The sequence below is a fragment of the Streptomyces sp. NBC_01384 genome, from assembly GCF_045040035.1.
Classification (GTDB): Bacteria; Actinomycetota; Actinomycetes; order Streptomycetales; family Streptomycetaceae; genus Streptomyces.
Genome location: NZ_CP109559.1, coordinates 3,029,651 through 3,143,767, shown reverse-complemented (window position 1 = coordinate 3,143,767; position 114,117 = coordinate 3,029,651). Strand labels below are relative to the sequence as shown.

At 70.6% G+C, this 114,117-nt stretch carries 99 protein-coding genes and 5 pseudogenes (2 of these 104 only partly in view); 62 read left to right on the top strand and 42 right to left on the bottom strand.

Going from position 1 to position 114,117, the window contains the following annotated elements; all coding sequences use genetic code 11:
* The 7 genes from OG747_RS14255 to holA all read left to right on the top strand — a co-directional run.
* Window positions 1–227: the final stretch of a DegV family protein gene (locus OG747_RS14255; RefSeq protein ID WP_405879703.1), read on the top strand. The gene continues 619 nt to the left of window position 1, outside the view; 227 of the gene's 846 nt are visible here — the last part of the coding sequence; its start codon lies beyond the left edge, outside the window; the stop codon is at window positions 225–227.
* A gap of 135 nt (window positions 228–362) precedes the next feature.
* Entirely contained in the window at window positions 363–1,508 is a 1,146-nt protein-coding gene (locus OG747_RS14250) for a helix-hairpin-helix domain-containing protein (protein WP_405879702.1), read from the top strand.
* A 116-nt stretch (window positions 1,509–1,624) separates the two neighbouring features.
* On the top strand, window positions 1,625–4,138 hold the full coding sequence (locus tag OG747_RS14245) for a ComEC/Rec2 family competence protein (RefSeq protein WP_405879701.1): 2,514 nt from the start codon (window positions 1,625–1,627) through the stop codon (window positions 4,136–4,138).
* A gap of 4 nt (window positions 4,139–4,142) precedes the next feature.
* The gene (locus OG747_RS14240; protein ID WP_405879700.1) at window positions 4,143–4,970 is read left to right on the top strand and encodes an arylamine N-acetyltransferase; all 828 of its coding nucleotides are present in this window, start codon (window positions 4,143–4,145) and stop codon (window positions 4,968–4,970) included.
* Window positions 4,971–5,152: 182 nt separating this feature from the next.
* Window positions 5,153–5,404, top strand: a complete 252-nt coding sequence (locus OG747_RS14235) for a YceI family protein (protein ID WP_405879699.1) — start codon at window positions 5,153–5,155, stop codon at window positions 5,402–5,404.
* A 124-nt stretch (window positions 5,405–5,528) separates the two neighbouring features.
* On the top strand, window positions 5,529–5,774 hold the full coding sequence (locus tag OG747_RS14230) for a hypothetical protein (protein ID WP_405879698.1): 246 nt from the start codon (window positions 5,529–5,531) through the stop codon (window positions 5,772–5,774).
* A 186-nt stretch (window positions 5,775–5,960) separates the two neighbouring features.
* Entirely contained in the window at window positions 5,961–6,947 is a 987-nt protein-coding gene (gene holA, locus OG747_RS14225; RefSeq protein WP_405879697.1) for a DNA polymerase III subunit delta, read from the top strand.
* A gap of 393 nt (window positions 6,948–7,340) precedes the next feature.
* Here holA and rpsT read toward each other — a convergent pair whose 3' ends face one another.
* The gene (rpsT, locus tag OG747_RS14220) at window positions 7,341–7,607 is read right to left on the bottom strand and encodes a 30S ribosomal protein S20 (protein ID WP_405879696.1); all 267 of its coding nucleotides are present in this window, start codon (window positions 7,605–7,607) and stop codon (window positions 7,341–7,343) included.
* A gap of 236 nt (window positions 7,608–7,843) precedes the next feature.
* Here rpsT and lepA point away from each other — a divergent pair, with 236 nt between their 5' ends.
* The 3 genes from lepA (at window position 7,844) to OG747_RS14205 (ending at window position 17,892) form a co-directional block, all read left to right on the top strand.
* Window positions 7,844–9,712 carry a translation elongation factor 4 gene (lepA, locus tag OG747_RS14215; RefSeq protein WP_405879695.1) on the top strand — a complete coding sequence of 623 codons (1,869 nt, stop codon included), beginning with the start codon at window positions 7,844–7,846 and terminating at the stop codon, window positions 9,710–9,712.
* A gap of 440 nt (window positions 9,713–10,152) precedes the next feature.
* Window positions 10,153–12,027: an AMP-dependent synthetase/ligase gene (locus OG747_RS14210; RefSeq protein ID WP_405879694.1), complete on the top strand. Its 1,875-nt coding sequence runs from the start codon at window positions 10,153–10,155 to the stop codon at window positions 12,025–12,027.
* Between the two features lie 252 nt (window positions 12,028–12,279).
* Window positions 12,280–17,892, top strand: a complete 5,613-nt coding sequence (locus OG747_RS14205; RefSeq protein WP_405879693.1) for an AAA domain-containing protein — start codon at window positions 12,280–12,282, stop codon at window positions 17,890–17,892.
* An 85-nt stretch (window positions 17,893–17,977) separates the two neighbouring features.
* On the opposite strand, the gene OG747_RS14200 is transcribed toward OG747_RS14205, so the two are convergent.
* Window positions 17,978–18,562 carry a two-component system response regulator gene (locus OG747_RS14200; protein ID WP_405879692.1) on the bottom strand — a complete coding sequence of 195 codons (585 nt, stop codon included), beginning with the start codon at window positions 18,560–18,562 and terminating at the stop codon, window positions 17,978–17,980.
* Between the two features lie 12 nt (window positions 18,563–18,574).
* On the bottom strand, window positions 18,575–22,651 hold the full coding sequence (locus OG747_RS14195; protein WP_405879691.1) for a HAMP domain-containing protein: 4,077 nt from the start codon (window positions 22,649–22,651) through the stop codon (window positions 18,575–18,577).
* A 223-nt stretch (window positions 22,652–22,874) separates the two neighbouring features.
* On the opposite strand from OG747_RS14195, the gene OG747_RS14190 reads away from it, so the two are divergent.
* The 3 genes from OG747_RS14190 to OG747_RS14180 all read left to right on the top strand — a co-directional run bounded on the left by OG747_RS14190 (window position 22,875) and on the right by OG747_RS14180 (window position 27,088).
* On the top strand, window positions 22,875–25,070 hold the full coding sequence (locus OG747_RS14190; RefSeq protein ID WP_405879690.1) for a SpoIIE family protein phosphatase: 2,196 nt from the start codon (window positions 22,875–22,877) through the stop codon (window positions 25,068–25,070).
* A gap of 107 nt (window positions 25,071–25,177) precedes the next feature.
* Complete coding sequence (gene hemW / locus OG747_RS14185; protein WP_405879689.1) at window positions 25,178–26,410, top strand: radical SAM family heme chaperone HemW; 1,233 nt, start codon at window positions 25,178–25,180, stop codon at window positions 26,408–26,410.
* 99 nt (window positions 26,411–26,509) lie between these two features.
* Window positions 26,510–27,088 carry a Uma2 family endonuclease gene (locus OG747_RS14180; protein WP_405879688.1) on the top strand — a complete coding sequence of 193 codons (579 nt, stop codon included), beginning with the start codon at window positions 26,510–26,512 and terminating at the stop codon, window positions 27,086–27,088.
* Here OG747_RS14180 and OG747_RS14175 read toward each other — a convergent pair.
* Both OG747_RS14175 and OG747_RS14170 read right to left on the bottom strand, forming a co-directional pair.
* On the bottom strand, window positions 27,066–27,878 hold the full coding sequence (locus tag OG747_RS14175; protein ID WP_405879687.1) for a DUF3097 domain-containing protein: 813 nt from the start codon (window positions 27,876–27,878) through the stop codon (window positions 27,066–27,068). The genes OG747_RS14180 and OG747_RS14175 overlap by 23 nt on opposite strands.
* Before the next feature lie 31 nt (window positions 27,879–27,909).
* Window positions 27,910–28,650: an MBL fold metallo-hydrolase gene (locus OG747_RS14170; RefSeq protein ID WP_405879686.1), complete on the bottom strand. Its 741-nt coding sequence runs from the start codon at window positions 28,648–28,650 to the stop codon at window positions 27,910–27,912.
* Window positions 28,651–28,896: 246 nt separating this feature from the next.
* On the opposite strand from OG747_RS14170, the gene hrcA reads away from it, so the two are divergent.
* From hrcA to OG747_RS14100, 14 genes are all read left to right on the top strand, one after another.
* Window positions 28,897–29,919, top strand: coding sequence for a heat-inducible transcriptional repressor HrcA (gene hrcA, locus OG747_RS14165; RefSeq protein ID WP_075032705.1), 1,023 nt, complete (start codon window positions 28,897–28,899; stop codon window positions 29,917–29,919).
* On the top strand, window positions 29,920–31,053 hold the full coding sequence (gene dnaJ, locus OG747_RS14160; protein ID WP_405879685.1) for a molecular chaperone DnaJ: 1,134 nt from the start codon (window positions 29,920–29,922) through the stop codon (window positions 31,051–31,053). It begins immediately after the preceding gene.
* Window positions 31,054–31,196: 143 nt separating this feature from the next.
* On the top strand, window positions 31,197–32,285 hold the full coding sequence (locus OG747_RS14155; RefSeq protein WP_405879684.1) for a nitronate monooxygenase: 1,089 nt from the start codon (window positions 31,197–31,199) through the stop codon (window positions 32,283–32,285).
* On the top strand, window positions 32,282–33,031 hold the full coding sequence (locus OG747_RS14150) for a 16S rRNA (uracil(1498)-N(3))-methyltransferase (protein WP_405879683.1): 750 nt from the start codon (window positions 32,282–32,284) through the stop codon (window positions 33,029–33,031). Before OG747_RS14155 ends, OG747_RS14150 begins: the two co-directional genes overlap by 4 nt.
* Before the next feature lie 183 nt (window positions 33,032–33,214).
* A complete protein-coding gene (locus OG747_RS14145) occupies window positions 33,215–33,799 on the top strand; it encodes a hypothetical protein (RefSeq protein ID WP_405879682.1) in 585 nt (194 codons plus the stop codon).
* Window positions 33,800–33,844: 45 nt separating this feature from the next.
* Window positions 33,845–37,141 (top strand): S41 family peptidase, encoded by a 3,297-nt coding sequence (locus tag OG747_RS14140; protein ID WP_405879681.1) that lies wholly within the window; start codon window positions 33,845–33,847, stop codon window positions 37,139–37,141.
* A gap of 84 nt (window positions 37,142–37,225) precedes the next feature.
* Window positions 37,226–37,606: a histidine triad nucleotide-binding protein gene (locus OG747_RS14135; RefSeq protein WP_405879680.1), complete on the top strand. Its 381-nt coding sequence runs from the start codon at window positions 37,226–37,228 to the stop codon at window positions 37,604–37,606.
* Between the two features lie 6 nt (window positions 37,607–37,612).
* On the top strand, window positions 37,613–38,521 hold the full coding sequence (locus tag OG747_RS14130) for a ribonuclease Z (RefSeq protein ID WP_405879679.1): 909 nt from the start codon (window positions 37,613–37,615) through the stop codon (window positions 38,519–38,521).
* A 46-nt stretch (window positions 38,522–38,567) separates the two neighbouring features.
* Window positions 38,568–39,560 carry an adenosine deaminase gene (locus OG747_RS14125; RefSeq protein WP_405879678.1) on the top strand — a complete coding sequence of 331 codons (993 nt, stop codon included), beginning with the start codon at window positions 38,568–38,570 and terminating at the stop codon, window positions 39,558–39,560.
* 180 nt (window positions 39,561–39,740) lie between these two features.
* Window positions 39,741–40,850: a carbohydrate kinase family protein gene (locus OG747_RS14120; RefSeq protein ID WP_405879677.1), complete on the top strand. Its 1,110-nt coding sequence runs from the start codon at window positions 39,741–39,743 to the stop codon at window positions 40,848–40,850.
* A gap of 155 nt (window positions 40,851–41,005) precedes the next feature.
* Entirely contained in the window at window positions 41,006–42,064 is a 1,059-nt protein-coding gene (locus tag OG747_RS14115) for a PhoH family protein (RefSeq protein ID WP_405879676.1), read from the top strand.
* 12 nt (window positions 42,065–42,076) lie between these two features.
* Window positions 42,077–42,574, top strand: a complete 498-nt coding sequence (gene ybeY, locus OG747_RS14110; protein WP_405879675.1) for an rRNA maturation RNase YbeY — start codon at window positions 42,077–42,079, stop codon at window positions 42,572–42,574.
* Entirely contained in the window at window positions 42,571–43,884 is a 1,314-nt protein-coding gene (locus tag OG747_RS14105; RefSeq protein ID WP_405879674.1) for a hemolysin family protein, read from the top strand. Before ybeY ends, OG747_RS14105 begins: the two co-directional genes overlap by 4 nt.
* A 25-nt stretch (window positions 43,885–43,909) precedes the next feature.
* Window positions 43,910–44,269, top strand: coding sequence for an MmcQ/YjbR family DNA-binding protein (locus tag OG747_RS14100; protein ID WP_405879673.1), 360 nt, complete (start codon window positions 43,910–43,912; stop codon window positions 44,267–44,269).
* Here the strand turns inward: OG747_RS14100 and OG747_RS14095 are convergent.
* Window positions 44,231–45,715, bottom strand: a complete 1,485-nt coding sequence (locus tag OG747_RS14095) for an MFS transporter (protein WP_405879672.1) — start codon at window positions 45,713–45,715, stop codon at window positions 44,231–44,233. The two genes, OG747_RS14100 and OG747_RS14095, sit on opposite strands and share 39 nt — an antisense overlap.
* A gap of 154 nt (window positions 45,716–45,869) precedes the next feature.
* Between OG747_RS14095 and OG747_RS14090 the strand changes: the two genes are divergently transcribed.
* Window positions 45,870–46,691, top strand: a complete 822-nt coding sequence (locus OG747_RS14090) for a helix-turn-helix transcriptional regulator (protein ID WP_405885536.1) — start codon at window positions 45,870–45,872, stop codon at window positions 46,689–46,691.
* A gap of 44 nt (window positions 46,692–46,735) precedes the next feature.
* On the top strand, window positions 46,736–47,089 hold the full coding sequence (locus OG747_RS14085; RefSeq protein ID WP_405879671.1) for a cytidine deaminase: 354 nt from the start codon (window positions 46,736–46,738) through the stop codon (window positions 47,087–47,089).
* A 129-nt stretch (window positions 47,090–47,218) separates the two neighbouring features.
* Here OG747_RS14085 and era read toward each other — a convergent pair whose 3' ends face one another.
* A complete protein-coding gene (gene era / locus OG747_RS14080) occupies window positions 47,219–48,178 on the bottom strand; it encodes a GTPase Era (protein ID WP_405879670.1) in 960 nt (319 codons plus the stop codon).
* 96 nt (window positions 48,179–48,274) lie between these two features.
* Between era and OG747_RS14075 the strand changes: the two are divergent.
* Window positions 48,275–48,769, top strand: a pseudogene (locus OG747_RS14075) (ammonia channel protein); the annotation flags it as partial.
* On the top strand, window positions 48,766–49,104 hold the full coding sequence (locus OG747_RS14070) for a P-II family nitrogen regulator (protein ID WP_405879669.1): 339 nt from the start codon (window positions 48,766–48,768) through the stop codon (window positions 49,102–49,104). The pseudogene OG747_RS14075 and the gene OG747_RS14070, both read left to right, overlap by 4 nt.
* On the opposite strand, the gene OG747_RS14065 is transcribed toward OG747_RS14070, so the two are convergent.
* The 8 genes from OG747_RS14065 to OG747_RS14030 all read right to left on the bottom strand — a co-directional run bounded on the left by OG747_RS14065 (window position 48,998) and on the right by OG747_RS14030 (window position 57,672).
* Complete coding sequence (locus OG747_RS14065) at window positions 48,998–50,092, bottom strand: WxL protein peptidoglycan domain-containing protein (RefSeq protein WP_405879668.1); 1,095 nt, start codon at window positions 50,090–50,092, stop codon at window positions 48,998–49,000. The genes OG747_RS14070 and OG747_RS14065 overlap by 107 nt on opposite strands.
* A 127-nt stretch (window positions 50,093–50,219) precedes the next feature.
* A complete protein-coding gene (locus tag OG747_RS14060; RefSeq protein WP_405879667.1) occupies window positions 50,220–51,572 on the bottom strand; it encodes a beta-xylosidase in 1,353 nt (450 codons plus the stop codon).
* Window positions 51,573–51,811: 239 nt separating this feature from the next.
* Window positions 51,812–52,288 (bottom strand): hypothetical protein, encoded by a 477-nt coding sequence (locus tag OG747_RS14055; protein WP_405879666.1) that lies wholly within the window; start codon window positions 52,286–52,288, stop codon window positions 51,812–51,814.
* A gap of 308 nt (window positions 52,289–52,596) precedes the next feature.
* A complete protein-coding gene (locus tag OG747_RS14050) occupies window positions 52,597–53,406 on the bottom strand; it encodes a GNAT family N-acetyltransferase (protein WP_405879665.1) in 810 nt (269 codons plus the stop codon).
* Between the two features lie 114 nt (window positions 53,407–53,520).
* Window positions 53,521–54,783, bottom strand: a complete 1,263-nt coding sequence (locus tag OG747_RS14045; protein ID WP_405879664.1) for an MFS transporter — start codon at window positions 54,781–54,783, stop codon at window positions 53,521–53,523.
* Window positions 54,780–56,108: a GH1 family beta-glucosidase gene (locus tag OG747_RS14040; RefSeq protein WP_405879663.1), complete on the bottom strand. Its 1,329-nt coding sequence runs from the start codon at window positions 56,106–56,108 to the stop codon at window positions 54,780–54,782. Before OG747_RS14040 ends, OG747_RS14045 begins: the two co-directional genes overlap by 4 nt.
* Before the next feature lie 191 nt (window positions 56,109–56,299).
* Window positions 56,300–56,566, bottom strand: coding sequence for a protealysin inhibitor emfourin (locus OG747_RS14035; RefSeq protein WP_405879662.1), 267 nt, complete (start codon window positions 56,564–56,566; stop codon window positions 56,300–56,302).
* Window positions 56,567–56,598: 32 nt separating this feature from the next.
* A complete protein-coding gene (locus OG747_RS14030; RefSeq protein WP_405879661.1) occupies window positions 56,599–57,672 on the bottom strand; it encodes a M4 family metallopeptidase in 1,074 nt (357 codons plus the stop codon).
* Between the two features lie 353 nt (window positions 57,673–58,025).
* Here OG747_RS14030 and leuA point away from each other — a divergent pair, with 353 nt between their 5' ends.
* Together leuA and OG747_RS14020 are read left to right on the top strand one after the other, a co-directional pair.
* Window positions 58,026–59,747, top strand: a complete 1,722-nt coding sequence (gene leuA, locus OG747_RS14025; RefSeq protein WP_405879660.1) for a 2-isopropylmalate synthase — start codon at window positions 58,026–58,028, stop codon at window positions 59,745–59,747.
* A gap of 186 nt (window positions 59,748–59,933) precedes the next feature.
* Complete coding sequence (locus OG747_RS14020; RefSeq protein WP_405879659.1) at window positions 59,934–60,629, top strand: TerB family tellurite resistance protein; 696 nt, start codon at window positions 59,934–59,936, stop codon at window positions 60,627–60,629.
* Between the two features lie 196 nt (window positions 60,630–60,825).
* Here OG747_RS14020 and OG747_RS14015 read toward each other — a convergent pair whose 3' ends face one another.
* A complete protein-coding gene (locus OG747_RS14015; RefSeq protein ID WP_405879658.1) occupies window positions 60,826–61,761 on the bottom strand; it encodes a dihydrodipicolinate synthase family protein in 936 nt (311 codons plus the stop codon).
* A gap of 181 nt (window positions 61,762–61,942) precedes the next feature.
* Here OG747_RS14015 and OG747_RS14010 point away from each other — a divergent pair, with 181 nt between their 5' ends.
* The gene (locus tag OG747_RS14010; RefSeq protein WP_405879657.1) at window positions 61,943–62,083 is read left to right on the top strand and encodes a hypothetical protein; all 141 of its coding nucleotides are present in this window, start codon (window positions 61,943–61,945) and stop codon (window positions 62,081–62,083) included.
* Here the strand turns inward: OG747_RS14010 and OG747_RS14005 are convergent.
* The 3 genes from OG747_RS14005 to OG747_RS13995 form a co-directional block, all read right to left on the bottom strand.
* Window positions 62,080–63,195, bottom strand: coding sequence for a hypothetical protein (locus OG747_RS14005; RefSeq protein WP_405879656.1), 1,116 nt, complete (start codon window positions 63,193–63,195; stop codon window positions 62,080–62,082). The two genes, OG747_RS14010 and OG747_RS14005, sit on opposite strands and share 4 nt — an antisense overlap.
* A 119-nt stretch (window positions 63,196–63,314) precedes the next feature.
* Complete coding sequence (locus OG747_RS14000) at window positions 63,315–64,163, bottom strand: ABC transporter permease (RefSeq protein WP_405879655.1); 849 nt, start codon at window positions 64,161–64,163, stop codon at window positions 63,315–63,317.
* Window positions 64,160–65,074, bottom strand: a complete 915-nt coding sequence (locus tag OG747_RS13995) for an ABC transporter ATP-binding protein (protein WP_405879654.1) — start codon at window positions 65,072–65,074, stop codon at window positions 64,160–64,162. Before OG747_RS13995 ends, OG747_RS14000 begins: the two co-directional genes overlap by 4 nt.
* 134 nt (window positions 65,075–65,208) lie before the next feature.
* Here OG747_RS13995 and OG747_RS13990 point away from each other — a divergent pair, with 134 nt between their 5' ends.
* From OG747_RS13990 to OG747_RS13970, 5 genes and pseudogenes are all read left to right on the top strand, one after another.
* Window positions 65,209–66,447 (top strand): sensor histidine kinase, encoded by a 1,239-nt coding sequence (locus tag OG747_RS13990; RefSeq protein WP_405879653.1) that lies wholly within the window; start codon window positions 65,209–65,211, stop codon window positions 66,445–66,447.
* Window positions 66,447–67,109, top strand: coding sequence for a response regulator (locus OG747_RS13985; protein ID WP_405885535.1), 663 nt, complete (start codon window positions 66,447–66,449; stop codon window positions 67,107–67,109). The genes OG747_RS13990 and OG747_RS13985 overlap by 1 nt, the downstream gene beginning before the upstream one ends.
* Before the next feature lie 81 nt (window positions 67,110–67,190).
* Window positions 67,191–67,367: pseudogene (locus tag OG747_RS13980) on the top strand (type II toxin-antitoxin system RelE/ParE family toxin); the annotation flags it as partial.
* 140 nt (window positions 67,368–67,507) lie between these two features.
* A complete protein-coding gene (locus OG747_RS13975) occupies window positions 67,508–67,735 on the top strand; it encodes a helix-turn-helix domain-containing protein (protein WP_405879652.1) in 228 nt (75 codons plus the stop codon).
* Between the two features lie 1,119 nt (window positions 67,736–68,854).
* Window positions 68,855–69,001 (top strand): hypothetical protein, encoded by a 147-nt coding sequence (locus tag OG747_RS13970; protein ID WP_405879651.1) that lies wholly within the window; start codon window positions 68,855–68,857, stop codon window positions 68,999–69,001.
* Between the two features lie 284 nt (window positions 69,002–69,285).
* On the opposite strand, the gene OG747_RS13965 is transcribed toward OG747_RS13970, so the two are convergent.
* Together OG747_RS13965 and OG747_RS13960 are read right to left on the bottom strand one after the other, a co-directional pair.
* Window positions 69,286–69,558, bottom strand: a complete 273-nt coding sequence (locus OG747_RS13965) for a DUF397 domain-containing protein (RefSeq protein WP_405879649.1) — start codon at window positions 69,556–69,558, stop codon at window positions 69,286–69,288.
* A complete protein-coding gene (locus OG747_RS13960) occupies window positions 69,540–70,373 on the bottom strand; it encodes a helix-turn-helix domain-containing protein (protein WP_405879648.1) in 834 nt (277 codons plus the stop codon). Before OG747_RS13960 ends, OG747_RS13965 begins: the two co-directional genes overlap by 19 nt.
* Window positions 70,374–70,488: 115 nt before the next feature.
* Between OG747_RS13960 and OG747_RS13955 the strand changes: the two genes are divergently transcribed.
* A complete protein-coding gene (locus OG747_RS13955) occupies window positions 70,489–70,695 on the top strand; it encodes a hypothetical protein (protein WP_405879647.1) in 207 nt (68 codons plus the stop codon).
* Window positions 70,696–70,715: 20 nt separating this feature from the next.
* Entirely contained in the window at window positions 70,716–70,931 is a 216-nt protein-coding gene (locus OG747_RS13950) for a hypothetical protein (RefSeq protein ID WP_405879646.1), read from the top strand.
* A 300-nt stretch (window positions 70,932–71,231) separates the two neighbouring features.
* Here the strand turns inward: OG747_RS13950 and OG747_RS13945 are convergent, their stop codons facing one another.
* A complete protein-coding gene (locus tag OG747_RS13945) occupies window positions 71,232–71,795 on the bottom strand; it encodes a TetR/AcrR family transcriptional regulator (protein WP_405879645.1) in 564 nt (187 codons plus the stop codon).
* A gap of 89 nt (window positions 71,796–71,884) precedes the next feature.
* Here OG747_RS13945 and OG747_RS13940 point away from each other — a divergent pair, with 89 nt between their 5' ends.
* From OG747_RS13940 to OG747_RS13925, 4 genes are all read left to right on the top strand, one after another.
* Window positions 71,885–72,694, top strand: a complete 810-nt coding sequence (locus tag OG747_RS13940) for an SDR family NAD(P)-dependent oxidoreductase (protein WP_405879644.1) — start codon at window positions 71,885–71,887, stop codon at window positions 72,692–72,694.
* A gap of 280 nt (window positions 72,695–72,974) precedes the next feature.
* Complete coding sequence (gene recO / locus OG747_RS13935; RefSeq protein ID WP_054235479.1) at window positions 72,975–73,721, top strand: DNA repair protein RecO; 747 nt, start codon at window positions 72,975–72,977, stop codon at window positions 73,719–73,721.
* Window positions 73,722–73,743: 22 nt separating this feature from the next.
* Window positions 73,744–74,589, top strand: a complete 846-nt coding sequence (locus OG747_RS13930; protein ID WP_405879643.1) for an isoprenyl transferase — start codon at window positions 73,744–73,746, stop codon at window positions 74,587–74,589.
* Between the two features lie 74 nt (window positions 74,590–74,663).
* A complete protein-coding gene (locus tag OG747_RS13925; protein WP_405879642.1) occupies window positions 74,664–75,161 on the top strand; it encodes a hypothetical protein in 498 nt (165 codons plus the stop codon).
* A gap of 4 nt (window positions 75,162–75,165) precedes the next feature.
* Here the strand turns inward: OG747_RS13925 and OG747_RS13920 are convergent, their stop codons facing one another.
* From OG747_RS13920 to OG747_RS13905, 4 genes are read right to left on the bottom strand one after another with little or no spacing between them, the layout of a single operon-like run.
* Window positions 75,166–75,582 carry a Fur family transcriptional regulator gene (locus OG747_RS13920; RefSeq protein ID WP_405879641.1) on the bottom strand — a complete coding sequence of 139 codons (417 nt, stop codon included), beginning with the start codon at window positions 75,580–75,582 and terminating at the stop codon, window positions 75,166–75,168.
* 58 nt (window positions 75,583–75,640) lie between these two features.
* Window positions 75,641–76,540 carry a metal ABC transporter permease gene (locus OG747_RS13915; protein ID WP_405879640.1) on the bottom strand — a complete coding sequence of 300 codons (900 nt, stop codon included), beginning with the start codon at window positions 76,538–76,540 and terminating at the stop codon, window positions 75,641–75,643.
* Window positions 76,540–77,340, bottom strand: a complete 801-nt coding sequence (locus tag OG747_RS13910; protein WP_405879639.1) for a metal ABC transporter ATP-binding protein — start codon at window positions 77,338–77,340, stop codon at window positions 76,540–76,542. The genes OG747_RS13915 and OG747_RS13910 overlap by 1 nt, the downstream gene beginning before the upstream one ends.
* A 49-nt stretch (window positions 77,341–77,389) precedes the next feature.
* Complete coding sequence (locus tag OG747_RS13905; protein ID WP_405879638.1) at window positions 77,390–78,370, bottom strand: metal ABC transporter substrate-binding protein; 981 nt, start codon at window positions 78,368–78,370, stop codon at window positions 77,390–77,392.
* A 200-nt stretch (window positions 78,371–78,570) separates the two neighbouring features.
* On the opposite strand from OG747_RS13905, the gene OG747_RS13900 reads away from it, so the two are divergent.
* The 3 genes from OG747_RS13900 to OG747_RS13890 all read left to right on the top strand — a co-directional run bounded on the left by OG747_RS13900 (window position 78,571) and on the right by OG747_RS13890 (window position 81,841).
* Window positions 78,571–79,953, top strand: coding sequence for a glycine--tRNA ligase (locus tag OG747_RS13900; protein ID WP_405879637.1), 1,383 nt, complete (start codon window positions 78,571–78,573; stop codon window positions 79,951–79,953).
* 260 nt (window positions 79,954–80,213) lie between these two features.
* Window positions 80,214–81,218 (top strand): aldo/keto reductase, encoded by a 1,005-nt coding sequence (locus tag OG747_RS13895; RefSeq protein ID WP_405879636.1) that lies wholly within the window; start codon window positions 80,214–80,216, stop codon window positions 81,216–81,218.
* 26 nt (window positions 81,219–81,244) lie between these two features.
* Complete coding sequence (locus tag OG747_RS13890) at window positions 81,245–81,841, top strand: TetR family transcriptional regulator (protein WP_405879635.1); 597 nt, start codon at window positions 81,245–81,247, stop codon at window positions 81,839–81,841.
* A gap of 1 nt (window position 81,842) precedes the next feature.
* Here the strand turns inward: OG747_RS13890 and OG747_RS13885 are convergent, their stop codons facing one another.
* The gene (locus tag OG747_RS13885; RefSeq protein ID WP_405879634.1) at window positions 81,843–82,049 is read right to left on the bottom strand and encodes a hypothetical protein; all 207 of its coding nucleotides are present in this window, start codon (window positions 82,047–82,049) and stop codon (window positions 81,843–81,845) included.
* Window positions 82,050–82,262: 213 nt separating this feature from the next.
* Here OG747_RS13885 and OG747_RS13880 point away from each other — a divergent pair, with 213 nt between their 5' ends.
* On the top strand, window positions 82,263–83,051 hold the full coding sequence (locus tag OG747_RS13880) for a transporter substrate-binding domain-containing protein (protein WP_405879633.1): 789 nt from the start codon (window positions 82,263–82,265) through the stop codon (window positions 83,049–83,051).
* 192 nt (window positions 83,052–83,243) lie between these two features.
* Here OG747_RS13880 and OG747_RS13875 read toward each other — a convergent pair whose 3' ends face one another.
* Window positions 83,244–84,674 carry an MFS transporter gene (locus tag OG747_RS13875; RefSeq protein WP_405879632.1) on the bottom strand — a complete coding sequence of 477 codons (1,431 nt, stop codon included), beginning with the start codon at window positions 84,672–84,674 and terminating at the stop codon, window positions 83,244–83,246.
* Window positions 84,675–84,775: 101 nt separating this feature from the next.
* Here OG747_RS13875 and OG747_RS13870 point away from each other — a divergent pair, with 101 nt between their 5' ends.
* Window positions 84,776–85,819: a helix-turn-helix transcriptional regulator gene (locus OG747_RS13870; protein WP_405879631.1), complete on the top strand. Its 1,044-nt coding sequence runs from the start codon at window positions 84,776–84,778 to the stop codon at window positions 85,817–85,819.
* Between the two features lie 72 nt (window positions 85,820–85,891).
* On the opposite strand, the gene OG747_RS13865 is transcribed toward OG747_RS13870, so the two are convergent.
* Window positions 85,892–87,337 (bottom strand): MFS transporter, encoded by a 1,446-nt coding sequence (locus OG747_RS13865; RefSeq protein ID WP_405879630.1) that lies wholly within the window; start codon window positions 87,335–87,337, stop codon window positions 85,892–85,894.
* A gap of 233 nt (window positions 87,338–87,570) precedes the next feature.
* Between OG747_RS13865 and dusB the strand changes: the two genes are divergently transcribed.
* Complete coding sequence (gene dusB, locus OG747_RS13860; RefSeq protein ID WP_405879629.1) at window positions 87,571–88,725, top strand: tRNA dihydrouridine synthase DusB; 1,155 nt, start codon at window positions 87,571–87,573, stop codon at window positions 88,723–88,725.
* 70 nt (window positions 88,726–88,795) lie between these two features.
* On the opposite strand, the gene OG747_RS13855 is transcribed toward dusB, so the two are convergent.
* Window positions 88,796–90,733, bottom strand: a complete 1,938-nt coding sequence (locus OG747_RS13855; protein WP_405879628.1) for a glycogen debranching N-terminal domain-containing protein — start codon at window positions 90,731–90,733, stop codon at window positions 88,796–88,798.
* Entirely contained in the window at window positions 90,730–92,499 is a 1,770-nt protein-coding gene (locus OG747_RS13850; protein WP_405885534.1) for an MGH1-like glycoside hydrolase domain-containing protein, read from the bottom strand. The genes OG747_RS13855 and OG747_RS13850 overlap by 4 nt, the downstream gene beginning before the upstream one ends.
* Window positions 92,500–92,717: 218 nt before the next feature.
* Between OG747_RS13850 and OG747_RS13845 the strand changes: the two genes are divergently transcribed.
* From OG747_RS13845 to OG747_RS13825, 5 genes are all read left to right on the top strand, one after another.
* Window positions 92,718–93,941 carry an ROK family protein gene (locus OG747_RS13845; RefSeq protein ID WP_405885533.1) on the top strand — a complete coding sequence of 408 codons (1,224 nt, stop codon included), beginning with the start codon at window positions 92,718–92,720 and terminating at the stop codon, window positions 93,939–93,941.
* Window positions 93,942–94,445: 504 nt separating this feature from the next.
* Window positions 94,446–97,196, top strand: a complete 2,751-nt coding sequence (gene ppdK, locus OG747_RS13840) for a pyruvate, phosphate dikinase (protein ID WP_405879627.1) — start codon at window positions 94,446–94,448, stop codon at window positions 97,194–97,196.
* Window positions 97,197–97,307: 111 nt separating this feature from the next.
* The gene (locus OG747_RS13835) at window positions 97,308–97,805 is read left to right on the top strand and encodes a sulfatase-like hydrolase/transferase (protein ID WP_405879626.1); all 498 of its coding nucleotides are present in this window, start codon (window positions 97,308–97,310) and stop codon (window positions 97,803–97,805) included.
* Window positions 97,774–98,208 carry an NUDIX hydrolase gene (locus tag OG747_RS13830; protein WP_405879625.1) on the top strand — a complete coding sequence of 145 codons (435 nt, stop codon included), beginning with the start codon at window positions 97,774–97,776 and terminating at the stop codon, window positions 98,206–98,208. The genes OG747_RS13835 and OG747_RS13830 overlap by 32 nt, the downstream gene beginning before the upstream one ends.
* 65 nt (window positions 98,209–98,273) lie before the next feature.
* Window positions 98,274–99,212: an oxidoreductase gene (locus tag OG747_RS13825; RefSeq protein WP_405879624.1), complete on the top strand. Its 939-nt coding sequence runs from the start codon at window positions 98,274–98,276 to the stop codon at window positions 99,210–99,212.
* A 99-nt stretch (window positions 99,213–99,311) separates the two neighbouring features.
* Here OG747_RS13825 and OG747_RS13820 read toward each other — a convergent pair.
* Both OG747_RS13820 and OG747_RS13815 read right to left on the bottom strand, forming a co-directional pair.
* Window positions 99,312–99,692: pseudogene (locus tag OG747_RS13820) on the bottom strand (hypothetical protein).
* Between the two features lie 77 nt (window positions 99,693–99,769).
* The gene (locus tag OG747_RS13815; RefSeq protein WP_405879622.1) at window positions 99,770–100,222 is read right to left on the bottom strand and encodes an Lrp/AsnC family transcriptional regulator; all 453 of its coding nucleotides are present in this window, start codon (window positions 100,220–100,222) and stop codon (window positions 99,770–99,772) included.
* Window positions 100,223–100,334: 112 nt separating this feature from the next.
* Here OG747_RS13815 and OG747_RS13810 point away from each other — a divergent pair, with 112 nt between their 5' ends.
* The gene (locus tag OG747_RS13810) at window positions 100,335–100,952 is read left to right on the top strand and encodes a LysE family translocator (protein WP_405879621.1); all 618 of its coding nucleotides are present in this window, start codon (window positions 100,335–100,337) and stop codon (window positions 100,950–100,952) included.
* A 42-nt stretch (window positions 100,953–100,994) separates the two neighbouring features.
* Here OG747_RS13810 and OG747_RS13805 read toward each other — a convergent pair.
* From OG747_RS13805 to OG747_RS13790, 4 genes and pseudogenes are all read right to left on the bottom strand, one after another.
* Window positions 100,995–101,141 (bottom strand): annotated as a pseudogene (locus OG747_RS13805) (SDR family NAD(P)-dependent oxidoreductase); the annotation flags it as partial.
* Window positions 101,142–101,224: 83 nt separating this feature from the next.
* Window positions 101,225–101,575, bottom strand: coding sequence for a nitrite reductase small subunit NirD (nirD, locus tag OG747_RS13800; protein WP_405879620.1), 351 nt, complete (start codon window positions 101,573–101,575; stop codon window positions 101,225–101,227).
* Entirely contained in the window at window positions 101,572–104,226 is a 2,655-nt protein-coding gene (gene nirB / locus OG747_RS13795) for a nitrite reductase large subunit NirB (RefSeq protein WP_405879619.1), read from the bottom strand. Before nirB ends, nirD begins: the two co-directional genes overlap by 4 nt.
* Entirely contained in the window at window positions 104,227–105,483 is a 1,257-nt protein-coding gene (locus OG747_RS13790; protein WP_405879618.1) for an NAD(P)/FAD-dependent oxidoreductase, read from the bottom strand. It lies immediately after the preceding gene.
* Between the two features lie 295 nt (window positions 105,484–105,778).
* Here OG747_RS13790 and OG747_RS13785 point away from each other — a divergent pair, with 295 nt between their 5' ends.
* A complete protein-coding gene (locus OG747_RS13785; RefSeq protein WP_405879617.1) occupies window positions 105,779–106,561 on the top strand; it encodes a sulfite exporter TauE/SafE family protein in 783 nt (260 codons plus the stop codon).
* 5 nt (window positions 106,562–106,566) lie between these two features.
* On the opposite strand, the gene OG747_RS13780 is transcribed toward OG747_RS13785, so the two are convergent.
* A complete protein-coding gene (locus OG747_RS13780; RefSeq protein ID WP_405879616.1) occupies window positions 106,567–107,184 on the bottom strand; it encodes a class F sortase in 618 nt (205 codons plus the stop codon).
* Window positions 107,185–107,390: 206 nt separating this feature from the next.
* Window positions 107,391–107,909 (bottom strand): hypothetical protein, encoded by a 519-nt coding sequence (locus OG747_RS13775; RefSeq protein ID WP_405879615.1) that lies wholly within the window; start codon window positions 107,907–107,909, stop codon window positions 107,391–107,393.
* 313 nt (window positions 107,910–108,222) lie between these two features.
* On the opposite strand from OG747_RS13775, the gene OG747_RS13770 reads away from it, so the two are divergent.
* The gene (locus OG747_RS13770) at window positions 108,223–108,846 is read left to right on the top strand and encodes an NADPH-dependent FMN reductase (protein WP_405879614.1); all 624 of its coding nucleotides are present in this window, start codon (window positions 108,223–108,225) and stop codon (window positions 108,844–108,846) included.
* Between the two features lie 368 nt (window positions 108,847–109,214).
* Here OG747_RS13770 and OG747_RS13765 read toward each other — a convergent pair whose 3' ends face one another.
* A complete protein-coding gene (locus OG747_RS13765) occupies window positions 109,215–109,808 on the bottom strand; it encodes a DinB family protein (RefSeq protein ID WP_405879613.1) in 594 nt (197 codons plus the stop codon).
* A gap of 139 nt (window positions 109,809–109,947) precedes the next feature.
* Here OG747_RS13765 and OG747_RS13760 point away from each other — a divergent pair.
* From OG747_RS13760 to OG747_RS13750, 3 genes and pseudogenes are all read left to right on the top strand, one after another.
* Window positions 109,948–110,100 (top strand): annotated as a pseudogene (locus OG747_RS13760) (LysR family transcriptional regulator); the annotation flags it as partial.
* Between the two features lie 186 nt (window positions 110,101–110,286).
* On the top strand, window positions 110,287–110,631 hold the full coding sequence (gene cutA, locus OG747_RS13755) for a divalent-cation tolerance protein CutA (RefSeq protein WP_405879612.1): 345 nt from the start codon (window positions 110,287–110,289) through the stop codon (window positions 110,629–110,631).
* Window positions 110,628–111,038 (top strand): gamma-glutamylcyclotransferase family protein, encoded by a 411-nt coding sequence (locus OG747_RS13750; protein ID WP_405879611.1) that lies wholly within the window; start codon window positions 110,628–110,630, stop codon window positions 111,036–111,038. Before cutA ends, OG747_RS13750 begins: the two co-directional genes overlap by 4 nt.
* 23 nt (window positions 111,039–111,061) lie before the next feature.
* Here the strand turns inward: OG747_RS13750 and OG747_RS13745 are convergent, their stop codons facing one another.
* Window positions 111,062–113,155 carry an alpha-galactosidase gene (locus OG747_RS13745; RefSeq protein WP_405879610.1) on the bottom strand — a complete coding sequence of 698 codons (2,094 nt, stop codon included), beginning with the start codon at window positions 113,153–113,155 and terminating at the stop codon, window positions 111,062–111,064.
* Window positions 113,156–113,304: 149 nt separating this feature from the next.
* Window positions 113,305–114,117, bottom strand: partial view of a membrane-associated oxidoreductase gene (locus OG747_RS13740; protein ID WP_405885532.1) — the 3' portion only. 762 nt of this gene lie beyond the right edge of the window; only the last 813 of its 1,575 coding nucleotides appear in the window; the start codon falls outside the window, past its right edge — the gene reads right to left on this strand; its stop codon occupies window positions 113,305–113,307.

The window sequence follows — 114,117 nt, the reverse complement described above, 5'->3', positions numbered from 1 at the left end:
CCAAGGCCATCGCCCGGCTCGAGGAGATCGTGGCCGAACGCGCGGGCAGCGCCCGGGTCGACATCGCTGTCCACCATCTCGCCGCCCCCGAGCGGGCGTCGGCCCTCGCGGACCGGTTGCGGGTACGGGTGCCGGGCCTCGCCGATCTGTATGTGAGCGAGATCGGGGCGGTGATCGGAGCGCACACGGGCCCCGGGCTGCTGGGGGCCGTCGTCTCGCCGCGGTGAGGCTGAGAAGACCTGAAGGGGCCGGTGCGTCGGCTGAGGCTCGTGTGGGTGACGACATTATCCACAACTGGGTAGTTTTCCCCGGAAATTGAGCAAGATCATCCCGAGGGTGGCACATTGCCGGATCCTCGACGCATGGCACTTCGATCACGCTCACGCACCGCCACACCGACCAGCGGCCCGGGCCGCGGCCCCGTCTCCGACGGCCGCACCCGCCATCGCCGACACCACCCGCCAAGCCGCGCCGACACCCGTGCCCGAGCTGGACGCCACGATGCCTCGGCCGAGGCACTCCGCCTGCGCGTGGAAGCGCTCTTCTCCGAAAGGGCCGGGTCGCGAGGCGAGTTGGGGGACGGGCCGCCGGGAGTGGACCGGGACGTCGGCGGTCCACGGGGGAGCACCTCGGCGGGCGTCGGGCAGGCCGAGGTGCGGGGGAATGGCGGGACGTCCCTCGCCGGGACCTCGGACCGTGACGCCCCGTCCCCGGGTGCGGACGGCCGAGCCGGGACCGGCGTTCCCGTGCGGGGAGCGGCGGGGACGTGGCGGGAGCGGGCCGGGCTCGCCGTGCGGGAGCGGATGCCGCTGTGGCTGCAGTCGAGGTGCGGCCTGGAGCGCAGGAGTGTGACCGCACTCGGCGTGCTGCTCGTGGTCGCCGCGGTCTTCGCCGCACAGCACTTCTGGGCCGGCCGGACCCAGTCGGTGCGGGCCCCCGAGGTGGTGCGGGCGGTGGCGCCGTACGGCGGACGGGACGCGGCGCAGGAGCGGCCGTCCGCGGAGCCGGGCGCTTCGGCCGGGGCGTCGCCGAGCCAGGTCGGCTCGTCCGGAACCGCGATCGTGGTGGACGTCAGCGGCAAGGTGCGCAGCCCTGGGCTCCAAAGACTGCCGGGCGGCTCCCGGGTCGAGGATGCCCTGCGAGCCGCGGGCGGCGCGCGACCGGGCGCGAACACGGAGGGACTCAACCGCGCCCGCCTCCTCGTGGACGGCGAACAGATCGTGGTCGGCGCTCCCGCCCCCGCGGTGGGAGCGGTCACGGGTGGTGGCGCAGGCGCCACCGGCACCGGCCGATCCGTTTCCGGGACGACCCCTTCGGCCCCGGTCTCCCTCAACACGGCCACCGTGGACCAGCTCGACACCCTGCCGGGCGTCGGTCCCGTTCTCGCTCAGCACATCATCGACTACCGCACCCAGCATGGGGGTTTCCGCTCGGTCGACGAGCTTCGCCAGGTCAATGGAATCGGCGACCGCCGGTTCGCCGATCTGAAGAATCTCGCACGGCTATGAGCGGACAGACCATGTCCTCAGCGTCCTCAGCGTCCTCAGCGTCCTCAGCGTCCTCAGCGTCCTCAGCGTCCTCCGTGCCGACGGATGCCACGCGGAATGCTCGAAGCCGCCGCGCCGTGCACGCCGCCTCGGGCAAGCGGCTGGGCAGCGCGCATCCCCGGGAGGAAGGGCCGACGGATCTGCGGCTCGTGCCGCCCGCGCTCGCGGCCTGGGTGACAGCGGCGGTCACACTGGGCGCCCCGCCCGGATGGGTCACGGGTGTGGTGGTGGGCTGTCTGGTCGCGGTCGGTTCCTTGTCGGCGGCGGGACGGAGAAGGGCGCGCACCGCGTCGGAGCACGGCGGACGGCGGCCGTATGCGTGGCCGCGGGCCTCCGGCGCCGCCGTGCTGCTCTGTGTCGCGGCGGCCGCCGCCTCCGCGGGCCTGCACGGGGTGGATCCGCGCCGCGGACCGATCCCCTCCCTGGCACGGCAGTACGCCCACGTGACCGCCGAGGTGGAGGTCACCTCCGACCCACAGCTCACCCGGCCCCGGATCAAGGGAGACCACGCGACTCCGACGGCCGTGCTGCTCGACGCGGAGGTCCGGCGGGTGACGAGGGCGGACGGAAGCGGGGCGGTCGTGGCGACGCGAACGCCGGTGCTGATGATCGTCGACGCGAGGTCGCCCCGGGGCTCGCCCCGGTCTCCCGACGAGCGCTCGCCCTGGCTGTCGCTGCTGCCGTCCACACGGGTGCGGGTGGCCGCGAGGCTGGCGCCCACCCTGTCGGGCGGGGACCGGATCGCGGCCGTACTGCGGGTGCGGGGGAGCGGGCCGCCGGAGGTGGTGGGAGAGCCGTCCGCGCCACAGCGGTTCGCCGGTCGGTTGCGCGAGGGCCTGCGGCAGGCGACCGACGGGCTGACAGCGGACGCGCGGGCGCTGCTGCCGGGGCTGGTCGTGGGGGACACCTCACGGATCACGCCGGAGCTGGACGAGGCGTTCAAGGCGACGGATCTCACACATCTGCTCGCCGTCAGCGGAGGAAACTTCACGATCCTGCTCGCCCTGTTCATCGGACCGCCGGGTCTCGCCCAGCGTGCCGAACGGCGCGGTCTCGCCCCGCGGCTCGGCATCCCGCTGCGGGCGACCGCCCTGCTCGGTGGCGCGGTCACACTCGGCTTCGTGATCGTGTGCCGACCGGACCCGAGCGTGCTGCGGGCCGCGGCCTGTGGATCGATCGCGCTGCTCGCCATCGCGACCGGACGCCGCAGATCGCTGATCCCGGCGCTGGCCACGGCCGTACTGCTGCTGGTGCTGTACGACCCCTGGCTGTCCCGCAGTTACGGCTTCCTGCTCTCCGTGCTGGCGACCGGCGCCCTGCTCACGCTCGCGCCGCGATGGAGCGCGGCGCTCCAGAGGCGCCGGGTGCCGCCGCGCCTCGCCGAGGCGCTCGCCGCCGCGGGAGCCGCACAGGCGCTGTGCGCGCCGGTCGTCGCCGTTCTGTCGGCTCGGGTGAGTCTGGTGGCAGTGCCGTGCAACCTGCTCGCGGAGTTCGCCGTCGCGCCGGCCACAGTGCTGGGTTTCGCGACGCTGGCGACGGCCTCGGTGGCGCTGCCCGTCGCCAAGGCGCTGGCGTGGTGCGCGAGTTGGCCGGCCCGGTGGATCGCGGACATCGCGCGCACGGGTGCGGCGCTGCCCGGCGGGGGAGTGGACTGGCCGGGAAGCTGGACGGGGGCGCTGCTGCTCGCCCTCGTCACGGCGGTCGTCGTGTTCGTCGGCCGACGGCTCCTGCAGCACCCGTGGTTGATGGGTGCCTGTGTCGTGGTGTTCCTGCTGGTCGTGGTGCAGCCGGCGTCACTCACGAAGGTGATCACTGGATGGCCGCCGCCCGGCTGGCGGTTCGCGATGTGTGACGTCGGGCAGGGCGACGCGACGGTGCTCGCGGCGGGCGACGGCACCGCGGTGGTGGTGGACGCGGGGCCCGATCCGAGGCTGGTCGACCGCTGTCTGAGCACACTCGGCGTCACCCGGATTCCGCTCGTCGTGCTGACGCACTTCCACGCCGACCACGTGGCGGGGCTGCCCGGGGTGCTGCGCGGACGTTCGGTGGGGGCGATCGAGACGACGGGGTTCGAGGAACCGCGGGACCAGGCCGAATCCGTACGGAGGGAGGCGGCCGCACGGCACATTCCGGTGACGCGGGCCGTGGCGGGAGAGAGGCGGCGCACGGGGGGCCTCGACTGGCAGGTGCTGTGGCCGCCACCGACCCCGGCCCCCACACCGGACGGGCCGAACGACGCCAGCGTCGCCCTGCTCGTACGGTCGGCGGGACTGCGGCTGCTGCTGCTCGGCGACCTCGAACCGCCGGCCCAGCAGGCACTGCTGAGATCGCCCATGGCCCGGGACCTGGCGGCCGTGGATGTGCTCAAGGTCGCCCACCACGGCTCGGCCTACCAGGATCCGGAACTCATACGTAGGGTCGCCCCGCGGCTCGCCCTGATCTCGTGCGGCAGGGACAACCCATACGGGCATCCCGCGCCCAGCACGGTCGCGGCGCTGCGCGCCGGGGGTGCCGTGGTGCTGCGCACGGACAAAGACGGGGCGCTGGCCGTCGTCGGTGCGGGCGGAGGGCTGAGCGTGGCGAGAGACTGAGGTCATGAATTCCGCACAGGCCGATGCCTACCTCCGCCGGATCGGGGCTCAGCACCCCGCGTGGCCCACCTCGGGTGTGCTGCGCGAGTTGCACCTGCGCCATCTGGAGACGGTGCCGTTCGAGAACCTGTCGATCCATCTGGGTGAGGAGATCGTGCTGGAGGAGAAGCGACTGCTGGACAAGGTGGTGGGCGCGCGCAGGGGCGGTTTCTGCTACGAACTGAACGGGGCGTTCGGGGCGTTGCTGGGGGCGCTCGGCTTCGATGTGACGCTGCTCGCGGCGCGGGTGTACGGGGAGGAGGGGCGGCTGGGGATCCCGTTCGACCATCTCGGGCTGCGGGTACGGACGGTGGATGGGGGCGACTGGCTGGCGGACGTCGGGTTCGGGACGCACAGTCACTATCCGCTGGCCTTCGGGGACCGGGCCGAACAGGCCGACCCGGGCGGCTCGTTCAGGGTCGTCGAGGCGGGGCCGGACGCGGCGGGGGTGCGGGGCGTCGGTGGTCGAAGGGAGGCCGAGGATCTGGACGTCATCCGGGACGGCAGGCCGCAGTACCGCCTGGAGGTGCGGCCGCGGGTGCTCGGGGACTTCGTGACCGGGGCCTGGTGGCACAGCACCTCGCCGACGTCGCATTTCGTGCGGTCGCTGGTCTGTTCGCGGGTCACGGAGGACGGAGGGCGGATCACACTCAGCGGTCGGAGCCTGACGGTGACGGCGGCGGACGGGGCGAAGGAGGTGTCGCAACTGGCCACGGACGAGGAGGTGTTGGCCCTTTACCGGGAGCGTTTCGGGATCGAGTTGGACCGGGTGCCGGAGGTGCGGAAGGCCTGACCGAAGAGATGCCGTCACAAAGGTCAAATGGGGTTACTCGCACGTCAAGGGGGTTAATCGTGCATAATCCCAGCACATGTGCTGGATTCCTTTGATGTGGTCGCGAGTTGCCCGGAAAGCCGCACTGGTGGTCGAATGCGTCCTCGGCGACAGGTGTTTCACGTCGCGCGGGGGTGTCCTGGATGATCGGCCGCTGGGGGGTGACGGGGGCACTGTCGCTGCGCGGGGTGACGCGTACGGTCACACTCGACACGAAGTACCTGGGGCTCGGCCATGGGATGGAGGGCGAGGCGCGGGCGGCCTGCCGGGCCACGACCGAACTGCACCGGGACGACTTCACGGTGAGCTGGCAGTCGATGCTCGCGCGGGGCATCGCGGTGGTCGGGCCGAGCATCAGGATCGAGTCGGACGTGCAGATCGTGCAGAAGGGCTGACTTGGTCTTCGGTCTGGGTCCCAGTCTGGTCTTCGGTCGGGATCTCAGTCTGGTCTGCGGTTCTCGCGTGGCGTCAGGACCGACCCCGGCGTCGGCCCTGACGGGCATAGCGGAAAATGTCCTCGTGAGTGATGTGAGACATGTGCTGGTACTGCCCGACCGCGATGCCGCGGAAGAGGCGGCGGAGGCGATCGGTGACCGGTTCGGGCTCGACGAGGAGCCGCAGCTCGTACGGGACGCGCTGGCCGGTGAGGACGATGCCGAGGACGCGCAGTGGCTGCTGGTCCTGACGGACCCCGAGGAGCGGCTCGACCCGAGGGAGCTGGACGAGTTCGCGGGGGAGTGGGACGGCTGGCGCGAGGAGCCGTAGCCGTAGCGCTCCGCTGGGGGGAGCCGGAAATGAGGGCGGTTCGTCGGATGGGGCGTCCTTGGCCGGTCGCGCTCACACGGCGGAGCCGCACGATGTCATGACCCCGCGTCTCTGACGGGGCGTGGTGGTCGCAGGGGCCGGCCCGCGCGGCACGCGTTGTCAGTGGCGCGTGGGATGCTTTCAGTGATGGCCAAGAAGACCGCTCATGACGACCCTCTCGCCCCCGTCACGCTTGCCGTGGGCCAGGAGGATCTCCTGCTCGACCGTGCCGTGCAGGAGGTGGTGGCCGCCGCCAGGGCCGCCGACGCCGACACGGATGTACGGGATCTCACCCCGGACCAGTTGCAGCCCGGCACGCTCGCCGAGCTGACGAGTCCGTCGCTCTTCTCCGAGCGCAAGGTCGTGGTCGTACGCAATGCGCAGGATCTGTCGGCCGACACCATCAAGGACGTGAAGGCGTACCTGGAGGCGCCGGCCGAGGAGATCACCCTCGTGCTGCTGCACGCGGGTGCGGCCAAGGGCAAGGGGCTGCTCGATACCGCGCGCAAGGTGGGGGCGCGGGAGGTGGCGTGCCCGAAGATGACGAAGCCGGCGGATCGGCTGGCGTTCGTGCGCGGTGAGTTCCGGGCGCTGGGGAGGTCGGCCACACCCGAGGCCTGTCAGGCGCTCGTCGATTCGATCGGGAGTGATCTGCGGGAGCTGGCGTCGGCGGTGTCTCAGCTGACCGCGGATGTCGAGGGGACGATCGACGAGGCCGTCGTCGGGCGGTACTACACCGGGCGGGCCGAGGCGTCGAGCTTCACCGTGGCCGACCGGGCCGTGGAGGGGCGGGCCGCGGAGGCGTTGGAGGCGTTGCGGTGGTCTCTGTCGACCGGGGTCGCGCCCGTCATGATCACCAGTGCGTTGGCGCAGGGGGTGCGGGCGATCGGGAAGCTGTCCTCCGCGCGTGGGGGGCGGCCTGCCGACCTGGCTCGTGAGCTGGGGATGCCGCCGTGGAAGATCGATCGGGTGCGGCAGCAGATGCGGGGGTGGACGCCGGACGGGGTTGCCGTTGCCCTGCGGGCGGTCGCCGAAGCCGATGCCGGGGTCAAGGGCGGTGGGGATGATCCCGAATACGCGCTGGAGAAGGCGGTCGTCGCGATTGCGCGGGCTGCGCGGTCGCACCGGGGTTAGCCCCTCCCGGGTGCGCTGAGCCGGGGTTCTTCGCCCCCCCCCGCCAACCCCTGCCCGTCCCCTCCGTTCCCTGGGAGGCGCGCAGTTCTCCGCGCCAGCTGGGCGCGCACTTCTCCGCGCCCCTGAAGACTCCCGAAAGACGTCCAGCCCGTCCGGAGTTTGAGGTGCGGCGTTTGAGGACGAGGCTGTTCAGGACGATGTGAGCAGATGCGGGGTCCCACACCGAAGGCCCCGTTCGACCTCCTGGGGAAGGAGGGGGAACGGGGCCTTCGGTTCAAGATGGTGGAGCCGTGCCCGCGTGGCGAACGCAGGCCGCGCACGGATCCGGGGTGCCGGTCAGGAGCGGATGAGAGGGCCCGCTTGGTCCCTTCCGGCGGTCAAGTCGAGTGGGACTCAGCCCTTGAGGGAAGCGACCTTGGAAGCAAGCGCCGACTTCTTGTTGGCGGCCTGGTTCTTGTGGATGACGCCCTTCGAGACGGCCTTGTCGAGCTGGCGCGACGCGGCGCGCGTGTACTCGGTGGCCTTCTCGACGTCACCCGCGGCAGTGGCCTCGCGGGCCTTGCGGATCGCGGTCTTCAGGGAGGACTTGACCGACTTGTTGCGCAGCCGAGCCTTCTCGTTGGTCTTGATCCGCTTGATCTGGGACTTGATGTTCGCCACGAATGAGCCTTTACAGGTTCAGGCGCGCGAGACGGTGACGTCTCACTCGCCGTTTGAATTTCCTTGGTTTTTCTTGGGGTGTGCCTCCTGCTGAGAGGGCATGAGACACAGCCACCCAGGCTACCAGTAGCCGCAGGACCGGCCCAAACCGGTCGCAGCTCCCCACCCGTGGGACCATGGAGTCTACGTATCGATCCGACCCGAGGCGACAGGCGCCTCAAGAGACAGGACCCTGCGTGCCCGCGACCCCTAACAATGTGCCCGAGCCGAGCCGTACCGCCCCGGCTCTGATCCGCAATTTCTGCATCATCGCGCACATCGACCACGGCAAGTCCACGCTCGCCGACCGCATGCTCCAGCTGACCGGGGTGGTCGAGCAGCGCCAGATGCGTGCTCAGTACCTCGACCGCATGGACATCGAGCGCGAGCGCGGCATCACGATCAAGTCCCAGGCGGTCCGGCTGCCCTGGGCCCCGACCGAGGATCCGGGCAACACCCACATCCTCAACATGATCGACACCCCCGGGCACGTGGACTTCACGTACGAGGTGTCCCGGTCGTTGGCCGCCTGCGAGGGGACCGTCCTCCTCGTCGACGCCGCCCAGGGCATCGAGGCGCAGACCCTCGCCAACCTCTACCTGGCGATGGAGAACGACCTCAAGATCATCCCCGTACTCAACAAGATCGACCTGCCGGCCGCCCAGCCGGAGAAGTTCTCCGAGGAGCTCGCCAACCTCATCGGCTGCGACCCCGAGGACGTGCTGAGGGTCTCCGCCAAGACCGGCGTCGGCGTCGAGGCGCTGCTGGACAAGGTCGTCGCCGAGATTCCGGCACCGGTGGGCATCCAGGACGCGCCCGCCCGCGCCATGATCTTCGACTCTGTCTACGACTCCTACCGGGGCGTCGTGACGTACGTACGAGTCATCGACGGGCAGCTCAACAAGCGTGAGCGCATCCGGATGATGTCCACCGGCGCCACGCACGAGCTGCTGGAGATCGGGACGAACTCGCCCGAGATGCTGCCCGCCGACGGACTCGGTGTCGGTGAGGTCGGTTATCTGATCACCGGTGTGAAGGACGTCCGGCAGTCCAAGGTCGGTGACACGATCACCACCCTGAACAAGGGAGCGACCGAGGCGCTCGGCGGGTACAAGGACCCCAAGCCCATGGTCTTCTCCGGGCTCTATCCGCTGGACGGGTCGGACTACCCCGAGCTGCGTGACGCCCTCGACAAGCTGCAGCTCAACGACGCCGCGCTCGTCTACGAGCCGGAGACCTCCGCCGCACTGGGCTTCGGCTTCCGTGTCGGTTTCCTCGGGCTGCTGCACCTCGACGTGATCCGGGAGCGGCTGGAGCGCGAGTTCGGGCTCGATCTCATCGCCACCGCGCCGAACGTCGTGTACCGCGTCGAGATGGAGGACGGCAGCGAGCATGTCGTCACCAACCCGAGCGAGTTCCCCGAGGGGAAGATCGACAAGGTCTACGAGCCGGTCGTACGGGCGACGGTCCTCGCGCCCTCCGAGTTCATCGGCTCGATCATGGAGCTGTGCCAGACCCGGCGCGGCACCCTGCTCGGCATGGACTACCTGTCCGAGGACCGGGTCGAGATCCGCTACACCCTGCCGCTCGCGGAGATCGTCTTCGACTTCTTCGACCAGCTGAAGTCCAAGACCCGCGGTTACGCCTCGCTGGACTACGAGCCCACGGGCGAGCAGACCTCCAGCCTGGTCAAGGTCGACATCCTGCTGCACGGCGACAAGGTGGACGCCTTCTCGGCGATCACCCACAAAGACGCGGCGTACGCGTACGGTGTGCGGCTCGTCGCCAAGCTGCGCGAGCTGATTCCGCGGCAGGCCTTCGAGGTGCCCATCCAGGCGGCCGTCGGCTCCCGGGTGATCGCCCGCGAGACCATCCGCGCCATCCGCAAGGACGTCCTCGCCAAGTGCTACGGCGGTGACATCTCCCGTAAGCGGAAGCTGCTGGAGAAGCAGAAGGAAGGCAAGAAGCGGATGAAGATGGTGGGCTCTGTGGAGGTTCCGCAAGAGGCCTTCATCGCCGTACTGAGCAGCGACGACAGCGTGGGGTCGACCAAGGGCAAGAAGTAACCGTGGTCGCCCCGGGAAACCGGGCGCAACAGGGGCCCGTCGCGCGAATGTGCGGCGGGCCCTCAGTATGCGAGCGGGCGCTCTCTGCAGAAATTGAACCCTCCCCGGCCGAAGCAGGGGATTCCTGGCTCACACTGCTCGGCCGCTCAGCGAGCGGTCCAGTCTCACGCGATCAACACCAGCCGGGTTGGAACCAGCCCGGCTGACATCAAATGTCAAGGGTTGGCGCGTGCCTGGCTCTCGTGACGCACTGGGCGCAGCGCACCCGGTCCGCAGGTGAAGAATCCGGGGATTCGCAAGATCGCAGACCATGGCCTCTTACGCAGGGGCCGGTCGCGCTTTACTCTGATGCCTGCTCGATAGTTACTCGCGAGTTAAACAACACGCAGAACCCAGCCGCAATGAGCCAGCCGCGCTGTCGCGGGCCCCCGGAGGATGTCGTGAGCGACACACAGACTTTGATCGAGAACCGTCCGCCGTCCGTGGCGGCCCTCTTCCTGGAGCGCGTGGCGGCCACGCCGGACGCCGAGGCCTACCGCTACCCCGTCCCACCGGTCTCGGGCGAGGGCCCGGACGACTGGAAGTCGCTGAGCTGGGCGCAGGCCGCCGAGCGGGTCTACGCCATCGCGGCCGGACTGATCGAACTGGGTGTGCAGCCCGAGCAGCGCGTCGCGCTCGCCTCCTCCACGCGGGTCGAGTGGATCCTCGCCGACCTCGGCATCATGTGCGCGGGCGCGGCCACCACGACGATCTACCCGCAGACGAACGCCGAGGAGTCCGCGTTCATCCTCTCCGACTCGGGCAGCAAGGTCCTGATCGCGGAGGACGCGGCCCAGCTCGCCAAGGCGCAGGAGAAGCGCGCCGAGCTGCCCGAGCTGACCCATGTGGTCGTCATCGACCCGGCCGGCGTCGAGACCGGCGACGACGTGCTCACCCTCGCCGAGCTGGAGACGCGCGGCGCCGCGTACCTGGAGAAGTACCCCGAGCTGATCAAGGAGCGCGTCGGCGCGATCACCGCCGACCAGCTCGCCACCCTCATCTACACCTCCGGCACCACGGGCCGCCCCAAGGGCGTCCGCCTCCCGCACGACAACTGGTCGTACATGGCGAAGGCCATCGCCGCGACCGGGCTGCTCGGCCCCGACGACGTCCAGTACCTGTGGCTGCCGCTCGCCCACGTCTTCGGCAAGGTGCTCACCTCCGGTCAGATCGAGGTCGGGCACGTCACCGCCGTCGACGGCCGCGTCGACAAGATCATCGAGAATCTGCCGGTGGTGCGGCCGACGTACATGGCGGCCGTCCCGCGCATCTTCGAGAAGGTCTACAACGGGGTCGCGGCCAAGGCGCGGGCCGGTGGTGGCGCCAAGTACAAGATCTTCCAGTGGGCCGCCGAGGTCTCCCGCGAGTACGCGAAGGCCAGCCAGGACAGCTTCCGCCGCACCGGCACGGCCGCCGCGCCCTTCGCCCTCTCCGCCAAGCACAAGGTCGCGGACGCGCTCGTCTTCGCCAAGATCCGCGAGGCCTTCGGTGGCAGGCTGCGCGCCTGTGTCTCCGGCAGCGCGGCCCTCGCGCCCGAGATCGGCTACTTCTTCGCCGGCGCCGGCATCCACATCCTGGAGGGGTACGGCCTCACGGAGTCCTCCGCCGCCTCCTTCGTGAACCCCGGCGAGGCCTACCGCACCGGCACGGTCGGCAAGCCGCTGCCCGGCACCGAGGTGCGCATCGCGGACGACGGCGAGATCCTGCTGCGCGGCCCCGGCATCATGGAGGGCTACCACGGCCTGCCCGAGAAGACCGCCGAGGTCCTGGAGTCCGACGGCTGGCTCCACACGGGCGACATCGGCGAACTGTCCCCCGACGGCTATCTGCGCATCACCGACCGCAAGAAGGACCTCATCAAGACCTCGGGCGGCAAGTACATCGCGCCCGCCGAGGTCGAGGGCCAGTTCAAGGCCGTCTGCCCGTACGTCTCCAACATCCTTGTGCACGGCGCCGACCGGAACTTCTGCACCGCCCTCATCGCCCTCGACGAACCGTCCATCCTGGAGTGGGCGAAGGAGAACGGGCTGGAGGGCAAGTCGTACGCCGATGTCGTCGCCGCCCCCGCCACCGTCGAGCTGATCGAGGGCTATGTGAAGGAACTCAACGAGGGGCTGCAGCGGTGGCAGACCATCAAGAAGTTCCGCCTGCTGCCGCGTGACCTCGATGTGGAGCACGGCGAGATCACGCCGAGCCTGAAGCTGAAGCGGCCGGTGGTCGAGCGGGAGTACAAGGCGCTGATCGAGGAGATGTACGCCGGGACGCGGGAGGCGTAGCGCACGCGGGCGCGCGTCAGACCGGCCCGGCGAACCGAGTGGCCCCGGAAGGCAGTAGGCCTTTCCGGGGCCACTTTGTCTCGCCTGCGCGGCCACCGCGGACGGGGTGCCGAACGGGGCTCGGGACGGGGTGCCGAACGGGCCGCCGAATTGAGCGGAAGAGCCATGAGTGTCAGATGCGTCACATAGGATGCGCACACTCTCTTCATATTTCTCCTCATTTTTCGGCTCCGACAGCTCAGCGAGGTGGCCTTGCCCGTTTCTGCCGCGACGCCCGACGACGTCGTCCGTCATGTCTTCCGCTATCTCGCGGAAGTGGGCGAGAGCCGTACCAGACCCGTGCGGACGTACGACGACGCCAGGCACCAGGTCTGGTTCGCCGATCTGCCCGCGCAGTTCGGCTCCTTCCTGACCGAAGCCGTACCGGGTGACGCTCCTTTGTGGCTGCGTGCCGACCGGCCCGAGCGCCACGACCCGCCCGCGCCGCCGCTGCCGCTCGCCCACTGGCTGGACGAGCGGGAGATCCGCGACGCGGAGCGGGACACGGCACCCGGACTCCAGCCCCAGGCGGACGTCCCCGCCGAAGAGGTCTCGGCCGACGGCAGTTCGCACACGGCCCGTGTCACCGTCTCCCTCGCCGCGTCACCGCAGCACGACAAGGTGCGCAACCAGTACCGGGCCTGGGTCCGCGGGTGGGAGGCGTGGGCGATCCGCGACCGGTCCATGAAACCCGTTGTGCGCGCCTACGACCGGCTCTACCGGCTGTGCGTGGACGCCTCCGAGCTCGGCGAGAGCTTTGAACTGGTCGTCGGCTTCGGCTACTTGAGCTGGTCGGCACAGGACGAGCCGGTCCGCCGCCACCTCGTCACCTGCCGCGCCGTCATGGCGATCGACCCCGACAGCGGCGCGATCACCGTCGGGCCCGACCCGGAGCACGGCAGCCCGGTGCTCGAGGAGTCCATGCTGGACGCCGGGCAGAAGGCGCGCGCCGACATCCGCGCCCTCGTGCGCCAGGAACTGGAAGCCGCCGGCGACACCACCGACCCGGCACTCGCAGATCGACTGCACCGGGCCCTGACCACCTGGACCATCGCCGCCCACCAAGCGGGACGCTACATATCGTCGACGACCCGGCACCGTACGGGGGGAGACCCCGCCGTACCCGTCGTCAGTTTCGCACCGGTGCTGCTTCTCAGGGAGCGCACCCGGCGCAGCATGCTCGAAGCACTGCGCGGCGTAGCCATGAGCATCGAGCAGGGAGCCGAGCCCACCACCCTGCTCAGGGCCATCGCCGGCGCGGGCGGCGACCGTCCGCTGGGCGAACCCGGCACTGGCGAAGCCCTCGGAGAATCACCGGAGTTGTACTTCGCGCTGCCCTCCAACGACGAACAGCGCACCATCGCCGAGCGGCTGCGCGACCGCGATCTCGTCGTTGTCCAGGGGCCACCCGGCACCGGCAAGACGCACACCATCGCGAACCTGGTCACCGACCTCCTCGCGCACGGCAACCGCGTGCTGATCACCAGCCACACGGCTCGCGCCCTACGGGTTCTGAAGGACAAACTCCCCGCCAGCGTCCGCGAGCTGTGTGTCAGCCGCACCGACGACGGAGCCGCCCAGCAGGAGCTGGAGCAATCGGTCAAGGCCATCCTCGACCGGCAGGGTGACTTCTCCGCGCGCGCCTACCGGCGGCGGATACAGGAGCACGAAGAGCGGCTCAGGTCCGCGCGATCGGCCCAGGCGCTCGCCCTGAAGGCCCTGCGCGCGCTGCGCGAGCAGGAGACCTACCACCATCCCGCCGAGATCGGTGACTACGAGGGCACCCTGGCCCGGATCGCCCAGCGACTCGCCGACGAACGGCCACGGTTCGGCTGGATCGGCACCGTCCCCGCCGATGCCCCCACCCTCGACATGGACGCCCTGCCCCGGCTGCGCCGTGCCGCGCTCGCCTTCACCGACCGCCACCGGGCCCTCGCCGCCACCGTCGGCGCCGCACTCCCCGAGCCCGGACAACTGCCGTCCGGCCCCGAGTTCACCGAGGCGATCGAGACGATCCGGGCCGCGGAGGCCGACCTCGCGGCCCTTCGCCAGGACGACTCCGTCTCTCGCCTCGACGACGCCGTGTCCTCCCTGACGGCCGCGCAGCAGGATCGACTGGCCGCGGCACTCGACCGCTTCATGGCGGCCGGCGCGGCGGCCACACCGCAGGGCTGGGCCACCGAGCTGCGTCGCGATCTGCTGGCGGGACAGGATCTCGGCGCGCGCAGCCGGCACGAGCGCACCACGCTCGCCCTGACCGCCGTCGAGAACGCGGCGGCCGCGCTCGGCGCCACGCTGGTCAGCGGACTGGAGTCGCACGACGTGCCGACGGCCCTCGGCCTCGCCACCGCACTGCGCGACGGGCTCGCGGCCGGTGAGAAGCTGCGCGGACCGCTGGGCCTGAAAACCAGGCTCCGCAAGGCGGTGGGCGATTTCCCGGAGACGGTACGGGTCGACGGCCGCGCCGTGGAGACGGAGACGGCCGCGGCCGCCCTACTGCATCGCGTCACCCTGGAACGGCACCTTCAGGACATCGAGCAGAGCTGGGGAGACGGCGCCGAGGCATGGCGGGCCACCGATCCTCGCATCGCCCGGCTGCGCCAGGACGTCGCCACGCTCACCACTCTGACGACCCTCGCCGACCTGCGCCGGGACGTCGTCCAGCTGGCCGCGGTCACTCCGGGACTGGCGCGGGTCGACTGGGGGAACGACGACGCGGCGAGCACCGTACGCAGCGTCCTGCGCGCCCGGGCGGCGCGCCGGGCCGCCGACCGCCCGCGCGCCCTGATCGACGGCGCCCTCGGTGTGCTGCGCGCCGCCGCGCACCGAAGGGGCGCGTCGGCAGCCGTGGACCGGGCCCGCGCGGCGGTCGAGGCGCGCGACACGGACGCGTACGACGCCGCGGTGGGCGAGGTCGAGGACCTGCGGGAGGCGCTGGCGCGCAAGAAGGCGTGCGACGACGCGTACCGTCAGGTGCTGGCCGAACTCCCCGAAGTCGCCGACGCGCTGGAGTCCACACCGCAGGATCCCGGGTGGGACAGGCGCCTCGTGGAGGTCGAGGCCGCCTGGTCGTGGTCGGCCTGGCACGCCCGTATGAAGGTGCTGACGGACCCGGGGGCCGAGGACACCCAGATGCGGCTGCTCGCCGAGGCCGATACCGAGATCCGCATCAGCCTGGAGCGGCTGGCGGCCGACAAGTCCTGGTTCAGCTGTCTGTCCCGGCTCACGGACGACCAGGCCGTGGCGCTCACCTCGTACCAGCAGAGTGTCCGCAGACTCGGCAAGGGCACGGGCAAATACGCCGCCACCTACCGCAGACAGGCCCGCGAGAGCCTGCAGGCCAGCCAGGAGGCGGTACCCGCCTGGATCATGCCCCTGCACCAGGTGACCGAGACGGTGCCGATGGACCGGGCCGGGCGCTTCGACGTCGTGATCATCGATGAGGCGAGCCAGTCCGGACCCGAGGCGCTGCTGCTCGCCTGGCTCGGTGCGAAGGTGATCGTCGTCGGCGACGACCAGCAGGTCAGCCCCGCGCAGGTCGGAGTGGACCACGACGAACAGTTCGCGCTGCAGCGGCGGCTGCTCGGTGAGCTGCCCGCGGCCCGCCGCAATCTGTTCACGCCGACCGCGAGCCTCTTCGACATCGCGTCCGGTCTCGCGGGTGGCCGCGGCAGACTGATGCTCCAGGAGCACTTCCGGTGCATGCCGGAGATCATCGGCTTCTCCAACCAGCTGTGCTACGGAGGCCGGCTCCAGCCCTTGCGGCAGTACGGCGCCGACCGGCTGCCGCCCCTGCGATCCGTGCACGTGGCCGACGGCTATGTCGAGGGAAGCGGGCAGAAGCAGATCAACCGTCCCGAGGCGGAGCGCCTGGTGGACGAGATCGCCCGGTGCATCGCGGACCCCGCCTACGCGGGACGCACCCTGGGCGTGATCACTCTGCTCGGCGCGGGTCAGAAGTTCCTCATCGAGGACCTGCTGGCCGACCGGATTCCGCTCGACGAGCGGCAACGGCGACGCCTGCGCGTGGGTAACGCGGAGGAGTTCCAGGGCGACGAACGCGATGTCGTCTTCATCGGCCTCGTCGTGTCGCTCACCGGCCCGGACGGGCCGCGCCGCATCGGCTCCTACAGTAGTTCGCTGTACCGGCAGCACATCAACGTGGCTGCTTCACGCGCCCGCGACCAGGTGTGGCTGTTCCACAGTGTGACCCTCACGGAGCTGGGTGAGACCGATCTGCGGCGCGCCTATCTGGACTGGTTCTCGCGGCCGGCCGAGGAGCGGGACGGCGCGGGCCTCGGCGAGGTCCGGCCCGACATTCCGCACCAGGCCTTCGACAGTCTCTTCGAACAGCGTGTGTATCTGGCGCTGCGGGACCGGGGCTACCGGGTGAGACCGCAGTACCCGGCCGGACGCTACCGCATCGACCTCGTCGTCGAGGGCGGTACGCAGCGACTGGCCGTGGAGTGCGACGGCGACGCCTTCCACACCGAGGAGAACGCCGACGCGGACGCGGCACGCCAGCGCGAACTCGAACGGGTGGGCTGGACGTTCGTCAGGATCCGGGGCAGCCGCTTCTTCCTCGATCCGGACCAGGCGCTCAAGCCCCTGTGGGCGGAGCTCGAACGACTCGGCATCGAATCGACGGCACAGAGTCCGACGGCGCAGAATTCGACGGTACGGACGTCGACGGCACAGGCATCGACGGCTGGGAGATCGACCGCACCGGCTGCCGAGGACGAGAGCCGCCCCGGCGGGGACGACCGAGCATCCGCCGGGAGCGCTGAGCCGGAGCCCGCGGCCGTGCCCGACGCCGGATCGCGCAGGCCGAGCGGGGGCGTGCCCGCCCCGCGGCCCGGAGCCGCCCGAGCCGGGGCGCGGGACGGACGAGACCGCAGGGCCGCGCCGACCGCCGTCGTCGGGCAGGCGCACCCGCCGCTCGTGTCCGTGGCGCGTCTTCACCGCGACGAGGTGAACGCGGCCCAGCACGCGTTCAGCATGCGCGCGACCGTGCCGGGCGCCGCACGATTCCTCGGCGGGGCGGGAGTGCCGCACTTCCCCGGGGCCGACGCCGTGGACGTCCTGCGCGACGGACGGGCGGTGGTGCGGGTCGCCCACGCCGAGGTGCAGGCCATGATCCGTGCGGCGATAGCCCGTGTCGAGGTGCCGGTGCTCGCGGACGACGGACAGGTGGGGCTGGCGCGCCACCACGCCCCGGGTTCCCCCGACGCGGCCGACGGTCGTTCGGCCGAGTTGCTGCGCGTGCGGAGGGTGACGGACCGCAAGCCGGTGCACATCCCCGCGCACATCCCGGTGGCGCGCCGACCGGCGCAACCGGTCCCGGCCACCGAACCGCCCCCTGACCGCGTGCCCGTGGAACGTCTCAGCCTAGCCGCCCACCGCCGGGTGCAGCGTGAGCTCCAGCGTGTGCAGGACGCACTGGACCAGCCGACTCCGGAGGTGGTGGCCGTCGACTCCTCCTCCAGAAGGGCACAACTGGCCGACCACGAGAAGCGTCGCGAAGCCCTCAAGGACCGACGCGCCTTTCTACGTGCCGTGCTCGATCAGGTGATCCCGGATGCCTCCCTGAGCGGCGGGGCCATGGTCGTGCCGGGTTGTCTCGTCGGCGTCGAGGATCCGGACGAACCCGAATCCGGGATCACGACGTACGAGATCGCGATGCTCGCGGGTGACGAAGCGGAACGGCTGAGCCCGCACTCCGCCCTCGGCAAGGCGCTGTTGTGGCGCGAGGTCGGGGACGAGGTGAGCCGGCAGACGGAGCGGGGCACCAGGATGCGTGTCGTCATCAGGTACGTCGCGGACTGAGCCACGAGCCCGCGGGCGACGTGCCCCGGGCGCCATCCATACGGAGCCGGGGTGCTACCCGCGCCACCCATACGGAGGCGGGGTGTTACACGCCCCGCCTCCGCCGTATCTCCCGCAGCAACTCCTCCATCTCCCGCACCTGATGCCGCAGTTCGAAGACGTCGTCCGAGCCGCTCGCCGCCATGTGGGTATCGATCTTCTTGAGGCGGTCGGCCAGTTCGTCGAACTGGCCCTGTTCGCGGGTGAGCATGCGCTCCAGTTGCTGGTTCTTGCGGTGCAGGTCCAGGAAGACGGTGACCTTGGCGCGCAGGACCCAGGGGTCGAACGGCTTGGTCAGGTAGTCGGCGGCTCCGGTGGCGTAGCCGCGGAAGGCGTAGCCCGCGTCGGCGTCGCTGCCGGTCAGGAAGATGATGGGGACGTCCTTGGTCTGGTCGAGCCGTTTGATGTTGGCGGCGGTTTCGAAGCCGTCCATGCCCGGCATGCGGATGTCCAGGAGGACGACGGCGAAGCGTTGCCTGAGCAGTGCCTTCATCGCCTCCTCGCCCGAACGCGCGCGGACGAGCGGCTCGTTGAGGGACCCCAGGACGGCCTCCAGCGCGATCAGGTTGTCCTCCATGTCGTCGACCAGGAGGATGCTGGCGCGCTCGTCGGTCGTTTCCTCAGCGCTCATGGTGACGGTGCCTCACTCGGTCGTCGGCGGGACCGCGGCCTCCTCGGCTGCTGCGCTCGGTCCCGGAACAACGGATGCGGTGGAGTCCTCCTGCTCCGCGTCGTGCGCGCTCTCCGGGTCGAGGAGGGCGCAGACGACCGTGAGCAGCTGGTCGACGTCCACCGGCTTGGGTACGTAGTCGTTGGCACCGCGCGCGATGGACTTCTCACGGTCTCCCGGCATCGCCTTCGCGGTGAGCGCGACGATGGGCAGGCCCGTCCAGCGGGGGGTGCGGCGGATGGCGGAGATCGTCTCGTAGCCGTCCATCTCCGGCATCATGATGTCCATCAGGACGAGTTCCACGTCGGGGTTTCGCTCCAGGGTCTCGATGCCCTCGCGGCCGTTCTCCCCGTACAGGACGGGCATGCCGACGCGGCCCAGGACATGGGTGAGCGCGAAGACGTTGCGGATGTCGTCGTCCACGATCAGCACCCGTCGCCCCGGCAGGACCTGACCCGCCCGGCCGGCCTTCCAGGCCTCCAGCTTGGTGGGGGTGGGCCAGGAGTCGTCGGTGTCGTGGGAGGTGTACGGCTCGGTGGACAGCTGCTCGGGGACGGGTGGCCGGCGGTCCTCCGGGACGGGGCCGGTCGCCGCGTGCCCGGGGCTGACGACAGGGACGTACAGCGTGAAGGTGGAACCCTTGCCGGGCGCGCTCTCCGCGATGATGCGGCCGCCGAGCAGCCCGGCGATCTCCCGGCTGATGGACAGGCCGAGACCGGTGCCGCCGTACTTGCGGTTGGTGGTGCCGTCGGCCTGCTGGAACGCCTCGAAGATCACCGGGAGTTTCTCCGCGGCGATCCCGATGCCCGTGTCGGAGACGGCGAAGGCGATCACGTCGTCGCTGTTCTCGCGGGTGAAGGCGTGGTCGGGGTCCTTGAGGCGGCTCACGCGCAGCTCGACCCGGCCGGTCGCGGTGAACTTGATCGCGTTGGAGAGCAGGTTGCGCAGGATCTGCTGGAGCCGCTGCTCGTCCGAGTACATCTCCCGCGGTACGGCCTCCCCGACCGTCACCTCGAAGGCGAGACCCCGGTCGAGCGTGAGCGGGCGGAAGGTCGCGTGGACGTAGTCGAGGAGTTTGATCAACGGCAGCTTCTTCGGGCGTACGTCCATACGGCCCGCCTCGATCTTCGACAGGTCGAGGATGTCGTTGATGAGCTGGAGGAGGTCCGAGCCCGAGCGGTGGATCGTCGTCGCGAACTGCACCTCCTGGTCGGAGAGACGGCCGTCCGGGTTGTCGGAGAGGAGGCGGGCGAGGATCAGCAATGAGTTCAGGGGTGTGCGCAGTTCGTGCGACATGTTGGCCAGGAACTCCGACTTGTACTGCGAGCTTGTCGCCAGGAGTGCCGCCTTTTCTTCCAGTTCCGCGTTGGAGCGTTGCAATTCCGCCTGCTGGGACTGGAGTTCGTCGGACCGGTCCTGAAGTTGGATGGCCAGCCGCTGGGACTCGCCGAGCAGGGACTCGGTGCGGGAATTGGCGATGATCGTGTTGATGGCGACGCCGATGGTGTTCACGAACTGGTCGAAGAAGGCGAGGTGGACGTCGGAGAAGCGGGAGAAGGAGGCGAGTTCGATGACACCGAGCAAGGTGTCCTCGAAGAGGATCGGGATGATGACGACGCTCGCGGGGGCGGCTTCCCCCAGACCGCTGTTGATTTTGATGTAGTCCGGCGGGGCCTCCTCGACGAGGATGCGCTTCTTTTCCCGTGCCGCCTGGCGGACCAGGCCGTGCACCGGCATGCCGCCCGTGTCGACGGTCGCGCCCTGTGCCGAGCCGTATCCGGCGATGAAGGCGAGTCCCTTGGCGGGGACGGCCGTACGGAGGGACGCCCCGTCCTCCTCGGGGTCGGCCAGGAAGAAGGCGCCGTACTGCGCGTTCACCAGCGGGGTCAGCTCGCGCAGGATCAGGTCGGCGACCTCCATCAGGTCACGGTGGCCCTGCATCAGCGCGGCGAGACGGGCGAGGTTGGATTCCAGCCAGTCCTTCGCGCGGGTCGTCTCGCGGAGGTTGGACACCATCAGGTTGATGTTGTCCTTCAGCTCGGCGACCTCGCCCTGCGTCTCCACGGTGATGGAGCGGGACATGTCGCCCTGCGCCACCGCGGAGGCCACCTCGGCGATCGCGCGGACCTGGGTGGTGAGGTTGGAGGCAAGTTCGTTGACGTTCGTCGTGAGGCGCTTCCAGGTGCCGTACACGCCCTCGACCCGTGCCTGGCCGCCGAGTTGGCCCTCCGAACCCACCTCCCGGGCCACCCGCGTGACCTCCGAGGAGAAGGAGGAGAGGGTGTCGACCATCGTGTTGATGGTCGTCTTCAGTTCGAGGATCTCGCCGCGGGCGTCCACGTCGATCTTCTTGGAGAGGTCTCCCTGCGCCACGGCCGTCGCGACCTGGGCGATGTTCCGTACCTGCGACGTCAGGTTGTCGGCCATGTAGTTGACGTTGTCGGTCAGGTCCCGCCAGACACCCGACACACCGAGTACCTGGGCGCGTCCGCCGAGCCGGCCGTCGGTGCCGACCTCGCGGGCCACACGGGTCACCTCGTCGGCGAAGGCGCGCAACTGCTCCACCATCGTGTTGACGGTGTCCTTCAGTTCGAGGATCTCGCCGCGGGCGTCGACGGTGATCTTCTTGGAGAGGTCGCCGTTCGCGACGGCCGTCGTCACCTGGGCGATGTTGCGGACCTGGGACGTCAGGTTCAGGGCCATGAAGTTGACGTTGTCGGTCAGGTCCTTCCAGACGCCGGAGACGCCCCTGACCTGGGCCTGGCCGCCGAGGTTGCCCTCCGTGCCGACTTCGCGGGCGACGCGCGTGACCTCGTCGGCGAAGGCGGAGAGCTGGTCGACCATGGTGTTGATGGTCGACTTGAGTTCGAGGATCTCGCCCTTCGCCTCGACGGTGATCTTCTTGCCGAGGTCGCCCTGTGCGACGGCCGTGGAGACAAGGGCGATATTGCGGACCTGAGAGGTCAGGTTGTCCGCCATGAAGTTGACGTTGTCGGTCAGGTCCTTCCAGACACCGGACACGCCACGTACCTGGGCACGCCCGCCGAGGTTGCCCTCCGTGCCGACTTCGCGGGCGACGCGCGTGACCTCGTCGGCGAAGGCGGAGAGCTGGTCGACCATGGTGTTGATGGTCGACTTGAGTTCGAGGATCTCGCCCTGCGCGTCGACGGTGATCTTCTGGCTGAGGTCGCCGTTCGCCACCGCCGTGGTGACCTGGGCAATGTTGCGGACCTGGGAGGTCAGGTTCGAGGCCATGAAGTTGACGTTGTCGGTGAGGTCCTTCCAGACCCCGGAGACGCCCCTGACCTGGGCGCGGCCACCCAACTGGCCTTCGGTGCCGACTTCGCGGGCCACCCGCGTGACCTCGTCGGCGAAGGCGGAGAGCTGGTCGACCATCGTGTTCACGGTGAGCTTCAGTTCGAGCAGCTCGCCGGTCGCCTCGACCGTCACCGTACGGGTCAGATCGCCGCGCGCCACCGCCGTGGTCACGAGGGCGATGTCCCGTACCTGGGCGGTCAGCCGGGACGCCATCGTGTTGACCGCTTCGGTCACATCGCGCCAACTGCCGGAGAGTCCTTGTACCTTGGCGCGTCCGCCGAGACGGCCCTCGGTGCCGACCTCACGGGCGACCCGGGTCACCTCGCCCGTGAAGAGGGAGAGCTGATCGACCATCTTGTTGACGGCACGCCCCAACCGGCGCAAATCGCCCCTGAGCTGACGGTTCCCGTCGTGCAGGTCGACCCGCTGGGTGAGATCACCGCCGGCCACCGCGTCCAGGACGCGCGTCGCGTTCGCGGCGGGCGCCACCAGGGCGTCGAGCAGCTGGTTCACATCATTGACGCGGGTCGTCCAGCCGCCCTGCCCCGGGCTCGCCGACAGCCGCTCGTCGAGCCGCCCGTGCCGGACCAGCTCCCGCCGTACCCGCTGCACTTCCGTGTTGAAGTGGGTGCTGCGGTCGATGATCTGGTTGAAGGCCGCGCTCAGATCGGCCACCAGACCGTGCCCCGTCTCCGGCACCTTGGAGAAATCGCCGTCCCGAGCGGCGGTCATCGCGGCGAGCAGAGGACGGAGATCCGATGCCCAAATCTGTCCGTCTTCGAGCACACGCGTAGCACTGTTCTCACTCATGGCGGCCCACTTCGGTAACTCGGCGCTTATGGGCGAGGCCAGTCTGTCACTCTGTCCGTGTCGCCTGAGGCGTATTCGTCCGAACTGCTCAGGGAGCTGCACAGTGGGGGCCATTCCGACGCAACGGGAGTCACAACGGGACTCCATGGCGCTTGCCCCTGACACGCCTGCGCATCACCGCGCGGGCCAGGAAACCATGGCGCGCGCCGCGCTGCCGGGCACGCCGCTCGCGCCCGGCGCCGCCCGCCGGCTGGTGCGCGAGGCACTCGCCGACTGGGCCGAACTCGCCCTGCCCGGCGCCGAGATCGTCCGCGAACGCCTTACCGAGGACGCCGTCCTGGTCGTCAGTGAACTCGTCACCAATGCCGTCGTGCACGCGGGCACCGACGTCGAGCTGCTGTGCTGTCTGGAGATCACCGACGGCGGGGCGGTGAGCGCGGTGGTCGTCGAGGTCTCCGACCATCACCCCTCGCGGGCGGTACGCGAGGAGGCGGCCGAACGCGCTTACGGCACACCGGAGTACGGGCGTGGGCTGCGGTTGGTCGCCTCGCTGTCGGAAGCGTGGGGGATCACGTATCGGACCGGGGCCAAGACGGTTTGGGCGCGGTTGCCTGTTGATGGGGGGCTGGGGGTTGGGGGTGGGCTGAGCGTTGAGGGTGGGGCGAGTGGTGATGGCGGGTTGATCGGTGGTGGTGGGCTGAGCGGTGGTGGTGGGCTGAGCGTTGATGGCGGGCTGGGTGTCGAGAGGGGGGTTGGTTTCGGGACGGAGGCGGGTATCGCGGCGGGATCGGCCGATAGGGCCGATCCGGCCGCTGAGGGGGCGTTGGCCGTCGAAGGGCGGCTGCCCGTCGACGGGATGTCGGAGGCGGCGTACGGCGCTGGGCATGCCCCGGGGCTGAGGTCGGGACCGGGACCGGGGCCGCGAGGCGGTGAGACGGTCCCCTACGAACCTCGGCGGAGGCCGCGTCAGGACGGCGACTGGCTCAACCGCGGCGCTCTCTCCTTCCTCGCCGAGGCCTCCGACCTGCTCGCCGGACAGCTCGACGAGAACCTCGTCGCCGCGCTCGCCGGACAGCTCCTCGTGCCACGGCTCGCCGACTGGTGCGCGGTGTGGCTGGAGGACGAGGCCACCGACCGGGCGGGCGGGCTCGGGCTGGCCCTCGGGCCGCGGCTCGCCCGCGTCTGGCACGGCAGCGAGAACCGGATCGAGGAGTTGCGCCGGGCCCTGGAGAAGGATCCGCCGCGGCTGCCCGACTCGGTGCGGTCTCGGGCTGTGCCGGTGCCTTGGCCGGGGGAGGCGTCGGGGGCGGATTCGGGTGCGGAAGTGAATGCGGGCGGGGTGAGTGGGACCGGCGACGTGAGCGGAACCGGCGACGTGAGCGGGGCCGCGCTTGCGTATCGGCTGATCGCAGGCGGGCGGCCGCTCGGCACCCTTGTCATCGGGCGGGCCGGGCTGACCGGCTTCCCCGACGAGATCACCGGGCTCGTCGAGGACCTCAGCCGCCGCATCGCCCTCGCCATCGGCGCGGCCCGCCAGTACGCGCGCCAGGCCACCATCAGCCGGGTCCTCCAGCGCGGTCTGCTGCCCGGCGCGGTAGCCGAGATCCCCGGGGTGCGCAGCGCCCTCGTGTACGAGCCGCTCGACAAGGGCGGACCCAGTGGCGACTTCTACGACCTGTTCCCGGCAGGCGACGGACGCTGGTGCTTCGTCCTCGGCGACGTCCAGGGCAAGGGGCCCGAGGCCGCCGTCGTGATCGGCCTCGCCCGGCCCTGGGTACGCCTGCTGGCCCGCGAGGGCTACCACGTCGCCGACGTCCTCGACCGCCTCAACCAGCTCCTCCTCGACGACGCCACGGAGACCGCCGATGCGGCGGCCCGCGCGCTGGTGGTCGCGGGAGGGCCCGGCCTCGGCCCCGACGAGGGCCCGCAGACCCGTTTCCTCTCCATGCTCTACGGCGAGCTGGTGCCCTTCGACGGCGGCGTCCGCTGCACCCTCGCCTCCGCCGGACACCCGCTGCCGCTGATCCTGGGCCCGGATGGCGACGTACGGGAGGTGGCCGAGCCGCAGACCCTCCTCGGCGTCTTCGAGGACGCGACCTACACCTCCGAGACCTTCGACCTGTACCCCGGCGACATCGTCCTGTGCGTCACCGACGGGGTGACGGAGCGGCGCAACGGGCCCCGCCAGTTCGATGACGACGACGGGCTCGCGGAGGCCCTCGCGGGCTGTGGGGGGCTGAGCGCCGAGCTCGTCGCGGAACGGATTCGGCGACTGGTGCACGAGTTCGGCAGCAAGCCGCCGGAGGACGACTTGGCCTTGTTGGTGTTGCAGGCGGAGTAGAGCGGCCAGGCTGAGCGGCCGAGCTGTGCGGCTGAGCGGCCGAGTGGGAAAACGGGAGGTGAGCGCGCGGGAAGGGGCATGCGGCCGGGTGCGGGACAATGGAACGCATGCCTTCCGCACTTCCCGACGGTGAGCCCGTCCCCGACGACGGGGCGCTGCCCGCGCACGCCCTGGCCGGAGCCGCCGATCGCCCCCTCGGTTTCTACCTCCATGTGCCGTACTGCGCGACCCGCTGCGGCTACTGCGACTTCAACACCTACACGGCGACCGAGCTGCGGGGCACCGGAGGCGTGCTCGCCTCCCGCGACAACTACGCGGAGACGTTGATCGACGAGGTCCGGCTCGCCCGCAAGGTTCTCGGCGACGACCCGCGCCCCGTCCGCACGGTCTTCGTCGGAGGCGGTACGCCGACGCTGCTGGCCGCCGACGATCTCGTACGGATGCTGGGGGCGATCCGGGAGGAATTCGGACTGTCCGCCGACGCGGAGGTCACGACCGAGGCGAACCCGGAGTCGGTCGACCCCGCGTACCTCGCGACCCTCCGCGCCGGAGGCTTCAACCGGATCTCCTTCGGCATGCAGAGCGCCCGGCAGCACGTACTGAAGGTGCTCGACCGCACGCACACCCCCGGCCGCCCCGAGGCCTGCGTCGCCGAGGCCCGCGCGGCGGGCTTCGAGCACGTGAACCTCGACCTGATCTACGGCACACCGGGGGAGTCGGACGACGACTGGCGCGCGTCCCTGGACGCCGCGCTCGGCGCCGGTCCCGACCACATCTCCGCGTACGCCCTGATCGTCGAGGAGGGCACCCAGCTCGCCCGCCGCATCCGCCGCGGCGAGGTCCCGATGACGGACGACGACGTCCACGCCGACCGGTACCTGATCGCGGACGAGGTGATGTCGGCGGCGGGCTTCGACTGGTACGAGGTGTCCAACTGGGCCACGTCGGAGGCGGGCCGCTGCCTGCACAACGAGTTGTACTGGCGCGGCGCCGACTGGTGGGGCGCGGGCCCCGGCGCCCACAGCCACGTCGGCGGCGTGCGCTGGTGGAACGTGAAGCATCCGGGGGCGTACGCGGCGGCGCTGGCCTCCGGCCGCTCCCCGGGCGCGGGCCGCGAGCTCCTCTCCGAGGAGGACCGCAGGGTGGAGCGCGTCCTGCTGGAGCTACGACTGCGGGAAGGCTGCCCGTTGTCGCTGCTGCGCCCGGAGGGACTGGCGGCCTCACGGCGGGCGCTGGCCGACGGTCTGCTGGAAGCGGGGCCGTACGAGGAGGGGCGTGCGGTGCTGACGCTGCGGGGGCGGTTGCTGGCGGATGCGGTGGTCAGGGACCTGGTGGACTGATCACTCCGGCGGGTGAATCGGTGCGGAACGGCGGTTCGGTCCCTAACCTGGTTCGTAGGCTGCCGCTAAAAGTACGCGGCGGATGTGGAGGCCACGGAGATGACCGCTGTGGACGAGTACGGGATGGCCAAGTTCTTCGAGGAGTTTGAGCCTCCCGAGGGCGTCAAAGTCGAGCTTCTCCGGGGGGAAATCGTGATGATGGCCAGTCCTGATCTGGTGCACAATCGGATCGTCACGAGCGTGCAGGACCAGGTCCCGGGCAAGCGCTGGGAACGGCTCCAGACTCAGGACATCGACATCATCGACGAGGCCAGTGAGCCCGTGCCGGACCTGGTGGTGATGGAGATCGGCGCCGGTCCGGAATCGGGACGCCTACTGCCGTCCCAGTTGCTTGCGATGGTCGTCGAGGTCGTCTCCAAGACCAGTGCCGCAAGGGACTACGGAATCAAGCGGTCGATCTACGCCGTCGGCAAGGTGCCCGCCTACCTCATCGTCGACCCGATCATGGCACAGTGCGTCCTGCTGACGAAGCCCGTGGGCGAGGGAGAGGGGGCCGACTACCAGGTGCAGCAGATCACGAAGTTCGGAGACCCGCTGCCGCTGGAGATTCTGGGGCTCGAACTGGACACCAGCGACTTCGGAACATTCTCCGGCGTCAAGCCTCACCGCTGGCCGTGACGAAGTCGATCAACTCCTCCACCCGACCCAGCAGTTCCGGCTCCAGATCCTTGTAGGACCGCACCCGCGACAGAATGTGCTGCCAGGCCGCCCCCGTGTTCTCCGGCCAGCCCAGCGCCCGGCACACGCCCGTCTTCCAGTCCTGGCCGTGGGGCACCCGGGGCCAGGACCGGATGCCCACGGAAGACGGTTTCACGGCTTCCCAGATGTCGATGTAGGGGTGGCCGAGGACCAGGGCGTGGTCGCTCGTGACGGAGGCCGCGATACGGGACTCCTTGGTGCCGGGGACGAGGTGGTCGACGAGCACGCCGAGGCGGGCGTCAGGGCCGGGCGCGAAGTCCGCCACGATCGAGGGCAGGTCGTCGATGCCCTCCAGGTACTCGACCACGACGCCCTCGATGCGCAGGTCGTCGCCCCAGACCCGTTCGACCAGCTCGGCGTCGTGCCGGCCCTCCACGTAGATCCGACCGGCGCGGGCGATCCGGGCCCGCGCGCCGGGGAGGGCAACCGATCCGGAGGCCGTCCGGGCCGGACGGACGGGAGTGGTGGCGGAGGGGCGGGTGAGAGTGATGACCTGGCCCTCCAGGAGGAAGCCGCGCGGCTCCAGCGGGAACACCCGGTGCTTGCCGAAGCGGTCCTCCAGCGTCACCGTGCCCGCCTCGCAGCGGATCACCGCTCCGCAGAAACCGGTGCCCGGCTCCTCGACCACCAGGCCCGGCTCCGCCGGCACCTCGGGCACGGGCTTGGGCTTCTTCCACGACGGGGTCAGGTCCGGAGAGTACTGGCGCATTCGGATGACGATAGGAGAAGCCCGGCGGCAGTCACCGCGACACGCCGGAACGCGACACGCCGAAACGCTCGGCCAGGGCGTCCCGCTGCGACCGTACGAACCCGGCGTCCACGACCGCTCCGTGACCAGGTACGTACAACACGTCCTCCCCGCCCAGGTCGAGCAGCCGGTCGAGGGCCGCGGGCCAGCGCGACGGCACGGCGTCGGGGCCCGCCTGGGGCTCGCCGGACTCCTCGACCAGGTCGCCGCAGAACACCACCGTCGGGTCGCCCGGCACCACGATCACGAGGTCGTGGGCCGTGTGGCCCTCGCCCGTCCGCACCAGCCGGACCTCGATGCCACCGTCCAGCTCCAGGTTCCACGTGCCCCACACGAACTGGCGGGGACGCACCAGGGTGTCCGCCGCCTCCTCCGCCGCCCGCGCGTCCAGCCCATTGCGGACCGCGTCCGCGTACAGCTCCTCGCGCCCGTGTTCGTACACCTCGGACGAGCCGCCCGCGACGAAGATCTCCGCGCCCGCGAACGCCGCCGCGCCGAAGACATGGTCGAAGTGGGGGTGCGTGAGCGCGAGAAGGGTCACACGACGGCCGACGAGCGACTCCGCCTCGGCGCGCAACCGCGCGCCCTCCCCGAGGCTCGACCCCGCGTCGATCAGCAGCGCCCCGCCCTCGCCCACCACCAGCCCGGCCGTGCAGTCCCAGACCGGAAGCCGCCGCCGCCCCACCCGCGGTGCCAGCTCCTCCCACCCCGCCTCTTCCCAAGTCACCTTCATACGCCGACGCTAGCGGTGAGGGCGTGGGCGGTACGACATCACGGGGGATCACAGGGGATCGCGGGGGATCACGGGGGTGGACAGTACGACATCGCAGGACACGTCGGTGCACGTCGCGCAAGATCGCGGGCCCGCCCTTGCCGGGGCCGTACCCACCGGCCGTACACTGGGCCGGGGAATGCTGGCACTCGCACGCGCTGAGTGCCAAGCGAGGCGCCGAGGGGTCGACAGCTGGAGGTGTGCGCGATGCTCAGTGAACGCAGGCTCGAAGTGCTGCGCGCCATCGTCCAGGACTATGTCGGCACCGACGAGCCGGTCGCGGTCGGCTCCAAGGCGCTGACCGAGCGGCACCGGCTGGGAGTGTCCCCGGCCACCGTTCGCAACGACATGGCCGCCCTGGAGGACGAGGGGTACATCGCCCAGCCGCACACCAGCGCCGGGCGCATCCCCACCGACAAGGGCTACCGGCTCTTCGTCGACAAGCTCGCCGGCGTCAAGCCGATGACCGCGCCCGAGCGGCGTGCGATTCAGAATTTCCTGGACGGCGCCGTTGATCTCGATGATGTCGTGGGGCGGACGGTGCGGCTGCTCGCGCAGCTGACGCGGCAGGTCGCCGTCGTGCAGTATCCGTCGCTGACGAGATCCACCGTGCGGCATGTCGAGCTGTTGTCCCTCGCCCCCGCCCGCGTGATGCTCGTGCTGATCACGGACACGGGACGGGTCGAGCAGCGCATGATCGACTGCCCGGCGCCGTTCGGAGAAACGTCTCTCGCGGATCTGCGGGCCCGGCTCAACAGCCGGGTCGCGGGCCGTCGCTTCGCGGATGTCCCGCAGCTGGTGCAGGACCTCCCGGACGCGTTCGAGGCGGAGGATCGCGGTACGGTCGCGACGGTGCTCTCCACCCTTCTGGAGACGCTCGTCGAGGAGACCGAGGAGCGGCTGATGATCGGCGGAACCGCCAATCTGACGCGCTTCGGACATGACTTCCCTCTCACCATCCGGCCGGTGCTGGAGGCGCTGGAGGAGCAGGTCGTGCTCCTCAAGTTGCTTGGTGAGGCCGGGGATTCGAGCATGACCGTGCGAATCGGGCACGAGAACGCGTATGAGGGACTCAACTCCACGTCCGTGGTCTCGGTCGGCTACGGTTCGGGCGGCGAGGCAGTAGCCAAACTCGGCGTGGTCGGACCGACCCGCATGGATTACCCGGGAACGATGGGAGCGGTACGAGCGGTGGCACGGTACGTCGGACAGATCCTGGCGGAGTCGTAAGTGGCCACGGACTACTACGCCGTACTCGGCGTGCGCCGCGACGCGTCCCAGGACGAGATCAAGAAGGCCTTCCGGCGGCTCGCACGCGAGCTGCATCCGGACGTCAATCCCGATCCGAAGACGCAGGAGCGGTTCAAGGAGATCAACGCCGCGTACGAGGTGTTGTCGGACCCGCAGAAGAAGCAGGTCTACGACCTCGGCGGCGACCCGCTGTCCCAGTCGGGCGGCGGCGCGGGCGGCTTCGGAGCCGGCGGGTTCGGGAACTTCTCGGACATCATGGACGCTTTCTTCGGTACGGCGTCGCAGCGCGGCCCGCGCTCGCGTACGCGGCGTGGCCAGGACGCCATGATCCGGCTCGAGATCGAGCTGGACGAGGCCGCCTTCGGCACGACGAAGGACATCCAGGTCGACACGGCCGTCGTCTGCGCCACCTGCAACGGTGAGGGTGCGGCGCCGGGTACCTCGGCCCAGACCTGTGACATGTGTCGCGGGCGGGGCGAGGTGTCCCAGGTCACGCGGTCCTTCCTGGGGCAGGTCATGACCTCCCGGCCGTGTCCGCAGTGCCAGGGCTTCGGGACCGTCGTCCCGACTCCCTGCCCCGAGTGCGCCGGTGACGGGCGGGTGCGGTCCCGTCGGACGCTGACCGTCAAGATCCCCGCCGGTGTCGACAACGGCACGCGGATCCAGCTCGCGGGCGAGGGCGAGGTCGGCCCCGGTGGCGGTCCCGCCGGTGACCTGTACGTGGAGATCCACGAACTGCCGCACTCGACCTTCCAGCGGCGCGGTGACGATCTGCACTGCACGGTGACCATTCCGATGACCGCGGCGTCGCTCGGCACCAAGGTGCCGCTGGAGACCCTCGACGGGCTTGAGGAGGTCGACATCCGTCCGGGCACGCAGTCCGGGCAGTCGATTCCGCTGCACGGGCGGGGTGTCACGCATCTGCGGGGCGGTGGCCGCGGTGACCTCATCGTGCACGTCGAGGTGACCACGCCGACGAAGCTCGATGCCGAGCAGGAGCGGTTGCTGCGGGAGCTGGCGCTGCTGCGGGGGGAGGAGCGGCCCACGGGGCAGTTCCAGCCCGGGCAGCAGGGGCTGTTCTCGCGCCTGAAGGACGCGTTCAACGGTCGCTGACGGGGATTCCCGGGGGCTCCCGCCCCCGGACCTCGGTGGGTTCTTCGGCCGCGGACACCCGTTCGCGGCCGCCCGTCCCCATGGCCTGTGCCAGGCGGAAGGCCCGATTCGGACTTGTTCGGAGGACGTGACAACATGCCGTCATGTCCACCGCACTGACCGATCTCTTCCCTCACCCGATCGTGCAGGCTCCCATGGCGGGCGGCGTCTCCGTCCCGCAGCTCGCCGCCGCCGTGTCCGAGGCCGGCGGGCTCGGGTTCCTCGCCGCCGGGTACAAGACCGCCGACGGCATGTACCAGGAGATCAAGCAGTTGCGGGGGCTCACGGCCCGACCCTTCGGGGTCAATCTGTTCATGCCGCAGCCCGACTACGCGGATCCCGCCGCGGTCGAGGTGTACGCCCACCAGCTCGCCGGTGAGGCCTCCTGGTACGAGACCGACCTCGGAGAGCCGGACAGCGGTCGCGACGACGGCTACGACGCCAAGCTCGCCGTCCTCCACGACAACCCGGTGCCGGTGGTCTCGTTCCACTTCGGTGTCCCGAGCCGGGACGTCCTGGACTCCCTGCGCCGTGCCGGCACGCTCACCATGGTCACCGCGACCACGGCGGAGGAGGCCCTCGCCGTGCAGCGCGCGGGCGCCGCCGCGGTCGTCGTGCAGGGCGTGGAGGCGGGCGGCCACCAGGGCACCCACCGCGACAATCCGGAGACGGACGGTACGGGGATCGGGCTGCTGTCTCTGATCACCCTGGTCCGGGAGACCGTGGACATCCCGATCGTGGCGGCCGGCGGCATCATGCGCGGCAGCCAGATCGCCGCGGTGCTCGCGGCGGGCGCGAGCGCCGCGCAGCTCGGCACCGCGTTCCTGGCCACCCCCGAGTCCGGTGCGAACCCCGTGCACAAGCAGGCGCTGACCAACCCTCTCTTCGTACGCACGGAGCTGACGCGCGCGTTCACCGGTCGCCCGGCGCGCGGCCTGGTCAACCGGTTCATGCGCGAGCACGGCCCGTACGCGCCCGCCGCGTACCCCGAGATCAACTACCTCACCGCCCCGCTGCGCAAGGCGGCGGCCAAGGCGGGCGACGCGCAGGGCATGGCGCTGTGGGCCGGACAGGGGCACCGCATGGCCCGAGACCTGCCCGCGGGGCAGCTGGTGGAGGTGCTGAGCGGGGAGCTCGAAGCGGCGAAGACAGCGTTGTCGGCCGCCGGGGAAGCGGAGGGTGAGGTCCGATGACGGCGCCGGTGTTCGTGGTCGAGCACTTCAACGCGGGCGACGCCGGACGCTATGTCCTCGACGGCCCCGAGGGGCGGCACGCCGTCTCCGTGAAGCGGCTGAACCCCGGCGAGGACGTCGTCCTCACGGACGGGGCCGGGCGCTGGGCGGAGTGCGTGGTCGTCTCCACCGAGGGCAAGGACCGTCTGATCCTGCAGATGGATTCGGTGGCCGACGAGCCGGTGGAGGAGCCGCGCATCACCGTCGTCCAGGCCCTCCCCAAGGGCGACCGGGGTGAGCTGGCGGTCGAGACCATGACCGAGACCGGCGTCGACGCGATCGTCCCCTGGGCCGCCTCCCGCTGCATCACCCAGTGGAGGGGCGACCGCGGCCTGAAGGCGCTCGCCAAGTGGCGGGCCACGGCCCGGGAAGCCGGCAAGCAGTCGCGCCGGGTGCGTTTCCCGGAGATCGCGGACGCGGCAACGACCAAGCAGGTTGCGGCACTTCTGGCCAAAGCCGATTTCGCGGCGGTGCTGCACGAGGACACGGAAATCGGCACCGCGCCGTTCGCGACGGCCGAAATCCCCACCTCCGGGGAGATCGTGCTGGTCGTCGGCCCCGAGGGAGGGATCTCCCCCGAGGAGATCGAGCTGTTCACCGGGGCGGGCGCGAAGACGTACCACCTGGGGCGCAGCGTGCTGCGTACATCGACCGCCGGGACGGTGGCGACGGCGCTGCTGCTGGCGCGCTCGGGCCGCTGGTCCTGACCTCGCGCTTCCACAGGGGACGGGTGGAGCTCCAGGAGTGGCTCCTCCTGCGGAGTTGACAGCCGGAGTCAATGGCCGGTTGACGTACCCGCGTTCGACGGGGCACACGCGGGTGTGCAGTGGCCGTATGGGGTCTACCGCGATGCCCGGGACAGTGGCACTCTGCCGTCTGTGCGGGCATTGATGCGTATTCGACGACGGGTGACGGGCCGTCGGGGACCGCTGGTCGCCGGGCTCGCGGTGGTGGCCGGCCTCGGGGTGGCCGCGTGCGAGCCGGTGGGCGGGCTGAGCGCCTCCGCGGTGGCGTACACGACCGACCGGGCGGGGACCGCGGAACTGCAGCGCCGGCATGTCGACGTGCAGTACCTGAGCTGCACCGGATCGTACGGCGGCGGGAACAAGGCGTACACCCCCGGGCACACGCCGTCGGCCTCCACCTCCACGCCCTCCGTGGTGGAGGTGGACTGCCGCGGGCAGACCAAGGACCGGCGGGAGATCACCCTCACCGGGAAGGTCACCCGCGAGGTCGAGGGCAAGTGCGTCCGCGGGAACCTGACCGCCAAGGTCGGCGGCAAGGAGTGGTTCCACGTGAACGTGCTGGGGAACTGCGACGCCGCGAGCACACCCTCGTACACGTCCCCCACCTACAAGCCGCCCACCTACAAGCCGCCCACCTACAACCGGCCGGGCCCCACCACCACCGTCACCGTGACGAAGACCATGTGGTGCAAGGGCGACCCCACCTGCTGGCCCTCCCAAGGCAAGTGATCCAAACCCCTGTCGGTCGGAGCCGTCCCTGCATAGGGTGATCGGGTGACTCAGTCTGCATCGTCGGTATTGCCTGCGTATCTCCGGTTTCCGCATCTGCACGGTGATCTGGTCGCCTTCACCGCCGAGGACGACGTCTGGGTCGCTCCTCTCGACAGCGGCGGCCGCGCCTGGCGGGTCAGCGCCGACAACGTCCCCGTGAACCACCCGCGCATCTCCCCGGACGGCACGACCGTCGCCTGGACGTCCACGCGCGACGGCGCGCCCGAGGTGCATGCCGCCTCGCTGGAGGGCGGACCGTCCACACGGCTGACGTACTGGGGGAGTTCGAAGACCCAGGTGCGCGGCTGGACCCCGGACGGTCAGGTGCTCGCGCTCAGCACCCAGGGCCAGGCCAGCCTGCGCCGCAGCTGGGCCCGGGCCGTCCCGCTCGACGGCGGCCCCGCGACCACCCTCCCGTACGGGCCGGTCGGCGACGTCGTCCACGGCGGCCCTGGCGTGCTGCTGCTGTCCGCTCCCATGGGGCGCGAGGCCGCCTGGTGGAAGCGGTACCGCGGCGGTACGGCGGGCAAGCTGTGGATCGACCGGGAGGGCGACGGGGAGTTCGTACGGCTGCACGAGGACCTGGACGGGAACCTCGAATACCCCCTGTGGGTGGGGGAGCGCGTCGCCTTCCTGGCGGACCACGAGGGCGTCGGGGCGCTCTACTCCTCCCTCGCCGACGGGTCCGACCTGCGACGGCACACGCCTGGTGGGGGCACCTCCCGCTCATGGGGGTCCCCCCGCTCGAGCGAAGCCGAGAGTGGGGGAGAAGCCGAGAGTGGGGGAGGCTTCTACGCCCGGCACGCGGCGACCGACGGCGTACGGGTCGTGTACGCGTCCGCCGGTGAACTGTGGCTCCTGGACGACCTGGACGGCGCCGAACCGCGCCGGCTCGACATCCGGCTCGGTGGACAGCGCGTCGACCAGCAGCCGCATCCCGTGAGCGCCTCCCGCTGGTTCTCCGCCGCCGCCCCCGACCACACCGGACGCGGCAGCGCGGTCTCCGTACGCGGCGCCGTCCACTGGGTCACCCACCGCTCCGGCCCCGCCCGCACGCTCGCCGCCCGGCCCGGCGTCCGCGCCCGGCTGCCCCGCACCTTCCGGGTGGAGGGCGAGGAGCACGTGGTGTGGGTGACGGACGCGGCGGGCGACGACGCGCTGGAGTTCGCCCCGGCGACCGGTCTCGCGCCCGGAGCGACCCCGCGCCGGCTCGCCGCCGGGCAGCTCGGGCGGGTGCTCGGGCTCGCCATGGCGCCCGACGGCAGCCGCGCCGCCGTCGCCTCGCATGACGGACGGGTGCTGCTCGTCGAGCGGGAGACCGGGGAGGTACGCGAGGTCGACCGGAGCGAGGACGGGGAGGTCTCCGGGCTGGTCTTCTCGCCCGACTCCGCCTGGCTCGCCTGGTCGCACCCCGGCCCGCGCCCGCTGCGCCAGCTCAAGCTGGCCAACACCGCCGATCTGTCGGTGACCGAGGCGACCCCGCTGCGCTTCCGCGACTACGCACCCGCGTTCACCCTCGACGGCAAGCACCTCGCCTTCCTCTCGGCGCGCTCCTTCGACCCCGTCTACGACGAACACGTCTTCGACCTCGCGTTCGTCGGGGGCTCCCGGCCGCATCTGATCACCCTGGCCGCGACCACCCCGTCCCCCTTCGGGCCGCAGCGCCACGGCCGCCCCTTCGAGGCACCCGACAAGGACGAGACGCCCGACAGCGAGGGCGCCCCCACCACCCGCATCGACCTCGACGGACTCGCCGACCGGATCGTCCCGTTCCCCGTCGAGGCCGCCCGCTACTCGACCCTGCGCGCCGCCAAGGACGGGCTGCTGTGGCTGCGCCACCCGGTCGTCGGAGTCCTCGGCGCCTCCCGCGCCAACCCGGACGACCCGGACCCGAAGACCGAACTGGAGCGCTACGACCTCGCCCAGCAGCGCATCGAGCACCTCGCCGCTGACGCCGACCACTTCGCCGTCAGCGGTGACGGCAAGCGGGTCCTGCTGTGGACCGACGGCAAGCTCAAGGTCGTCCCCAGCGACCGCCGCGCCTCGAACGACGACGAGAGCGACACGAACATCACCGTCGACCTCTCCCGGGTCCGCCAGACCGTCGACCCGGCCGCCGAGTGGCGGCAGATGTACGACGAGACCGGCCGCCTCATGCGGGACAACTTCTGGCGGCCCGACCTGGGCGGGGTCGACTGGGAAGGCGTACTGGACCGGTACCGGCCGGTGCTCGAACGGGTCGCCACCCACGACGACCTCGTGGACCTGCTGTGGGAGGTGCAGGGCGAGCTCGGCACCTCGCACGCATACGTCACCCCGCGCGGCGGATGGGGCGGCGGCGACCGGGCGCAGGGGCTGCTCGGGGCGGACATCTCCCGCCATGAGGACGGCAGTTGGCGCATCGACCGCATTCTCCCCTCCGAGACCTCCGACCCGGACGCGCGGGCACCGCTCGCCGCGCCCGGGGTCGCGGTGCGCGCCGGGGACGCGATCGTCGCGGTCGCCGGGCAGCCGGTGGACCCGGTGGCCGGGCCCGGGCCGCTGCTCGTCGGCACCGCCGGCAAGCCGGTCGAGCTGACCGTCTCGCCGTCCGGCGGCGGCGATCCGCGGCACGCGGTCGTGGTCCCGCTCGCCGACGAGGAGCCGCTGCGCTACCACGCCTGGGTCGCGGACCGGCGCGCCTACGTCCACGAGAAGTCCGGCGGACGGCTCGGCTATCTGCACGTGCCCGACATGCAGGCGCCCGGCTGGGCCCAGATCCACCGCGACCTGCGCATCGAAGTGGCCCGGGAGGGGCTGGTCGTGGACGTCCGGGAGAACCGCGGCGGGCACACCTCCCAGCTGGTCGTCGAGAAGCTCGCGCGGCGGATCGTGGGCTGGGACCTGCCTCGCGGAATGCGGCCGTACAGCTATCCGGAGGACGCGCCGCGCGGCCCGGTCGTCGCCGTCGCCAACGAGTTCTCCGGCTCGGACGGCGACATCGTCAACGCGGCGATCAAGGCGCTGGGCATCGGGCCGGTCGTCGGGACGCGGACGTGGGGCGGGGTGGTCGGTATCGACAGCCGCTACCGGCTCGTCGACGGCACACTCGTCACCCAGCCCAAGTACGCGTTCTGGCTGGAGGGTTACGGGTGGGGCGTGGAGAACCACGGGGTCGACCCGGACGTCGAGGTGGTCCAGGCCCCGCAGGACTACGCGGCCGGGCGCGACACCCAGCTCGACGAGGCGATCCGGATCGCGCTGGCCGCGCTCGCGGAGAACCCGGCGAAGGCGGCACCGTCGGTACCGGAGCTGGGCTGACGGCCCATTTCCCCACCCGCCCGCCCTTACCGAGGCCGATACCATGCACGACGTAATGATCAGACGGCGTGAGGAGGCACACGCATGACGGGAGAGCCGCAGGGGCGCGAAGAGGGCGGCGCGCCGCAGGACGACTGTTTGTTCTGCAAGATCATCGCTGGGCACATTCCCGCGACCATCGTCCGGGAGACCGAGACGACCGTCGCCTTCCGGGACATCAACCCCCAGGCGCCCACCCACATCCTGGTCATCCCCAAGGTGCACTACTCGAACGCGGTGACCCTCGCGACCGCCGAGCCCGCCATCGCGGCGGACATACTGCGTGAGGCCGGGGAGGTCGCGGGCGAGGAGAAGCTGGAGAGCTACCGGATCGTGTTCAACACCGGCAGCGGTGCGGGCCAGACCGTCTTCCACGCGCACGCCCACCTCCTGGGCGGCCGTGGCATGCAGTGGCCGCCGGGATAACCGGCCTTGTCCGTACGTGAATTGGTGGTGCTCGGCACCGCCAGCCAGGTCCCGACCCGGCACCGCAACCACAACGGCTATGTGCTGCGCTGGGACGGGGAGGGGCTGCTCTTCGACCCCGGTGAGGGCACCCAGCGGCAGATGCTGCGGGCCGGGGTCGCCGCGCACGACCTGCACCGGATCTGCGTCACCCACTTCCACGGCGACCACTCGCTCGGGCTCGCCGGAGTCATCCAGCGCATCAACCTCGACCGCGTCCCGCACGAGATCACCGCACACTACCCGCGCTCCGGGCAGCGCTTCTTCGACCGGCTGCGGTACGCCACCGCCTACCGCGAGACCGTCGAGCTCACACAGGCGCCGGTCGAGACGGACGGTTTGCTGGCCGCCACCCCCTCGTACACCCTGGAGGCCCGCAGGCTCTCCCACCCGGTGGAGTCGTTCGGCTACCGGCTGGTCGAGCCGGACGCGCGGCGGATGCTGCCCGAGCTGCTCGCGGAGCACGGGATCAAGGGGCCGGACGTGGGGCGGATCCAGCGCGAGGGCGCACTCGGCGGGGTCTCGCTGGAAGACGTGAGCGAGGTACGGCGCGGGCAGCGGTTCGCGTTCGTCATGGACACGCGGCTGTGTGACGGCGTGCACGCCCTCGCCGAGGGCTGCGATCTGCTCGTCATCGAGTCGACCTTCCTGGACGAGGATCACCAACTCGCCGTCGACCACGGTCACTTGACGGCTGGTCAGGCAGGGCGGGTGGCGCGGGACGCGGGCGTACGGCATCTCGTACTGACGCACTTCAGCCAGCGGTACTCCGAGCCTGAGGAAGAGTTCGAGCGGCAGGCTCGGGCCGCCGGGTTCGAGGGGGAGCTGACCGTGGCGCACGATCTGCTGAAGGTGCCGGTTCCGAAACGGCGGTGAGGCGTCGTCGCGCGAGATCGTCGGTAGACACCCGTACGATATTTCGATGTCCCTCCCCAAAGCAGAACTGCACCTCCACATCGAAGGCACCCTCGAACCCGAGCTGGCCTTCGAGCTCGCCGCGCGCAACAGCGTCACGCTGCCGTACGCGGACACCGAGGAGCTGCGCAAGGCGTATCTCTTCGACGATCTCCAGTCGTTCCTGAACCTGTACTACGAGCTCATGGCCGTCCTGCGGACCGAGCATGACTTCGCCGACCTGGCCGACGCCTACCTCGCGCGGGCCGCCGCGCAGGGCGTGCGGCATGCGGAGATCTTCTTCGACCCGCAGGCCCACATCGCCCGGGGGGTCGGCATGGGCACGGTCGTCGAGGGGCTGTGCCGCGCGCTCTCCCGCAGCGAGGAGACGCATGGCATCTCCACCCAGCTGATCATGTGCTTCCTGCGCGACGAGTCCGCCGAGTCGGCGATGGCGACCCTGGAGGCCGCGAAGCCGTACCTCGACCGGATCGTCGGCATCGGCCTCGACTCCGCCGAGGTCGGGCACCCGCCGGTCAAGTTCCGCGAGGTGTACGAGGCCGCCGCCGCGCTCGGACTGCGGCGCGTCGCCCACGCGGGCGAGGAGGGGCCGCCGGCGTACATCACCGAGGCACTGGACGTCCTCGGCGTCGAGCGCGTCGACCACGGGCTGCGCTGCATGGAGGACCCCGAACTGGTCGAGCGGCTGGTACGGGACCGGATCCCGCTGACGCTCTGCCCGCTGTCGAACGTACGGCTGCGCGCCGTGGACGCCCTGGCGGACCACCCGCTGCCCGCGATGCTGGACGCCGGACTGCTGTGCACCGTCAACTCCGACGACCCCGCGTACTTCGGCGGCTACGTCGGCGACAACTTCCACGCGGTGCACGAGGTGCTGGGGCTGGACCGGGAGCGGCTGCGGGAGCTGGCCCGCAACTCGTTCGTGGCGTCCTTCCTGGAGCACGACGAGGAGCGGCGGGCGCGGTACCTCGCCGAGGTCGAGGCGTACGAGTTCGAGTAGGCCGCGGCGGGACTACCTGCTTCCGGGCCCCGGTGTGGCCGCCGCTCCCGCGGCCGCCTGCCGGGGTCCGCGTCCACCCGCCGCGTCCACCCGCCGTGTCCGCTCCGGCTGGAGTGGCACCGTCCCGCGTACCGTTTGGTGCACACTGGCCTGAATCCGCACCACGCCAGGGAGCGCACCGTGATCGCGTCCAACGGAGAGCGACCGTACCGCCAGACCCATGTCGACCCGCTCGCCGGGCTGCGCACTGCTCAGGACCCGCCCTGGGACGTCTATCTCACGGGCACCGTCTTCCTGGACATCATCTTCACCGGGCTCGACACCGCCCCGGTGCGCGGCACCGAGTCCTGGGCGCGCGGGATGGGGTCGAGCCCCGGCGGCGTCGCCAACATGGCGACCGCGCTCGCCCGCCTCGGCCTCAAGACCTCCCTGGCGGCGGCCTTCGGGGACGACCACTACGGGGAGTACTGCTGGGACGCCCTGGAGCAGGGCGAGGGCATCGACCTCTCCCCGTCGCGTACCGTGCCTGGCTGGCACTCGCCGGTCACCGTGTCGATGGCGTACGAGGGCGAGCGGACGATGGTCAGCCACGGGCACGAGCCGCCGCCGGAGGAGGCCGCGCCGGAACACGCCCCCCGCGCGCGTGCCGCCGTCGCCTCGCTGACGCCCGGCACGCGCGCGCAGTGGATTGCCGAGTCCGCGCGCGCGGGCACCCGGATCTTCGCGGACGTCGGCTGGGACGACACCGGCCGCTGGGACCTGGCCGGGCTCGCGGAACTCGAGCACTGTGAGGCGTTTCTGCCGAACGCGGAGGAGGCGATGCGGTACACGGGGACGGACTGTCCGCGGGCCGCGGCCCGCGCGCTGACCGAGTATGTGCCGCTGGCCGTCGTCACCCTCGGTGCCGAGGGCGCGTACGCGGCGGACGGCCGCACCGGGGAGACCGCCGAGGTCCCGGCCATCGCGGTCGAGGCCCTCGACCCCACCGGCGCCGGTGACGTCTTCGTCGCGGGCTTCGTCATGGGCACCCTGGCCGACTGGCCGCTCGCCGACCGCCTCGCCTTCGCCGGGCTCACCGCCGCGCTCTCCGTCCAGGAGTTCGGCGGCTCCCTCTCGGCCCCCGGCTGGTCCGAGATCGCGGCCTGGTGGCGGCGGGTCCAGTCCGTCGACGACCAGGATCCGACGGCACTGCGCCGCTACGCGTTCCTGGAGGGCCTGCTGCCGGAAGTGACCCGCCCGTGGCCACTGCGCCGGGCGGTCCCGACGATCGGCTTCCGCCGCTCGGCGTGAGCGTCCTCGCTTCGGGGCGGAGCCCCGGCTCCAGGAACCCGGACCGAAAAGCCCTACGGCACTGTCACCCCGCCGTCGTACCCTTGGAGGCGCAAGGCTGCCCCCGTGGCAAGCGTGCCGATCAAGGAGGAAAAGCAGGCCTACAGAGCCGGCCCATGACTCAGACACCCACAGCTCACGACCCCGCTCAGGGGCAGGCACGAGCGCACTTCACCGTCCCGGCCAAGCACCCCATGGTGACCGTGCTGGGTTCCGGAGACGCGCTTCTGCGTGTGATCGAGAAGGCCTTCCCGGCGGCCGACATCCATGTCCGGGGCAATGAGATCAGCGCGATCGGCGACGCCGGCGAAGTCGCCCTCGTCCAGCGCCTGTTCGACGAGATGATGCTGGTGCTCCGCACCGGGCAGCCGATGACGGAGGACGCAGTGGAACGCTCGATCGCCATGCTCAGGGCGAGCGAGAACGGGGAGGGCGACGGTCAGGAAACCCCTGCCGAAGTGCTCACGCAGAACATCCTGTCCTCGCGCGGCCGCACCATCCGACCCAAGACGCTCAACCAGAAGCGGTACGTCGACGCCATCGACAAGCACACCATCGTCTTCGGCATCGGCCCCGCCGGCACCGGCAAGACCTACCTCGCCATGGCGAAGGCGGTCCAGGCCCTCCAGTCCAAGCAGGTCAACCGCATCATCCTCACCCGCCCGGCGGTGGAGGCGGGCGAGCGGCTCGGCTTCCTGCCCGGCACGCTCTACGAGAAGATCGACCCCTACCTGCGGCCCCTGTACGACGCGCTGCACGACATGCTCGACCCCGACTCGATTCCGCGGCTGATGGCGGCGGGGACGATCGAGGTCGCGCCGCTGGCCTACATGCGCGGTAGGACCCTTAATGATGCTTTTATCATCCTGGATGAGGCTCAGAACACGAGCGCCGAGCAGATGAAGATGTTCCTCACCCGTCTCGGCTTCGACTCGAAGATCGTGGTCACGGGTGACGTGACGCAGGTCGACCTGCCGAACGGCACGAAGTCGGGTCTGCGCCAGGTCCAGGACATCCTGGAGGGCCTCGACGACGTCCACTTCTCGCGGCTCACGTCCCACGATGTCGTACGGCACAAGCTGGTCGGCCGTATCGTCGACGCGTACGAGAAGTACGACAGCGAGAACGGCACCGAGAACGGCTCCCACAAGGGCCGGGGCCACAAAGGGAAGTAGACCAGCACCAGCATGTCGATCGACGTCAACAACGAGTCCGGAACCGAGGTCGACGAGCAGGCGATCCTCGACATCGCCCGCTACGCGCTCGCACGGATGCGCATCCACCCGCTCTCCGAGCTCTCGGTGATCGTCGTGGACGCCGACGCCATGGAGCAGCTGCACATCCAGTGGATGGACCTTCCGGGGCCCACCGACGTGATGTCGTTCCCGATGGACGAGCTGCGGCCGCCGTCCAAGGACGACGACGAGCCCCCGCAGGGGCTCCTCGGTGACATCGTGCTCTGCCCGGAGGTCGCCGAGCAGCAGGGCAAGGAAGCTCCGACGCAGCACTCCCTGGACGAGGAACTCCAGCTCCTCACCGTCCATGGAGTGCTGCACCTGCTCGGCTACGACCACGAGGAGGCGGACGAGAAGGCCGAGATGTTCGGCCTCCAGGCAGCCATCGTGGACGGCTGGCGCGCGGAGAAGGGCATGACGGGCCCCTCGCCGGCCCCGACCGTGTCATGAGTCCTCAGCTCGTCATCGGCGCCATCGCCCTGGTCGTCGTCGCCTGGCTCGCCGCCTGCGCGGAGGCGGGCCTCGCGCGCGTCTCCAGCTTCCGCGCCGAGGAAGCCGTACGGTCCGGGCGGCGCGGCAGTGCCAAGCTCGCCCAGATCGCCGCCGACCCGACCCGCTATCTGAACGTGGCGCTGCTGGTGCGGGTGGCCTGCGAGATGGCCGCCGCCGCGCTCGTCACGTACGCCTGCCTGAAGGAGTTCGACCAGACCTGGCAGGCCCTCGCCGTCGCCATCGGCGTCATGGTCCTCGTCTCGTACGTCGCGGTCGGCGTCTCCCCGCGCACCATCGGACGCCAGCACCCGATGAACACGGCCACGGCGGCGGCGTACGTCCTGCTGCCGCTGGCGAGGATCATGGGGCCGATCCCGTCCCTCCTCATCCTCATCGGTAACGCGCTCACGCCCGGCAAGGGCTTCCGGCGCGGCCCGTTCGCCTCCGAGGCCGAGCTGCGCGCGCTGGTCGACCTCGCCGAGAAGGATTCCCTGATCGAGGACGAGGAGCGCCGCATGGTGCACTCCGTCTTCGAGCTGGGCGACACCCTCGTACGGGAGGTGATGGTGCCGAGGACCGACCTCGTCGTCATCGAGCGGTACAAGACCATCCGGCAGGCCCTCACCCTGGCGTTGAGGTCCGGCTTCTCGCGCATCCCCGTCACCGGGGAGAGCGAGGACGACGTCGTCGGGATCGTCTATCTGAAGGACCTGGCCCGTAAGACGCACATCAGCCGCGACGCCGAGTCCGAGCTGGTGTCGACCGCCATGCGGCCCGCCACCTTCGTGCCCGACACCAAGAACGCGGGCGATCTGCTGCGCGAGATGCAGCAGGAGCGCAATCACGTCGCCGTCGTCATCGACGAGTACGGCGGCACGGCCGGCATCGTCACCATCGAGGACATCCTCGAGGAGATCGTCGGCGAGATCACCGACGAGTACGACCGTGAGCTGCCGCCCGTGCAGGACCTCGGCGACGACCGCTACCGGGTGACCGCCCGCCTCGACATCGGCGACCTCGGCGAGCTGTACGGCTTCGAGGCGTACGACGACGAGGACGTGGAGACGGTCGGCGGGCTGCTGGCGAAGGCGCTCGGGCGGGTTCCGATCGCCGGGGCCTCGTCGGTCGTCGAGCTGCCCGACGGGCGGGAGCTGCGGCTGACGGCGGAGGCCGCGGCCGGGCGCCGGAACAAGATCGTCACGGTGCTTGTCGAGCCGGTCGGCCCGGTGGACCCGGAGCCGTCCGAGGAGGAGAAGAAGCCGGAGTGAACCCGCCCGAGGAGAAGAAGCCGGAGTGAACCCGCAGCAGCTGCGCGCGTTCTGCCTGTCCTTCAACGCGACCGTCGAGGACTTCCCCTTCAACCCGGAGACCTCGGTCTTCAAGGTGCTGGGCAAGCTCTTCGCGCTGAGCAATCTTGGCGCGCGTCCGCTCACGGTCAACCTCAAGTGCGACCCTGAGGACGCGGTCCGGCTGCGCGGCGAGCACCCGGGGCTGATCATCCCCGGCTATCACATGAACAAGCGGCACTGGAACACGGTGACGGTCGACGGCGAACTCCCGGACCGGCTGGTCCGGGAGCTCATCGAGGATTCGTACGATCTCGTCGTCGCCGGTCTACCGAAGGCCGAGCGCCTCCGCCTCGACCGAGCGTGACCGGTCGCGGCCGAGTCCGGTCGCGACCAGCACCGCCGCCGTCAGGACGATCGCCGCGTCCAGGGCCAGGACCGTGTGGACACCGGCCAGCAGGTCGCTCGACGTCGTCGCCAGGACACCCAGCAGCGGGATGCCGATCGTGAGGCCGACCTGCTGGGTGGAGGTCACCAGGCCGGTGGCCAGACCCTGTTCCTCGTCGGGGACGCCCGAGGTGACGGTCAGGCCGTACGAGATGATCGCGCCGAGGTGGCACATGCTGGCCAGCGAGACCGCGGCGGTGGCGAGCCAGACGGACCAGGTGTGCGCGTTCAGCGGCACCAGCGCCGCCACGAACAGGCCCTGACCGGCCAGCGAGCCGACCAGCGTACGGCGGGCGCCGAAGCGGCCGATGACCTTCGGGGCGTACACCCCGGCGACGGCCGACAGCGCGCCCTGGACGCCGAAGACCAGCCCCGTCTCGAAGGCGGAGAGGCCGAGGGTCTCTTGCAGGTACAGCGTCAGCACGAAGATCACCGTCGACATCATCGAGAAGGTGACCAGACCGCCCAGGTTGCCCCAGGCCACCGTGCGGCGGCGCAGCATGGGGAGGCTGACGAGCGGGGCGTGGGCGCGGGACTCGACGTACACGAAGGCGGTGAGCAGGAGGACGCCCGCGACGAGGGTGGTGATGACGTCCGCGCCGCCGAAGCCGCGGTCGGCGGCCGTCGACAGGGCGTAGATCAGGGCCAGCAGGGCGCCGGTGACGGTGACCGCGCCGGGGATGTCCAGGCGGGGGCGCTCCGGGATGGGGGCACCTCCCATGCCCTTAAGGCTATGGGGGAGGGACTCCGGCAGCAGGCCCGGCGCCAGCGGCAGCACGATCAGCGCGAAGACCGACAGCAGACCCATTGTGGAGCGCCAGCTCAGTACGTCGGTCAGGACGCCGCCGGCCACCATGCCGATCGTGAAGCCGAGGGAGAGGAGTGTGCCGGAGATACCGAGTGCACGGTCACGCGCCGGGCCCTCCGGGAAGGTCGTCGTCAGCAGCGACATGCCCGTCGGCACGATCGCCGCCGCGCCGAGGCCCTGCAGGGCCCGCCCCGCCAGGAACGACGCCGGGTCCCAGGCGAAGGTCGCCAGCAGCGAGGCCGTACCGAAGAGGGCGAGACCGGTCAGGAAGAGCCTGCGGCGGCCGTACAGGTCGCCGATGCGACCGAAGAGGAGCAGGAAGCCACCGGAGGGCAGTGCGAACGCGGTGACCGCCCACTGCAGCGCGGACTGGCTCATGCCCAGGTCCTTGCCGAGCACGGGCAGCGCCACGTTCAGGACGGAGAAGTCGAGCGCGACCATGAACTGCGCGGCGCACAGCACGAAGAGGACGAGTTTGTCGCGGGTCGACAGCCGGGTGTCGAGCGGGGAGTGGGTACTTGGGGAAGCGGATGTGGTTTCGGTGGTGTCGATCGCCATGGCAAGAGCGTGCGGCCATCGGAATATCCGTGGGGAGCGGGAACTTATGCTGGTGCTCGCACCACCAGTCACCAACAGTCACCAACAGGGGGATTCACACGTGACGGAGGACGCGCTCCGGACCAACCGACGGCGTGAGCTGCGGGACTTCCTGATGAGCCGCCGGGCGAGGGTGTCACCGGCGCAGGCCGGACTGCCGGACGGCGGGGCCCGCCGCCGTACTCCCGGGCTGCGCCGCGAGGAGGTCGCCGTCCTCGCGGGTGTCGGGGCGTCCTGGTACCAGTGGTTGGAGCAGGGCCGGGACATATCGGTGTCGCCGCAGGTACTCGACGCGGTCGCCCGCGTCCTGCGGCTCAGTAACGCCGAGCGGCGCCATCTGTATCTGCTCGCCGGGCTGAATCCGCCCGCGCCCGAGGTCGCGCCCGGCGGGCAGGACATGTGCGAGGGGCTGCGGCGGCTGATCGACACGTGGATGCCGTATCCGGCGCACATCATGGACGCCTACTACAACTGCGTCCTGTACAACGACGCCGCCGGGATGGTTCTCGGTATGCGTCCCGACAACACGCAGAACTGCGTCATCGACTTCTTCACCGATCCGCTGTACCGGGGCCAGTCCCGGACCTGGGAGAAGAACGCGCGTACGGTCGTCGCGCAGTTCCGTGCGTCGTGTACGGCGGCGCCGGACGACGAGGGGTACCAGGAGGTGCTGGACCAACTCCGCGCCGCCTCGCCGGAGTTCGCTGAACTCTGGGAGGAGCGGGACATCGAGGACGCGGGCCAGATCCGCAAGGAGCTCGACCATCCGCTGGTCGGACTGCTCGCCGTCGAGTCCACTGCCATGAAGGTGCCGGCGCGGCCCGATCTCACGATCGTGCTGCATACGCCGCTGCCGGAGGCGAACACGGCGGCGAAGCTGGAGTGGCTGGCTTCGCCGGAGGGCCGCCGCGGCTCGATGTACCCCGTTGCCGGGTGACCCCTTGGGCACGGGCGCGTGCCCGAACTTCGTATGCTCAGGGCATGACCGACAGCAGCGCGCTTGACCCTGAAGACCGCAAGATCGTCACCCTGGCCCGTTCCGCGCGGGCGCGGGGCGGGGTGCCCGAGGGGGCGGCGGTACGTGACGAGACCGGCCGTACGTATGTCGCGGGGAGCGTGGAGCTTCCCTCCCTGCGGTTGAGCGCGTTGCGCACCGCGGTGGCGATGGCGGTGGCGTCCGGGGCGAAGTCTCTTGAGGCGGCGGCGGTGGTGTCCGAGGCGGGGGAGGTCTCGGCGGAGGATCGGGCGGCCGTCCGGGATCTCGGCGGGGCGGAGACGCCGGTGCTGTTGGCCGGGTTCGACGGTGCGGTCCGCCTGACGGTGACCGCGGGCTGAGACCGTTCCCCCGCCATCCCCTGGGGCTGCGCCCCAGACGCCGGCCTTGTCCGTCGGCTCCGGGTGGGTGGGGGCTGGTCGCGCAGTTCCCCGCGCCCCTGAAGGGGCGCGGGGACGCATCTTTCAGCCTCAGAACCCCAGCTTGCGCAGCTGGCGCGGGTCCCGCTGCCAGTCCTTCGCGACCTTCACATGGAGGTCCAGGAAAACCGGCGTGCCCAGCAGCGCCTCGATCTGCTTGCGGGACTTGATGCCGACCTCCTTCAGGCGCTTGCCCTTGGGGCCGATGATGATCCCCTTCTGGCTGGGGCGCTCGATGTAGACGAAGGCGTGGATGTCGAGGAGGGGCCTGTCGGCCGGGCGGTCCTCGCGCGGCAGCATTTCCTCGACCACGACCGCGATGGAGTGGGGGAGCTCGTCGCGGACGCCCTCAAGGGCGGCCTCGCGGATGAGCTCGGCGATCATGACCTGCTCGGGCTCGTCGGTGAGGTCACCCTCCGGGTAGAGGGCCGGGCCCTCCGGGAGCAGGGGGACGATCAGGTCGGCCAGCAGGCCCACCTGCTTGTCGCCGACCGCCGACACCGGCACGATCTCCGCCCACTCGAACCCCAGCTCCTGCCCGAGCTGGTCGATCGCGATGAGCTGCTCGGCGAGCGTCTTGCTGTCGACGAGGTCGGTCTTCGTGACGATCGCGATCTTCGGCGTCTTCTTGATGGACGCCAGTTCCTTCGCGATGAAACGGTCACCCGGGCCGAGCTTCTCGTTGGCCGGCAGGCAGAAGCCGATGACGTCCACCTCGGCCCACGTCGTGCGCACGATGTCGTTGAGGCGCTCGCCCAGCAGCGTGCGCGGCTTGTGCAGGCCAGGGGTGTCCACGAGGATCAGCTGCGCGTCGGGGCGGTGCACAATGCCCCGTACCGTGTGCCGCGTGGTCTGCGGCTGGTTCGCGGTGATCGCCACCTTCTGGCCGACCAGAGCATTCGTGAGGGTGGACTTGCCCGCGTTGGGGCGGCCCACGAAGCAGGCGAAACCGGCGCGGTGGGGTGCCCCCGAGGATTCCGGCGGCTCGGATGACTGGGTACGAACGCTCATGGCGCCCATTGTCCCTGATCCACAAGCCCCCGCCGTACGCCGCGCGCCCCCGAGCGCTCCCGGGGCGCGCGGTGAGCTTCCGGAAACCCCCACGCAGCGGGACTGGTGGCCATCACCCCGTCCTGCGGCGTCGTGTCGCTGCTGGGCGCCCTCGTCGTCGGCCTCGCCGCCGGTGTCGTCTGCTCGTACGCCGTGAGCTGGAAGTTCACGCTGAACTACGACGACTCGCTGGACGTCGTCGGCGTCCACCTCGTCGGCGGTGTCATCGGCACGGTCCTCATCGGCGTCTTCGCCACGGGGACGATGACGGGCGGCGCCGAGGGGCTCCTCTACGGCGGCGGGCTCGGCCAGCTCGGCAAGCAGCTGGTCGCCGTCGTGGCCGTGGGGGCGTACGCCTTCACCGTCACGTACGGCATCGGGAAGCTGCTCGACAAGGTCATGGGTCTGCGGGCGGACGAGGAACACGAGCACACCGGCCTGGACCTTACGGTGCACGCCGAGAGCGCTTACGATCACGGGGTCCTGGGCCACGGCGCCCCGGTCTCGTCATCCGTCGTCCCCACCGCGCAGAAGGTCACGCCCCAGGCATGAAGCTCATCACCGCGATCGTCAAGCCGTACCGCCTCGACGAGGTCAAGACCGCTCTCCAGGAACTCGGCGTGCACGGGCTGACCGTCACCGAGGCCAGCGGGTACGGGCGCCAGCGGGGCCACACCGAGGTGTACCGCGGCGCCGAGTACCAGGTCGACCTCGTTCCCAAGGTCCGTATCGAGGTCGTCGTCGGGGACGCGGACGCCGGCCCGGCCATCGAGGCCATCGTCAAGGCCGCGCGGACGGGGAAGATCGGAGACGGGAAGGTGTGGGCCGTGCCGGTCGAGACGGTCGTACGGGTACGGACGGGCGAGCGCGGCCCCGACGCGCTCTGAGTGGCCACCTTCTCGTACGGCCCCGACGTGCTCTGAGCGTCCACCGTCCTGTACCGCCCCGGCGTGCTCTGACCACCAGTACGGCCCCTGCGGTCGCCGCGCCCAGCAGCACCGCCACCACCAGCCACGGCAGTGCGAGGAACGACGTACTCGCCGACTGCCGGGTGCCCGCGGCGCTGGCCGTCAACGTCACGTCGGCCCAGTCGAGTTGGGGTGCCCCGTGCCACGGCTCGCTCAGCCGTACCCGCTGCCCGGGGAGCAGCTCCGAGGGGATCTTCGTGAGGTCCCGGGACAGCAGCGTACGGCCGAAGAGGCCCGTCGCCTTCAGCCGTACCTTCGGGTTCAGGGTCACGTTCCCGGTGTTGTGGAGGGTGTACGAGATGGTGGCCGTGCCGGCGCCCGTGCCGGGGACCAGTGGCTGGTGGTGGGCGAGGCGGACCTTCTCGACGGCGAGGGCGGGGACGGCCGGCCCGCCGACCCGGAGGTAGATCCGGGCGCCGACCGCCCGTTGCACCCCCATCGCGACCGCCGTCCCGTCTCCTGCGTCGATGCGCTCGTCGAGTGCGACCAGCGCGCCCGGATGGTCGCCCGGTTCGGCGTCCTCGGGTACGCGGAGCGTGAACGGCACGGTGACTTTCCCGCGGGCGGGGACGGTGACCCGGGACTTCACGGGCTTCGCCCACGCGCCCACGCCCCGCATCCGCTCCTTCACCGTTCGCACCGCGAATCCGCCGTCGCGCGCGGTGTTGTACGCGTCGGCCGCGTACAGCCGGAAGGTCAGCGGCTTCCCCGTCTTGTTGGCGACGACCACCTTGTCCTCGATGGTCTGTCCGGGGTCGGCGGAGAGGTAGAAGTAGGGGCGGGCCGCGACCTGCGAGGAGACGGGGTAGACGGACCAGCTGCCGTTGTCGGCGGCGTAGGAGGGTGTGGCCCGGGCGGCCACGAACAGGCTCAGGAGCATCAGGAGGAGGACGTACGGCTTGCGCATGGGTGCGGACCCCCGCGGACGTGGTGAACCGGACGTGACGAACCGGGCGAGGTGGACGGGGCGAGGTGGACGGGCGGGTGCGGACCCTCGCGGAGGGGCGCCCGGCCACCGAGGTGCGGACGGACGGTCAGGTGAGCGTCAGCGTGAGCACGCCCGAGTAGGAACCGGGCGGGGTGAACGCCGGTACGTCCAGCGACAGCCCGGCGTCGACGGTGAACTCACCACCGGTGAGCGCCCCGTCGGGGGTGGACGCCAGCGTCGCTCCCGCACCGCCCACCGTGCCGGACGAGCCGGCCTGGCAGGTGCTCGGGCTGCCCGCCTTGGTCGCGCAGGCGGGGGTCCAGCTCAGCTTCCCGGCATCGATCTTGGCGCCGGGACCGGTGAAGTCGGTGACCTTGCCGGTCAGGGACCAGCCCGCGGGTCCGCCGCGGAAGTCCTTGACGGTCACTGTCTGCAGGGCCCCGGTCGAGGCCCCGCCCTTGCCGAAGTCCACCGCCGACAGCTGGACGGAGTCTCCGGCCTGCGCCATCGACAGGGTTCCCGCCTTCACCGTGGTGGTGAGTTTCTGGGCGCCCGCGGGGATCGGAGTGTCGTCGACGACCACGTACGCCGCCGGACCCGCGCCCTTGGCATCGCTCCAGCTCGCGCCCTCGTACGCCACCACACCGGTCGTGGTCTTGTCGCTCACGGCCAGCGTGCCGCTGAACGCGCCTTGCGCGTCGGCGGTCGTGGTGGCCGTGTCGGCGGTCTGGGCGGCCCCCGACCGTCCGGCGAGGGTCACGCTCGCGCCCGGGGTGAAGTTGCTGCCGGTGACGGTCACGCTGTCACCGGGTTTCCCGGAGGCCGAACCGAGCGTGATGGCACGGTTGTTGGTCTGGCTTCCGCCGTCCGTCGCGGTGATCGTCTCGGAGACCGGGGCGGGCGGGTTGGTGACCGTGCAGGGGGTGTCCAGTTCCAGGATGTAGCTGGTGTGGATGTTGTAGTCGCCGGGCGCGAGGGTGATGGCGCCCGGACTGGTGACCGTGAAGGTGCCGGTCATGCTGAACCCCGGGAAGGGCGCGTTGCCCGCCACCGGGTCGTTCTTCCTGGGGCCCGCGACCGTGACGTCTCCCGTCTGTGCTCCGCCGAGGGCGACCTTGCCGGTGGGCGTCATGATGTCGGCGGGCAGGGCGAGGGCGGTCGGGTTGTTCGCGGCGGGCGTGACCACCTTGTACGTCACGGTGACGGTGTCACCGACCTTGGGGCTGGGGTTGTCCACCGTGATGATCGCGGTGGTGGTGCCGTCGATCGGCGGGATGCCCGCGATCGCCGGCGGGACGCAGTGCGTGGCGAAGTCCACGTTCTGGGAGTCCGCGGCCGCGGCGCCCGCCGGGGCGGCCAGCGCTCCTCCCGCGGTGACCGCCAGCGCGGTCGCGCCGAGCAGCGCCGCCCAGCGGCGTCTTCGGGCGCGTGGACCCGTGGTTCCCCTGTGCGTTGCCATGTGCCCCCTCCTGAGGGATGTGGGCGCAGCGGCTCGTCTGCGCCGACAGGGGGCCATTGATGTGCGGGTTGTGTGAGAAGTCAATGGAGGGCCGGGACAATAACTGATGGCCCATCAGTTTGTGTCAATATCGACAACTTGGGCTTTCAGTAGGCCGGTTGAGTGGGCGCGGGCAGTACGAGGACCGGTGCCGCCGCGCGCGGGCGACACCGGTCTTCACGTATGCGCTGCGATGGGGCTCAGCTGAAGACGAACGGGCCCGGTGACTGCAGCGCGCTCGCGGTGCACGTGATGGTGATTCCGAAGACCACCATCTTCAGGGAGCCGCCGTACGCCTCGAGGCTGTCACCGGAGGCGACGGTGCCGCTGAGCGGGCCCACGGTGACCCCGCCGCCCAGCGGAATGGCGGGATTCTTCGTACCGGTGAACGCGGTGGTTCCGCCGCCGGCCTTCACCATTGTCAGCGTGGAGGCGATGGAGTCCTGTGCCAGTGCGATCGGGGCCGTGATCGAGGTGGAGCTGAGGGTGATGGTCGCGGCCGTGCCGGTCTGGGTGGCGGTGAGGGTGGCCGCGCCGCCGCCACCGATCGAGCAGGTCGCGTTGATGGTCGCGGTCAGCGGGGTGACGGCCGCGGCGGTCGGCGCGAGGGCCAGGCCGGTCGCGGCGAGGGTGCCGGCGGCTAACGCCGTGGCGAGTCCGAGTTGCTTGCGTCTCATCGGGTTCCCTTCCCTTGTGGGGAATTGCCATGTGGGGACGGAGGGACGGAACCGCCTGCTCAGGGGCCGGGGCCGGGCCGGGCACACGGACGCGTCACCGGTGAACGCCGGTGCGGGTGCGGAGAGATGTGTACACGGACCGTCCGCGAGCGGGGTGCGGGACGCCACGCGGCGGCGTATCTGACGGTCCGTCGGAACTTACGGCTCCATTGATGCGCGTGCGGCTGGGGATTGCAAGGGACGCCGGGCGGTTTCTTCAGGGGTTGTCGAAAGTGGCCGAAGTTCGTCTCTGTTCCCGGGCCGGCCCGCTACTCCGTGAGTTCCGCGATCAGCGCCGTCGCCACCGTCCGGAACCCCAGCCTCCCGTACATTCGCGCCACGTCCTCGTCCCCGGCCGACAGGAACACCGTGTCGACGCCCCGCTCCCGCGCGTCGGCCACGAGGGCGGCCGTGACGGCGAGGGCGAGGCCCCGGCGCCGCGCGGTGGGCAGGGTGCCGACGCCCGCGATCTCGCTCACCCGGCCGACGGGGAGGTGCATCCCGGAGCAGAGCACGCACCCGTTCTCGACGGCCGCGGCCAGTACCGTGCGGCCCGCCCGGATGCGGTCGGTGGCGGCGGGCACCTCCTCCGCGTGGGCGGTGATCTCGGCGGCCAGTTCGGCGGGTCCGGCCTCGCCCACCGCCGTGCCGGGCGCGGCGAAGGCCACGTGCGGCACCGCCAACGCGCCCGCCAGGAGGGGGTCTTCGGGGTCGAGGACACGGACGAGCGGGTGGGGGCCGGGCAAGGGAGTGGCATCGGTGCGGATCATCAGGGGATGCGCGTGCACCCGTAGCCCCGTCGCCTCGACCGCCTCCCGCAGGCCCGGTGTCACCTCCGCCACCCACTCGAAGGCCTCGGGCACGCACAGCTCCCGCTGCCGCGCCCGTACCCGTTCGACGTCCTCGGCGGTGGCGGCCGGGCCCGTCCAGTCCAGGGTGGGGCGCGCGTAGTAGGGCCAGCCCGTGGTCTCCCGGACGAAGAGGGTGAGCGGGCCGAAGTCCTCGGCCCGGGCGGCGGCGCGCGGCACCGAGTCGTAGTAGTGCTCCAGCCGGGCGAGGGATGTCTCCACAGTGGTCATGGCGCCATCCAAGAGGAACACCGATGCCGGTGGCACCTGAATTCAGTCCGCCGACCTCGGTCCGCCGACCTCAGTTCACTGACTTCAATTCACTCTCACCTCAGTTCTCGGACCTCAGTCCACGCCTCTGATCCGCCCCACCAGTACCGCCCCCGCCAGCCCGATCACCGCCGCCACCAGGTACAGCACCCGGTAGCCGCCCAGATACGTCACGATCGGCGCCGCCAGGGCGGGGGCCGCGACCTGGGGGAGGGCGTTGGCGACATTGATCACGCCGAGGTCCTTGCCACGGTCCAGGGCCTTGGGCAGGACGTCCGTCATCAGGGCGAAGTCGACCGACGTGAAGACGCCGAAGCCGATGCCCAGGACCGCCGCCGCGACGATCGCGCCCGGCCAGGTCTGCCAGCCGGAGAGGACCGCCGTGGCCACCGCCATGAGCACTCCCGACCAGATCACGAACGGTTTGCGGCGGCCCAGCCGGTCGGACCACACCCCGCCGACCACGACCGTGGCGAGGAGGGTGACGCCGTTCACCGCCGTGAGGATCAGTACGCCGTTCTCGGGGTCGTGGTAGTGGAGCCGGTCGCGGAGGTAGTACAGCAGGTAGAGGAGGACCAGCGCGTTGCTGAGGTTGATCAGGAAGCGGGTCAGCCAGGCCCAGGCCAGGTCCGGGTGGCGGCGCGGGCTCAGCCAGAAGGAGACGAGGAACGAGCGCCAGGACCAGGCGGGGCGGGCCGAGGCCGGCAGCCGCAGATCCTGGTAGCGGAGGATGTACGGCAACACGCCCACCAGTGTGAACACCGCACACGCCGCATAGCCGCCGCCCACGCCCCCCGCCACCGTCGCCAGGCCCGTCCCGCCGACCACGCCCAGGATCTGTGCCGCGCCCAGCCAGCCGCCCACGGAGCCCCGTTGGAGCCGTGGCACCCGGTCGGGGACGGCCGCGGTGATCGCGGCGAAGGCGGCGTTCAGAGTGAGCTGGACCAGGCACCAGCCGACCGCCATCGTCCAGACGCCGCCCGCGCCCGCCAGGAGCAGCAGGGACAGCGCGCCGCCCGCCGCCCCGGCCACGATCCACGGCGTACGGCGGCCCCAGCGCGCCGTCGTCCGGTCGGACAGCGCGCCGAAGAGCGGGTTGGCGACCAAGGACACCACCGCGCCCGCGCCCGTGACCCACGCCAGCATCGTCTCCTTCGACATGCCGGTGCCGGGCGCGAAGTCCTCCGCCTGGGAGGCGAGCAGGATCTGCAGCGGGCCGTACCAGCCCACCCAGATCGCCCCGTTGGCGAGCGAGAGCGCGGAGGTCCAGCCCCGGCCGACCCGCTCGACGGGCTCGGCCAGCGCCCCCACCGACACGACGGGGTCGGTCGCCGTCATCCCCGCGCCCGCAGGGCGTCCCGCAGCCAGGTGTACGACGCCTTCGGGGTCCGCTTCAGCGTGTCGTAGTCGACGTGGACCAGACCGAAGCGCCGCGCGTACCCCTCCGCCCACTCGAAGTTGTCCAGCAGCGACCACACGAAGTACCCGCGTACGTCCACGCCCTGTTCCAACGCCCGGTGCAGCGCCCGGACATGGCCGTCGAGGAAGGTGATCCGCTCCTGGTCGTCGAGGCCCTCGTAACTGCAGCCGTTCTCGGTGATGACCACCGGCGGGAGGCGGTCCCCGTACCGCTCGCGGAAGCCCACGAGCAGCTCGGTCAGCGCCTCGGGGACCACCGGCCAGCCGAAGTCGGTGACCGGGTAGCCCTCCAGCTCCCTTACGGAGAAGGGGAGTTCGGCGGGTAGGGTCAGTCCGCTGAACTCGATCTCCGCGCCCTCGGGGGCGCCCACTTTGGTCGGCTGGTAGTAGTTGATCCCGTACCAGTCGATCGGCTCCGCGATGACCTTCAGGTCCGCCTCGACGTCGCCGGGCATCAACTCGCCGATGCCCTCCGGGTATTGGCCCAGCAGCAGCGGGTCCGCGAACAGGCGGTTGAGGAGGAGGTCGTAGAAATCGGCGGCCTCCACGTCCTCGGGCTGCTGTGATGCCGCCCAGGTCGGGCCGTGCGAGTTGGCGATGCCGATGTCGGTGACGCCGGCCGCGCGCAGGGACCGTACGGCGAGGCCGTGGGCGAGGAGCTGGTGGTGGGCCACCGGCAGGGCGTCGAACAGGAGCCGCTTGCCGGGCGCGTGCGCGCCGAGGGCGTAGCCCAGGAGGGTGTGTTCGGCGGGCTCGTTGAGGGTGATCCACTTCTTCACCCGGTCGCCGAGGCGGGCGGCGACGACACCGGCGTACTCGGCGAAGCGCTCCGCCGTGTCCCGGTTCAGCCAGCCGCCGGCCTCTTCGAGGGTCAGCGGGAGGTCCCAGTGGAAGAGGGTCGGTACGGGGCGGATGCCCGCCGCGACCAGGGCGTCGACCAGGCGGTCGTAGAAGTCGAGGCCGCCGGGGGAGTTCACCCGGGGCCAGGAGATCGAGAAGCGGTACGCGTCCACGCCGAGGTCGGCGAGGAGGGCCACGTCCTCGGGGTAGCGGTGGTAGTGGTCGCAGGCCACGTCGGCGGTTGAGCCGTCCTTGATGTGGCCGGGCTCGGCCGTGAAGGCGTCCCACACCGACGGGTCGCGCTCGTCCGCGGCTCCCTCGATCTGGTGGGCCGAGGTGGACACGCCCCAGAGGAAGCCGGGCGGGAACTGCGGTAGGGGGTTCGTCGCCATGCGCGCGATCATCCTTACCGGCAGTAACGGAAGTCAACGGGTTGGCGTGAACTGGGAGTTACGACTTCTTGGGGGCGCCTTACCGGAGGGGTGGTGCGGCGTTTTGCGCGACTGCGGGCCGGTGGGGGCTGGTCGCGCCCACGCGGCGGAGCCGCATGGTGTCACAGCCCCGCGCCGCTGAAAGCGCACCTGGACCGGCGTTTCTAGGCGCCCTCCTTCAGGACCCGCGAAATCAGACTTCGCTGCTCCTCCGTCAGTCTCGGGTCGGCGGCGTAGACCGTCTTTCCGTCCACCGTGATCTCGTAGCTGAAGCCGTCGGGGACCCCGGCGGGGCGCGTGCCCTGGCCGGAGGCGATCGCCTGCTCGGCCAGGGCGTGCCACTCATCGGCATCGGGGCGGTCCGAGGTGTCCACCTCGGCATGGCGCTCGATGCCCGCGAATCCGCCCGTGCGCCTTACCTGAATACGCATGGGTCCTGTCTAGTACGAGTCGGACGCCGAAGCTACGACGTCGGCACCCCGACCTGTTCCCAGGCCTTGGTGACGGACTGGAGCTCCTCGCCCTCGCCGTACCGGCTCTTGGCCTGGGCGACGGTGAGCTTGGCGAAGTCGGTGAAGCTCGCCTGGGACTGGAGTTGGCCGCCGGTGAGGACGTCGTACCAGATCTGCCCGGCGCGTTCCCAGGCGTGGCCGCCGAGGGCTTGGGCGACCAGGTAGAAGGCGTGGTTGGGGATGCCGGAGTTGATGTGGACACCGCCGTTGTCGCGACCGGTCTTCACATAGCCGTCCATCGTCGCGGGCTGGGGGTCCTTGCCGAGCGCGGCGTCGTCGTACGCGGTGCCCGGCTCCTTCATGGAGCGCAGCGCCGTGCCGGTGACGCGGGGGGCGAGCAGGCCCGCGCCGATCAGCCAGTCGGCGTCGGCGGCGGTCTGGCCGAGGGTGTACTGCTTGATCAGTGAGCCGAAGACGTCCGACATGGACTCGTTGAGGGCGCCCGGCTGGCCGAAGTAGGTGAGGTTCGCCGTGTACTGGGTGACGCCGTGGGTCAGCTCGTGGCCGATGACGTCGATCGGGAGGGTGAAGTCGAGGAAGATCTCGCCGTCACCGTCGCCGAACACCATCTGCTCGCCGTTCCAGAAGGCGTTGTTGTAGTTGACGTCGAAGTGCACGCTCGCGTCGAGGGGCAGGCCCTCGCCGTTGATCGAGTTGCGGGCGTACGCGTTCAGGTAGAGGTCGAAGGTGGCGCCGAGACCGGCGTACGCGCGGTTGACCGTGGCGTCCTTGCCGGGCTTGTCGCCCTCGCCGCGGACCTTCTTGCCCGGCAGGTCCTGGTGGTGGCGGGCGTCGTAGACGGTGCGCTGCGGCTTGTTCGCGGGCGCGCCCTGGGGCGGGGCCACGGTGGGTGCGCCGATGACCGTGGTCAGCCGGCGGTGGGTGCGTTCGAAGGCGTCGCGCTCCAGGGTGCGGCGCGCGGGTCCGGCGAGCGCGGGGTCCTCGTGCTGGGCCAGCGTGTCGAGGACGTGGGGCGGCACGATGGTGCAGAAGACAGGCTCGAAGCCTGCCGGGTTCGCGGTCATGCCCGGCACCATTGCACTGAGTTACGCAGCTGTCACTACTTGCGACCAAGATCGTGTGAAATGCGGCGATAAGGAGCCTCTCGATCCACTCCTCGATGGTATGGGGGCTCACTCTGAGTGGCGTGCCGCACTTTTTGTCCGTTTACTTCCCTATGTGGTCGCGGTCCCGCATACTGATACAGCCCTCCGTACGGAGCACGGCTCGGCTAGGCTGCGGAGCATCATGCGTTTCGGGCTGCTTCTCCTTAGCTGCCGCGGCGAGGGCCTGTAGTCGAGGCCGGCACCCTCCCCGCGGAGTTCGGCGTTGCGCCGTCGGCCGTCCTTCCGGACACCCTCTGAGGAGCCCACGCATCATGCCGAACTTCCAGCAGCCCACCGCCATGCCGATCCACAAGTACGGCAAGTACGAGCAGGTGGACATCCCCGACCGCACCTGGCCGGACAACCGCGTCACCGTCGCCCCCCGCTGGCTGTCGACGGACCTGCGGGACGGCAACCAGGCGCTGATCGACCCGATGTCCCCGGCCCGCAAGCGCGAGATGTTCGACCTGCTCGTGAAGATGGGCTACAAGGAGATCGAGGTCGGCTTCCCGGCCTCTGGACAGACCGACTTCGACTTCGTCCGCTCGATCATCGAAGACGAGACGGCGATCCCCGACGACGTCACGATCTCCGTACTGACCCAGGCCCGCGAGGACCTGATCGAGCGCACGGTGGAGTCCCTGGTCGGCGCCAAGCGCGCCACGGTCCACCTGTACAACGCCACCGCCCCGGTCTTCCGCCGGGTCGTCTTCCGCGGCTCCAAGGACCAGATCAAGCAGATCGCCGTCGACGGCACGCGGCTGGTCATGGAGTACGCCGAGAAGCTGCTGGACGAGCGGACGACGTTCGGCTACCAGTACAGCCCCGAGATCTTCACGGACACCGAGCTGGACTTCGCCCTGGAGGTCTGCGAGGCCGTCATGGACGTCTGGCAGCCCGGCCCCGGCCGCGAGATCATCCTCAACCTGCCCGCCACGGTGGAGCGCTCGACGCCGTCCACGCACGCGGACCGCTTCGAGTGGATGAGCCGCAACCTGTCCCGCCGTGAGTACGTCTGCCTGTCCGTCCATCCGCACAACGACCGTGGTACGGCCGTCGCCGCCGCCGAGCTGGCCCTGATGGCCGGCGCCGACCGCATCGAGGGCTGCCTGTTCGGCCAGGGCGAGCGCACCGGCAACGTCGACCTGGTCACCCTGGGCATGAACCTGTTCTCGCAGGGCGTCGACCCGCAGATCGACTTCTCGAACATCGACGAGGTCCGCCGCACCGCCGAGTACTGCAACCAGATGGAGGTCCACGCCCGTCACCCGTACGTCGGCGACCTCGTCTACACCTCCTTCTCCGGCTCCCACCAGGACGCCATCAAGAAGGGCTTCGACGCCATGGAGGCCGACGCGGCCGCGAAGGGCGTCACCGTCGACGACATCGAGTGGGCCGTCCCGTACCTGCCGATCGACCCGAAGGACGTCGGCCGCAGTTACGAGGCCGTCATCCGCGTCAACTCGCAGTCCGGCAAGGGCGGTATCGCGTACGTCCTGAAGAACGACCACAAGCTGGACCTGCCGCGCCGGATGCAGATCGAGTTCTCGAAGATCATCCAGGCGAAGACGGACGCCGAGGGCGGCGAGGTCACGCCGAACGACATCTGGGCGGTCTTCCAGGACGAGTACCTGCCCAACCCCGACAACGCGTGGGGTCGTATCCAGGTCGAGGCCGGCCAGAGCACGACCGACCGCGACGGCGTCGACTCGCTCACCGTCGAGGCCACGGTGGACGGCGCCGACACGGTCCTGACCGGTACCGGCAACGGTCCGATCTCCGCCTTCTTCGACGCCCTGCAGTCCATCGGCATCGACGTACGCCTGCTTGACTACCAGGAGCACACGATGAGCGAGGGCGCCTCCGCGCAGGCCGCCTCGTACATCGAGTGCGCGATCGGCGACAAGGTCCTGTGGGGAATCGGCATCGACGCGAATACGACACGCGCGTCGCTGAAGGCCGTGGTCTCCGCGGTCAACCGCGCGGCCCGCTGAGGACTTTGACCGGCGCTTTCAGGGCCCCGTCCACCTTTCGAGGCGGACGGGGCCCCGTCGTTTACCGGCCAATCGCCGCGAAGATCACGGATAGGTCTCGTCCAAGGTACTGACTCTGCCTCAACAATGTGGCTAACATCACGCCAGCGCGGCGATGTTGCCGCGGGGTTACGGAGGTGTGCGACGGTGCTGCCAGGATGGGGACGAAACGGTCGTGCAGTGCAGATTTCCCGCATCCTAGGCACCCGTACCGCGTGGACCACCCTGGGTGACGGCGAGTTCTTCTGTCCGGGCTGCGGGGGTGACCGCAACTACCAGCGGCTCGCCGGCCGCCGCCGCTTCACTCTCCTGGGTGTCCCGGTCCTGCCGCGCGGTGACACGGGCCCGGTCGTCGAGTGCGCCGCCTGCCGCCGCCACTACGGCGCCGATGTCCTCGACCACCCGACCACCACCCGCTTCTCGGCGATGCTCCGCGACGCCGTCCACACCGTCGCCCTCGCCGTACTCGCCGCGGGCGGCACCTGCTCCCGTACGGCCCTGGAGACCGCGGCGGCCGCGGTGCGCTCGGCCGGCTTCGACGACTGCACGGAGGACCAGCTCGGCGCCCTCGTCGAGGCGCTCGCCGCGGACACCGGCCGGCTCTTCGGGGGGCCGTGCGGGGCGGGCCTCGCCATAGAGCTCCATGAGGCCCTGGACCCCCTGGCACCGCACCTCGCCGCGATGGGACGCGAATCGATCCTGCTCCAGGGCGCCCGGATCGCCCTGGCGGACGGCCCGTACACACCGGCCGAACGGGACGTCCTCGCCACCGTGGGCGCGGCGCTGACGATCTGCGCGGACGACGTGACGCGACTGCTGGTGGCGGCGCGCACGCCGTCGTAGACCGGCGGGAGCGTCGTACGGGACGTGGCGGGCCGCGTACTCCGACCTGGTGCAGGTCGGGGGTGGGCGGGTCGGGGTTCTGTACGAGACGGGGGCGACGGGGGCGTACGCGTCGATCGTGTTTCGGAGGATGCCGGTGGGACGGCTGGTGGGGTGACGGATGCCCGTGGGGGCCGGGCGGCGGGGCGAGTCCCCCCTACAACAACCCCGCCCCCGCCAAGTACTTCCCCACCCGCTCCACCTCCGCCTCCGACAGCGGCACCTGCGGCTCCGCCGTGACCGGACAGGAGATGACGCCCCGCAGGTGCAGCGCCGCCTTGAACGCCCCGAGCGCCGACGAACCGCCGCCCATGCGAGAGGGGTCGCCGACCCCGACCATCCCGAACAGCGCGCACAGCCGTTCCTGTTCGGCCCGCGCCCGCTCCCAGTCCCCGTCCCTGCAGAGCCGGTCGAGTCGTACGTACCCGTGCGGGTCGACGTTGGCGAGGCCGGGGACGGCCCCGTCCGCCCCGAGGGCGAGTGCGGAGTCGACGACGAGTTCGGAGCCGGTGAGGACGGTGAAGCCGGTGATGTCGGCGCGGGCGCGGGCGCCCGTCACGACCGCACGGAAGGCGGCCAGGTCACCGCTGGAGTCCTTGAGACCCGCCAGTACACCCTCCGCGGCGAGCTCCAGGACCAGCTCCGCGCCCAGCTTGGTGTGGACGGACACCGGGATGTCGTAGGCGAAGACGGGTACGGACGCACGGGCGGCGATCAGGCGGAAGTGGCGGGCGATCTCCGCCGGATGGGTGCGGGTGTAGAAGGGGGCGGTCGCCACGATCGCGTCCGCGCCCGCCGCCGTCACATACGCCACATGGTCCAGCACCCTCGGCGTGGTCATGTCGATCACCCCGGCCAGTACGGGAAGCCGGCCACCCACATGAGCGACCACCGTCTCCACCACCAGCCGCCGGTGGGCGTCCGTCAGGAAGGCCGCCTCCGAGGACGACCCCAGCACGAACAGCCCGTCGACCCCGCCCTCCACCAGGTGGTCCACGAGCCTGATGAGCGAGGGGACGTCCACCTCGCGGTCCGGTGTCAGGGGCGTGCAGACGGGCGGAACGACACCGGTCAGCGGGGTGGGGATCGGCATGAAGGCTCTCCAGTCGGATCAGACTGACGGCTCCTGCCGTCAGCACCAGGGCACGAAGGCGATTGGCCTGCACCCAGCAACACCTGGGATCACTAAACCAATCAGAGACGCTTGCGCGGGCCGTTGCGGGCGGCGAACGACCGCGTCGTCCCAGGCACCCGGCCGGGAGAAGACGTGCGCGATGCCGCTGCTCGCCGACGGCCGGGCGCTGGAGACCGTCGCCCTCCGCGTCGGACACGCCTCCGCCGGCTCCTTCGGCGCGGCCTTCCACCGGGTCGTGGGGCTGACGACCCCACGCCAGTACTTCCCGCCGCGCCCCTAAGCAGCGGCCAGGCGCCACACCTGGAGCTCCTTCGTGTCCTCGGCGACCGTGTACCAGCTGCCGTCGCCCAGGGTGTTGGGCACGCCGGATATCGGGAAAGGGTAGGTGACCTCGCCGAGCAGCCGCATGTCCCGTACGTCGACCAGCCAGTGCCGCCCCGCCCCGTACTCCTCGTCGGCCTCGGTCGTGCCCGCGATGACGGTGTGCTCGTCGAGGAAGCCGCCGTAGTAGTCCCAGCGCACCTCGGGCTCGTCGTTCTCAGGGTCCAGCGCGGGGTGTGCGGGGACGACCTCCTCCGCGTCCAGCTCCGACACCACCGAGCCGTCCTCGACCCGGTGCAGGGCCAGGGCCTCCTGGTAGTGGGTCAGCGTCAGGAAGTGCTCGCCGGACGGGCTCACCGCCATCAGACACCGGTCGTCGTCGCCGATCCGGTCGACGGTGAGCCGCTCGCCGTCCCAGCGGCCCCACAGCAGCGGCACCCCGTCCTGACCCTCGCCGACGCTCAGCCCCATCTGCCCGGGATCCGGGTGCGACACGTGGCCCGAACCGGCGGCCACGGTCTGGGTGTCCGCCTGCCCGAGCACCCTCCCGTCCGTGGCGTCCAGCACCAGCCACTCCTCGATCACGTCCGGGTCCTCGTCCCCCTCCGCGAGCGGCCCGCGGACATGGGCCCACACCAGCTTGCCGTCCGCGGAGAAGACCACCGAACCGCTGTCGGCGTACACGTGTCCGCGGCTGTTCGTGTTTTCGCCGTATTCCTCGAACGAGGTGTGCATCTCACGGCAGCTGCCCTCCCAGCAGCCGTGCCGCACCTCCCACAGGGTCGCGCCCCGCTGGTCCACCGCCCGCACCGCGTGCACGCCCGCGAAGACCGCGACGTCCAGCCCCGGCGCCACGGTGCATGTCCCGAAACGGGTCGGCCACGGCCTCGGGAAGCGGGCCACCGAAGCCTCACCCGCGAGCGCCGCGGCCAGGTCGTACGCGGCCAGCTGGGTGTCGTCGCCCTGCAGGATCAGCGTCCGGCCCGGCAGACACCGCTCTCCTGGCGAGCCTGCCGTGGCCGACTCCAGCGGACCGGCGAGCGTGGTGACGAGACGGGCGCTCGCGGACATGGTTCCTCCAGTGCGCGTGATGCGAGAAGGCGTTGTGCGCGGTGTGTGCGTTCGATGCCTTGGGTGCACAGTACGGCCGCCCACTGACAACCCCGTACGCACCCGTCCCGTACGACCTTTCACACGTCCCGGCGGTCCACCGCCACCACGGCGATCAGTGCCGACAGCACCGCCCACGCCCCCAGCACCACCCAACTGCCCGTGACCGTCGCCCCGTACCGGGGGAGCCGGGTGAAGGGATCGTGGCCGTAGGCGATGTCGGTCAGCCGCGTCCAGGCGTTGACGGGCATGGCATGCCGTACGGCGGCCGTCCAGCGGTAGCGGTCGGTGATGAAGGTGGGGACGAGGAGCAGTACGGCGGTGACGGCGACCATCGTGCTCGCGCTGTGCCGGATCAGGGCGCCCAGCGCCATGCCCGCCAGCGCGCAGACCGGGGCGAGCAGCGCGGAGGCCACGACCACGCGCGGGGCACCGAAGTGGGTGATCGACACGCCGGCGTGACGGGTGGTGAGGATCGCCTGTGTCGAGGCGAAGGAGGCACCCGCGACGAACGCGCCGTACAGCGTCATGACCGCCGTCACCACCACGACCTTCGCCGCCATCAGGGCGCGCCGGTCCGGGACGGCCGCGAGGGTCGTACGGATCAGGCCCGTCGAGTACTCCCCGACGACCGTGATCGCGCCGATGCTCGCCGCCGCGAGGACGAGGATCAGCGCCGATCCGTCGGTGAAGGCGTCACGCAACGCCAACTCCCAGGCGAAGGAGCGCATTTGGGGGTTGAAACGCGGATAGTCGTGCGCGTCCACCCGCGCCGCGTTCGCGTTGAAGCCGATGACGGCGAGGGCGCCCGCCCCGAGCGCCCAGTAAGTCGAGCGCAGGGAACGGAGTTTGATCCACTCGGCGGCGAGGAGATCGGTGAACCGGGCGACGGGGCGTGCGGGGGTAGGTGTGATGGCGAGGGTGGTCATCGGGCGTCTCCGGCGAGGAACTCGGTGCTGTCGGCGGTCAGTTCCATGAAGGCGGCCTCCAGGGAGGCGGTCTGCGGGGTCAGTTCTTCGAGCAGGATGCGGTGCTGGAAGGCCAGTTCACCGATGCGGGCCGCGCTCAGGGCCGTCACCTTGAGGGTCCGGTCGTCGTACGGCGCCACGGCCGCGCCCTCCTCGGACAGCACGGCCGTGAGCTTCCCGGCGTCCGGTGTCCGCACGGTCACCGTCAGCCGCGTGCCACGCGCCGCGAACTCCGTCACGCTCTCCGCGGCGATCAGCTCACCCCGGCCGATGACGATCAACTGGTCCGCGGTGTTCTCCATCTCGGACATCAGATGACTGGAGACGAAGACGGTACGCCCCTCGGCGGCGAGCCTGCGGAACAACTCCCGCACCCACAACACACCTTCCGGATCAAGCCCGTTGAGGGGTTCGTCGAAGAGCAGCACCGGAGGTTCGCCGAGCAGCGCGGCGGCGATTCCCAGGCGCTGGCGCATGCCCAGCGAGAACCCCTCGACACGGCGCCGCGCCGCCGCCCCGGTCAGCCCCACCTCCTCCAGCACCTCGTCCACCCGCCGCTGCGGAAGACGATTGCTGCGGGCCAGCGCCGACAGATGGGCCCACGCACTGCGCCCACCGTGCATGTCACCCGCGTCGAGCAGAGCGCCCACGTGCCGCAGCCCGCGCGGATGGCGCCGGAACGGCTGCCCGTCGGTGGTCGCGCTCCCGCCGGTCGGCCCGATCAGCCCGAGCAGCATGCGCAGGGTGGTCGTCTTGCCCGCGCCGTTCGGGCCGAGGAACCCGGTGACGTGCCCCGGGCGTACCTGGAACGTCAGATTCCGTACGGCGGTGGTGTCGCCGTAGCGTTTGGTCAGTTCGTTGACTTCGATCACGCCGACCACCGTCTCGTCGGCGCCCCGTGTGCGGTATCGCCCCGGGGAGGGCAATGCCCGGGCCGGGGTGTCGACCCCGGTTGTACGTCCACGGACCGATGACCGCCGGTGGCCCGCGTGCCTACGATCACCGCATGCATGTCACGCCGCTCCCGCCCCGCCTCAAGCACGTGCCGCCCGGCGCCTGGGTGGCCCTGGCCTGGTGCGCGAGCACGGCGTTCACCTTCCTCGCACGCATACGGCTCCCCGGTGAGACGTCACCCAACGAGCTTGCCGCCGCCCAGTTCTACCGCTGGGACGGCCTGCTGATCCTGGCCGTGTCCTGCGCCCTGGCGCTGCTCGGCAGCATGCTGTTGCACCGACGGCCGCTGACCGCCCTCACCCTGCTCCTGACGGCCGCCGCCTTCCTCACCACCAACCTGGCCGTGGGAGCGATCCAACTGGCCCAGTTCCTCGCCGTCGACCTCGCCCTCTACTTCATCGCGGCCGGCCGCCCCCGCCGTACCGGAGTCACCGCCCTCTCCATGGCGCTTGCCGTCCTGGTGGCCTGGGAGACCGTGCGGCTGCTGCGCGGATGGGGCATCGGCACGCTGGTCGAGCCGACCGTGGCGCTGACGGCCGTCGTCGCCTGGCTGCTCGGTGACGCCTCCCACCGCAGCCGCGAGTACGGCGAGAAGCTCCGCGCCCAGGCCGCCACCCAGGCCGTCACCGACGAACGCCTGCGCATCGCCCGCGAGATGCACGACATGGTCGCCCACAGCATCGGCATCATCGCCCTCCAGGCCGGGGCGGCGGCCCGTGTCGTCCACACCCAGCCGCACGCCGCGCGCGAAGCGATGACGGCGGTGGAGACGGCCGGGCGGGAGACCCTGGCGGGGCTGCGCCGCATGCTGGTCGCCCTGCGCGAGGCGGACCAGAACCGGGCCCGCGCCGCCGCCGAGGCCGCCCAGTTACACCCGGCCGAAGGCCTCGCCGACCTCGACCGCCTGGCCGCCGCGACAACGGCGGCGGGCGTCCAGGTCGACGTCCACTGGAAGGGCGCGCGCCGCGAACTCCCCCCGGACATCGACCTCTCCGTCTTCCGGATCATCCAGGAGTCGGTCACGAACGTCGTACGCCACGCGGACACGCCCTCCTGCCGGGTGACCGTCGACTACCGGGACGAGGAGATCGCCGTCGAGGTGGCCGACGACGGCCGGGGCCGTGGCAGCACCACCGACACGGGCTTCGGCCTGGTCGGCATGCGCGAGCGCGTGGCCCTGCTGCACGGCGAGTTCACGGCGGGCCCCCGTCCCGAGGGTGGCTTCCGGGTGACGGCCCGCCTCCCGGTCCCGGCGACGGCAGCGACGGCGACGGCGACGGTGGCCGCGTGATGCCGATCCGTGTCGTCCTCGCCGACGACCAGCAGCTGATCCGCACGGCCCTGCGGATGGTCATCGCCGACATCGAGGACGTGGAGGTGGTGGGGGAGGCCGCGGACGGCGAGGAGGCGGTGACCCTGGCCGACGATCTCCGCCCGGACGTCGTGGTGATGGACATCCGCATGCCCGGCACGGACGGCATCGAGGCGACGCGCCGGATCACCACGGGTGCGGGGGAGTCGAGGATCGTCGTCCTCACCACCTTCGACGACGACGATTACGTGTACGGGGCGCTGCGCGCGGGCGCGTCCGGGTTCCTGGTCAAGGACATGGCCCTGGACGACATCCTCGCGGCGATCCGTGTCGTCGCCGCCGGAGACGCCCTGATCGCCCCCAGCGTGACCCGCCGCCTGATCCAGGACTTCACGTCCGCCCGCTCCTCGGAGCCACCGCGTCCACGCCGCGACCTGACCGCGATCACGGACCGCGAACGCGAGGTCCTCACCCTGGTCGGCACCGGCCTGTCCAACACCGAGATAGCCGAACGGCTCTTCATCAGCGTCGCCACGGCGAAGACGTACCTGACCCGCCTCCTGTCCAAGCTGGACGCACGGGACCGGGTCCAGCTGGTGATCATCGCCTACGAGGCGGGGTTGGTGTCGGCGAACCGGTGAGGGCCCCTGACGGGGTGCTCCGTACGGGTGAAGGTCCGGAGCTCGGGCTCGGTGCTCCACCTTCGACGGGTTTAGCCCTCCTTGCACAACCTCAAGGAATTGCGTCCCGGTTCGGCGGGCCGGAGCGAGGTGCGTGTCCTGTTCGTGTTCGATCCACGGCGTTCCGCGATCCTGCTGGTGGCCGGAGACAAGGCCGGGAATGGGAGTGCCTGGTACGACGAGGCCGACGAGGCGATTCCGCCGGCCGAGGCCCGGTACGCGACGCGGAGTGGGTGGCTGATCGGGAGAAGGAGCCGGAGAAGCGAGTGGATACGCCAGGTGGTCGGAGAGTGGGCACCGGGAGCGGGCGGAGGAGCTCGCGGGCGGTCGGGACGCGTTTTCTCGAAGGTACGCAGCGCATGCTCGCCGAGGCGCGCGCCTGGCGGCTGGTGGACATGCGCCAGGCGCGCGGGTTCACCCAGGCGCAGGTGGCCGAGCGCATGGGCGTGAGCAAGGGGCGGGTCTCCCAGATCGAGAGCGGCCAGGTCTCCGGTACGGATGTCGTGGCCCGGTACGTCGAGGCGCTGGGCGGCAGCCTGGTGATGGTCGCGATGTTCGGGGACGGGGATGTGCGAAAGGTCGGCTGAACGGCACCGTCCCTGCCCCTGCGGTTCGGTGAGCGTTGCTCGGTGACGTGACCGTTGGGGCCGCCCGCTTCTTTGCCAGTGTCGTGCTTCCACGGCCCGCCTCAAGGGCGCTCCGCTGCGCTACGCGTCGCCTTCGGCGATGGCCCTGCGGGCCACCCTTGACCCGGGCCGCTCCAGCACGGGTGAGAAGCGAGCGAGCGGCCCGGAAAGGCGGGGTCCCAGGTCGGCCGACGGGCGGGGAGGGTTGCGTTGCGGGCCGGGGTGGACGGGCGCGGTCGCGCCTCGCCAGCACGCCGGGCCGGCTTGGCGGCTTGCGGTGAGTGGGGGGCGGGGGCGCGTTGGCGTCGTGGGGGCACGCCGGGTGGGGTCGGCGGCTTGCGGTGAGTTGGGGGGTGCGTGGGCGCCTTGGGGCCATGCCGGGGTGGGGTCGGCGGCCTTCCGGGGTGGGGTGGGATGGGATGGGATGGGATGGCGCGTTGGCGTGGCGGGGGCAGGCCGAGTCGGTTCAGCGACGGGCGGTGAGTGGGGGTTGGCAACTGTTCGCCGAGGAGTGCGCACAAGGCCGCTCCACCGGAGTGATGGTTCAGGGCCTCACCATCGCCTCTGGCCGTAGCTATATGGCCAGGTCGCGTAGGGAACTGGCCTCCCGGGATCGGACCACGCACAGGATGCGTGTCGCCGCCCCGGGGTCGAGTACGCCGAGGACCAGTGCGCCCAAGACCGTTCGGGGCGCGCGGCTGATCGGGCTCACTCCTGCTCAGTCCACAGGAACGGTGTGTGCCGGCGGGACGGCGGCACGCGGGTCGGATTGACGGCCGACGGTGAGTGGGGGGCGCGGCCGTGGGCCCCTTCCGCTTCCCGCCGGACATAATGGCAATTGGCAGATTTGTGTCACTGACTCCGCCATCCCACCTGGGGTTTTCCTGTCGTGGGCTGACACAAATCTACCAATTACCTTCGGAGGCCCTCCAGAAGTGTGATGGGTGAGGTTGGTGTGACAGGTGGGGCGCGCCGTGGCCGGTCCCGACCTTCGCGTGCCCGCCGCAACCCGCCGCTCCACCGTCTCGGACCCACTCACCGTAAGCCGCCGAGCCGGCCCGGCGTGCTGCCGTCCCGCTGGTGCGCACCCCCGCCCACTCACCGCACGTCGCCAAGCCGGCCCGGCGTGCCGCCGTCCCGCTGGTGCGCACCCCCCACTCACCGCAAGCCGCCGAGCTCGCCCGGCGTGCCGCCGTCCCGCTGGTGCGCACCCCCCACTCACCGTAAGCCGCCGAGCCGGCCCGGCGTGCTGGCGAGGCGCGACCGCGCCCGTCCACCCCGGCCCGCAACGCAACCCTCCCCGCCCGTCGGCCGACCTGGGACCCCGCCTTTCCGGGCCGCTCGCTCGCTTCTCACCCGTGCTGGAGCGAGCCGAGTCAAGGGTCGGCCGCAGGCCGATCGGCGCAGCCGACGCGCAGCGCAGCGGAGCGCCCTTTACTCGGGTCGCGGAAGCACGACACTGGCAAAGAAGCGGGCGGCCCCGACGGTCACTTGAAGGCTTGCGGCGCCGGTCACCTCGTAACGGCGCCGACGAACTCCGTCCAGGCATGGGGGCCGATGAGGAGGACGGGGCCGTTCGTGACCTTGCTGTCGCGGACGGGGACGATGCCGGGGACTCCGTCGGCGACTTCGAGGCAGCTGCCGCCGTTGTCGTCGCTGTAGGTGCTCTTGCGCCAGCGGGCGGTGCCTATGAAGTCGTACGCGACTTCGACGCAGTCGCCGCCGTTGTCGTCGCTGTAGGTGCTCTTACGCCACTGAGCAGAACTCAGGTCGTACCCGCGCATCGTCTGTGCTCCTCCGCCACCGACTCGATCAAGGCCAGGGACGCCTCCGGCGCCAGTGCGGCGGCCCTGAGCAGATCGTATGTCCCCTGTACGCGCTTCACCAGGGCCGGATCGTCGAGCAGGTTCCCCGAATACACGGCCTCTGTATAGGCAGTTGGCGGAGCATCCTCGAACTCGAAGAGCCCGACCATCCGGCCCATGAAGGGGTATGCCCCCGCCGAGGTCGGCAGCACCTGTACCAGCATCTTCTTCTGCCGCACCAGCTCCACGATGTGGTCCAACTGCCGAGCCATCTCGGCCTCGCCTGCGACCGGAAGGCGCACCACGTGCTCATGCAGGATTGCCCAATACTTGGGCCGTGCAGCGTCGTCCAGGATCTGGGCCCGTTCCATGCGAGCCGCCACCTTCTCCTCGATCTGGGCGTCGGTGGTGAACGGATTGCTCGCCAGCGTCACTGCCCGTGTGTACTCGGCGGTCTGGAGCAGGCCGGGCACGATAGTCGGAGCGAACTCCGCGATCCTCGTCGCCGTCCGCTCAAGCTCCACCACCTCCGCGAAGTAATCCGCGTACCGCTTGTCATCAATCAGTTTTCGCCAGGTGCGCTCGAAAAAACCATCGGTTTGCAGGAGTTCGTCGATCCGCTGAGCGACATCCAACTGTGGTTTCCGAATGGCCTGTTCGAACTGCCCGATATAACCCCCGGAGACAAAAACCCGCGCCCCCAGCTCCACCTGGGTGAAACCGGCATCCTCCCGCCGTCGTTTCAGCTCCGCCCCGAAGAACTCCCACGCGGCCTGCCGTGAACCGTTGGCCATGGCCAAACCCCTTACGCTGCGCCGAACTTGTAGAGGACAGACTCCTTCCGAGTGTAGATGCGGAGCGTCACCCTGGAGATGTGAAGAGTGAAACTCGGAAAGTTGGGGGAACAGGGTGAAGGCACGACACTCGGCGCTCTGCGTCGAAGAGGCGGAGGTAACGGTGAAGGAATTGCGGGCGGCACTGGAGAAGGCCGGAATTGCGTTGCCGTCGCTCCGGATCGACCCGGCGAGTTTGGCGCGCGAGGCACCTTGTCCGCGGGTCGAATTGGGCGGCTGCTCCATCGAGCTCGCGGCCCGGCTCGCGGCGGCGCTGCGGTGAGGCCACCGATGAAGCCTCCGATGAAGCCACCGATCGGCTCGTACGTCGTCGACACGCGCACGGAGAAGGTAGGCATGGTCATGGGGCACGAAGGACCGTACGTACAACTGAGACCGCTCGGCGGCGGCAAGGAGTGGGACTGCGAACCGGACGCGGTCCGCAGGGCCACCCCGGCGGAGCGGCTCAGCGCGGCCACGGCGTATGCCAACGCACGCAGCCGCGGTGAGGTGCCCTAGCTACTTGTTTGTCCCTGAAGAAGTGGGGGGCGGCGCTGGGTTGCCCTTTGGGGAGAGCTGGTTTGGGCCGGGCTGTGGCCGCGACAGTGGAGGCGGGTCGTTGTGGCCGGGGGCGGTGGCCGGCCGCCGCGGCGGCCGGCCACCGCCCCCGGCCACAACGCCTACAAGCGGCGCAACGTGTCAACAGGCTGAAGCCGTGGCGCGGCATCGCCACCCGATACGACAAGACGGCCGAGTTCTACCGGGCAGCCGTCACCCTCGCAGCCCTGCTGATGTGGGCGTGACACTTGACGACAGAACCTAGGGACGCAATGCGACGCCGACGGCCATGGTGAGCTTGTCGACGAATGCCGGACGGTCGGCGACGCGGTGCTTCCAACCCTCGGCGGCGGCGTGCAGGACCTCGGCGATCTGCCGCGCGGTGACGCTTCCGGTGGGCCGGCCGGAGGTGGCGACGGCCTCTGTGAGCGCGTCGAGGAAGGCGGCCCGGTAGTCGTCGTACATGCTCTGGAGCTGTGCTGTGCCGTGCTCCAGCAGGTCGTCGACGCCCTCGTTGATGTGCGTGCCGACGTATCGGCCCAGATTGGCGTCGAGTGCGGCCACCAGACGCGCGTCGAGGTCCGCATCGGGCGCGGCCAGCGCCGTGCGGACGTCGCCCAGGGCCTCGTCCAACGCCTGCCGCATGGTCTCGCGGAACAGCTCCTCCTTGCCGGAGAAGAGGAAGTACAGGCCGGGACGGGAGATGTCCGCCGCCTGAGCCACCGCGTCCATCGACGTCTTGCGGTAGCCGAACGTAGCGAAAACGGTCAGTGCCGCCGCAAGTACCTGCTCGCGGCGTTGGGTGTCCCCACGGGTTGCTGCCATATACACACCATACCGAGTGGGCGTGCTATACATGTTTTGTAGATTCTGTTTAGTGGCGGGTGAAGGACCACGCCACGAGAGAGGGCATCATGCGCAAGACCGTTCTGATCACAGGCGCTTCGACCGGCATGGGCGAGGCGATCACCTTCGAGTACGCCAAGCGCGACTGGAACGTCGTGGCCAGCATGCGTGACACGACCAAGGCCAATCCGGCCTTCGCCGACCTCGGCAACGTCCTGGTCACGCGCCTCGACGTCACCGACATCGCGGGCATCGAGCAGGCCGTCAAGGAGACAGTCGATCGCTTCGGCGCCATCGACGCCCTCGTTAACGCCGCCGGCTACGGGCTGGTCGGCGCGGTCGAGGAAGTCAGCCCCGACCAGCTGCGCGACCAGTTCGAAACCAACGTGGTGGGCCTCGTCCAGGTGATCCAGGCCGTGCTCCCGCATATGCGGGAACGTGGCTCCGGTCACGTCATCAACATCGGCTCCATGGGTGGCCACGTCAGCCTGCCCACAATGGCCGTGTACTGCGCCTCGAAGAGCGCAGTACAGAACCTGACCGAGGGACTGGCGAAGGAGGTCGGCCCGCTGGGCATCCACGTCACCCTGGTCGAGCCGGCGGGCTACGACACCAGCTTCGGGACCAATGCGAAGCTCCCCGCCACGTCCATCCCCGCCTACGCGCCCTCCTACGCCGCCATGGCCGAATTCGACAAGCAGGCGGTGAGGGGCGACCTCGTCAAGTCCATGGCGGCCGTCGCCGACATCACGGGCATCGACGAGCCCCCGCTTCACCTCGCGGTGGCCACCGCCGGCCTGGAGATGGTGCGGGGCCGCTTCGCCGAGCTGATGGACGAGTACGCCCGCTGGGAGCCGGTCACGGCCGGCACCGACTGACGGTGCGGAGCGGCTCAAGGTATCGCTCGGGGGCGACCATCCGGTTGGCCGACGCCACGGCGCTGTCCTGGGCCGGAATCGTCGGCCCGCCGGGTGGTGGCCCCTCGGCACCGGGGGAGCTGGATCGCGTGCGCACCCTGGTGGTCAGTTCAGAGAATGCAGTTGGTGCAGCAGAGGAGATCATCCGTTGGCCCGGGTTCTGGGTCCCGGGTTCTGGGTCCCGGGTTCTGGGTCCCGGGTACGGCTCCGCGCCGCTCCCGGCGTACGCGAGAATGGCCCCATGAGTCTGTTCCGCGACGACGGCATCGTGCTGCGCACCCAGAAGCTGGGTGAGGCGGACCGGATCATCACGCTGCTCACGCGCGGTCACGGGCGCGTACGGGCCGTGGCGCGGGGTGTGCGGCGCACGAAGTCGAAGTTCGGGGCACGGCTGGAGCCCTTCTCGCACGTGGACGTGCAGTTCTTCGCGCGGGGCAGTGAGCTGATCGGGCGCGGGCTGCCGCTGTGCACACAGAGCGAGACGATCGCTCCGTACGGGGGCGGGATCGTGACGGACTACGCGCGGTACACCGCCGGGACGGCCATGCTCGAAACCGCCGAGCGGTTCACCGATCACGAAGGGGAGCCCGCCGTGCAGCAGTATCTGCTGCTCGTCGGCGGGCTGCGCACCCTCGCCCGGGGCGAGCACGAGCCGCACCTCGTCCTCGACGCCTTTCTGCTGCGCTCCCTCGCCGTGAACGGCTACGCGCCCAGCTTCAGCGCCTGCGCGAAGTGCGGGATGCCGGGACCGAATCGGTTCTTCTCGGTCGCGGCGGGAGGTTCCGTCTGCGTCGACTGCCGGGTGCCCGGCAGCGTCGTACCCTCGGCGGGGGCCCTCGAACTGCTCGGCGCGCTGCTGACGGGAGACTGGGAGACCGCGGACGCGTGCGAGCCGCGGTACGTCCGGGAGGGCAGCGGGCTGGTGTCGGCCTATCTGCACTGGCATCTGGAGCGCGGGCTGCGCTCACTTCGGTACGTGGAAAAGTAAGACTGAGGGAGACGAGAAGCACATGGTCGTACGCGGGATCCTGGGACGCCAGCGCCGCGAGTACAAGACGCCGGAACCGCATCCGTCCGGTGCCGTCGCGCCCAAGCTCCCCGGTGAGCTGATCCCGAACCATGTCGCGGTCGTCATGGACGGGAACGGCCGCTGGGCCAAGGAGCGCGGGCTGCCGCGCACCGAAGGGCACCGGGTGGGCGAGGGTGTCGTCATGGACGTCCTCAAGGGCTGTATCGAGCTGGGCGTGAAGAACCTCTCCCTGTACGCCTTCTCCACGGAGAACTGGAAGCGGTCCCCCGAAGAGGTCCGCTTCCTGATGAACTTCAACAAGGACGTCATCCGGCGCCGACGGGACGAGATGAACGAGCTCGGCATCCGGATCCGCTGGGTCGGCCGGATGCCCAAGCTGTGGAAGTCCGTCGTCCAGGAGCTGCAGGTCGCCCAGGAGCAGACGCAGAAGAACGACGCGATGACGCTGTACTTCTGCGTCAACTACGGCGGGCGCGCCGAGCTCGCGGACGCGGCGAAGGCGATGGCCGCCGATGTCGCCGCCGGCAGGCTCGACCCGGACAAGGTCTCCGAGAAGACCATCCAGAAGTACCTGTACTACCCGGACATGCCGGACGTGGACCTGTTCCTGCGGCCCAGCGGCGAGCAGCGCACCTCCAACTACCTGATCTGGCAGTCGAGTTACGCCGAGATGGTCTTCCAGGACGTCCTGTGGCCCGACTTCGACCGGCGCGACCTGTGGCGGGCGTGCGTCGAGTACGCCTCGCGGGACCGCCGCTTCGGCGGGGCCGTTCCCAATGAGGACCTGCTCGCGATGGAGCAGGGCATGAGGGGCGACGGTTCGTAGCACCTACTGCCTGGGGCGTCGTCCGAACCTGACGTTACGATCACGGCTCATCACCACCGAACTGGGGAGGGGCCGTGGTCGAGTTGGAGTACGGGCCGGCTGTCGGAGACTACGCGTCGGCGCTGAGAGCTCGAAGACATGTCAGCCGGTCGAGCCGGGTCCAGCTCTGGGTGTTCGGCTTCCTGGCCGTCTTCGTCGCCCTGGAGGCTGTGGTCGGGCTGGCCGGCCAGGACGTGCCGGTTTTCCCGCTGGTCCTTATGGTCTCCACCGGGCTCCTGATCCAGTTCACGCCCTGGCTCCAGGCCCGCGCGGTGTACCGCCTCGCGGAGCGGCAGGGCGTTTTCCGCGTGACCGTGACGGACGCCGGGGTGTCGGTGGCCACCGACAACACGACGGCGTCGGTCAACTGGGTGGCGCAGCCCCGTTATCGGGAGACGGCGGAGGTGTTCGTCCTCCTCAGCGCCGACAAGAACGCCGTGGGCTTCACCGTCCTGCCCAAGCGCGCCGTACAGCACCCCGCCGACGTGGACAGGCTGCGGGCGATCCTCGACCGCAACCTGACCCGCGTCTGAGTTCTCAGCCCTTCGAAGAGGCGCACTCCGCACAGGTCCCGAAGATCTCCACCGTGTGCGCGACGTTCACATAGCCGTGCTCCACGGCGATCGCCTCCGCCCACTTCTCGACGGCCGGGCCCTCGACCTCGACCGCCTTGCCGCAGACGCGGCAGACGAGGTGGTGGTGGTGCTCGCCGGTGGAGCAGCGGCGGTAGACGGACTCGCCGTCGGAGGTACGCAGTACGTCGACCTCGCCGGCGTCGGCGAGGGACTGCAGCGTGCGGTACACCGTGGTGAGTCCGACGGAGTCACCCTTGTGCTTGAGCATGTCGTGGAGCTCCTGCGCACTGCGGAACTCGTCCACCTCGTCGAGCGCTGCCGCCACGGCGGCACGCTGCCGGGTGGAACGGCCCCGAACGGGCGATCCAGCGGTTGTCACCGTTGCCTCCTCACGTCTGCCCTTGCCCGGCCATTGTGCCAGCCCGGACCGTGCGTGCTCAGACGCCGACCTTGCGTTCCGGGCCACGCGTGGCCGGAATCGCGCACTCCGCCGGGTCCCCGGCTCCCTGCGCGGCGGCCAGCGCCCGGGCCCGGCGCCGGGCCAGCGGGGTCGCCAGCGCGGTGAGCGCGATGAACGCGCCGATGGTCAGCAGCACGATCGTCGCACCGGGCGGCACGTCCTGGTAGTACGACGTCACGGTCCCGCCGATCGTCACGCTCACCCCGATGGCCACGGCGATCGCGAAGGTGGCGGCGAAGCTGCGGCTGAGCTGCTGGGCCGCCGCCACCGGGACCACCATCAGCGCGGAGACCAGGAGCAGGCCGACGACGCGCATCGCGACCGTCACGGTGACGGCGGCGGTGACGGCGGTGAGCAGGTTCAGGGCGCGCACCGGCAGGCCCGTCACCCGTGCGAACTCCTCGTCCTGGCTGACCGCGAACAACTGGCGGCGCAGGCCGAGAGTGACCAGTACGACGAAGGCGGCGAGCCAGCAGATCGCCGTCACGTCGGACTCGCTCACCGTCGAGAGGGAGCCGAAGAGGTACGAGGTCAGGTTGGCGGTGGATCCGCCCGCCAGGCTGGTGAGCATCACGCCGCCCGCCATACCGCCGTAGAAGAGCATGGCCAGCGCGATGTCGCCGCGCGTCTTGCCGTACCAGCGGATCAGCTCCATCAGGACGGCGCCGAGGGCCGAGACGGCCGTCGCCATCCACACGGGATTGGTCGAGAGCAGGAAGCCGAGGCCGATACCGGTCATCGCGACATGGCCGATACCGTCGCCCAGCAGGGCCTGGCGGCGCTGCACGAGGTAGATGCCGATGGCGGGCGCGGTGATGCCCACCAGGACGGCGGCGAGCAGCGCCCGCTGCATGAAGTCGTAGTTCAGGAAGTACATCAGCTCAGCAGTCCCGTCCGGATCGGTTCGGCGTCGTGAGCCGCGTGCGGGTGTACGTGGTCGTGGCCGGGCTGGGGGTCCCCCCGGTCGAGCGAAGCCGAGACTGGGGGAGTGCTGGCCGCCGCCTGCGGGGGTGGCCCGTCGTGCAGGACGCAGCCGTCGCGCAGGACGACGGCACGGTCGATCAGCGGCTCCAGGGGGCCCAGCTCGTGCAGCACGAGCAGGACGGTGGTGCCCGCGGCGACCTGCTCGCGCAGGGTCCCGGCGAGCACCTCCTGGCTCGCGAGGTCGACGCCCGCCATCGGCTCGTCCATGATCAGCAGTTCGGGTTCGGAGGCGAGGGCGCGGGCGATCAGGACGCGCTGGTGCTGGCCGCCCGAGAGCGCGTTCACCGAGTCCTTGGCGCGGTCCGCCATGCCGACGAGCTCCAGGGCATGGCGTACGGCCTCGTGGTCGGCCTTGCGCAGCACGCCGAAGCGGGCACGGGAGAGCCGGCCGGAGGCGACGATCTCGGTCACCGTCGCGGGCACGCCGCCCGCGGCGGTCGTGCGCTGCGGGACGTACCCCACCCGCTTCCAGTCGCGGAAGCGGCGGCGCGGGGTGCCGAAGATCTCGATCTCTCCGCCGCTGAGAGTGACTTGGCCGATGACGCTGCGCACGGCCGTCGACTTGCCGGAGCCGTTCGCGCCGAGCAGCGCGACGACCTCACCGCGGTGCACGGTGAGGTCGATGCCGCGCAGGACGGGGCGCGAGCCCAGCTCGGCGGTCACGCCGCGCAGGGATATGACGGGCTCGCTCACGCTGTCCTCCTGGAACTGGGGATCATGGGGATCACGGGGATCACGGGGATCACTTGGCGCCCAGCGCCGTCTGCAGCGCCTTCAGATTCGATTCCATGACCTGCAGGTAGTCGCGGCCCTTGGACCTGTCGGTGATGCCCTCGATCGGGTCGAGGACGTCCGTCTTCAGGTTCGCGTCGCCGGCGATGGTCTTGGCGGTCTTGTCGCTGACGAGCGTCTCGTAGAAGACCGTCGAGACGCCGTCGGCCTTCGCCATCTTCTCAAGGTCCTTCACGCGGTTGGCGCTGGGCTCCGACTCCGGGTCCAGGCCGTTGATGGCCTCCTCGGTGAGGCCGTAGCGCTCGGCGAGGTAGCCGAAGGCGGCGTGTGTGGTGATGAAGACCTTGGTCTTGGTGTTCGCCAGCCCGGTCTTGTACCGGGTGTCGAGAGCGGAGAGCTTCTTCAGCAGGGCCGCGGTGTTCTTCTCGTAGTCCGCGGCGTGCTTCGGGTCGGCCTTCTCCAGGGCCTTGCCGACACCGCTCGCGACCTCGGCGTACCTCGCCGGGTCGAGCCAGATGTGCGGGTCGGCGGCGCCGGTCTCCTCGCCCTTGGAGCTGTCGTGCGAGGCCGCGTGCCCGCCGACCTCGTTGCCGTGCTTCTCCAGCGTGGTCAGCGACGCGGCGTCGACCTTGGTCTTGACCGCGGACTGCGCCACGGCGTCGTCGACGGCCGGCTGCAGGTTCTTGAGGTAGACGACGGCGTCCGCCGCTTCGAGCTGCACCATCTGCCGGACGCTGATCTCCAGGTCGTGCGGCTCCTGACCGGGCCGGGTCAGGCTCGTGACGTGCACATGCGTCCCGCCGATCTGCTCGGCGAGGTACTGCAGGGGGTAGAAGGACGCCACGACGTCGAGCTTTCCGCTGCTCTTGCCGTCGGCCGCGGCAGGGCCCGAGCAGCCGGAGAGGGCACCGATGCCGAGGGCGGTGGCGGCCAGGGCCGCGGACCCGGCAGTGCTTATTCGGGAAGCGGCCCGACGTCGTCGTACGTTCATGACAGTCATTTTCAACAAACCTGGAAACGATTGTCAACAAGCCTTGGGTGAGCCCTCGGTAAGCGGGTTGGGGAACGGGCCGCGAATGAGCTGGTAAGAGGCGCGATGGGTGGGCTGTCCTCTAACCGATTTGATACGAGGGTGGGCAGCGCCGGTAACCTGAATCATTCGCGCCGTCCGTTCGTACTGAAGAGAGCATCGTGGCCGCCGACAAGATCGACACCATCGTCAGCCTGAGCAAGCGCCGAGGCTTCGTTTTCCCCTGTAGCGAGATCTACGGTGGACAGCGCGCCGCCTGGGACTACGGCCCGCTCGGCGTCGAGCTCAAGGAGAACATCAAGCGCCAGTGGTGGCGCTACATGGTCACCTCCCGCGAGGACGTCGTCGGTATCGACTCGTCGGTGATCCTGGCGACCGAGGTCTGGGTCGCGTCGGGGCACGTCGCCACCTTCACGGACCCGCTCACCGAGTGCACCTCCTGCCACAAGCGCTACCGCGCCGACCACCTGGAGGAGGCCTACGAGGCGAAGCACGGCCGCCTCCCGGAGAACGGCCTCGCCGACCTCAACTGCCCCAACTGCGGCAACAAGGGCACCTTCACCGAGCCCAAGCAGTTCTCGGGTCTGCTCTCCACCCACCTCGGCCCCACCCAGGACAGCGGCTCCGTCGCCTACCTGCGCCCCGAGACGGCCCAGGGCATCTTCACCAACTTCGCCCAGGTCCAGCAGACCTCGCGCCGCAAGCCTCCCTTCGGCATCGCGCAGATGGGCAAGTCCTTCCGCAACGAGATCACGCCCGGCAACTTCATCTTCCGCACCCGCGAGTTCGAGCAGATGGAGATGGAGTTCTTCGTCAAGCCGGGCGAGGACGAGAAGTGGCAGGAGTACTGGATGCAGGAGCGCTGGAACTGGTACACCGGCCTCGGTCTCCGTGAGGAGAACATGCGCTGGTACGACCACCCGGCCGAGAAGCTCTCCCACTACTCCAAGCGCACCGCCGACATCGAGTACCGCTTCAGCTTCGGCGGCAACGAGTGGGGCGAGCTGGAGGGTGTCGCGAACCGGACGGACTACGACCTGGGCGCCCACTCCAAGGCCTCCGGCCAGGACCTCTCCTACTTCGACCAGGAGGCCGGCGAGCGCTGGACTCCGTACGTCATCGAGCCCGCCGCCGGTGTCGGCCGCGCCATGCTCGCCTTCCTCCTCGACGCCTACGTCGAGGACGAGGCACCCAACGCCAAGGGCAAGATGGAGAAGCGCACGGTGCTGCGCCTCGACCCGCGCCTCGCGCCGGTCAAGGTCGCCGTCCTCCCGCTCTCCCGCAACCCCGAGCTGTCCCCGAAGGCCAAGGGCCTCGCCACGGCCCTGCGTCAGCACTGGAACATCGAGTTCGACGACGCCGGTGCCATCGGCCGCCGCTACCGCCGCCAGGACGAGATCGGCACGCCGTTCTGCGTCACGGTCGACTTCGACACGCTCGAGGACAACGCGGTGACGGTGCGTGAGCGCGACTCGATGAAGCAGGAGCGCGTGTCCCTGGACCAGATCGAGGGCTATCTGGCGGCCCGCCTCATCGGCTGCTGAGGCTGCTCTTTCGTTTCACCTGTGCCGGGCCTCTTTTCTGGGGCCCGGCACAGGTGTGCCGGGCCCCAGGGGTCACGGCGTACGGCCCGGAGAATGAGACACTTGCGCGGCGAGTGTCACATTCCCGTGGCCGACCACCCGGCCGCAGCGGATGCGCCAACAGCCTCGGCGACACATGACAGCTGACAGATATTGAAATCTGTCAGCTGTCATGTCAGTGTGGAGAGGTACCACTCCTCCAGGGACACCAAGGACTCCTCATGCGAACCCGCCCCCTCGGATCCACCGGCCCCCAGGTCTCCGCACTCGGTCTCGGCTGCATGGGTATGTCCGCGCTGTACGGCGATGTCGACCGTGCCGAGTCCATCGCCACGATTCACGCCGCTCTCGAAGCGGGCGTGACCCTGCTCGACACCGGCGACTTCTACGCCATGGGCCACAACGAGATGCTGATCGGCGAGGCACTGCGGACAGCCCCCGCGGGACGCCGTGAGCAGGCGCTGACCAGCGTCAAGTTCGGCGCGTTGCGCGACCCGGACGGCGGCTGGACGGGGTACGACGGCCGCCCGGCCGCGGTGAAGAACTTCGCCGCGTACTCGCTCCAGCGGCTCGGCGTGGACCACATCGACGTGTACCGGATCGCGCGGGTCGACCCCGGCGTACCGATCGAGGAGACGGTCGGGGCGATCGCGGAACTGGTGGAGGCCGGGCACGTACGGCACATCGGCCTGAGCGAGGTCGGCGCGGACACGATCCGCCGGGCCGCCGCCACCGCGCCCATCTCGGACCTGCAGATCGAGTACTCGCTCATCTCGCGCGGCATCGAGGACGAGATCCTGCCGACGACCCGGGAACTGGGCATCGGCATCACGGCGTACGGCGTGCTGTCCCGCGGGCTGATCTCCGGCCACTTCACGGCCGACCGGCAGCTCGCCGCGAACGACTTCCGGGCCATGAGCCCCCGTTTCCAGGGCGAGAACCTCCAGCACAACCTCGCGCTCGTCGAGGCACTGCGCAAGATCGCCGAGCAGAAGGGCGTCAGCGTGGCCCAGATCGCGATCGCGTGGGTGCTTTCAAGGGGCGAGGACATCGTGCCGCTGGTGGGTGCCCGTCGCCGCGACCGGCTCGCCGAGGCGCTGGGCGCGCTGGACGTCACGCTGGACCAGGACGATCTGGCCGCGATCGAGCAGGCGGTTCCGGCGGACGCCGCCGCGGGCGACCGCTACCCGGCGGCCCAGATGGCACACCTCGACAGCGAGCGCTGACGGCACCGGCAGGTACGGTCTTCGTCATGGCACCGACCACCGAAGCACTGACCGCCGAGCGCATCCTCGCCGCGACCGAGGAGGTGCTGCGCCGCCACGGTCCGGCGAAGGCCACCGTGGTGGACGTGGCCCGCGCGCTCGGCGTCAGCCACGGCAGCGTCTACCGCCACTTCCGTACGAAGGCGGCGTTGCGGGAGGCGGTCACGAAGCGCTGGCTGGACCGTACGTCGCAGACGCTGGAGGAGATCACCCAGGCGCGGGACGAGACGGCTGCCGAGGCCCTGCGGAACTGGCTGGGCGCGCTGTTCACCGCCAAGCGCCACAAGGCGGGGGACGATCCGGAGCTGTTCGCCACGTACTCGGTGCTGCTCGGTGAGGCCAGCACCGTGGTCGAGGAGCACATCACCGACCTCGTCGGCCAGCTCACCCGCGTCATCGACCGCGGCGTGCGCGAGGGCGACTTCACGGCCGTGGACGGCGACGCCGCGGCGACGGCCCGCGCGGTCTTCGACGCCACGAACCGCTTCCACGACCCGGCCTACGCCCACGAGTGGGAACAGCCGGGCATCGAGGCCGAGTTCACGACCCTTGTGGACCTGGTCCTGCGCGGACTGGGGCGCTGACCTACGACCCCGTCGGGTCCACCGTCGCCTGATGCGCCTCGGCGAGGTGTTCCTCCGCCTTCAGCCACGGCAGGAACTGCGCGCCCTTGCGCCAGCCGCAGGTGTCGCATCGGATCGTGCGCTGTACGCCGGCGCGCTGGACGCGGACGACGTGCTCGCGGCCGTGCTGGTCCCAGCGGCTTACCTTGCTCGTGTTGATCTGCAGCATGACACCTCCAGGTGTGACCGCTCCGCTCGCGCGGCAAGGCGTTCGCGGCAGCGCGTTCGCGGCGGGGTGTTCGCAGCAAGGAGTGTGCAGCATGGAGAAGATCAACGGGGGTTCTTCGGTCGCGACTTGACCGTGCGGCCGTAAGCGATCACGATCCGTTCCCGCGCGCCCACCCTCCACGCTCCCTGGCCGCCCCGATCTACACTCCGCCCCATGACGACCGGAACTCCCGCCATCGCCAAGGACCTCGCACCGCTCGGCACCCTGAGGGCCTCGATCAACCTGGGCAATCCGGTGCTGGCCCAGGGCACCCCACAGGCCCCGGCCGGGATCACCGTCGACCTCGCGCGGGAGATCGGCGCCCGTCTGGACCTCCCCGTGGAACTGCTCTGCTTCGACGCGGCACGCAAGTCGTACGAGGCGATGGCGGAGGGCCGTGCCGACCTCTGCTTCCTGGCGATCGAGCCCGCGCGTGAGGCCGAGGTCGCGTTCACGGCGCCGTACGTCGTGATCGAGGGCGTGTACGCCGTGCCCCGCGACTCGGACCTCACGACCGTCGCCGAGGTCGACCGGCCCGGCGTACGGATCGGTGTGAAGCGCGGGTCCGCCTACGACCTCTTCCTCTCCCGCACGCTGCGGCACGCGAGCGTGGTGCGCGGGGAGGACGGGGTCGACGCGTTCCGGGCCGAGGGGCTGGAGGCCGCGGCCGGCATCAGGCAGCCGATGACCGAGTTCGTCGCGGCGCATCCCGAACTCCGCCTGATCGAAGACCGGTTCATGCGGATCCGGCAGGCCGTCGGCACGACGAAGACCCGTCGTCCCGAGACCGTCCGCTTCCTCAGGGACCTCGTCGAGGAGCTGAAGACGAACGGTTTCGTCGCAGGCGCCCTGCGGCGCGCACAGCAGTCGGAGACCCTGGTCGCCCCTTCTGCCTGGTCCGTCACTGAGGAGTCGTATTCAAGAGAGAGGTCAGATACCGGGCCGCGAAGGACCCGCGGCTGACGGCGGCATCCGCGGTACGACTGCTCGACGACCCGCACGGGTCAATACGCCACGCGGCCTCCGGGAACGCGCGGTTTCCCGCTCGGGTCATCGTCCGGCTGCTGCGCGACCCCGACACCGCGGAGCCCGCGGCCCGGCATCCGGCCGTGCCCGTCCCCGTCCTGGAGCGGATGCTCCAGCTGCTCCCACAACTCAGCTGATCGTGCGCGGCAGCCGCAGGCTCAGGGCCGTCGTCAGGGCCACGCCCGCCAGTTGGACCACGAGGGTCGTGACCAGGGCGTCCCGCATGCCGTGGGTCGAGGCGAGGGACAGGAAGAGGGTTCCCAGGGTGGCGACGCCGATGGCGAGGGCCGACTGCTGGGTGGTCGCCATGACGCCGCTGCCGACGCCGGCGCGGGCGGGCGGGACCTCGGAGAGGACGATCCGGATGAGGACCGGGAGCTGGAGCGCCTGGCCCGCGCCCGCGACCGCCGCGCCCGGCAGCAGTTGCCACACGCCCAGGTCCGGCCAGGACCGCAACGCGGCCAGCGCGATGAGGGCCACGCCCACCGCCTGGATCAGTCCGCCCGCGGTGACGATCCGGGTGCCGTAGCGGGCGATGAGCCGGGGTCCGCAGAGGGAGACGACGAAGAAGGCCACCGCCATCGGTGCCAGGGCCAGGCCCGCCGGGACCGGGCCGAGGCCCGCACCCCGCTGCAGCGCCACCGCGATCACGAACATGAAGCCGCTGAAACCGATCGAGAACGGCACCATCATGATCAGACCCCGGCGGAGCGACGTCAGTGCGAACAGGCTCGGCGGGACCAGGGGCGTACGGCCCTCGCGGTCCTCCCTGCGCTCGACGAAGTAGAACGCCGCCGCCGCGACGGGGAACAGCGCCAGCGACAGCCAGGTCCACAGAGGCCAGCCCGCCGCCCTGCCTTCGGTGAGCGGGGCGAGGAGGGCGAGGAGGGACACGGCGAGCAGGACCGTGCCGGGGGCGTCGATCGGCTCCGGGTGCTGCGAGCGCGTCTCGGGGACGGCGCGCACGGCCAGGACCAGGCCGAGGATCACGACGGGCACGTTCACGAGGAACACCGCGCGCCAGCCGGTGCCCGCGATGTCCGCGGCGACCAGGAGGCCGCCGAGTATCTGCCCGGCCACCATGGACAGGCCGGCCGTCGCGCCGTACAGGCTCATGGCTTTGGCGCGGCGCGGTCCCGCGGTCGCCGACTGGATGGTGGCGAGGACCTGCGGCAGCATCGCCGCGGACGCCGCGCCCTGCGCGACGCGCGCCGCCACCAGCGTCCAGGCGCTGGGGGCGAGCCCGCACGCCAGCGAGGTGAGACCGAAGGCCGCCATGCCGCCGAGGAAGAACTGACGCCGCCCGAAGAGGTCGCCGAGGCGTCCGCCCAGGACGAGCAGGACGGCGTACGCGACTCCGTACCCGGCGACGACGAGTTCGAGGACGGCTTCGCTCGCGTTCAGGTCCCGGCCGATGGTCGGGAGGGCTACGTTGACGATGAAGAAGTCGATGAGGGGCAGTGCCGCACCGAGCAGCACGGTGAAGAGTCCGAGGCCGCCGAGCGCGGGTGGTCCGGACGGTGAGCGGACTGGGGTCCTGAGGGTTCCGGTTTCGGTCACGTCCTCCAGACTTCTCCTGACCTCAGACTGGTACCAGAGTCTCCTTATCCTGGTACAAGCACTACCTGGCAACAGGTTCCGGTGAACGGCAGGCTGGAGGCATGACGACGATGGCGCAGGAGAGCACCGCGCCCCCTCCCCAGCCGGTGGAGTCCGCGGCCGGGGCCTCGCGCGTGGAGTCCGCGGCCGGGGCCCCGCGGGCGGAGTCCACGGCCTCTGCCCGGCAGGCGGTATCCGTTACTTCTCCCCAGCCGGTGGAACCCGAGCCGCACGGCACCGCCGCCCCCCGCGCCAGCGAGATCCGGCGGCACGAGCTCGCCACCTTCCTGCGCAACCGGCGCGAACGCATCACGCCCGAGGAGGTCGGACTGCCCCGCGGCCGCCGTCGGCGCACGCCGGGCCTGCGCCGCGAGGAGGTCGCGCAGCTCTCCGCCGTCGGCGTCACCTGGTACACCTGGTTGGAACAGGCCCGCGACATCCAGGTCTCCGAACAGGTCCTCGACGCCCTGGCCCGCACCCTGCTGCTCGACTCCAGTGAGCGCGCCCACCTCTTCCGGCTGGCCGGAGCCGTCGACCCCACGCCCGCCGCGCGGTGTCCGACCATCACCCCGGCCCTGCTCGAGGTGCTGACCCAGCTGGAGCCGGTCCCGGCCTGCATCCAGAACAGCCGGTACGACATCCTGGCGTACAACCGCACGTACGCCCGGCTGATGATGCGCGACCTCGACTCCGTGCCGCCCGAGGACCGCAACTGCATGATCCTCGTCTACACCCACCCCGAGTGGCGCGAGTCGATCGTGCTCCTCGACGAGACGATGCGCGTGATGGCCGCCAAGCTGCGCGGCTCCATGGCCGGTCACCTCGGCGAGCCCGCCTGGAAGATGCTGGTCAAACGGCTGCGGACGGAGTCGGCGGAGTTCCGCGAGATCTGGGAGCGGTACGAGGTGTTCGGCGGCGCCCGCAGCAAGACCAAGCAGTTCCTCAACCCGTACGTCGGACTGCTCGCCCTCACCCACACCGACCTGTGGCTGGCCCCCGACATGGGCGCCCGCATGGTGACGTACGCACCCACGGACGAGCAGAGCCGCGAGCGCCTGGCGAAGCTGCACGAGATCGCGCTGGCGGTGAAGACCGAGGCGGCCTAGGTCTCCCTGCGGAGGGCTACCCAAGGTCTCCCTCCGGAGGCTGCCCGAGCCAGTCTCGGGCCCGAGCCCGTCTCAGGCCCGTACCCGCACCGCGTCCCGGACCTCCGCCGTCTCCAGCTGCCGCGCCGTCCGCTCCGCCGTGCCGCGCGCCCAGCGTCCACTCGTCAGGGCGCCCAGGACGAGGACGGCGAGGCCGCAGCCGGTGAGGATCCACCAGCCGGGGCGGGCGGCCGACACGAACGTCTCCTGGTACGCCGAGGCCTGGATGCCGGAGGCGAGCACCGCGCCGACCACGGCGACGCCGAGGGTGCCGCCGATCTGGCGGCTGGTGGAGGCGACGGCGGCCGCGACCCCGGCCTGGGTGCGGGGCATGCCGGAGACGGCGGTGTTGGTGATGGGGGCGTTGACGAAGCCGAAGCCGAGGCCGAAGAGGACGTACCCGATGACGAGCGTGACGTTCGACGTCTCAGCCTTGAACGCGGCGAAGAGAATCCCGCTCGCGGTCATCGAGACCCCCGCGATCAGCAGCGGCAGCCGTGGCCCCCGGCTGCCGACCAGCCGTCCCGACAGTGGCGCGCAGACAAGGCACATGACCGCCATGGGCAGCATCCACAGGCCGGCGTGCAACGCGTCCAGACCACGGACGTTCTGCAGATAGAGTGTCGAGAGGAAGAGGAAACCGCTGAGCGCGGCGAACGCGCTGATGGCGATGACCGTGGCCCCGCTGAACGGTGCCGAGCGGAAGAAACGCAGGTCGATGAGGGGTTCGGCGCGCCGGGGCTCGTACCACAGGAGGCCGAGCAGCGCGGCGACGGCGATCGCGCCGAAGGCCGCGGTCCGCGGGACGCCGGAGCTGGGCGCCTCGATGATCGCGTACGTCAGTGAGCCGAGCAGCGCGATGACCAGGAGCTGCCCGATCGGATCGGGGCGGCGGGCCTTGGGGGCGCGGGACTCGGGGACGTAGCGCCAGGTGAGCAGGAGCGCGGCGAGGCCCACCGGGAGGTTGATCCAGAAGATCGAGCGCCAGCCGACCGAGTCCACCAGGAGACCGCCGACGATCGGGCCCGCGGCCATCGAGATGCCGACCACGCCACCCCAGACGCCGATCGCGCGGGCGCGCTCGCGCGGGTCGGTGAAGGTGTTGGTGATGATCGACATCGCGACCGGGTTCAGCATCGAGCCGCCGACCGCCTGCACCATCCGGAAGGCGACGAGCGACTCGAGGTTCGGGGCGAGGGAGCACAGGACCGAGCCGATCGTGAAGATCACCAGGCCCACCTGGAAGACCCGGCGGCGGCCGATGCGGTCGGCGGTCGAGCCCGCGAGCATCAGCAGCGACGCCAGGACCAGCGTGTACGCGTCGATCGTCCACTGGAGGCCGGCCACGCTCGCGTGCAGGTCCTTCTGCATCGAGGGCAGGGCGACGTTCAGAACCGTGTTGTCGAGGCTCACGATCAGCAGGCTCATGCAGCAGATCGCGAGCACGAGCAGACGGCGGCGGTGGCTGAGCTCGGGCATTCCTCCAGAGTACGCCCGCGTCGATAGTGCGTCTAACTAATGACTCTCCTCTGTGGAGCACTGCACTTGTTCATGACAGTCACCACAGTCACCACAGTCACCACGGTCACCGCACCCGTCAGCCCCGTCAGCCACCGCACCAGCCAGCCACCGCACCCGTCAGTCACCGCACTCGTCAGTCACCGCACCACCCGTCAGTCACCGCACCCGTCCGCGTACGCGACAATGGGGGAATGTCCACGATCGCCCTCGCCCCCGCCACCCCGCTGTCGATCGGCCCCCACACCGTCCAGCCGCCCGTCGTCCTGGCCCCCATGGCCGGGATCACGAACGCGCCGTTCCGCACGCTGTGCCGCGAGTTCAGCGGCGGCAAGGGCCTGTTCGTCAGCGAGATGATCACCACGCGGGCGCTGGTCGAGCGCAACGAGAAGACCATGCAGCTGATCCACTTCGACGCGACCGAGAAGCCGCGCTCGATCCAGCTGTACGGCGTGGACCCGGCGACCGTCGGCAAGGCCGTCCGCATGATCGCGGAGGAGAACCTCGCCGACCACATCGACCTGAACTTCGGCTGCCCGGTCCCGAAGGTGACGAGGAAGGGCGGCGGCTCCGCCCTCCCGTACAAGCGCAACCTGCTGCGGGCGATCCTGCGTGAGGCCGTCAGCGGGGCGGGCGACCTCCCCGTGACGATGAAGATGCGCAAGGGTATCGACGACGACCACATCACGTTCCTCGACGCCGGGCGGATCGCGGTCGAGGAGGGCGTCACCGCCATCGCCCTGCACGGCCGCACCGCCGCCCAGCACTACGGCGGCACCGCGGACTGGGACGCCATCGCGCGCCTCAAGGAGCACGTGCCGGAGATCCCCGTCCTCGGCAACGGCGACATCTGGTCGGCGGAGGACGCGCTGCGGATGGTGCGCGCGACCGGCTGCGACGGGGTCGTGGTCGGTCGCGGCTGCCTCGGCCGGCCGTGGCTGTTCGGCGACCTGGTGGCCGCCTTCGAGGGGCGCCCGGACGCCTACGCCCGCCCGACCCTCCGCGAGGTCGCGACCGTCATGGTCCGCCACGCCACCCTGCTCGGCGAGTGGATCGGCGACGAGGCGCGCGGCGTCATCGACTTCCGCAAGCACGTGGCCTGGTACCTGAAGGGCTTCGCCGTCGGCTCCGAAATGCGCAAGCGTCTGGCGATCACGTCGTCGCTCGCCGAACTCTCCGACGGCCTGGCCGAGTTGGACCTCGACCAGCCCTGGCCGACGGGCGCGGACGGACCCCGCGGCCGCACCTCCGGCAACAACAGGGTCGTCCTGCCCGACGGCTGGCTCAAGGACCCGTACGACTGCGCGGGCATCGGCGAGGACGCGGAACTGGACACGTCCGGCGGCTGATCGGCCCCGGGGCGCCCTCGACGGCTGCGTCGGGCGCCCCGGCTCAGTGCTACCAGCTCAGTACTACTGGTCAGGCGCCCCCCACCGCGGTCAGCAACGCCAGCGGGGCCGCCGCCGACCTCGATTCCCGTACGCACGCGTGCGGGTAGGGCACCGGCTCCGAGTGGGTGTCACGGCCGTAGCCGGCCAGGACCTCGGGGAGGCGGTGGCCCGCGGCGGTGGCCGCGTCGACGAGCGCGTGGGCGACCGTACGGGCCTCGTCGTGCAGGCCGTAGCGGGCGAGCCCCAGTGTGATCAGCGCGTTGTCGTGCGGCCAGACCGAACCACGGTGGTACGACAGCGGGTGGTACGCCGGCTGGTCCGCGGCCAGGGTGCGCACGCCCCAGCCGGAGAAGAAGTCCGGCTCCAGCAGACGGTGGCCGACCAGTTCGCCGTACTCCTTGTCGAGCAGCCCCGACCACAGCAGGTGCCCGGCGTCCGAGGCGAGGGCGTCGACCTGACGGCCGTCACCGTCCAACGCCAGCGCGGGGAAGGCGTGTTCACTCATCCAGAAGTCCCGCTGGAAACGGTCACGGAGGTCGCCCGCCGCCTGTTCGAGGAGGGCCGCGTAGACCTCGTCGCCCCAGACCGTACGGGACAGGTGAGCGGTGCGGCGCAGCGCGTCGTACGCGTATCCCTGCGCGCCCGCCGCCATCACCGGGCCACTGGGACGGCTGCCGTCGGCGGAGCAGATCGCGCCGGGGGAGTCCTTCCAGTTCTGGTTGGCGAGGCCGCCGCCGTCCGCGCGGTAGACGAGATAGCCGACGGAGGTCAGGCCGCCGTGGTCCAGCATCCAGCCGATGGCCGCACGGGCGTGGGCCTCCAGCCGCCGGGCCAGGGCCGTGTCGCCCGTCTGCTCCGTGTACGCGCCGAGCAGCACCAGGAACAGCGGCGTCGCGTCCACCGAACCGTAGTACCGCCCGTACGGCACCTGCCCGAAGTGCGCCAGCTCACCGTGCCGTACCTCGTGCACGATCTTGCCGGGCTGGGCCACCGCACCCGCTCCCACCTCGACCGCCTGGGTCGCGGCGAGCGCGGGCAGTGTGGCGGCGGCGAGCTGGGGACGGTAGGGGAGCGCGAAGAGGGAGGTCAGCAGGGCGTCGCGGCCCAGCAGGGTGAGGAACCAGGGGACTCCGGCCGCCGGAACGCGCAGCTCCTCGCCGTCCGGACCCGTCGCCTGGACCTGGAGCACCGCCAGGTCGGACAGCCCGCGCGCACAGGCCGCGGCCAGCTCGGGCCAGCCGGTCGGGAAGGGCACGCCTTCCGCGAACTCACCCTCCAGCGCGAGCAGTCGCTCATTCGCGGCGGCGGGGGAGCGCGGCACCTCCGGGTCCTTCAGCGCGCCGTGCGGGCGGGCCGCGACGCGCAGCGACAGCTCCACCGTGGCACGCGGTTCGAGATCCAGGGTCCATACGAGGCGCCGGGCGCCCGTGCCCGTCTCCTCGACCCCGTCCGGCGGCGGCTCGGAGGTGACCGTCGTACAGGACCGCCACTCCCCGCGCTGATAGCTGAACTCCACCCCGTCGTCGAGGACTTGACGCCCCCGTACGGCGCCGATCTTGGCGTACGTACGGTAGTCGGAGCGCAGCTCGAACTGGTCCGTGAAGTCGACGTCCACGGTGAGCGCGATGCGCACGGTCGTGGGCGTCGGGCGGTTGCTGGTGACGCGTAGCGCCTCCACGAACGCGCCGTCGGTCACGGCCTGTTCGCGGAAGAGCGTGTACGCGGGCGGCTCGTTGCGGCCGCCGCGCGGGACGAGTACACAACTCGCCGTGTCACCGTCCGTGACCGGCGAGAGCGCCTCGGGCACCGCGCCGTCGACGGTCAGCTGCCAGCGGCTGAGGTGCCGGGCGTCCCGTACGAACAATCCGTCCGGGGAGCTGCCGTTCCGTACCCCGCTGATGTCCCCGCCGTCGCCCACGGCGGCGAACGTCCCTCCGTGCACTAGCAGATGATGCCGGTCCGTCATCCCCGGTCCCCTCCCTTGGCGCCCGTCTCGAATGAACTGTGTGACGTGTGTGTCGTGTATGACGTCGTGCGTGTCGCGTGTGACGAGTGCGGTATGTCTGGCGTGTGCGGCGTGTGCGGCGTGTGCGGCGTGTGCGCTGTGTGCGGTGTCATGTCGTTTGTCTTGTCGAACGTGCGGTACCCCGGATGGGACACGACTCGGCCCGCCTGATCCGCCCCATCCACCTGGTCGGCCCCTGCCGGGTCGTGCAGCAGATCCAGCGTCAGCGCGGCCGTCCAGCTGAAGCCGAGCGCTCCGCAGGCCTCGCCGGTGTACGGATCGACGTACTCCGCGAACCCGGACGCGTCGGCCGTCTCCAGCAGCGCGGCCCGCAACTCCTCCGCGCGCCCGTGCTCCCCGTGCAGCCGTAGCCCGCGCTCCAGCAGCCAGTTCGTGTTGAACCAGGCCGGACCGCGCCAGTAGCGGTGCGGGTCGAAGGCGTGCCCGGTCAGGTCGTAGCTCGGCACCAGCCGGGCGACCCCGCCGAGCCCGAAGTGCGGCCCGCCCGCCGTACGGACGAGGGTGGCCGCGATGTCGCGCGGGAGCGCGGGGAGGATGAGCGGGAGCAGCCCGGCGACACTGCGCTCGGGGATGAGCGCACCACTGGGAGAGCGCCGCTCCGAAGAGTGAGCACCGCTCTCGGAGGGGCGCTGCTCCACACCGTGAGCACTGCTCCGAGAGCCCTGCTCCGCGGTGAGAGCACCGCTCTCGGAAGAGCGCCGCTCCGAAGCGAGAGCACTGCTCTCACCCCCGCCGTACACATCCCGCACATCCCGGCAGAAGAACATTCCTTCCTCCGGGTCCCACAGCCGCTCCACCAGGGCGGCCGTCAGGCGTTCCGCGCGGGCGTGCCGTGCCGTCCCCGCCGCCCCCAGCTCCTGCGCGATCGCGGCGAGCGCGTGCTCGGAGGCGATCAGCAGCGCGTTGAACGCCGGGTCCTCGACGGCGAACTCGCCGGCGCCGTCGGCGTACCCGCCGTCCCGGTAGTCCGTTGCCAGCCGCACGTACCGCCCGTAGTCCAGATCCGTCGGCCGGTCCTCGGCGGACCCGTGGTCGAGGTCGGCGCGGCGGAAGGAGCGTGGCGCGGCCGGGGTGACGCGGCTGAGCGGGGCGTCCCAGCACGGGCTGTTGTCCATGCCCTGCTCCCACGGGTGGACCACGGAGGCGAGCCCGCCGCCGCCGAGGTCCCGGCGGTGCAGGAGATAGCGGTGCCAGGCGGCCAGCCGGGGATACATCCGGGAGAGGAAGGAACGCGACCGGGACAGGCCCGGGTCGGCCTGGTGCACCAGCCAGGCGGCGAGCGCGTGCACCGGTGGCTGCACGATGCCCGACGTCTGTACGGTGCGCGGGGCGCCCGCAATGCGCCCCGCGGTCGAGGAGCGCCAGAAGTCGGGGCTCGGGAAGTACGCGTCCAGCGGAACGGAGGGGTTGAACACAATGTGCGGGATACGACCGTCGCCCCACTGGGCGCCGAGCAGTGTCTCCAGCTCCGTCTGTGCCCGCAAGGGTGACAGGTGGCGCAGGCCGATCGCGATGAAAGCGGAGTCCCAGGACCACTGGTGGGGGTACAGGCCGCGGGAGGGGACCGTGGACGTTCCCGTCCAGTTGCCTTCGAGCACCCGGGCGGCCCTGAGGTGCAGCGACCCGGCGGAGCGGTCGGGATCGTATACGTGCGCGCCGGAGTGGGTGATCTCGTGCGAACCGGGCGGAGCGGGTGAGCCCGAGATGCGCACGGGGGTGGTGGTCCCCGTGCGGTGGATGGTGAGTTGGGTTGTGCTGTCCACTCAGGTCTCCCCGAAGACGTCCGGCCGACCGGTTCGGCACTAGCTACCGTAGGGTTACGTCTATTTAACACGCAAAACTCAATATGTAATGCAGAGTTGGTGAACGCAAGGGGTTGAGCATGACGGGCATGGCGGGGATGGCAGGAAGGGCGGCGAAGGCCATGAGGGCCGGGAACCAGGCAAGCGCCGGAGAACTGCTCGAACTGGTGCGCAGCGGCCGTGCCACGACGCGCGGCGCGCTGCAGCAGGCCACTGGCCTGTCGCGGGCCACGGTCGGCCAGCGCCTCGACCGGCTCTTTCGCGCGGGGTGGCTGCGCGAGGGCGCGGGCGGCCCGGTGGACTCCCCGCTGGGCGGGCGCCCCTCCATAACCCTCGAGTTCGACGACGAGCACGCCGTCGTCCTCGCCGCCGACCTCGACACCCGGCACGGCCGCGCCGCCGTCGTCTCGCTGACCGGCGAGATCCAGGCCGAGCACCATGGAGGGCTGCGCATCGAGGACGGCCCGGACGCCGTGCTGGGCGAGCTAGGCCGCTGGTTCGCCGAACTGCTGGAGAAGGCCGGGCAGCGACCGGACGCGGTGTGCGGGATCGGGCTCGCGGTACCGGGTCCGGTGGACACCGACACCGGCCGGGTGGTGCAGCCGCCGATCATGCCGGGCTGGGACGGCTACGACATACGGGGCCGCTTGGGACGCGCGTTCGCCGAGCACACCGGCGCCAAGAGCACCGGGATCACCAGGAGCGGCACCAGGGTTCCCGTACTCGTCGACAACGACGCCAACCTGATGGCGTACGGCGAACAGCGCACCGGTTACCCGGACTGCTCGGCGTTCGCGCTGGTCAAGGTCTCGACGGGGATCGGCGCGGGCATGGTCGTCGGCGGCTCCATCTACCGGGGTGTCGACGGGGGCGCCGGCGACATCGGGCATATCCGGGTCGGCGCGGACGCGCTGTGCCGATGCGGTTCGTACGGGTGTCTGGCCGCCGTCGCGAGCGGTGGCGCGGTGGCGCGCAGGCTCGCCGAGTCCGGCGTACGGGCCGCCTCCGGCTCGGATGTGCGCGACCTGCTGACCGCCGGGCACCCGGAGGCGATGGCGCTCGCGCGGGAGGCCGGGCGGCAGGTCGGGGACGTACTCGCGACGGTGGTGACCCTGCTCAACCCCGGAGTCCTGATGATCGCCGGGGATTTGGCCGGAACCCCCTTCCTCACGGGCGTGCGCGAGCTGCTGTACCAGCGGGCGCTGCCCCGCTCGACCGCTCATCTGGACGTGGTGACCTCGCGGCTCGGGGAGCGGGCGGGGCTGGTCGGGGCGGGGGCGCTGGTCGTGGAGTACCTGTACGCGCCGGAGCGGGTGGAGGAGCGGCTGGCGGCGCTGGGCGTGTGACGGGTGAGGGGGGCGGCCAGGGGGCCGACGGGGGGCGGGTGGTGTTACCTGTCGAAAGTGACAGTCACCCCTCCATGTGTGACGTTCAAGATGTGTGACATTCGCGTGTCGCGTCCACATCGTGGTCCGCATGGTGAAATTCCGGCCGTCTTTACTGCGTGATTCTCGCCACCCTTGATAGGGGTCACGCTCAGATGAGCGGATCTTGAGCGGCTGCACTTCCCTAAGGAGTGGCACTCAGTGCCACCCCTTGATCGTTCATCGATTAAACTCAGACGTGTGAGATGATGCTCATGTGAGCATGCAGGGTGATCTACGGGTGTTGATTCATTCAAGAAGTGAAAACGTCGCCCGGCGACCACTTGCCAAGGCTTGACTTTCAATCGAGTGGCGGACGGGTGGTTACAGGCGCATGACGTGCAAGTAGACGTACCCAGACGCCTTCGATCTGGGTATGTTCCTCGCCGTCAGGGCAGCCACCGCGACGTCGAGGAGTCGAGACTCGTGTCGGAAAACAAAGATCCCCACGCAGCCGAGAGCGGCGACAGCGGCGTCGAGGGAGCGAAGTTCGTTTACGACTTCACCGAGGGCAACAAGGACCTCAAGGACCTCCTCGGCGGCAAGGGTGCGAACCTCGCCGAGATGACCAACCTGGGCCTTCCCGTCCCTCCCGGCTTCACGATCACCACCGAGGCGTGCAAGACGTACCTCAACAGCGGTGAGGAGCCGGCGGCACTGCGTGACGAGGTGAGTGCGCACCTCGAAGCCCTCGAAACGAAGATGGGCAAGAAGCTCGGCCAGGCCGATAACCCCCTGCTCGTATCGGTGCGTTCCGGTGCGAAGTTCTCCATGCCGGGCATGATGGACACCGTGCTCAACATCGGCCTCTCCGACAAGTCGGTCCAGGGCCTCGCCAAGCAGGCCGGCGATGACCGCTTCGCGTGGGACTCGTACCGCCGTCTCATCCAGATGTTCGGCAAGACGGTCCTCGGCGTCGACGGCGAGCTCTTCGAGGACGCGCTGGAGGCGGCGAAGACGGCCAAGAAGGTCACGGTCGACACGGAACTGGATGCCGCGGACCTCAAGAAGCTGGTCACCAAGTTCAAGAGGATCGTCAAGACCGAGGCCGGCCGGGACTTCCCGCAGGACCCGCGCGAGCAGATGGACCTCGCCATCCACGCGGTCTTCGACTCCTGGAACACCGACCGCGCCAAGCTCTACCGCCGCCAGGAGCGCATCCCGCACGACCTCGGCACCGCGGTCAACGTCTGCTCGATGGTGTTCGGCAACCTGGGCCCCGACTCCGGCACGGGCGTCGCCTTCACCCGCGACCCGGCCAGCGGCCACCAGGGCGTCTACGGCGACTACCTCCAGAACGCCCAGGGCGAGGACGTGGTCGCGGGCATCCGCAACACGGTCCCGCTCGCCGAGCTGGAGTCGATCGACAAGAAGTCGTACGACCAGCTGATGCAGATCATGGAGACCCTGGAGAACCACTACAAGGATCTCTGCGACATCGAGTTCACCATCGAACGCGGCCAGCTCTGGATGCTCCAGACCCGCGTCGGCAAGCGCACGGCGGGCGCGGCCTTCCGTATCGCCACGCAGCTGGTGGACCAGGGCCTGATCGACGAGGCGGAAGCCCTCCAGCGCGTGACCGGTGCCCAGCTGGCCCAGCTGATGTTCCCCCGCTTCGACGACCAGGCGAAGGTCGAGCAGATCGGCCGGGGCATCGCGGCGTCGCCGGGTGCGGCGGTCGGCAAGGCGGTCTTCGACTCGTACACCGCTATCAAGTGGTCGCGTTCGGGCGAGAAGGTCATCCTGATCCGCCGCGAGACGAACCCCGACGACCTGGACGGAATGATCGCGGCGGAAGGCATCCTGACCTCGCGCGGCGGCAAGACGTCCCACGCCGCCGTGGTCGCGCGCGGCATGGGCAAGACGTGCGTGTGCGGCGCCGAGGAGCTCGAAGTCGACACCAAGCGGCGCCGCATGACGGCCCCGGGTGGTCTGGTGATCGAGGAAGGCGACGTCGTCTCGATCGACGGTTCGTCGGGCAAGGTCTACCTGGGCGAGGTCCCGGTGGTCCCCTCCCCGGTCGTCGAGTACTTCGAGGGCCGGATGCACGCGGGTGCCGACGACGCGGACGAGCTGGTCGCGGCGGTGCACCGGATCATGGCGTACGCGGACCGCGTCCGCCGCCTGCGCGTCCGGGCCAACGCGGACAACGCGGAGGACGCCCTCCGTGCCCGCCGCTTCGGCGCGCAGGGCATCGGCCTGTGCCGCACCGAGCACATGTTCCTCGGCGACCGGCGCGAACTGGTCGAACGCCTGATCCTGGCCGACACGGACGCGGAACGCGAGGACTCCCTCAAGGAACTCCTCCCCCTCCAGAAGCAGGACTTCGTCGAACTCTTCGAGGCGATGGACGGCCTCCCGGTGACGATCCGTCTCCTGGACCCGCCGCTGCACGAGTTCCTGCCCGACGTGACGGAACTGTCGGTACGGGTGGCGCTGGCCGAGTCGCGCGGCGATGCCAACGAGAACGACCTGCGCCTGCTCCAGGCGGTGCACCGGCTGCACGAGCAGAACCCGATGCTGGGCCTGCGCGGCGTACGCCTCGGCCTGGTCATCCCCGGCCTGTTCACGATGCAGGTGCGGGCGATCGCGGAGGCGGCGGCCGAACGCAAGAACGCCAAGGGCGACCCGCGCGCGGAGATCATGATTCCCCTGGTCGGCACGGTCCAGGAGCTGGAGATCGTCCGCGAGGAGGCCGACCAGGTCATCGCGGAGGTGCAGGCGACGACGGGTACGGACCTGAAGCTGGCGATCGGCACGATGATCGAACTCCCGCGAGCGGCTCTCACCGCCGGTCAGATCGCCGAGGCGGCGGAGTTCTTCTCCTTCGGCACGAACGACCTCACGCAGACGGTGTGGGGCTTCTCCCGGGACGACGTGGAGGCCTCCTTCTTCACCGCGTACCTCGAGAAGGGCATCTTCGGCGTCAGCCCCTTCGAGACGATCGACAAGGATGGCGTGGGCTCCCTGGTCCGCTCCGCCGTAAAGGCCGGCCGAGCAACCCGCCCCGACCTGAAGCTCGGAGTCTGCGGCGAGCACGGCGGCGACCCGGAATCGGTCCACTTCTTCCACGAGGTGGGACTGGACTACGTGTCCTGCTCGCCGTTCCGGATCCCGGTAGCGCGCCTGGAGGCGGGCCGCGCGGCCTCGACGGCGAAGGGCAGCGACCACCGCTGACCCCCTGAAACCCCCGGGACCGTTGTCGGTCACCCCGACCCTCACCGACACGACAACGGTCCCGGTGCATCAAGGAGGGGCGGCACCCTGTGCGGGGGTGCCGCCCCTTGTATGTCCGCTCCCCCGTCTCCTGGACCCGCCGCTGCACGAGTTCCTGCCCGACGTGACGGAACTGTCGGTACGGGTGGCGCTGGCCGAGTCGCGCGGCGATACCAACGTGAACCCGACTCCACACGTCACCAGGTCGACCAGGCCATCGCCGTCGCCGGCCGCTACAACAGGCAGCCCCTGTTCCTGTTCGTCAACGTCTCCGCAACCCACGTCCCCCACGGCCACTGCATCGGCGACAGCACTGACAGCGCACGCTCCCAGCAAGCCGCCCTGGCATACGCCGACCCGCACCTCGGCCGCCTGATCAGCACCCTGACCAGTGAGGAGCCGTGGCTGATCATCATGTGCGCCGACCACGGCGACGCGTTCGGCGAAGACGGCTATCGCGGGCGCGGTATCGCTCACCCCATGGTTCTGAATGTGCCGTACGCCGCCTGGCACGCCCAGTCCGTTACTCTCAGCCCGCATGGGAGAACACAGCAGCAGCCCGGCCACTGACGCGTCTGTGGTCGTTGCCATCGACAACGACGGCCTGGTAGCCGTGCTCAGCGCCGACTTTCCCCATCACGGCGGCGAGTATCTGTTCCTGCCCGGCGGACGCAGGGAACCAGGCGAGAGCCCCGAAGAGTGCGCGCGCCGCGAACTCGCTGAAGAGGCGGGCGTCACGGCACAGATGTGGCGTGCGCTCGGTTCGTACGCCATCACTCTCGGCTCCACCAGCCGCGTACACCTCTACGAGGCTCGCGACCTCACCCTGGGCAGCCAATCCCTGACCCCCACCGAAGCCGACTTCAAGTTGTCCTGGTGGCCCCTGGCCGACGCCATCAGTGCTGCGGCCGACGGCCAGTTCCTGCTTCCTGCCGGGCCACTCGCTCTCATGCTCGTCGACCGCTCGTCATGAGTAGTACGAGTCGCGCCCACCGCTCGAACACTGCGGTCCCATCCATTTGAACAGGAAGGTCGGTCATGGCTGGTTGGAATGTGAGCGACATCCCTGACCAGAGAGGTCGTACGGCTGTTGTCACGGGTGCCAACAGCGGCATCGGATACATCACCGCGCGCGAGCTGGCCCGCAAGGGGGCGCGTGTCGTGCTCGCCTGTCGAAGTGAGGCGCGGGGGAGTGCGGCGGGGGACCGGATCACCTCCGAAGTGCCGGGCGCGGACGTGGAGTTCGTACGGCTGGACCTCGGGGATCTCGACTCCGTGGCGGAGTTCGCGGCGATGTATGACCTTGAGTACGGTGAGCGGCTTGATCTGCTCGTCAACAACGCCGGTGTCATGGCCTTGCCGCTGGGGCGTACCGCCGACGGGTTCGAGACTCAGTTCGGGGTTAATCATCTGGGGCACTTCGCGCTCACCGGGTTGTTGCTTCCCGCGCTTCTTGCCACCCCCGGCGCGCGGGTCGTGACCGTGTCCAGCATGTTCCACGTACTCGCCAACATCGACATCCATGACCTCAACAGCGAGCGGGCTGCCTATCGGCGCTGGGTTGTCTATGGCCGGTCCAAGACCGCCAATCTTCTCTTCACCCACGAGCTGGCTCGGCGGCTGGCCGGGGTCGGGTCCGACGTCGTCGCTGCCGCCGCTCATCCCGGGTACGCCTCCACCAACCTCCAGACCGCCGGGCCGAGGCTCGAGGGGCGCCAGGGTGCCGAGCGGGTCATGGAGATCGGCAATCGGTTCCTCGCGCAGAGCCCGGACGCCGGGGCGCTGCCCACGCTGTACGCCGCCACCGCACCCGGCGTACGGCCCGACTCCTTCACCGGGCCCTCGTTCGCGATGTGGCGCGGCGCGCCCGCGAAGTCCTGGCGGGCCGGGTGGACCCTCAACGACACGGCCGGGAAGCTCCTCTGGAGCGCCTCCGAGCAGCTCACCGGAGTGAGGTACGACGCGCTGAAGGTGTGAGAGGCCGGCCCGACGACCGGCCGCGATCACCCGCGTGTCAACGATGAAGCAGTGCCGCATCGCCGGATCCGGCGGGCCCGCGGGTATCTGCTGCTGTGGTCAGGGCGTGAGGTCCAGTACGCGGACCGGTTCGCCGGTCCACCGGTGCGGGGCGGTGGTCGCAATGATCGCGCCGTCGGGACGGTCCGGTGTGGGTTGCGCGGCGTAGTGGCTGTGAGCTGCGGCCCAGGTCTCCTGCCGTGCGAGGGCCAGGGCGGCAGCCAGGTCCAGGTCGAGGACGGTGATGCCGGGAAGGGAGGCCAGATGCTCGCCCGTGCCGGGCCGGGCGCGGTCTGCTTCTACCAATGCGCACGCCGGGGCGTACAGGAATCAGCCCGGTTCGGCATGGGCGCGGTGGATCAGGCGGGAAGCGAGGACGTTGCCCTGGCCGGCCGCTACCATCGCGGTGTCGTCCAGGACGATGTGCAGGGCGTCGCTCACTGGCCGCTCACCTGAGCCAGGCGCCGGTCCAGCTCACTGTCCAGGTCCTGCCACCGGAGGATTACCCCCAGCTGTGGCTACTCGGGCAGTGGTCGGTCGTGGACAACGTTCTTCATGACCAGGGTGGAGGTCAGGCGCTGGACGCCTGGGAGCTTGGCCAGCTGCTGGTCGTAGAGCTGCTGGTAGGCCGCGAGGTCGGGGGTGGCTACGCGCAGGAGGTAGTCGGGTTCGCCGAACAGGCGCTGGGCCTGGATCACGTGCGGGACCGCGGCCACGGCCTCCTCGAAGGCGTCGACGGTGTCGCGATCCTCCCAGCGCAGGGTGGCGAAGACCAGGGCCTCGAAGTCCAGGCCGACGGCGGCCGGGTCGACGACCGCGCGGTAGCCGCGGATCGCGCCTTCTCGCTCGAGGTCACGCAAGCGGCGGTGACAGGGCGAGACGCTCAGCTTCACGCGGGCGGCGAGCTCGGTCACCGTCAGGCGGCCGTCCAACTGCAGCTCGGTAAGAATCTTTCGGTCCAGGGCATCCATGAAGAAGATTCTCCCTCATCAGGCGCGATCATGAGGTAAATGCGCAAACACTTTCGGGCACATCACGCCTAATCTTCCCCCTCAAGGCAAAGAATGTGAGAGGGATCGATCCATGGACACGACGACGGTGGCGGCCTTCCTGGCAGTGGACCTCCTGCTGGTGTTCACCCCCGGCGCGGACTGGGCCTACGCGATCGCCGCGGGGCTGCGGGGCCGGTCGGTCGTCCCGGCGGTCGCCGGGCTGATAGCCGGATACGCGGGATACACGCTGCTCGCCGTGGCCGGGCTGGTGGTGGTCGTGGCGAGCTCGGCGACCGTGCTCACCGCGCTGACCGTCGCCGGGGCCGCCTACCTGATGTGGCTCGGCTGGGGCGTACTGAGGCAGCCCGCCGCTCTGGCCGCGTCCACGGAGACCATGGCCTCCTCACGCTGGCAGATCGCGCTCAAGGGCGCCGGTATCAGCGGCCTCAACCCCAAGGCGCTGCTGCTTTACTTCTCGCTGTTCCCGCAGTTCATCGACCCCGCGGCGGGCTGGCCCGTCGCCGCGCAGACCGGGCTGCTCGGCACGCTCCACATGGCCGCCTGCGCCGTCGTTTACCTTGCCGTCGGCGTCCTGGCCCGCACCGTGCTGAAGACCCGGCCCTCGGCAGCCCGGGCGGTGACCCGGGCCTCCGGTGCCATGATGATCGTCATCGGCGGGTTCCTGCTGGTGGAACGCCTGGTCGGCTGACGAACCCGTCCCCACCCGTCCCCACCCGTTCAGCGAATTCTCGCCGGTGACGTTGATGGCGAGTTGGGTGTGCCAGTCGGCTTCCGGGAGGTCGGCGAGTGGTGTTCCGCCGTGGAAGACGCCCGCGTTGTTCACCGCCACGTCGAGGGAACCGAAGCGGTCCACGGCCACCTCGACGAGCGCGCGCACCTCGTCCGCGCATGACGGACCGGTGGGCGTGAGGAGGCCCCGGTCACCCCGGCCGTCAGGAAGCGGCCGTCAGGAGGCGAACGTTACGAAGCTCGTACCTCGTACGTCGTCACCCGTACCGTGTCGTCGTCCAGGCACCGGCCCGACTCCAGGTCGAACCGCTGCTTCAGCAGCGGCGAGGCCACGAACGGGCGGCCCTGGTGGGAGCCGAGCAGGCCGCGGGAGAGGACCGCCGCGCCGCCGAACGGGTCACGGTTGTCGATGGCGTACATCCGGCCCGCGCGGTCGAGGAACACGGCGGCCTGGCCGCCGTCCGGCAGCAGGGCGGCGACTCCGCGGCCCGGCGTCAGTACGGACCGGTCGCAGATGGTCAACCAGTCGTTGTCCAGCCGCAGTTGGACCTTCAGGTCGGTGGTCTCGGGGGCAATGGTCATCGCTGGGCGCTTCCTTCCAGGGCTTCCAGGGTCTCCGGCGATCCCAGGGGGCGTCGGCCGATGCTCAGCAGCGGCAGGTCCGGCTTGATCTGGTCGCGCTCGGGGACGAAGCCGACGACCGGGTCGGGGGTGTCCGGGGCGTTCACGAAGGACACGAACCGGGCGAGCTTCTCGGGGTCGTTGATGGTCTCGGCCCACTCGTCGCGGTAGGCGGCGACATGCGCGGACATCAGCGACTCCAGCTCCTCGCAGATGCCGAGCGAGTCTTCCACGACGACTTCGCGTACGTGGTCCAGGCCGCCCGGGATCCGCTCCAGCCAGGTCGACGTGCGCTCCAGGCGGTCCGCCGTGCGGATGTAGAACATCAGGAACCGGTCGATCAGGCGGATGAGTTCGGCGTCGGAGAGGTCTTGCGCGAGCAGGTCCGCGTGGCGCGGAGTGGCGCCGCCGTTGCCGCCGACGTACAGGTTCCAGCCGCTCGCGGTGGCGATGATGCCGAAGTCCTTGGACTGGGCCTCGGCGCACTCGCGGGCGCACCCGGAGACCGCCGACTTGAGCTTGTGCGGGGAGCGCAGGCCCCGGTAACGCAGCTCCAGGTCGATCGCCATGCGGACGGAGTCCTGGACGCCGTAGCGGCACCAGGTCTGCCCGACGCAGGACTTGACCGTACGCAGGGACTTTCCGTACGCGTGGCCCGACTCGAAGCCCGCGTCCACCAACCGCGCCCAGATGAGGGGGAGTTGTTCGACCCGCGCGCCGAAGAGGTCGATGCGCTGGCCGCCCGTGATCTTCGTGTAGAGGCCGAAGTCCCGGGCCACCTCGCCGATCACGATCAGCTTCTCGGGGGTGATCTCGCCGCCGGGGATGCGCGGCACGACGGAGTACGAGCCGTTCTTCTGGAGGTTGGCGAGGAAGTGGTCGTTGGTGTCCTGGAGGGCTGCCTGCTCGCCGTCGAGGACATAACCGCTGGTGCCGATGGTCGGGGCGAGGGAGGCGATGATCGAGGCGACGGCCGGCTTGCAGACCTCGCAGCCCTCGCCGCCGCGGGCGCCCTCACGTCCGTAGCGGTCCAGCAGGACCTGGTACGAGGGGATGCGCAGGGCGAGGACGATCTCGTACAGCTCCTCGCGGGTCTGGGAGAAGCAGCCGCACAGGCCGTGGTCGACCTCGACGCCGCTCGCCTCCAGTTCGTCGTTGACGAGCCGGCCGAGAACCTTGACGCAACTCCCGCAGCCCGTACCTGCCTTGGTGCACTTCTTGACCTCGGGCACGGTGGTGCAGGAGTGCTCGGTGACCGCGCCGCGGATGGTGCCCTTGGTGACGTTGTGGCAGGAGCAGATGACCGCGGAGTCGGGGAGCGCGGAGGGGCCGAGGGCGACCGGGGCGCCCGCGCCCGCCGGGAGCACCAGCTGCTCGGGGGCGATCGGCGGCACGGAGCCGGTGAAGGCGCGCAGGGTGCCGTACGCGTCCGCGTCGCCGACCAGGATGCCGCCGAGCAGCGCGCCGTCGCGGCCGATGACCAGCTTCTTGTACGTGCCCGAGCGCGAGTCGGAGTAGACGACGTCGAGGCAGTCCGCGGTGGCGCCGTGTGCGTCTCCGAAGGAGGCCACGTCGACGCCGAGCAGCTTGAGCTTGGTGGAGAGGTCGGCGCCGGTGAAGCTGGCCTCGTCGGCGGCGATCGTGGCGGCGGCCGTCTCCGCCATCTTGTAGCCGGGCGCGACCAGGCCGTACACCCGGCCGTCCGAGGCGAGGGCGCACTCGCCGATCGCGAACACGTGCGGGTCCGAGGTGCGGCACTGGTCGTCGACCGTGATGCCGCCGCGCTCGCCGACCGTGAGCCCGGTGTCGCGGGCGAGCTGGTCGCGCGGGCGGACGCCCGCCGAGAACACCACCAGATCCGTGGCGAGTTCGGAGCCGTCGGAGAGCTTCATGCCGCTCACGGCGCCGTCGTCACCGGTGACGATCTCCTGTGTGCCGGTGCCGGTGTGGACGGTCAGGCCCATGTCCTGGATGGTGCGCAGGAGCGCGGCGCCACCGCCCTCGTCGACCTGTACGGGCATCAGGCGCGGCGCGAACTCCACGATGTGCGTGGCCAGTCCGAGCCCCTTCAGCGCACCCGCGGCTTCGAGCCCGAGCAGGCCGCCGCCGACCACCGCACCCGTCGTCGCCCGCGCCTTCGCGTACTCCTCGATGGCGAGCAGGTCCTCGATGGTCCGGTAGACGAAGCAGCCCTCGGCGTCCTTGCCGGGGACCGGCGGCACGAAGGGGTAGGAGCCGGTGGCGAGGACGAGCGTGCCGTACGTGATCACCAGACCCGAGCGGGCCGTCACCGTCCGCGCGTCCCGGTCGATCGTCTCGGCCGGGTCGCCCAGGTGCAGTTCGATGCCGTGCTCGGCGATGAACTCGCTGTCGGTGAGGGAGAGTTCCTCCGGTGTGCGGCCTGAGAAATACGAGGTGAGCTGGACGCGGTCGTACGCCGGGCGCGGCTCCTCGCACAGCACGACCACGCGGTGCGTGGCGGTCAGGCCGCGCTCGGCGAGCGCTTCGAGGAAGCGCTGGCCGACCATGCCATGGCCGACGAGCACGATGGTGTGCGCGGCGCCGTCGGTGGCGTTCGCCGCCGCCGTCATCGTCGTCGTGTCCGTGGTCATTCAGGAGCCTCCGTCGTTGGTGAGCAGGTGGAGCAGCGGGGCGCCGTCCGCGGGGAGCGGTTCCGCTCCCTCCCAGGCGCGGGCGAGCGCGCCGACGGTGCCGAGTTCGCCGACGAGCACGCCGCCGACCAGCCGGTCGTCGCGGACGACGACCTTGCGGTAGGTGCCGCGGGTGGCGTCGGCGAGCTGGACGACGTCGTCGCCGGGGCGGGGATCGGGGTCGCCGAACGCCGCCATGTCGAAGGGGGTGTGGCCGGCGAGGGTGAGTCGGGTCAGGGAACGGGTGCCGGTGTAGCGGGTGCCGGAGCCGGTGCCGGTGCCGCCGGTGCCTCCCGCTTCCGCGGCGATCAACTCGGCCAGGGCGTCGGCCTGTTCAAGGGCGGGTGCGGCCAGGCCGTAGACGGTTCCCTCGTGCTGGACGCAGTCGCCGATCGCCCGGATGTGCGGATCGGACGTCCGCAGCTCGTCGTCGACGAGGATGCCCTTGTGGACGGCGAGCCCCGCGTCCTGCGCGAGCCCCACCCGGGGGTGGACCCCGCAGGCGAGGACGACGAGGTCGGCGTCGAGGGCGTATCCGTCGGCCAGTTCGACCGAGCGGACCGCGCCGCCGACGCAGCGCACGTCGCGCACCCGGCACTCGGTGTGCACCTCGACGCCCAGCTCCGTCAGGTGCCGGTGCATCAGCCGGGACGCGGACGGGTCGAGCTGGCGCTCCATGAGCCGCTCGCCCTGCTGGGCCAGCACCACCTGCGCACCGCGCACCGCCAGCGCGCGGGCGGCCGAGACACCGAGCAGCCCGCCGCCGATCACGACGGTGCGGACGCCGGGCCGTACGGCCTTGGACAGACCCAGGCAGTCGTCCATCGTGCGGAACGCGTGCACACCCTCCGGGAGTTCGTGCCGGCCGGGCGTGAACAGTCCGCGCAGGGGCGGCAGCACGGGGTTCGAACCCGTCGCGAGGACCAGCGTGTCGTATGCGATCACCGATCCGTCCGCGCCGTGCACGCTGCGGGCGGCGCGGTCGATTCCGGTGACCCGGGCGCGGGTGAGACCGGCGGGTCGCGGGAGGGCGATCACCTCGGGGGCGTAGCGGCCTGCCAGCACCTCGGCGAGCAGTACGCGGTTGTACGGGCGGTGCTCCTCGTCGCCGACGAGCGTGACGGACAGGGCGGGGGCACCCAGCTCTCCGAGCCGCTGGGCGAGACGGGCGCCCGCGAGTCCGGCGCCGATCACCACCACACGCGTATTCGAGGTCATGTATCGCAGCGTGCGATGCCGGTGTTACCCGGTCGCATCACGGCTGTTTCCCGGGAGGAACGCTGCCCTCAGCGGGGGATGCGTCCGGTTGTGAGGGTTCGGCGCACGCTCCGACGTGCGCTGTGAGGTACGCCGTGGGGTGGACCGTTGGCTGGGCTGGGCTGGGCTGGGGTGGGGTGGGGTGGGGTGGGCTGAGGTGGGGCGGGGCGGGGCGGGGCGGGGTGAACCTCAGAAGACCCTCAAGGCTCACGGGATTCATGGACGGGGCATCCATCCCGTCCATAGGGTCGCGATCATGCCCGACATATCGCTGACCATCGTCGTTGTGCTCTGCCTCGTCTCCCTCGCGGCGGGCTGGATCGACGCCGTGGTGGGGGGCGGCGGGCTGCTCCTGCTCCCCGCGATGCTGCTCGGGCTGCCGGGCGGCACGCCGACCGCGTACGTGCTCGGGACGAACAAGGCGGTCGGGATCGTCGGGACCACGGGCGCGGCGGTGACCTACGCGCGCAAGGCGCCGGTCGACGTCCGGCTGGCCGTACGGATCGGTCTCGCGGCGCTCGCCGGTTCCACGGCCGGTGCCCTCGTGGCCGCCGGGATGAGTACGGACGTACTGAAGCCGGTGGTCATGGTGGTGCTGCTCGGCGTCGGGACCTTCGTGATGCTGCGACCCGCCTTCGGTACGGCGCCCTCGGCCGAGCCCGTCTCCCCGCGCCGCGTGCTCGCCGCGATCGGACTCGCGGGGCTCGGCATCGGCTTCTACGACGGGCTCATCGGCCCCGGCACGGGTACGTTCCTCGTCCTCGCCCTCACCGCGCTGCTCCACCTCGACCTGGTGACCGCCTCCGCCACCGCCAAGATCGTCAACTGCTGCACCAACGCGGGCGCCCTCGCCACCTTCGCCTGGAAGGGCACGGTGTACTGGCAACTGGCCGCGCTGATGGCCGTGTTCAACCTGGTCGGCGGCACGGTGGGGGCGCGCACCGCACTGAAGAAGGGCAGCGGGTTCGTCCGGGTGGTGCTGCTGACAGTGGTGTTCGCGCTGGTGGCGAATCTGGCGTACCAGGAGTGGATCGCGTAGGCGCGCTAGCGGCTGCCGGTGAGATGGGCGAAGACGACCACGTTCCCCTGGTATCCGGTTGTCCTCGAATAGCCGCCGCCGCAGGTGATGACGCGCAGTTCGGGGCGGGCCGCGGCGCCGTACACCTTCTCGTCGGGGAAGTGGCGGGCGTCGTACACCTCGACGGCGTCGACGGTGAAGAGCGCGGTGCCGCCGTCGCGGCGCCGGACCTCGATGGAGCCGCCCTTCTTGAGGGCGCCGAGGTGGTAGAAGACCGCGGGTCCATCGGCGTTGTCGACGTGTCCGGCGATGACGGCGGTGCCCCTCTCGCCGGGGGTGGTGCCGGCCTCGTACCAGCCGGCGAGGTTCGTCTGTCCGGGGGGCGGGACGTCCAGGCTGCCCTGCGGGGTGAGGCCGAGGCCCATCAGGGGGGCGTTCACGCCGATCGAGGGGATGCGGATGCGTTCGGGCGGGGAGTGCCGGAGCGCGGGGGCGGCCTGTTGGCGTGCGTCGTCCATGCCCGCCTGCGCGGCGGAGGGCTGGGGTGGGGGGTGGCTCGCGGTGCCGTTGTGCACCAGCCAGACGCCGGAGCAGAGGGCGACCACGGTGACGGAGGCTATGGCGGCGTTGCTGACCCGGGGCACGGGAGCCTCCTCTCGGGGTCAGTATGTGGTTGTGGTTCCGGCTGTGGCTGTGTTTGCGGTCTTTGTCGGCATCGGCGTCGGCGTTGGGGTCGGCGTTGGGGTCGGGTTTGGGGTGGGTCCCCTTCCCCCTCCGGGCCGCGAGGGGTGTCGGGCCGCGGAGGGGGAGGGGACGGCGGTACCGGCGGACGGACAGCGGAGGGTGTCCGTCAGATCCCGTCGCCTCTCGCCCGGCGATGCAGGAGCCAGGTACCGCCCGCGGCGGCGACGGCCAGGGCCGCCACTCCCGCCGCGGTCTGCACGGGGTCGGGGCCGAGCGCGCCGCCGACCCCCGTGTCCACATGTCCGCGCGGCTGGATCTGGTCGCGCGTCGCGGTCAGGTTCACCGTCAGATCGCCGGTGACCTGCCGGCCGTGGGAGCACTTCGCGACGATCTCGTACGTCCCCGGCTGCGCGCTCGGCGGCACCCGGAACTGGCCGATCGCGTCCTGCTCGTGCGCGCTGGCGGCGAGCATGAAGATGCCCGCGCCGACCGCGCTGGCGTCGCCCGTCGCGGTGCCGTCCGCGCCGCACGCCGCCGTGTTCACGGTGACGTCGGCCCCCGGGATGACGGCGGAGGGGAACACCTCCAGGCTGCCCGTGGCCCCTCCGTACGCGGGCGCGGCGGCGAGGCCCGCGGCGGCGACGGCGAGCGCGGTACAAGTCAGCAGACGAGCTGTGCGTCGCATGGCAGTGCTCCTCCGAGGGGGCGCGGCCCGCGGCACCCCCAAGTGCCGCTGCGTCGGTCGTACCCCTGCCCTTCCGAGGTAAGTGGCACTCGGCCGCGCGCGCTTCCTGAGGGGGCGTCAGAAGTACGGTGAACGGGTGTCGGACGGGGCGCGTGACGGGACGGTTGCGGTGTCATTCCAGCAGGTCATCGGCGTAGGGCTGGCGTATCGTGGAAAAGACCCGGAAGGGCGGCGGCAGGGGTGTGAACGGGTGACCGGGGCGGATCGGGGGAGCCTTGACCTCAAGGAAGGTTGAGGTACCAGGCTGTGCGTCATGAAGACAGCTGCCGCTACCCCAACAGCCCCTGATGTCCCCGAAACCGCTGATGACGCCGTACGGGTCGCCGTCGTCGTCGGCAGCAACCGCGAGGGCCGCTTCGGTCCCGTGGTCGCCGACTGGCTGCTGAGCCTGATCCGGGAGCACGACGACCTGGTGGTGGAGGTCGTGGACGTCGCCGACATTTCGCTGCCCACCACCCTGTCCCCGACTCCGGAGGCGACCGCCGCGCTCGCCGGTGTCACCCCGAAGCTGGCGGCCGCCGACGCGTTCGTCGTCCTCACCCCCGAGTACAACCACTCCTACCCCGCCGGCCTCAAGAACCTGATCGACTGGCACTACACCGAGTGGCGCGCCAAGCCCGTCGCCCTCGTCTCCTACGGCGGCCTCGCCGGAGGCCTGCGCGCCGTCGAACACCTCCGTCAGGTCTTCGCCGAACTCCATGCCGTGACCGTCCGCGACACGGTCTCCTTCCACGGCGCGAGCGCCGCCTTCGACGACGCCGGCCGCCTCAAGGACCCCTCGGCCCCGGACGCGGCGGCGAAGGTGATGCTCGACCAGGTGGTGTGGTGGGGACGGGCGCTACGGGAGGCGAGGGAGAGGCGGCCGTACGGCGGGTGAACGCGGTCGGCCGTCCCCGCGGCTCGATATGTGTCCGCGTGAGGCGTCCGTGGATGACATGTTCGGGCGCGGGCTACTGATCGTCGGCGCGGTCGCCGACCGCTGGGGCGTGCGCGAACTGACCGTCGGTAAGTCGGTCTGGTGCGAGCTGGATGTCGTACCCGGTCCGGAGGGCCCACCTCCGTCGCTTGTTCAAACTCCGGTTTGAATCTGGTGCCTGCTGCCCCGTCTCAAATGATCTGGCCCCGGCCCGGACCTATGACCTGCGGCGGCCAGATCAGTTGAGACGTGGGGATGCCGGGGATCTCGGTTGATCTGGCCCTGGGCGAGTGGATGCCGATCGTCGTCTGACTCGGTCTGGTGTGAAGTTACGCGTCTCGGTCGGCTTCCTGAGCCGTACGCTCCAGCCGGCTTCGATGGTTCTCCCACCACGCCGAGTCGCCCGGCGGCATGCTGTCGTTGTTCTTGTTCATCCCGACGGCACCGTCCATGAGTTCCCGGAGGATATCGGCGTGCCCGGCGTGCCGGTGTGTATCAGCGATCACTCGCACTACGGCATGATGCAACGTCACCTCGTCCCTGCCGCTTGGCCACCACGGCACCGTGCCGATCGTGTCCAGCGCCAGCGCGTCGATCGTCGCGTCCGAGTGCGCCCACGTCCGGCGGTAAAGCTCCACGATGTGCTCGCGTGACTCGTCGGCGGTGGCCCACATGTCCGCGTTGGGCTCAGCACCGTCTTCGAGCCAGGGCAGCGGCTCGCCGGACGGCCGTCCGAAGGTGTCGCCGAGGTAGCCCAGTTCCGCGCCGGCCACGTGTTTCACCAGGCCCAGGAGGTTGGTGCCGGTCGGTGTCAGCGGGCGGCGGATGTCGTACTCCGCGAGCCCTTCGAGCTTCCACAGCAGGGCATCACGGGCGGACTGCAGGTAAAAGTGAAGGTCGGCCTTGGGATCCGATTCGTTCATGGCGCCAAGTCTGCCGCTCGCGCGATCTTTGTTCACCGGGATTCCCGGAGGATGCCGCGGCCTTCAGGCTGGGGAAGAATGTGGTTTCCCGCGGAGCGGGGCAGGAGAAGCCGGAATCGTCGCCGGGTGATCCGGCAGCCTCCGCCCCGACCTCACCACGGTGCCTCTGGAGGGCGTCGAGCCGAGCCATGTCGTCCTGGCGACCCGCGCCGACGACCACAGCCGCCTCGTGGCGGCCTTCCGTAAGTCCGCCCAGACCCACCTCACGGGTTCTCCCCGGCCCCACCCCTGACGCACCGGGGAGCACCCCGCCGGGGCGGCTCAGTTCACGGACACGGCGGACCAGGCCGTCGCCACCGCGTTGTCGGTCTCCTCGGGGAGGCGCGCTCAGGCGCGTGGGGGGGCGCTGATATCCCCTCAGATTCAGGTGTGGAGAGAATCGCTTCCGCACCCTCACGAATGGGAGACGATCATGGAGATGGCGGCCGAGACGGCCACCGGGGCCACCACCTGGTTGACCGTGCTGACCACGACCGACGCCCCCGAGAAGGCGGAGGCGCTCGCGCGTGGCGCGGTGGAGGCGCGGGCCGCGGCGTGCGCGCAGGTCGCCGGGCCGGTGACGTCCGTCTACCGGTGGAAGGGGGCGGTGGAGACGGCGAGCGAGTGGCAGGTGCTGTTCAAGACGACGGGCGCACGGTACGACGCGCTGGAGGCGTATCTCCTCGACGCGCACGACTACGACACTCCCGAGATCATCGCGACGCCCGTCGCCCGGGGGAGCGCGGACTACCTGCGATGGGTGGCGGAGGAGACCGCCGAGTGAGACTTCCCTTCTTCGTCTACGGCACCCTGCGCCCGGGCGAGCACAACCACGACCTCTTCCTCCGCGGACGTACGGAGTCGGAGGGGCCCGGACGGATGCGGGGGATCGTGCTGTACAAAGGGCCCGGGTATCCGTACGCCGTCGAAGAGCCCGGAGGTGTCGTGTGCGGGGAGCTGGTCACCGCGCTCCCGGTGGCGTACGGGGAGCTGCTCGGCGCGCTCGACCGGCTGGAGGAGTACGTGCCGGGCGACCCCCGCAACCTGTACGAGCGGGTCGCGCGGGACGTGACCCGCGCGGACGGCACGGCCGTACGGGCCTGGGTGTACGTGGCGGCCCCCGCCGTCGCCGCCCGGCTGCGGACCCGCGGCACGCTCATCGCGGGCGGGGACTGGCGCATCGGCCGCTGAGGCACCGGTCCACTCGTCGACGACTATGGGGCGAGCCGCACCAGCAGCACCGACGGTGCCTCCGGCAGTGTCACACGCAGCGCCGCCCCGTCCCACTCCACCGGGCCCACGGGTGACACAGCCGCCTCGTGCAGGATGTCAACCTCGACCTCCCGTCCCGCCAAGTTCCCAACAGGCAGGGCGACTTCCGGATCGCCCCCCGCCCTCCGCCATACCAGCACATACGTGGTGTCGAGGAACGGGACCCGCATCCCCAGCGCCACCACCGCGTCCCCCCACCCCGGGAGCCCCAGTGGCCAGAACGGCACCGACCGGCACAGGTCGCTCCGGATGCCCTTGTACGTCAGCAACGCATCGCGCACGAGGTCGAGTTGACGGGACGTCATACGGTCCAGATGCCCGGAGAGATGGACCCGTCCCAGCAACGCGGTACCGAGCGTGAAGGCGATCTCCTCGTCCGTGAACTCCGGTTGCGGGTACGCCCACACGGCCCCCTGTTCCGGCGGCACCGCCGTCGGCGCGGCGGCCGCGATCGGCGGGTAGCGCAGCATGTCCTGCTGGTCGGAGGTGGACTGGAGCTGGGTCACGGCGAGGGAGGCGCCGTCCATGCGCAGGCCGCCCGACCCGCAGTTCTCCACGACCAGGCCCGGGTGGCGGTCCAGGACGGCCGAGAGCCAGGACAGCCAGGCGCGCGTGTGGGCGAGGAGCCCCGGCGCCGAGGTGGTGATGTTGTAGTCGAGCTTGAGATAGCCCACGCCCCAGTCACCGACGATCCGGTCGACCGTGCGGTCGAGGTGCGCGCGGGCGTCCGGATGTGTCAGGTCCAGCTGGTGGCGGCCCTGTTCGGTGACGCGTACCCCGCCCTCGTGGCGCAGAAAGGCCTCGTCCGGCAGTTCGGCCGCGAGCGGACTGCGGACGCCGACCACCTCCGGCTCCAGCCACAGCCCCGGCACCATCCCGCGCTCCCGGATGCGGTCGAGCACGGCTTCGAGGCCGCCGGGGCCGGGGAAGCGCCGCGCCGACGGCAGCCAGGCGCCGACACTGTCCCACCAGCCCCCGCCCCTGCCCTCGCCCCTGCCCGCGCCCTCGTCGTCGTACCACCCGGCGTCGACACAGAAGTACTCCGCACCCGCCTCGGCCGCCGCGTCGATCAGCGGCAGCAGCTTCTCGGTGCTCGGGTCGCCCATGAGGGTGTTCATGTAGTCGTTGAAGACGACGGGGAGCCGGTCGTGGTCGGGGTGTGGGCGGCGGACGAGGCGGCGGTAGGCGGTCAGCGCGGCCAGTGCTCCGTCGAAGCCGTCGCCGAGTGCGATCGCCGCGTACTCGGAGGTGAACTCGGCCCCCGGGTCGAGGACGTGACGCCACTGGTGGTCGTCCGCCGTGGGGCCGCTCAGCGAAAGGTATGTGTGGTGGTCCGCCTCGCCCGCCTCCCACAGCCAGCTCGCGGCGGACTCGATCTGCCAGAGCCAGCAACGCCCTTCCCCGCGGTCGGTGAGCGCGCCCATCGCGAGGTGCCCGTCGGTCGGCCAGCTGCCGCGCCCGGCGAGCCGGGGCCCGGCCCGCCCGTCATGCCCGTGGAAGGCACGGCCGACGTCGGGCACCGATTCCCGTAACTCCTCGGCGTACCAACGGCATTCGGCGAGCCAGTCGTTGCGCGCCCGGTGCACGTCGAGCACGTCCGGCGAGGGCAGCGCGCCCAGCAGCAGACTGCTGACGGAGCGCACGGTCAGGGGCGCGTCGCCGTCGTTGCGCAACCGGACGCGGGTGCGCAGCACGGGCACGGCGTCCGGTGAGGAGTACTCGACGAAGACCGTCAACCCGGATGCCGGATCGCGGAGTTGGACGGTGAGGTGGTGCCAGCCGTCGCCGTACGCCGCGTGGTGGGCGCGGTGCGCCAGGCGCTGCCCGAGGGCCGTACCCGTGAAGCGCGGCCCGGACCAGCCGGTGCCCTGCCCCAGGAGGGTCACGTCGACGAGCGGCAGCGCGGCCTCGGCGTTCGTCTTGAACTCCGCGTCGTCGGGCCGGGCCAGCCGGACCAGCCGGGGTGTGCGGCTGTTCAGATCGAAGTCGGCGGTGAGTGCGGAATGGCCCCAGCGGTAGCTGTACTCCTGCGTCACGCGATCCCCCGCCGACGAGTGGTCCCGAACTGGTCCTGCGCCCAGCGGTGACTCGGGCCATGCTAATGCCCGGGGCACCTGCCAACGGGGGTGTTTCCAGGAGGCGTGCGGTGAGGCGCGTGTGAGGCGTGCGGTGAGGCGCCCGTCGGTTATTGGCGGTTCAGGGAGCGTGTGACGCCCGCCGCGATCGTCGTGGCCAGAATCCAGCCGGTGGCGATCAGCAGATACGACAGCCACTGGTACCAGCCGCTCGGCGCGAAGGCCGCCTCCTGCCCGAAGTCGATGAGGGGCAGCAGGAGGTCGACGGTGTAGAAGACGGGGTTGAAGTCGGGCGCCTCGGCGGGTTTCAGGGCATGCGGAGGGTGCAGCGCGAAGGTGGTGGCGCCGGTGCACAGCAGCAACAGCAGCCAGCCGGCCGCGCGCATCGGCCGGAAGCCGTAGCCGACGGTCACGTCCTGCAGCCGGCCCCAGAATCTGGCGTAGCGGGGGAGTGTGCGGCGGTGCCGGCGGAGTTTGGCCAGCTGGACCGTGCGCGCGGCGGCGTCGTCGCCCGCGGTGCGGTACGCGGTGGCCAACTGCTCGTAGGCGTACGGGAGATAGCCGTCCTCCTCGCGTTCCAGCAGCGGTAGCCGCTGCTCGACGGGCAGCCGCGGGGCGAGGGTGCGATAGCTGAGGCCGTCGAGCCGGACGCCGTCGGGCCACACCCCCGGAGGCACATGCAGGAGGTCCAGCTGGGAGCGGCGCAGGTTCACGGTGCCCACGATCGGTGCGGCCCCGCTCAGCCACAGCTCGCCGATCACACAGCTGCTGGCGCGCAGGGCCTGACCGCCGGGGTGGGACAGCCGGACGGAGGTCAGATCGAGCTGGCGGGGAATCCTGGCCCCGCTGAGGTTGACCCGGCCCCGGACGCGCAGCCGCCTGGCCCGCAGGTCGGTGCCGACCGCGAGGGTCTCGGCGTGCAG

Coding starts and splice junctions, on each gene's coding strand:
- OG747_RS14250 (WP_405879702.1), top strand. CDS start 363: ATGGCACTTCGATCACGCTCACGCACCGCCACACCGACCAGCGGCCCG.
- OG747_RS14240 (WP_405879700.1), top strand. CDS start 4,143: ATGAATTCCGCACAGGCCGATGCCTACCTCCGCCGGATCGGGGCTCAG.
- OG747_RS14235 (WP_405879699.1), top strand. CDS start 5,153: ATGATCGGCCGCTGGGGGGTGACGGGGGCACTGTCGCTGCGCGGGGTG.
- holA (WP_405879697.1), top strand. CDS start 5,961: ATGGCCAAGAAGACCGCTCATGACGACCCTCTCGCCCCCGTCACGCTT.
- OG747_RS14200 (WP_405879692.1), bottom strand. CDS start 18,562: ATGAGCGCTGAGGAAACGACCGACGAGCGCGCCAGCATCCTCCTGGTC.
- OG747_RS14195 (WP_405879691.1), bottom strand. CDS start 22,651: ATGACCGCCGCTCGGGACGGCGATTTCTCCAAGGTGCCGGAGACGGGG.
- OG747_RS14190 (WP_405879690.1), top strand. CDS start 22,875: ATGGCGCTTGCCCCTGACACGCCTGCGCATCACCGCGCGGGCCAGGAA.
- hemW (WP_405879689.1), top strand. CDS start 25,178: ATGCCTTCCGCACTTCCCGACGGTGAGCCCGTCCCCGACGACGGGGCG.
- OG747_RS14180 (WP_405879688.1), top strand. CDS start 26,510: ATGACCGCTGTGGACGAGTACGGGATGGCCAAGTTCTTCGAGGAGTTT.
- OG747_RS14175 (WP_405879687.1), bottom strand. CDS start 27,878: ATGCGCCAGTACTCTCCGGACCTGACCCCGTCGTGGAAGAAGCCCAAG.
- OG747_RS14170 (WP_405879686.1), bottom strand. CDS start 28,650: ATGAAGGTGACTTGGGAAGAGGCGGGGTGGGAGGAGCTGGCACCGCGG.
- hrcA (WP_075032705.1), top strand. CDS start 28,897: ATGCTCAGTGAACGCAGGCTCGAAGTGCTGCGCGCCATCGTCCAGGAC.
- OG747_RS14155 (WP_405879684.1), top strand. CDS start 31,197: ATGTCCACCGCACTGACCGATCTCTTCCCTCACCCGATCGTGCAGGCT.
- OG747_RS14150 (WP_405879683.1), top strand. CDS start 32,282: ATGACGGCGCCGGTGTTCGTGGTCGAGCACTTCAACGCGGGCGACGCC.
- OG747_RS14145 (WP_405879682.1), top strand. CDS start 33,215: ATGCGTATTCGACGACGGGTGACGGGCCGTCGGGGACCGCTGGTCGCC.
- OG747_RS14135 (WP_405879680.1), top strand. CDS start 37,226: ATGACGGGAGAGCCGCAGGGGCGCGAAGAGGGCGGCGCGCCGCAGGAC.
- OG747_RS14125 (WP_405879678.1), top strand. CDS start 38,568: ATGTCCCTCCCCAAAGCAGAACTGCACCTCCACATCGAAGGCACCCTC.
- OG747_RS14115 (WP_405879676.1), top strand. CDS start 41,006: ATGACTCAGACACCCACAGCTCACGACCCCGCTCAGGGGCAGGCACGA.
- ybeY (WP_405879675.1), top strand. CDS start 42,077: ATGTCGATCGACGTCAACAACGAGTCCGGAACCGAGGTCGACGAGCAG.
- OG747_RS14105 (WP_405879674.1), top strand. CDS start 42,571: ATGAGTCCTCAGCTCGTCATCGGCGCCATCGCCCTGGTCGTCGTCGCC.
- OG747_RS14095 (WP_405879672.1), bottom strand. CDS start 45,715: ATGGCGATCGACACCACCGAAACCACATCCGCTTCCCCAAGTACCCAC.
- OG747_RS14090 (WP_405885536.1), top strand. CDS start 45,870: ATGAGCCGCCGGGCGAGGGTGTCACCGGCGCAGGCCGGACTGCCGGAC.
- OG747_RS14085 (WP_405879671.1), top strand. CDS start 46,736: ATGACCGACAGCAGCGCGCTTGACCCTGAAGACCGCAAGATCGTCACC.
- era (WP_405879670.1), bottom strand. CDS start 48,178: ATGAGCGTTCGTACCCAGTCATCCGAGCCGCCGGAATCCTCGGGGGCA.
- OG747_RS14070 (WP_405879669.1), top strand. CDS start 48,766: ATGAAGCTCATCACCGCGATCGTCAAGCCGTACCGCCTCGACGAGGTC.
- OG747_RS14065 (WP_405879668.1), bottom strand. CDS start 50,092: ATGCGCAAGCCGTACGTCCTCCTCCTGATGCTCCTGAGCCTGTTCGTG.
- OG747_RS14060 (WP_405879667.1), bottom strand. CDS start 51,572: ATGGCAACGCACAGGGGAACCACGGGTCCACGCGCCCGAAGACGCCGC.
- OG747_RS14055 (WP_405879666.1), bottom strand. CDS start 52,288: ATGAGACGCAAGCAACTCGGACTCGCCACGGCGTTAGCCGCCGGCACC.
- OG747_RS14050 (WP_405879665.1), bottom strand. CDS start 53,406: ATGACCACTGTGGAGACATCCCTCGCCCGGCTGGAGCACTACTACGAC.
- OG747_RS14045 (WP_405879664.1), bottom strand. CDS start 54,783: ATGACGGCGACCGACCCCGTCGTGTCGGTGGGGGCGCTGGCCGAGCCC.
- OG747_RS14040 (WP_405879663.1), bottom strand. CDS start 56,108: ATGATCGCGCGCATGGCGACGAACCCCCTACCGCAGTTCCCGCCCGGC.
- OG747_RS14035 (WP_405879662.1), bottom strand. CDS start 56,566: ATGCGTATTCAGGTAAGGCGCACGGGCGGATTCGCGGGCATCGAGCGC.
- OG747_RS14030 (WP_405879661.1), bottom strand. CDS start 57,672: ATGACCGCGAACCCGGCAGGCTTCGAGCCTGTCTTCTGCACCATCGTG.
- leuA (WP_405879660.1), top strand. CDS start 58,026: ATGCCGAACTTCCAGCAGCCCACCGCCATGCCGATCCACAAGTACGGC.
- OG747_RS14015 (WP_405879658.1), bottom strand. CDS start 61,761: ATGCCGATCCCCACCCCGCTGACCGGTGTCGTTCCGCCCGTCTGCACG.
- OG747_RS14010 (WP_405879657.1), top strand. CDS start 61,943: ATGCCGCTGCTCGCCGACGGCCGGGCGCTGGAGACCGTCGCCCTCCGC.
- OG747_RS14005 (WP_405879656.1), bottom strand. CDS start 63,195: ATGTCCGCGAGCGCCCGTCTCGTCACCACGCTCGCCGGTCCGCTGGAG.
- OG747_RS14000 (WP_405879655.1), bottom strand. CDS start 64,163: ATGACCACCCTCGCCATCACACCTACCCCCGCACGCCCCGTCGCCCGG.
- OG747_RS13990 (WP_405879653.1), top strand. CDS start 65,209: ATGCATGTCACGCCGCTCCCGCCCCGCCTCAAGCACGTGCCGCCCGGC.
- OG747_RS13985 (WP_405885535.1), top strand. CDS start 66,447: ATGCCGATCCGTGTCGTCCTCGCCGACGACCAGCAGCTGATCCGCACG.
- OG747_RS13975 (WP_405879652.1), top strand. CDS start 67,508: ATGCTCGCCGAGGCGCGCGCCTGGCGGCTGGTGGACATGCGCCAGGCG.
- OG747_RS13965 (WP_405879649.1), bottom strand. CDS start 69,558: ATGCGCGGGTACGACCTGAGTTCTGCTCAGTGGCGTAAGAGCACCTAC.
- OG747_RS13960 (WP_405879648.1), bottom strand. CDS start 70,373: ATGGCCAACGGTTCACGGCAGGCCGCGTGGGAGTTCTTCGGGGCGGAG.
- OG747_RS13950 (WP_405879646.1), top strand. CDS start 70,716: ATGAAGCCACCGATCGGCTCGTACGTCGTCGACACGCGCACGGAGAAG.
- OG747_RS13945 (WP_405879645.1), bottom strand. CDS start 71,795: ATGGCAGCAACCCGTGGGGACACCCAACGCCGCGAGCAGGTACTTGCG.
- OG747_RS13940 (WP_405879644.1), top strand. CDS start 71,885: ATGCGCAAGACCGTTCTGATCACAGGCGCTTCGACCGGCATGGGCGAG.
- recO (WP_054235479.1), top strand. CDS start 72,975: ATGAGTCTGTTCCGCGACGACGGCATCGTGCTGCGCACCCAGAAGCTG.
- OG747_RS13930 (WP_405879643.1), top strand. CDS start 73,744: ATGGTCGTACGCGGGATCCTGGGACGCCAGCGCCGCGAGTACAAGACG.
- OG747_RS13915 (WP_405879640.1), bottom strand. CDS start 76,540: ATGTACTTCCTGAACTACGACTTCATGCAGCGGGCGCTGCTCGCCGCC.
- OG747_RS13905 (WP_405879638.1), bottom strand. CDS start 78,370: ATGAACGTACGACGACGTCGGGCCGCTTCCCGAATAAGCACTGCCGGG.
- OG747_RS13895 (WP_405879636.1), top strand. CDS start 80,214: ATGCGAACCCGCCCCCTCGGATCCACCGGCCCCCAGGTCTCCGCACTC.
- OG747_RS13890 (WP_405879635.1), top strand. CDS start 81,245: ATGGCACCGACCACCGAAGCACTGACCGCCGAGCGCATCCTCGCCGCG.
- OG747_RS13885 (WP_405879634.1), bottom strand. CDS start 82,049: ATGCTGCAGATCAACACGAGCAAGGTAAGCCGCTGGGACCAGCACGGC.
- OG747_RS13880 (WP_405879633.1), top strand. CDS start 82,263: ATGACGACCGGAACTCCCGCCATCGCCAAGGACCTCGCACCGCTCGGC.
- OG747_RS13870 (WP_405879631.1), top strand. CDS start 84,776: ATGACGACGATGGCGCAGGAGAGCACCGCGCCCCCTCCCCAGCCGGTG.
- OG747_RS13865 (WP_405879630.1), bottom strand. CDS start 87,337: ATGCCCGAGCTCAGCCACCGCCGCCGTCTGCTCGTGCTCGCGATCTGC.
- dusB (WP_405879629.1), top strand. CDS start 87,571: ATGTCCACGATCGCCCTCGCCCCCGCCACCCCGCTGTCGATCGGCCCC.
- OG747_RS13855 (WP_405879628.1), bottom strand. CDS start 90,733: ATGACGGACCGGCATCATCTGCTAGTGCACGGAGGGACGTTCGCCGCC.
- OG747_RS13845 (WP_405885533.1), top strand. CDS start 92,718: ATGAGGGCCGGGAACCAGGCAAGCGCCGGAGAACTGCTCGAACTGGTG.
- OG747_RS13835 (WP_405879626.1), top strand. CDS start 97,308: ATGTCCGCTCCCCCGTCTCCTGGACCCGCCGCTGCACGAGTTCCTGCC.
- OG747_RS13830 (WP_405879625.1), top strand. CDS start 97,774: ATGGGAGAACACAGCAGCAGCCCGGCCACTGACGCGTCTGTGGTCGTT.
- OG747_RS13825 (WP_405879624.1), top strand. CDS start 98,274: ATGGCTGGTTGGAATGTGAGCGACATCCCTGACCAGAGAGGTCGTACG.
- OG747_RS13815 (WP_405879622.1), bottom strand. CDS start 100,222: ATGGATGCCCTGGACCGAAAGATTCTTACCGAGCTGCAGTTGGACGGC.
- OG747_RS13810 (WP_405879621.1), top strand. CDS start 100,335: ATGGACACGACGACGGTGGCGGCCTTCCTGGCAGTGGACCTCCTGCTG.
- nirD (WP_405879620.1), bottom strand. CDS start 101,575: ATGACCATTGCCCCCGAGACCACCGACCTGAAGGTCCAACTGCGGCTG.
- nirB (WP_405879619.1), bottom strand. CDS start 104,226: ATGACCACGGACACGACGACGATGACGGCGGCGGCGAACGCCACCGAC.
- OG747_RS13790 (WP_405879618.1), bottom strand. CDS start 105,483: ATGACCTCGAATACGCGTGTGGTGGTGATCGGCGCCGGACTCGCGGGC.
- OG747_RS13785 (WP_405879617.1), top strand. CDS start 105,779: ATGCCCGACATATCGCTGACCATCGTCGTTGTGCTCTGCCTCGTCTCC.
- OG747_RS13775 (WP_405879615.1), bottom strand. CDS start 107,909: ATGCGACGCACAGCTCGTCTGCTGACTTGTACCGCGCTCGCCGTCGCC.
- OG747_RS13770 (WP_405879614.1), top strand. CDS start 108,223: ATGAAGACAGCTGCCGCTACCCCAACAGCCCCTGATGTCCCCGAAACC.
- OG747_RS13765 (WP_405879613.1), bottom strand. CDS start 109,808: ATGAACGAATCGGATCCCAAGGCCGACCTTCACTTTTACCTGCAGTCC.
- cutA (WP_405879612.1), top strand. CDS start 110,287: ATGGCGGCCGAGACGGCCACCGGGGCCACCACCTGGTTGACCGTGCTG.